Source organism: Nocardiopsis potens DSM 45234 (assembly GCF_000341105.1).
Lineage (GTDB): Bacteria > Actinomycetota > Actinomycetes > Streptosporangiales > Streptosporangiaceae > Nocardiopsis_A > Nocardiopsis_A potens.
The window spans coordinates 1-106,441 of record NZ_ANBB01000038.1 but is presented as its reverse complement, the minus strand read 5'-3'; the positions used below and the strand labels follow the sequence as shown (position 1 = coordinate 106,441).

The 106,441-nt window shown below is 74.9% G+C and carries 91 protein-coding genes, 1 tRNA gene and 2 pseudogenes; 50 read left to right on the top strand and 44 right to left on the bottom strand.

Annotation, left to right across the window (positions count from 1 at the left end; all coding sequences use genetic code 11):
* Positions 1 to 883 precede the first annotated feature (883 nt).
* Positions 884 to 1,891: a CobW family GTP-binding protein gene (locus D459_RS0115435; protein WP_017593915.1), complete on the top strand. Its 1,008-nt coding sequence runs from the start codon at positions 884 to 886 to the stop codon at positions 1,889 to 1,891.
* A 113-nt stretch (positions 1,892 to 2,004) separates the two neighbouring features.
* Positions 2,005 to 2,196, top strand: a complete 192-nt coding sequence (locus D459_RS0115430; protein ID WP_017593914.1) for a hypothetical protein — start codon at positions 2,005 to 2,007, stop codon at positions 2,194 to 2,196.
* 213 nt (positions 2,197 to 2,409) lie between these two features.
* Here D459_RS0115430 and rox read toward each other — a convergent pair whose 3' ends face one another.
* From rox to D459_RS0115405, 5 genes are all read right to left on the bottom strand, one after another.
* Positions 2,410 to 3,840, bottom strand: a complete 1,431-nt coding sequence (gene rox, locus D459_RS0115425; RefSeq protein ID WP_017593913.1) for a rifampin monooxygenase — start codon at positions 3,838 to 3,840, stop codon at positions 2,410 to 2,412.
* A gap of 433 nt (positions 3,841 to 4,273) precedes the next feature.
* On the bottom strand, positions 4,274 to 4,891 hold the full coding sequence (locus D459_RS31750) for a TetR/AcrR family transcriptional regulator (protein WP_017593912.1): 618 nt from the start codon (positions 4,889 to 4,891) through the stop codon (positions 4,274 to 4,276).
* Between the two features lie 289 nt (positions 4,892 to 5,180).
* Positions 5,181 to 5,816, bottom strand: a complete 636-nt coding sequence (locus D459_RS0115415) for a TetR/AcrR family transcriptional regulator (protein ID WP_017593911.1) — start codon at positions 5,814 to 5,816, stop codon at positions 5,181 to 5,183.
* A gap of 115 nt (positions 5,817 to 5,931) precedes the next feature.
* Positions 5,932 to 6,963: an alpha/beta fold hydrolase gene (locus tag D459_RS0115410; RefSeq protein WP_017593910.1), complete on the bottom strand. Its 1,032-nt coding sequence runs from the start codon at positions 6,961 to 6,963 to the stop codon at positions 5,932 to 5,934.
* 121 nt (positions 6,964 to 7,084) lie between these two features.
* Positions 7,085 to 7,510, bottom strand: coding sequence for a PaaI family thioesterase (locus D459_RS0115405; protein WP_017593909.1), 426 nt, complete (start codon positions 7,508 to 7,510; stop codon positions 7,085 to 7,087).
* 72 nt (positions 7,511 to 7,582) lie between these two features.
* Here D459_RS0115405 and D459_RS0115400 point away from each other — a divergent pair, with 72 nt between their 5' ends.
* From D459_RS0115400 to D459_RS0115385, 4 genes are all read left to right on the top strand, one after another.
* Positions 7,583 to 8,008, top strand: coding sequence for a MarR family winged helix-turn-helix transcriptional regulator (locus D459_RS0115400; protein WP_017593908.1), 426 nt, complete (start codon positions 7,583 to 7,585; stop codon positions 8,006 to 8,008).
* Between the two features lie 51 nt (positions 8,009 to 8,059).
* Positions 8,060 to 9,775 (top strand): tetratricopeptide repeat protein, encoded by a 1,716-nt coding sequence (locus tag D459_RS33680; protein ID WP_017593907.1) that lies wholly within the window; start codon positions 8,060 to 8,062, stop codon positions 9,773 to 9,775.
* Between the two features lie 110 nt (positions 9,776 to 9,885).
* Positions 9,886 to 10,977 carry a methyltransferase gene (locus tag D459_RS0115390; protein WP_017593906.1) on the top strand — a complete coding sequence of 364 codons (1,092 nt, stop codon included), beginning with the start codon at positions 9,886 to 9,888 and terminating at the stop codon, positions 10,975 to 10,977.
* 369 nt (positions 10,978 to 11,346) lie between these two features.
* Positions 11,347 to 12,072 (top strand): CPBP family intramembrane glutamic endopeptidase, encoded by a 726-nt coding sequence (locus tag D459_RS0115385; RefSeq protein WP_017593905.1) that lies wholly within the window; start codon positions 11,347 to 11,349, stop codon positions 12,070 to 12,072.
* Between the two features lie 95 nt (positions 12,073 to 12,167).
* Here the strand turns inward: D459_RS0115385 and D459_RS0115380 are convergent, their stop codons facing one another.
* The 3 genes from D459_RS0115380 to D459_RS0115370 all read right to left on the bottom strand — a co-directional run bounded on the left by D459_RS0115380 (position 12,168) and on the right by D459_RS0115370 (position 14,648).
* Complete coding sequence (locus tag D459_RS0115380; RefSeq protein ID WP_017593904.1) at positions 12,168 to 12,740, bottom strand: rhodanese-like domain-containing protein; 573 nt, start codon at positions 12,738 to 12,740, stop codon at positions 12,168 to 12,170.
* A gap of 103 nt (positions 12,741 to 12,843) precedes the next feature.
* Positions 12,844 to 14,220, bottom strand: a complete 1,377-nt coding sequence (locus tag D459_RS0115375) for an MBL fold metallo-hydrolase (protein ID WP_017593903.1) — start codon at positions 14,218 to 14,220, stop codon at positions 12,844 to 12,846.
* A gap of 158 nt (positions 14,221 to 14,378) precedes the next feature.
* Positions 14,379 to 14,648, bottom strand: coding sequence for a metal-sensitive transcriptional regulator (locus D459_RS0115370; protein ID WP_026120423.1), 270 nt, complete (start codon positions 14,646 to 14,648; stop codon positions 14,379 to 14,381).
* A gap of 188 nt (positions 14,649 to 14,836) precedes the next feature.
* Between D459_RS0115370 and D459_RS0115365 the strand changes: the two genes are divergently transcribed.
* Positions 14,837 to 15,079: a hypothetical protein gene (locus tag D459_RS0115365; RefSeq protein ID WP_017593901.1), complete on the top strand. Its 243-nt coding sequence runs from the start codon at positions 14,837 to 14,839 to the stop codon at positions 15,077 to 15,079.
* On the top strand, positions 15,079 to 16,023 hold the full coding sequence (locus D459_RS0115360; protein WP_017593900.1) for a Clp protease N-terminal domain-containing protein: 945 nt from the start codon (positions 15,079 to 15,081) through the stop codon (positions 16,021 to 16,023). The genes D459_RS0115365 and D459_RS0115360 overlap by 1 nt, the downstream gene beginning before the upstream one ends.
* A 238-nt stretch (positions 16,024 to 16,261) precedes the next feature.
* Here D459_RS0115360 and D459_RS0115355 read toward each other — a convergent pair whose 3' ends face one another.
* Positions 16,262 to 17,425, bottom strand: a complete 1,164-nt coding sequence (locus D459_RS0115355; protein WP_017593899.1) for a UDP-N-acetylglucosamine--N-acetylmuramyl-(pentapeptide) pyrophosphoryl-undecaprenol N-acetylglucosamine transferase — start codon at positions 17,423 to 17,425, stop codon at positions 16,262 to 16,264.
* A 266-nt stretch (positions 17,426 to 17,691) separates the two neighbouring features.
* Positions 17,692 to 17,940 (bottom strand): DUF2798 domain-containing protein, encoded by a 249-nt coding sequence (locus D459_RS31740; protein ID WP_017593898.1) that lies wholly within the window; start codon positions 17,938 to 17,940, stop codon positions 17,692 to 17,694.
* A 769-nt stretch (positions 17,941 to 18,709) separates the two neighbouring features.
* Here D459_RS31740 and D459_RS0115345 point away from each other — a divergent pair.
* Positions 18,710 to 19,585: a VOC family protein gene (locus D459_RS0115345; protein WP_017593897.1), complete on the top strand. Its 876-nt coding sequence runs from the start codon at positions 18,710 to 18,712 to the stop codon at positions 19,583 to 19,585.
* A 208-nt stretch (positions 19,586 to 19,793) separates the two neighbouring features.
* Here D459_RS0115345 and D459_RS0115340 read toward each other — a convergent pair.
* Both D459_RS0115340 and D459_RS0115335 read right to left on the bottom strand, forming a co-directional pair.
* A tRNA-Pro gene (locus D459_RS0115340) sits at positions 19,794 to 19,867 on the bottom strand.
* 88 nt (positions 19,868 to 19,955) lie between these two features.
* Positions 19,956 to 21,653 carry a hypothetical protein gene (locus tag D459_RS0115335; RefSeq protein ID WP_017593896.1) on the bottom strand — a complete coding sequence of 566 codons (1,698 nt, stop codon included), beginning with the start codon at positions 21,651 to 21,653 and terminating at the stop codon, positions 19,956 to 19,958.
* A 686-nt stretch (positions 21,654 to 22,339) separates the two neighbouring features.
* Here D459_RS0115335 and D459_RS0115330 point away from each other — a divergent pair.
* On the top strand, positions 22,340 to 23,305 hold the full coding sequence (locus tag D459_RS0115330; RefSeq protein WP_152522988.1) for a hypothetical protein: 966 nt from the start codon (positions 22,340 to 22,342) through the stop codon (positions 23,303 to 23,305).
* A gap of 11 nt (positions 23,306 to 23,316) precedes the next feature.
* Here the strand turns inward: D459_RS0115330 and D459_RS0115325 are convergent, their stop codons facing one another.
* Positions 23,317 to 24,873 carry an MFS transporter gene (locus tag D459_RS0115325; RefSeq protein ID WP_017593894.1) on the bottom strand — a complete coding sequence of 519 codons (1,557 nt, stop codon included), beginning with the start codon at positions 24,871 to 24,873 and terminating at the stop codon, positions 23,317 to 23,319.
* Positions 24,874 to 25,197: 324 nt separating this feature from the next.
* Here D459_RS0115325 and D459_RS0115320 point away from each other — a divergent pair, with 324 nt between their 5' ends.
* Complete coding sequence (locus D459_RS0115320; RefSeq protein ID WP_017593893.1) at positions 25,198 to 27,927, top strand: BTAD domain-containing putative transcriptional regulator; 2,730 nt, start codon at positions 25,198 to 25,200, stop codon at positions 27,925 to 27,927.
* 315 nt (positions 27,928 to 28,242) lie between these two features.
* Here the strand turns inward: D459_RS0115320 and D459_RS0115315 are convergent, their stop codons facing one another.
* Together D459_RS0115315 and D459_RS0115310 are read right to left on the bottom strand one after the other, a co-directional pair.
* Positions 28,243 to 28,623 carry a hypothetical protein gene (locus D459_RS0115315; RefSeq protein WP_017593892.1) on the bottom strand — a complete coding sequence of 127 codons (381 nt, stop codon included), beginning with the start codon at positions 28,621 to 28,623 and terminating at the stop codon, positions 28,243 to 28,245.
* Positions 28,624 to 29,065: 442 nt separating this feature from the next.
* On the bottom strand, positions 29,066 to 29,743 hold the full coding sequence (locus tag D459_RS0115310; protein WP_017593891.1) for an ArsR/SmtB family transcription factor: 678 nt from the start codon (positions 29,741 to 29,743) through the stop codon (positions 29,066 to 29,068).
* A 104-nt stretch (positions 29,744 to 29,847) separates the two neighbouring features.
* Here D459_RS0115310 and D459_RS0115305 point away from each other — a divergent pair, with 104 nt between their 5' ends.
* Positions 29,848 to 31,212: an MBL fold metallo-hydrolase gene (locus D459_RS0115305; protein ID WP_017593890.1), complete on the top strand. Its 1,365-nt coding sequence runs from the start codon at positions 29,848 to 29,850 to the stop codon at positions 31,210 to 31,212.
* The gene (locus D459_RS0115300; protein ID WP_017593889.1) at positions 31,209 to 32,525 is read left to right on the top strand and encodes an MFS transporter; all 1,317 of its coding nucleotides are present in this window, start codon (positions 31,209 to 31,211) and stop codon (positions 32,523 to 32,525) included. Before D459_RS0115305 ends, D459_RS0115300 begins: the two co-directional genes overlap by 4 nt.
* 359 nt (positions 32,526 to 32,884) lie before the next feature.
* On the opposite strand, the gene D459_RS0115295 is transcribed toward D459_RS0115300, so the two are convergent.
* Positions 32,885 to 33,475: a TetR/AcrR family transcriptional regulator gene (locus D459_RS0115295; RefSeq protein WP_081620585.1), complete on the bottom strand. Its 591-nt coding sequence runs from the start codon at positions 33,473 to 33,475 to the stop codon at positions 32,885 to 32,887.
* Positions 33,476 to 33,535: 60 nt separating this feature from the next.
* On the opposite strand from D459_RS0115295, the gene D459_RS0115290 reads away from it, so the two are divergent.
* From D459_RS0115290 to D459_RS34400, 3 genes and pseudogenes are all read left to right on the top strand, one after another.
* On the top strand, positions 33,536 to 34,360 hold the full coding sequence (locus tag D459_RS0115290; RefSeq protein WP_017593887.1) for a class I SAM-dependent methyltransferase: 825 nt from the start codon (positions 33,536 to 33,538) through the stop codon (positions 34,358 to 34,360).
* 126 nt (positions 34,361 to 34,486) lie between these two features.
* Positions 34,487 to 35,308, top strand: a complete 822-nt coding sequence (locus tag D459_RS0115285; protein WP_017593886.1) for a siderophore-interacting protein — start codon at positions 34,487 to 34,489, stop codon at positions 35,306 to 35,308.
* 100 nt (positions 35,309 to 35,408) lie between these two features.
* Positions 35,409 to 36,382: pseudogene (locus D459_RS34400) on the top strand (IS5 family transposase).
* 94 nt (positions 36,383 to 36,476) lie between these two features.
* Here the strand turns inward: D459_RS34400 and D459_RS0115270 are convergent.
* Complete coding sequence (locus D459_RS0115270) at positions 36,477 to 37,106, bottom strand: class I SAM-dependent methyltransferase (protein WP_017593883.1); 630 nt, start codon at positions 37,104 to 37,106, stop codon at positions 36,477 to 36,479.
* A gap of 37 nt (positions 37,107 to 37,143) precedes the next feature.
* Here D459_RS0115270 and D459_RS34395 point away from each other — a divergent pair.
* Together D459_RS34395 and D459_RS34390 are read left to right on the top strand one after the other, a co-directional pair.
* Positions 37,144 to 38,033, top strand: a protein-coding gene (locus D459_RS34395; RefSeq protein WP_394296696.1) for an IS5 family transposase whose coding sequence is annotated in 2 segments (ribosomal slippage) — positions 37,144 to 37,498 and positions 37,498 to 38,033 — 891 coding nt in all. Because the reading frame shifts where the segments join, the coding sequence is not laid out codon by codon here.
* 96 nt (positions 38,034 to 38,129) lie between these two features.
* A pseudogene (locus D459_RS34390) lies at positions 38,130 to 38,631 on the top strand (helix-turn-helix domain-containing protein).
* A 48-nt stretch (positions 38,632 to 38,679) separates the two neighbouring features.
* On the opposite strand, the gene D459_RS0115255 reads toward D459_RS34390, so the two are convergent.
* On the bottom strand, positions 38,680 to 39,513 hold the full coding sequence (locus tag D459_RS0115255) for an SDR family oxidoreductase (protein WP_017593880.1): 834 nt from the start codon (positions 39,511 to 39,513) through the stop codon (positions 38,680 to 38,682).
* Between the two features lie 398 nt (positions 39,514 to 39,911).
* A complete protein-coding gene (locus D459_RS0115250) occupies positions 39,912 to 40,364 on the bottom strand; it encodes a winged helix-turn-helix transcriptional regulator (protein ID WP_017593879.1) in 453 nt (150 codons plus the stop codon).
* Between the two features lie 63 nt (positions 40,365 to 40,427).
* Here D459_RS0115250 and D459_RS0115245 point away from each other — a divergent pair, with 63 nt between their 5' ends.
* Positions 40,428 to 41,681 (top strand): MFS transporter, encoded by a 1,254-nt coding sequence (locus tag D459_RS0115245; RefSeq protein WP_241485050.1) that lies wholly within the window; start codon positions 40,428 to 40,430, stop codon positions 41,679 to 41,681.
* 70 nt (positions 41,682 to 41,751) lie between these two features.
* Here the strand turns inward: D459_RS0115245 and D459_RS33675 are convergent, their stop codons facing one another.
* A complete protein-coding gene (locus D459_RS33675) occupies positions 41,752 to 42,144 on the bottom strand; it encodes a hypothetical protein (RefSeq protein WP_017593877.1) in 393 nt (130 codons plus the stop codon).
* Positions 42,145 to 42,240: 96 nt separating this feature from the next.
* Entirely contained in the window at positions 42,241 to 42,858 is a 618-nt protein-coding gene (locus D459_RS0115235; protein ID WP_017593876.1) for a CGNR zinc finger domain-containing protein, read from the bottom strand.
* Positions 42,859 to 42,999: 141 nt separating this feature from the next.
* On the opposite strand from D459_RS0115235, the gene D459_RS0115230 reads away from it, so the two are divergent.
* Together D459_RS0115230 and D459_RS0115225 are read left to right on the top strand one after the other, a co-directional pair.
* Positions 43,000 to 43,704, top strand: a complete 705-nt coding sequence (locus tag D459_RS0115230) for a haloacid dehalogenase type II (protein ID WP_017593875.1) — start codon at positions 43,000 to 43,002, stop codon at positions 43,702 to 43,704.
* Positions 43,705 to 43,882: 178 nt separating this feature from the next.
* On the top strand, positions 43,883 to 44,878 hold the full coding sequence (locus D459_RS0115225) for a pirin family protein (protein ID WP_017593874.1): 996 nt from the start codon (positions 43,883 to 43,885) through the stop codon (positions 44,876 to 44,878).
* A 272-nt stretch (positions 44,879 to 45,150) separates the two neighbouring features.
* Here the strand turns inward: D459_RS0115225 and D459_RS0115220 are convergent, their stop codons facing one another.
* The gene (locus D459_RS0115220) at positions 45,151 to 46,032 is read right to left on the bottom strand and encodes an SDR family NAD(P)-dependent oxidoreductase (RefSeq protein WP_017593873.1); all 882 of its coding nucleotides are present in this window, start codon (positions 46,030 to 46,032) and stop codon (positions 45,151 to 45,153) included.
* Between the two features lie 78 nt (positions 46,033 to 46,110).
* Between D459_RS0115220 and D459_RS0115215 the strand changes: the two genes are divergently transcribed.
* Entirely contained in the window at positions 46,111 to 46,521 is a 411-nt protein-coding gene (locus D459_RS0115215) for a winged helix-turn-helix transcriptional regulator (RefSeq protein WP_026120418.1), read from the top strand.
* A 141-nt stretch (positions 46,522 to 46,662) separates the two neighbouring features.
* Here D459_RS0115215 and D459_RS0115210 read toward each other — a convergent pair whose 3' ends face one another.
* The 5 genes from D459_RS0115210 to D459_RS0115190 form a co-directional block, all read right to left on the bottom strand.
* The gene (locus D459_RS0115210) at positions 46,663 to 47,049 is read right to left on the bottom strand and encodes a barstar family protein (protein WP_017593871.1); all 387 of its coding nucleotides are present in this window, start codon (positions 47,047 to 47,049) and stop codon (positions 46,663 to 46,665) included.
* A 24-nt stretch (positions 47,050 to 47,073) separates the two neighbouring features.
* Positions 47,074 to 47,454, bottom strand: coding sequence for a ribonuclease domain-containing protein (locus tag D459_RS0115205; RefSeq protein ID WP_241485048.1), 381 nt, complete (start codon positions 47,452 to 47,454; stop codon positions 47,074 to 47,076).
* A gap of 324 nt (positions 47,455 to 47,778) precedes the next feature.
* On the bottom strand, positions 47,779 to 48,804 hold the full coding sequence (locus D459_RS0115200; RefSeq protein WP_026120417.1) for a peptidoglycan DD-metalloendopeptidase family protein: 1,026 nt from the start codon (positions 48,802 to 48,804) through the stop codon (positions 47,779 to 47,781).
* 289 nt (positions 48,805 to 49,093) lie between these two features.
* Positions 49,094 to 50,965, bottom strand: coding sequence for a non-ribosomal peptide synthetase (locus D459_RS31725; protein ID WP_017593868.1), 1,872 nt, complete (start codon positions 50,963 to 50,965; stop codon positions 49,094 to 49,096).
* A gap of 26 nt (positions 50,966 to 50,991) precedes the next feature.
* Positions 50,992 to 51,186, bottom strand: coding sequence for an MbtH family protein (locus tag D459_RS0115190; RefSeq protein ID WP_017593867.1), 195 nt, complete (start codon positions 51,184 to 51,186; stop codon positions 50,992 to 50,994).
* 478 nt (positions 51,187 to 51,664) lie between these two features.
* On the opposite strand from D459_RS0115190, the gene D459_RS31720 reads away from it, so the two are divergent.
* The 6 genes from D459_RS31720 to D459_RS31700 all read left to right on the top strand — a co-directional run bounded on the left by D459_RS31720 (position 51,665) and on the right by D459_RS31700 (position 69,361).
* Positions 51,665 to 56,404, top strand: coding sequence for a non-ribosomal peptide synthetase (locus tag D459_RS31720; RefSeq protein WP_017593866.1), 4,740 nt, complete (start codon positions 51,665 to 51,667; stop codon positions 56,402 to 56,404).
* 59 nt (positions 56,405 to 56,463) lie between these two features.
* Entirely contained in the window at positions 56,464 to 57,729 is a 1,266-nt protein-coding gene (locus tag D459_RS31715; protein ID WP_161634168.1) for an MFS transporter, read from the top strand.
* 11 nt (positions 57,730 to 57,740) lie between these two features.
* Positions 57,741 to 61,736: a non-ribosomal peptide synthetase gene (locus D459_RS31710; protein ID WP_017593864.1), complete on the top strand. Its 3,996-nt coding sequence runs from the start codon at positions 57,741 to 57,743 to the stop codon at positions 61,734 to 61,736.
* Between the two features lie 73 nt (positions 61,737 to 61,809).
* On the top strand, positions 61,810 to 63,117 hold the full coding sequence (locus D459_RS0115170; RefSeq protein WP_017593863.1) for a Zn-dependent hydrolase: 1,308 nt from the start codon (positions 61,810 to 61,812) through the stop codon (positions 63,115 to 63,117).
* Positions 63,118 to 63,167: 50 nt separating this feature from the next.
* Positions 63,168 to 64,979 (top strand): carbamoyltransferase family protein, encoded by a 1,812-nt coding sequence (locus D459_RS31705; protein WP_081620584.1) that lies wholly within the window; start codon positions 63,168 to 63,170, stop codon positions 64,977 to 64,979.
* Positions 64,976 to 69,361, top strand: coding sequence for a non-ribosomal peptide synthetase (locus D459_RS31700; RefSeq protein WP_051065436.1), 4,386 nt, complete (start codon positions 64,976 to 64,978; stop codon positions 69,359 to 69,361). Before D459_RS31705 ends, D459_RS31700 begins: the two co-directional genes overlap by 4 nt.
* Here the strand turns inward: D459_RS31700 and D459_RS31695 are convergent.
* A complete protein-coding gene (locus D459_RS31695; protein ID WP_081620583.1) occupies positions 69,308 to 72,046 on the bottom strand; it encodes an AfsR/SARP family transcriptional regulator in 2,739 nt (912 codons plus the stop codon). The genes D459_RS31700 and D459_RS31695 overlap by 54 nt on opposite strands.
* 504 nt (positions 72,047 to 72,550) lie before the next feature.
* Between D459_RS31695 and D459_RS0115150 the strand changes: the two genes are divergently transcribed.
* Both D459_RS0115150 and D459_RS0115145 read left to right on the top strand, forming a co-directional pair.
* Positions 72,551 to 73,114, top strand: coding sequence for an RNA polymerase sigma factor (locus tag D459_RS0115150; RefSeq protein ID WP_017593860.1), 564 nt, complete (start codon positions 72,551 to 72,553; stop codon positions 73,112 to 73,114).
* On the top strand, positions 73,102 to 74,187 hold the full coding sequence (locus D459_RS0115145) for a CU044_5270 family protein (protein WP_017593859.1): 1,086 nt from the start codon (positions 73,102 to 73,104) through the stop codon (positions 74,185 to 74,187). The genes D459_RS0115150 and D459_RS0115145 overlap by 13 nt, the downstream gene beginning before the upstream one ends.
* 390 nt (positions 74,188 to 74,577) lie before the next feature.
* Here the strand turns inward: D459_RS0115145 and D459_RS0115140 are convergent, their stop codons facing one another.
* Positions 74,578 to 75,357, bottom strand: a complete 780-nt coding sequence (locus D459_RS0115140; RefSeq protein WP_152522986.1) for a TetR/AcrR family transcriptional regulator — start codon at positions 75,355 to 75,357, stop codon at positions 74,578 to 74,580.
* A 68-nt stretch (positions 75,358 to 75,425) separates the two neighbouring features.
* Between D459_RS0115140 and D459_RS0115135 the strand changes: the two genes are divergently transcribed.
* Positions 75,426 to 76,283, top strand: coding sequence for an NAD(P)H-binding protein (locus tag D459_RS0115135; RefSeq protein ID WP_017593857.1), 858 nt, complete (start codon positions 75,426 to 75,428; stop codon positions 76,281 to 76,283).
* Between the two features lie 439 nt (positions 76,284 to 76,722).
* Here D459_RS0115135 and D459_RS0115130 read toward each other — a convergent pair whose 3' ends face one another.
* Positions 76,723 to 77,139, bottom strand: a complete 417-nt coding sequence (locus D459_RS0115130) for a hypothetical protein (protein WP_017593856.1) — start codon at positions 77,137 to 77,139, stop codon at positions 76,723 to 76,725.
* Positions 77,140 to 77,298: 159 nt separating this feature from the next.
* Here D459_RS0115130 and D459_RS0115125 point away from each other — a divergent pair, with 159 nt between their 5' ends.
* On the top strand, positions 77,299 to 77,781 hold the full coding sequence (locus tag D459_RS0115125; RefSeq protein WP_017593855.1) for a PH domain-containing protein: 483 nt from the start codon (positions 77,299 to 77,301) through the stop codon (positions 77,779 to 77,781).
* Between the two features lie 126 nt (positions 77,782 to 77,907).
* On the opposite strand, the gene D459_RS0115120 is transcribed toward D459_RS0115125, so the two are convergent.
* The gene (locus D459_RS0115120; protein ID WP_017593854.1) at positions 77,908 to 78,591 is read right to left on the bottom strand and encodes an alpha/beta fold hydrolase; all 684 of its coding nucleotides are present in this window, start codon (positions 78,589 to 78,591) and stop codon (positions 77,908 to 77,910) included.
* 524 nt (positions 78,592 to 79,115) lie between these two features.
* On the opposite strand from D459_RS0115120, the gene D459_RS0115115 reads away from it, so the two are divergent.
* Positions 79,116 to 79,793, top strand: a complete 678-nt coding sequence (locus D459_RS0115115; protein WP_017593853.1) for a hypothetical protein — start codon at positions 79,116 to 79,118, stop codon at positions 79,791 to 79,793.
* 251 nt (positions 79,794 to 80,044) lie between these two features.
* Here the strand turns inward: D459_RS0115115 and D459_RS0115110 are convergent, their stop codons facing one another.
* From D459_RS0115110 to D459_RS0115100, 3 genes are all read right to left on the bottom strand, one after another.
* A complete protein-coding gene (locus D459_RS0115110; protein ID WP_017593852.1) occupies positions 80,045 to 81,073 on the bottom strand; it encodes an ADP-ribosylglycohydrolase family protein in 1,029 nt (342 codons plus the stop codon).
* A 177-nt stretch (positions 81,074 to 81,250) separates the two neighbouring features.
* A complete protein-coding gene (locus D459_RS0115105) occupies positions 81,251 to 81,874 on the bottom strand; it encodes a dihydrofolate reductase family protein (protein ID WP_017593851.1) in 624 nt (207 codons plus the stop codon).
* Positions 81,871 to 82,314 carry an SRPBCC domain-containing protein gene (locus D459_RS0115100; protein WP_017593850.1) on the bottom strand — a complete coding sequence of 148 codons (444 nt, stop codon included), beginning with the start codon at positions 82,312 to 82,314 and terminating at the stop codon, positions 81,871 to 81,873. The genes D459_RS0115105 and D459_RS0115100 overlap by 4 nt, the downstream gene beginning before the upstream one ends.
* A gap of 321 nt (positions 82,315 to 82,635) precedes the next feature.
* Between D459_RS0115100 and D459_RS36160 the strand changes: the two genes are divergently transcribed.
* From D459_RS36160 to D459_RS0115080, 4 genes are all read left to right on the top strand, one after another.
* Complete coding sequence (locus tag D459_RS36160) at positions 82,636 to 82,773, top strand: hypothetical protein (protein ID WP_169558460.1); 138 nt, start codon at positions 82,636 to 82,638, stop codon at positions 82,771 to 82,773.
* Positions 82,770 to 83,990, top strand: coding sequence for an RNA-guided endonuclease InsQ/TnpB family protein (locus D459_RS0115090; protein ID WP_026120414.1), 1,221 nt, complete (start codon positions 82,770 to 82,772; stop codon positions 83,988 to 83,990). Before D459_RS36160 ends, D459_RS0115090 begins: the two co-directional genes overlap by 4 nt.
* Before the next feature lie 411 nt (positions 83,991 to 84,401).
* On the top strand, positions 84,402 to 84,674 hold the full coding sequence (locus tag D459_RS0115085) for an antibiotic biosynthesis monooxygenase family protein (RefSeq protein ID WP_017593847.1): 273 nt from the start codon (positions 84,402 to 84,404) through the stop codon (positions 84,672 to 84,674).
* Positions 84,675 to 84,712: 38 nt separating this feature from the next.
* Positions 84,713 to 85,054, top strand: coding sequence for a cupin domain-containing protein (locus D459_RS0115080; RefSeq protein WP_017593846.1), 342 nt, complete (start codon positions 84,713 to 84,715; stop codon positions 85,052 to 85,054).
* Positions 85,055 to 85,132: 78 nt separating this feature from the next.
* On the opposite strand, the gene D459_RS0115075 is transcribed toward D459_RS0115080, so the two are convergent.
* Positions 85,133 to 86,128: an SDR family NAD(P)-dependent oxidoreductase gene (locus tag D459_RS0115075; RefSeq protein WP_017593845.1), complete on the bottom strand. Its 996-nt coding sequence runs from the start codon at positions 86,126 to 86,128 to the stop codon at positions 85,133 to 85,135.
* A 141-nt stretch (positions 86,129 to 86,269) separates the two neighbouring features.
* Between D459_RS0115075 and D459_RS0115070 the strand changes: the two genes are divergently transcribed.
* Entirely contained in the window at positions 86,270 to 86,818 is a 549-nt protein-coding gene (locus D459_RS0115070; RefSeq protein WP_017593844.1) for a TetR/AcrR family transcriptional regulator, read from the top strand.
* Positions 86,819 to 87,100: 282 nt separating this feature from the next.
* Positions 87,101 to 88,369 (top strand): FAD-dependent monooxygenase, encoded by a 1,269-nt coding sequence (locus tag D459_RS0115065; protein ID WP_206540776.1) that lies wholly within the window; start codon positions 87,101 to 87,103, stop codon positions 88,367 to 88,369.
* Positions 88,370 to 88,429: 60 nt separating this feature from the next.
* Here D459_RS0115065 and D459_RS0115060 read toward each other — a convergent pair whose 3' ends face one another.
* Both D459_RS0115060 and D459_RS0115055 read right to left on the bottom strand, forming a co-directional pair.
* Positions 88,430 to 88,912: an NUDIX hydrolase gene (locus D459_RS0115060; protein WP_394296697.1), complete on the bottom strand. Its 483-nt coding sequence runs from the start codon at positions 88,910 to 88,912 to the stop codon at positions 88,430 to 88,432.
* Positions 88,913 to 89,022: 110 nt separating this feature from the next.
* Entirely contained in the window at positions 89,023 to 89,412 is a 390-nt protein-coding gene (locus D459_RS0115055) for an ankyrin repeat domain-containing protein (protein WP_026120413.1), read from the bottom strand.
* Positions 89,413 to 89,473: 61 nt separating this feature from the next.
* Between D459_RS0115055 and D459_RS35020 the strand changes: the two genes are divergently transcribed.
* Positions 89,474 to 89,707: a hypothetical protein gene (locus D459_RS35020; RefSeq protein ID WP_152522984.1), complete on the top strand. Its 234-nt coding sequence runs from the start codon at positions 89,474 to 89,476 to the stop codon at positions 89,705 to 89,707.
* Positions 89,708 to 90,332: 625 nt separating this feature from the next.
* On the opposite strand, the gene D459_RS0115045 is transcribed toward D459_RS35020, so the two are convergent.
* From D459_RS0115045 to D459_RS33665, 4 genes are all read right to left on the bottom strand, one after another.
* Positions 90,333 to 90,515: a CRISPR-associated endonuclease Cas2 gene (locus D459_RS0115045; protein WP_017593839.1), complete on the bottom strand. Its 183-nt coding sequence runs from the start codon at positions 90,513 to 90,515 to the stop codon at positions 90,333 to 90,335.
* Positions 90,516 to 90,647: 132 nt separating this feature from the next.
* The gene (locus tag D459_RS37570; protein WP_152522983.1) at positions 90,648 to 90,779 is read right to left on the bottom strand and encodes a CRISPR-associated endonuclease Cas1; all 132 of its coding nucleotides are present in this window, start codon (positions 90,777 to 90,779) and stop codon (positions 90,648 to 90,650) included.
* Positions 90,780 to 90,864: 85 nt separating this feature from the next.
* Positions 90,865 to 91,851, bottom strand: coding sequence for a CRISPR-associated endonuclease Cas1 (locus tag D459_RS0115040; RefSeq protein ID WP_081620581.1), 987 nt, complete (start codon positions 91,849 to 91,851; stop codon positions 90,865 to 90,867).
* Positions 91,848 to 92,204, bottom strand: a complete 357-nt coding sequence (locus tag D459_RS33665; protein WP_017593837.1) for a reverse transcriptase family protein — start codon at positions 92,202 to 92,204, stop codon at positions 91,848 to 91,850. Before D459_RS33665 ends, D459_RS0115040 begins: the two co-directional genes overlap by 4 nt.
* A 617-nt stretch (positions 92,205 to 92,821) precedes the next feature.
* Between D459_RS33665 and cas6 the strand changes: the two genes are divergently transcribed.
* The 9 genes from cas6 to cmr1 all read left to right on the top strand — a co-directional run bounded on the left by cas6 (position 92,822) and on the right by cmr1 (position 103,140).
* Positions 92,822 to 93,631 (top strand): CRISPR system precrRNA processing endoribonuclease RAMP protein Cas6, encoded by an 810-nt coding sequence (gene cas6 / locus D459_RS0115030; RefSeq protein ID WP_081620580.1) that lies wholly within the window; start codon positions 92,822 to 92,824, stop codon positions 93,629 to 93,631.
* 63 nt (positions 93,632 to 93,694) lie between these two features.
* Positions 93,695 to 95,590, top strand: a complete 1,896-nt coding sequence (gene cas10 / locus D459_RS0115025; RefSeq protein ID WP_017593835.1) for a type III-B CRISPR-associated protein Cas10/Cmr2 — start codon at positions 93,695 to 93,697, stop codon at positions 95,588 to 95,590.
* Complete coding sequence (locus D459_RS0115020) at positions 95,587 to 96,705, top strand: type III-B CRISPR module-associated Cmr3 family protein (RefSeq protein WP_017593834.1); 1,119 nt, start codon at positions 95,587 to 95,589, stop codon at positions 96,703 to 96,705. The genes cas10 and D459_RS0115020 overlap by 4 nt, the downstream gene beginning before the upstream one ends.
* A complete protein-coding gene (gene cmr4 / locus D459_RS0115015; RefSeq protein ID WP_020380190.1) occupies positions 96,702 to 97,631 on the top strand; it encodes a type III-B CRISPR module RAMP protein Cmr4 in 930 nt (309 codons plus the stop codon). The genes D459_RS0115020 and cmr4 overlap by 4 nt, the downstream gene beginning before the upstream one ends.
* Entirely contained in the window at positions 97,624 to 98,058 is a 435-nt protein-coding gene (cmr5, locus tag D459_RS0115010) for a type III-B CRISPR module-associated protein Cmr5 (RefSeq protein ID WP_017593832.1), read from the top strand. Before cmr4 ends, cmr5 begins: the two co-directional genes overlap by 8 nt.
* Positions 98,045 to 99,187 carry a type III-B CRISPR module RAMP protein Cmr6 gene (cmr6, locus tag D459_RS0115005; RefSeq protein WP_017593831.1) on the top strand — a complete coding sequence of 381 codons (1,143 nt, stop codon included), beginning with the start codon at positions 98,045 to 98,047 and terminating at the stop codon, positions 99,185 to 99,187. The genes cmr5 and cmr6 overlap by 14 nt, the downstream gene beginning before the upstream one ends.
* The gene (locus D459_RS0115000) at positions 99,184 to 100,161 is read left to right on the top strand and encodes a hypothetical protein (protein WP_017593830.1); all 978 of its coding nucleotides are present in this window, start codon (positions 99,184 to 99,186) and stop codon (positions 100,159 to 100,161) included. Before cmr6 ends, D459_RS0115000 begins: the two co-directional genes overlap by 4 nt.
* A gap of 5 nt (positions 100,162 to 100,166) precedes the next feature.
* On the top strand, positions 100,167 to 101,948 hold the full coding sequence (locus tag D459_RS35015; protein ID WP_152522982.1) for a hypothetical protein: 1,782 nt from the start codon (positions 100,167 to 100,169) through the stop codon (positions 101,946 to 101,948).
* 10 nt (positions 101,949 to 101,958) lie between these two features.
* The gene (cmr1, locus tag D459_RS0114990) at positions 101,959 to 103,140 is read left to right on the top strand and encodes a type III-B CRISPR module RAMP protein Cmr1 (RefSeq protein ID WP_017593828.1); all 1,182 of its coding nucleotides are present in this window, start codon (positions 101,959 to 101,961) and stop codon (positions 103,138 to 103,140) included.
* A 378-nt stretch (positions 103,141 to 103,518) separates the two neighbouring features.
* Here cmr1 and D459_RS31685 read toward each other — a convergent pair whose 3' ends face one another.
* From D459_RS31685 to D459_RS35005, 3 genes are read right to left on the bottom strand one after another with little or no spacing between them, the layout of a single operon-like run.
* Complete coding sequence (locus tag D459_RS31685) at positions 103,519 to 104,733, bottom strand: amidohydrolase (RefSeq protein WP_017593827.1); 1,215 nt, start codon at positions 104,731 to 104,733, stop codon at positions 103,519 to 103,521.
* Positions 104,730 to 104,978 carry a hypothetical protein gene (locus tag D459_RS36365; protein ID WP_017593826.1) on the bottom strand — a complete coding sequence of 83 codons (249 nt, stop codon included), beginning with the start codon at positions 104,976 to 104,978 and terminating at the stop codon, positions 104,730 to 104,732. The genes D459_RS31685 and D459_RS36365 overlap by 4 nt, the downstream gene beginning before the upstream one ends.
* Complete coding sequence (locus tag D459_RS35005; RefSeq protein WP_026120412.1) at positions 104,921 to 105,355, bottom strand: M20/M25/M40 family metallo-hydrolase; 435 nt, start codon at positions 105,353 to 105,355, stop codon at positions 104,921 to 104,923. The genes D459_RS36365 and D459_RS35005 overlap by 58 nt, the downstream gene beginning before the upstream one ends.
* 151 nt (positions 105,356 to 105,506) lie before the next feature.
* On the opposite strand from D459_RS35005, the gene D459_RS0114970 reads away from it, so the two are divergent.
* Complete coding sequence (locus tag D459_RS0114970; RefSeq protein WP_017593825.1) at positions 105,507 to 106,370, top strand: LysR family transcriptional regulator; 864 nt, start codon at positions 105,507 to 105,509, stop codon at positions 106,368 to 106,370.
* Positions 106,371 to 106,441: the final 71 nt, after the last annotated feature.

The following is a 106,441-nucleotide window of genomic DNA, read 5'->3' as shown; positions in this document are numbered from 1 at the left end:
TGGGTGGGGCGCCCTGCGCACCGCGAGAGCACCCCGGTGATTCCCGGGCGCGCATCCCGGGCCGGATCGGGCCTCGAGAGGCTCGAATGGCCCCGGCCGGGCCGGTGTTCGGGGGTTCGAGCGGCCCGGAAGGCCGGGATGAGGGGGCCGGAACCCGGGCAGGGGCGGCGCGGGGGCGGGATGTCGCTTTTGCCCTGCAGAGAGGGCCCGCCTTGGCCACTCTGGGTAATCGAAGAGGGGGTGGTGGGGGCCTCAAGGCTTACTACTCGCTGGTAGATGTAATCGGGGTGCTGCGGAGATGCGCAGGGCGCCCCCGCCCCCGCCTGATCCTCGCCGCAAACCAGGCATACAGGGATAAGGCCACCCTGGTGGGGGCGGGTCGGGCCGGTGAACGCGGCGCCCGGCCCCCTCCCGCCGTCGCCGCCCGCTTGAACCCCGGCCCCGCGAGGCGCCCGACCCCGCCCCCACCGGCGCTGTCGTCGCCCGTCTTGACCTTCGCTCTGCGGGGCGCCGCGCCCGACTGACCGGTCGGCACGCCCTCCCCGCCCTCGCTGCCCGCTTGAACCTTCGCTCCGCGAGGCGCCGCGCCCGGGTGGGGCGCCCCCCGTTCCTACCGCTGCCGTCGCTGCTTGCTCGGACCTTCGCTCCGCGGGGCGCCGCGCTGGACCGACCAGCCGGCACGCCCTCCCCGCCGTCGCCGCCCGCTTGAACCCCGGCTCCGTGGGGCGCCGTGCTCGGCTGGAGTGCCCGGCCCTGCTCCCGGTTCCGCCGTGCCTGCGGTCGGCATGCGGTCCGGGGGCGTAGGAGAATCTGGCACGATGCCGTTCGAGCCGCCCGACCGGGCAACGAGCCACCCGACCGACCACGCAAGAGGCCAGACACCATGCCGCAGCTCCCCGTCATCGCACTGACCGGACACCTGGGCGCCGGAAAGACGACCCTGCTCAACCGGTTGCTGCGCGCCCCAGGGGCGCGGATCGGCGTGGTCGTCAACGACTTCGGCGCCATCAACGTCGACGCCGGCCTGGTGATGGGGCAGGTCGACGACGCCGAGGCGATCAGCGGCGGCTGCGTGTGCTGCCTGCCCGACGCCGGCGGGCTGGACGCCGCGCTGGAGAAGCTCGCCCAGCCGCGGCTGCGCCTGGACGCGGTGATCGTCGAGGCCAGCGGTATCGCCGACCCGCCCGCCCTGGCCCGGCTCATCCGGTTCAGCGAGGTCGGAGGGATCCGCCCCGGCGGCGTCATCGACGTGATCGACGCCTCGGAGCACTTCGAGACCGTCGACACCGGAACCCTCCCGCCGGAGCGGTACGCGGCGGCCACCCTGGTCGTCGTCAACAAGACCGACCGCGTCCCCGCCCCCGAACGGGACGCGGTGCGGGCGCGGATCGTCGACCGGGTGCGGGAGCTCAACCCCCAGGCGCACGTCATCGCCACCGAGCAGGGCCGCATCGACCCCGCCCTGGTGTTCGACGCCGCCGCGGAGCAGGCCGCCCAGCCCGAGCTCCCCTTCGCCGAGCTGGACCGGGACGAGGCGGCGCCGCACGTGCACGCGGACGCGGTGACCGTCGGCGCGGACGGGCCGGTCGACCCCGGCCGGGTCGTCGACCTGATCGAGGACCCGCCGGAGGGCGTGTACCGGCTGAAGGGCGCGGTCGCGGTGGCAACGGGCGGCCGGACCCGCCGCTACGCGGTCAACCTCGTCGGCCGGCAGATCCACGTCGCCCCGCACACCGGGCGCTCCGGCGCGGACGGGCTGGTCGCCATCGGCATGCACCTGGACACGCCCGCCGTGCGGCGCCGGCTGGAGGAGGCGCTCCGCCCCGCCCCGGAAGGCCCCGGCGCCGACGGCCTCCGGCGGCTGGACCGCTACCGCCGGATCAGCGCCTGACCCCCGGTCGCGGCGGCGGGGGAGGGGAGGCGCGGCCACGGCCTCCCCGCCCCGGGCCGGAACCCGGGGGAGAAGCGGGGCCGGCCCCGGACCGCCCCGGAAAGGAAGCGCCCATGGCCACCGGACGGGAGCACAAGGTGCTGACCTGCAAGCCGCGGATGAAGGGCTTCGACTACGAGCAGATCGAGCGCGACCTCAACGAGCTCGACGCCCAGGGGCGGGAGACGGCCGGCGCCGTCGCCCCGAGCCTCGGGGCGGGGCGGGCGATGGAGACCGGCGTCATCGTGAAGCGGCCGCGGACCTGACCCGATCCGCTGGGAAGGGCCGGGCCCGGTATCACCGGCACCGGGCCCGTCCACCGGCCCCCGGCCGGTTCGGAACCGCCGGTCCGCCCGCACCCCTTTCCCGGCGGGGCGCGGACGGGCCACCGGAACCCGGGCGGAGGGGGAGGGGCGGCCCCGGCGGCCCGGCGGTCTGCGGGACCGCCCCCGGCCGCACCGGCCCGCCGGGGCGGGAGGTCAGCCGGCGGGGGCGCCGAACCACTTCGAGAGGTGGGCGTGCAGGTCCTGCTGGTCGTCGCCGACCCAGGCCACGTGGCCGTCCGGCCGCAGCAGCACGGCGGGCGCGTCCAGCTCATCGCTTCCGTCGACGACGTGGTCGACCCGGTCCTCCCAGCCGGCCGCGGAGAGGCCGCCGGTCCGGTCGAGGAGCAGCCCCCGGCCGCGGTGCATCAGCCCGTAGAGGCGGCCCCGCTCCAGGCCGATGTCGCGCATCCGCCTGCCCACCAGCTCGTGGCCCCCGCCCAGGTCGTAGCGGATCCCGATGGCGACGATCTTCTCGGTCAGGCGCCGGTTCACCTCCTCGATGTCCATCAGCTCCGACAGCAGCCGGCGCACCGCCCGCGGGCCCGGCTCGGTGGACATCAGCTCCATCTGGGCGCGGGTGTTGTCCAGCACGTCGGCGGCGACCGGGCGCCGCTCGGCCTCGTAGCCGTCGAGCAGCCCCTCCGGCGCCCACCCGGCGACCTCCGCGGCCAGCCTCCAGCCGAGGTTGAACGCGTCCTGGACGCCGAGGTTGAGCCCCTGGCCGCCGACCGGCGGGTGGACGTGCGCGGCGTCCCCGGCCAGCAGCACCCGGCCGACCCGGTAGCGCTCGGCCAGCCGGGTGCCGTCGCCGAAGCGGGACATCCAGCGCGGCGAGTGCACGCCGAAGTCGGTGCCGGCCACCGCCCGCAGCCGCCGCTTGAACTCGTCCAGGGTCGGCGGGGCCGACCGGTCCGCGGCCACCCCCTCGGCGGGCACGACGATGCGGTGCGTCCCGTCGTCCCCGAAGGGCCCGATGCCGAACCGCAGCTGGGTCTTGCGGATCTCGGCCGTCGCGGCGGCCACCTCCTCCGGCGCCGCGGTCACCTGCATCTCGCCCAGCAGGGTCTCGGTCCTGCTGGGTTCGCCGGGGAAGCCGACGCCGAGCAGTCTGCGCACCGTGCTGCGGCCGCCGTCGCAGCCGACCAGGTAGCGCGAGCGCAACCGGGCGCCGTCGGCCAGCTCGGCGGTCACCCCCTCCTCGTCCTGCTCCAGCCCGACCAGTTCGCGGCCGCGCCGGACCTCGGCGCCGAGCTCGGCGGCGCGCTCGGCCAGCAGGCGGTCGATGACCGGCTGCGGGATGCCGAGGACGTAGGCGTGCGCGCTGTCCAGCCCCTCGGTCGGCGGCTTGGGGATGGCCGCGAAGAAGCCGCCGACCGGGTACTTGCGCCCGTGTGCGAGGAACCGCTCCAGCAGCCCGCGCTGGTCCATCACCTCGATGCTGCGCACGTGCAGGCCGAGCGCGCGGACGTATCCGACCGGCTCGGTCTCCTTCTCCAGCACGAGCACGTCCACCCCGTGCAGCCGCAGCTCGGCGGCGAGCATCATGCCGGTCGGCCCGCCGCCGGCGATGATCACGTCGTACATGGATCCCCCATTCGTCGATGCCGTGTTCGGCCGGCCGGTCCCACCGCCCGCCCGTCGCCCGCCACCGCCCTCAACGGAGGCCCTCCGGGCCGCTTTCCTCTTGCCCGTCGCCCGCCACCGCCCTCAACGGAGGCCCTTCGGGCCGCCCTCCTTCTGCCCGGCGCACCGGTGAAGGCACACGGATTCCAAGGGGGGGTTCGCGCCGGTGGGACCGGCTGCAGGCGATGATTCTCCGGCATGACCGGGGTCTTGCCGCAAGCCCCCGTGTGCGCTATAGATTGAAAGTGGCAAGGAGCGTTCTTCTCCTTGCCTTCGCTGTTTCCGGGGCCCGGAGCGGCCCCGGCGCGGTCCGCCCGCCCGCAGCGCCGCGCACCGGGGAGCCGCGCAGGGAAGCGGCGCCTTCCGCGCCCACCGCCGGGCCGCCGGCCCTGGGCTAGGCCTCTGCGGACCGGAAGGCCGGCGTCCGGTGCTCCGGCGGCAGGGGGTCCCCGGGGAGGGCGTCCAGGAGGGCCCGGGCGGCGGCGCGGGCCTGGAGGGCGGGCTCGGAGCCGCGCTGGACGGCGGCCAGGGAGAGGGTGCCGGCCAGCAGGATGTGCAGCTGCCGGCCGAGGGCCCGGGGGTCGGGCGCGGTGGTGGCGGCGGCCAGGTCGTACAGCTGCTCGCTGACGGCGTCCATGTGGTCGCGCACGGCCCGGTGGACTCCCTCGGCGCCCTCGCCCAGCTCTCCGTAGGCGTTGGCGAACGCGCACCCCCGGAACTCCGGCTGCCCGCACCAGGCGTGCAGCCAGTCGAACACCGCGAGGATGCGCTCCCGGGGGTCGGCGATCCCGTCGGTGTGCTCGCGCAGGGCGGCGCGGGAGTAGGAGTCGCGGTGGCGCAGGTAGGCCTCGACCAGGGCGGCCTTGGAGGGGAAGGCCCGGTAGAGGCGCTTGAGGGGCAGCCGGGCGGCGTCGCGGATGCGGTCCATGCCGACCGCCTGGATGCCGTGGGCGTAGAACAGGGCGTCGGCGGCCTCCAGCACCCGGGCGCGATCGGTCGTGGTGGTGTCCAAATCCGGCCTCGTTTCCGCGTCCCCCTTGAGAACATTCGTTCCTGATCGTACGCTCTCCGCCAGAGAACGGAGGTTCTCTCGTGGGGGCGGCCGCGCGCCGCCGCTGGGGAGGGGCGGGAGCGGGTCCGCGGCGCGGGCCCGCTCCTCCTTTCCCGGGGCGGGCCTGCGCGGCGGTGACCCGCCCGGGCCGTTCGGCGGGGAGCCATGGGGCGGAGGGATCCGGCGCGGGCGGCGGCGGGGGCGCCGCCCGCGGAGCCGGCCGGCGCCCCCGCGGCCGTCCCGGCCGGGGTCAGCGGACGGGGGTGCGCAGGGCGGTGCGGTGCAGCATGTCGAGGACGGCGGCCGTCCCGGCGGAGAGGTCGCACTCCGGTTCCTCCAGGGCGCGCGCCACGACCGCGTCGATCGCGCCGTTGAGGATGACCGCCATGGTCTCGGCGTCCAGGTCCGGCCGGTACTCGCCGGACTCCACCGCCGCTCCGATCAGGCCGGCGAGCGGCCGGCGGCGCGCGGCCGAGCCGGGGCCGTCCTCGATGCCGGTGCGGTTGCCGGGGTCGAGCGCCTCGACGAGCATGCGCACGTGGGCCGGGTTCTCCGCCATGTGGCCGATGACCGACCCGACGTAGGCGTCCACCGCCTCCGCCGGGCCGGCCGCCCGCTCCAGCGCGGCCTCGACCCGCTCGGTGAGGGCGCCGATGACCGACTCGTAGGCGGCGCGGATCACCGCGTCCTTCGACGCGAAGTGGTAGATGACCGCGCCCTTGGTGATGCCGGCGGCGTCGGCGATGCGCTGCAGGGAGCAGCCGGCGTGGCCGCGGGCGGCGACGATGTCGATGGTGGCGGAGATCAGCTGGGCGCGCCGGGCCTGCTCGGTGAGGGTCGGCCGCCGGTTCGGCGCGCCGTCGGCGCTGCGGGGGCTGGTGGGCACTGCTGTTCGACCTTCCTGCGACGGTGCGGCGGCGGCCGCCGCCGCGCCCCATCCTTCCGCATGCCGCGCGGGCGGCGCGGCCCGCCGGGGCCGGGCCGGAGCGCCCGCCCGCCCCTCACTCCGCCCCGGCGAGGAAGTCCGCGACGTCGGCGGCGATCTCCTCCGGGTACTCGCCGTTGATCGCGTGCGAGGCGTCCGGGTAGGTCAGCACGGTGCCCCGGGACAGGGAGGCCTCCGCCCGGCGCACGGCCTCCGCCGGGTCGTGCATGACGGACTCGCCGGCGATGATCGCCAGTACCGGCAGGTCGACCGCGGCGATCCGGTCGGCGGGGAACCGGGTCGGGGCGGGCAGCCGCAGCGCGTAGTTCCGCATGCCCGACTCGATCATGTCCGCCACCGGGACGTCCTCCACCGGTGCGCCGCCGGCGGTCCAGGAGTTGAAGCCGTCCCGCCAGCTCTTGGGGAACCAGGGGACCGAGGCGGGGACGGACCGCAGCACCGTCTCCGCCGGAATGCCGGCGAAGGTCATCGCGGGATCGATCAGGATCACGCCGGCCAGGGCGTCCGGTGTCCTGGTCGCGAGGTTCATCGCGGTCCAGCCGCCGATCGAGACGCCGAGCAGGTGCACCCGGGGCTCGGGCAGCTCGGAGAGCGCCTGGTGCAGCCAGCGGGCCTGGTCCCCGTCGTCGGTGATCGGGCGGGTCTGGACGCTGGCCCCGGGCTCGCCGAGCAGGTCGACCGTGTAGACGGTGCGCACCTTCCGCAGCGGCGCGAGGTTGCCGGCGAACATCGCGGCCCCCGAGGCCCGGCCCGGCAGCAGCACCAGCGGGGCCTTGTCCGGCTCGGCGCCGTCGAACCGGTACATCCGGACCACCCCGTAGTCGGTCCGCACGTCCAGCACCGCGTCGGGCCCGGGGAACTCCTCCATCGCCCGCTCGTAGGCGGCGGCGTAGTCGTCGTGCCCCTCGGCGGAGGTGAAGTGGCCCACCGGCGCGCCGCCGCGGGCGTGCGCCCAGCCGGCGAGCAGGGCGACCGCCAGGCCGGCCGCCGCCCACCGGAGCAGCCGCCGCCGGCGCCTCCTTCCCGCCGGGGGCGCCCCCGGCGGGCCCGCCCGGTCCTTCCCGGTGGCCGCGGTGTCTGTGCCCATGGCGGGATCGCCCCCTTCGCCCACACTTCACTGACCTTTCGGTCAATAGTTTGACCGAAAGGTCAGTGAAGGGCAAGGGGGCCCTTCCCGTGCGCCTCCGGGGCGGCCGGCGAGGCGGCGGTCAGGTCCGCGGTGCGGCGGAGACCGCGATCGCGCCCTGGGCGACGGCGCACAGCGCCTCGGCGCCCGCGGCGTCCTCGGTGGAGATGTCGCAGCGGCACACGACGCGGGTCCGCCCGGCGCGGACGACCCGGGCGCGGGCCCGCAGCAGGACCCCGTCGGCCGGGCGCAGGTAGTCGATGGAGAAGCCGGCCGTGATCAGGTCGGTGCCGGCCGCGGTGCCGGCGGCGAAGGTCAGGGCGTTGTCGGCCAGGTAGCCGAGCACGCCGCCGTGCACGAACCCGTTCTGCTGGCGCAGCTCGTCGCGGATGTCCAGCTCCAGCACGGCCTCGCCGTCGCCGAAGGCGGCCAGCCGGGTGCCGAGGAGCGCACTGAACGGCTGGGCCGCCAGGACCTTGCGGGCCAGGGCCGGATCGGGGGCGTTCATGGTTCGCGGTCACCTCACTTCACTAGTGAAGCGAGAATGGCGGGGCGCCCCCGCATCTGTCAAGATCGGCCCATGCCCGATCCCGACCAGCGCCTGTTCTTCCTGCTGCAGCGGGCCGCCCACCGGCTGCGCACCACCGCGGACCGCCGCTGCCTGGACGCCGCCGGGGTCACCACCGCCCAGCTCGCCGCGCTGTTCGCGATACGCGACGCGTCGGGCCTCACCCAGCGGCGCCTCGCCGCCGCCCTGGACCTGCGCGAGTCCGCGGTCACCGCGCTGGTCCGCCGGCTGGCCGAGGCCGGCCTGATCACCCGGCGGGCCCACCCCGACGAGCACCGCGCCGTCCTCCTGGAGCTGACCGAGGAGGGCGACGCCGCCCTGCGCGCCGCCCGCCCCGCGGTCGACCGGTTCAACGCCGAACTCCGCGCCCTGCTCGGCGACGACGGCTTCGCCCGGACCGCCGCCGCCCTGCACCGGCTCGCCCACTGGGAGCCCTGACCCCCGGCATACAAGGAGAGAACGACACACCCCGCTGCCACAATGAGGCGCATGCCCTCCCCGGAACCCCGCCGGCCCCACCCCGGCGAAGCCGAAGCGCTCCGACGGCTGGACGCCCGCATCGCCAAGGCCAGAGACGCCGACGACCACATCTCGGGCCCGGTCCCCGACCCCGCCGCCACGGCGTTCGCCGACGCCCGCGAGGCACTGGCCTGGTTCGACGCCGAATGCGACGACCTCATCGCCGCCACCGCCGCGTACGGGGACCACCGCCCCGCCGCCATCGACCTCCCCGCCTACCTGGGCGCCTACCTGCGGCGCCGGCGCAGGTGGGAGGAGGGCATCGAGATCCAGACCCGGGCGCGCGACGCGAGCCGGCGGATCGGCGACCGCGACGCCGAGGCCGTGTCCTGGAACAACCTGGGCACCGTACTGCACGAGGCGGGCCGGAACGACGAGGCGATCGAGGCCCTCACCGCCGCCCGCGACCTGCACCGGGAGCTGGGCAACGCCGGAGGGGAGGCGATGGCCTGGAACAACCTCGGCAACGTGCTCCGGGTGGTGCACCGGTTCTTCGACGCGGTCGAGGCCCACACCACCGCCCGCGACATCTACCTGCGCACCGGCGACCGGGCCGGCGCCGCCGGCGCCTGGAACAACCTGGGCAACGCGCTGCGGGAGGTGCGGCTGCTGGAGGACTCCGCGCACGCCCACACCACCGCCCGCGACCTGCACCGGGAGCTGGGCGACGCCGAGGGCGAGGCGATGGCCTGGAACAACCTCGGCAACACGCTGGGCCGCCTGGGCAGGACCGGGGAGGCGATCGACGCCCACACGGCCGCCCGCGACATCCACCTGCGGACCGGGAGCGACGACCTCGCGGCCGGCTCCTGGAACAACCTGGGCAACGCGCTGCACGCGGCGGGCCGCTACGACGAGGCGGTCGAGGCGCTCACCGCCGCCCGCGACCTGAGCCGGACGCTGGGCGACACCGAGGGCGAGGCGATGGCCTGCTACAACCTCGGCAACGCGCTCAGGGAACTGGAGCGGACCAACGACGCGGTCCGGGCCTACCGCGACTCCGCCGACATCTACCGGAGCATCGGCGACCACCACCGCGGGGCCGAGGCGTGGAACAACCTCGGCGTCACCCTGAACCGGGGGAACAGGGGGGACGAGGCGATCCGCGCCTACGAGCAGGCCCGCGACCTCGCCGGACGGGCAGGAGACCCCCGGGGCGAGGCCAAGGCGCGCTACAACCTCGGCAGCACCCTGAAGGAGGCCGGGCGGTACGACGAGGCCGCCCGGGAGCTGGAACAGGCCCGCGACCTCGCCCTGCGCAGCGGGGACCGCGCCGAGGCCGCCAAGGCCTGGAACAACCTCGGCAACCTGCTGGGCGACACCGGGCGCGGCGCCGAGGCCGTGCAGGCGCTCGTCCGCGCCCAGGACCTCTACCGGCACGCGGGCGACCGCGGCGGCGAGGGCATCGCCTCCTTCAACCTCGGCAACACGCTGGACCAGGAGGGGGACGGCGCCGCGGCGGTCCACGCCTACACCCGCTCCTGCGAGCTCTTCCGGGAGGCCGGGGAGCACGGCTACGAGGCGGCGGCCTGGAACAACCTCGGCCTGGTCCTGTGGGAGGAGGACCGGCTCCCCGAGGCCCGGCACGCCCTGGAGCAGGCCGCCCGGGCCTACCGGGAATCCTGGAACCCCGACGGCCTCGCCGCGGTCGAAGCGGACCTGGAGCGGCTGCGGGGACTCCTGTAGCCGCGGCCCCGCACCGGGGACGGGCGCTTCGGAGCGTGTTCCGCGAATCCTCGGCCGGAGGGAGGGGAAAGGCGGAGAATGCCTGATGCGGGCGCGCGAACGGCCCGCCGGTGCCGCTGATCGCCGGAAGCGAGGTGCAGATGGACCCGGACCCCCTTGAGCAGGACCGCCCCGGCGGCGCGGAGGCGGCCGCCGCAGACCCGCGCGACGGCCTGATGCGGCTCCTGGTAGGGCCGTGGCTCTTCGGCGCGGTGGGCGCCGCGGTCCGGCTGGGCGTGCCCGACCTGCTCGCCGGGGGGCCGCGCACCGCCCGGGAGCTGGCCGCGGAGATGCAGGCCGACGCGGACTCGCTCTACCGCCTGCTCCGGGCCCTGGTCGCGGCCGGCGTGCTCGCCGAGGACACCCGCGGCGCTCCGGGCGTCTTCGCCCTGACCGGGCAGGGCGCCCTGCTCCGCCGCGATGCCCCCGGGTCGCTGCGGCCGCTGGCACTGCTCTACTCCGAGCGCTACTTCGCCGACGCCTGGGAGCGGCTGGCCGAGGCGGTGCGCACCGGCGACCAGGCCTTCGAACTGGCCCACGGGACGGGCGTCTTCGACTTCCTGGCCGCCCGTCCGGAGGAGGCGGCCCGCTACACCGAGGGCATCGCGGCGGGCAGCGCCTTCCTGAGCGAGGTCCCCGGCGCCTTCGCCTTCCCGGACAAGGCCCGGGTGGTCGACGTCGGCGGCGGCGACGGCGGCCTGCTGGCCTCGGTGCTGCGCGCCCATCCGGCGGCCACCGGTGTCCTGCTGGAGCTCCCGGCGGCCGTCGCCGAGGCCCGCGAGGCCCTGGCCGGGCCGATCGGCGAGGGGCGCTGTGAGGTGGCGGCCGGCGACTTCACCGAGGCCGTCCCGGAGCGCGGCGACGCCTACCTGCTCTGCCGGGTACTGCACAACTGGGACGACGAGGCGTGCCGGGCGCTGCTGTCCCGGTGCGCGCGGGCGATGGCCGGCGGCGGGGCGGTGCTCATCCTGGAGCGGGTACTGCCCGACCACGGGCACCCGCCGCTGTCGCTCGCCTTCGACCTGCACATGATGGTGATGACCCGGGGGCGGGAGCGCACCCTGGCCGAGTACCGGCGGCTGCTGGCCGCCGCCGGACTGCGCCTGGAAGAGGCGCGCCCCCTGGCCTCCGAGATGTCGCTGCTGGTCGCCCGGTCCGAGTAGTAGGGCGGCCGGGCCCCGCCTGTGGCCTCCGCCCTGCGCTCGAGAAGTGTTCGTGCACCGCCCTCTCCCCCAGGGAGCGGGTTTCAGGGCGGGGCCGTGGAGCGGCCGGAGGAAGAACACGCGGTCCCCGGGCGTCCCGGACCGGTCCACCGCGAGCGGAGCGGGGCTCCGCTCCGGGGCTTCCGCCGTGCGACCGGTGACGCCGCGTCATGGGTCCCCCCCGCAGGAGCGTCACGGCGGGGCGGTGACGCGGCCGCACTGCCGGACGGGCGCGCCGGCGGCTGGAATGGGGGCATGTCCGAGACACCGGCCGCCGACCCGGCGAAGGCAGGGCAAGGCGCGGCACGACGAGGCGAGGAGCCCGCGACCATGTCCACCGCACACCCCGACCGCACGCGGCGGCCGGCCCCCGCCGGCTCGCCCCTGCGCCCCGGCTGGCCCGAGATCGCCGTCGGCCTGCTCGCCCTGGTGGCCGCCACTGCGGTGCTGCTGCTCTTCGGGCCGATGGGGATGGACCTCGACCCGGTGCCGTTCGGGCTGGTCGTGGCGGCCTGGTCCGGCGTGGCCGGCCTGGCCGGCTTCGCCGCGGCCGCGCTGCTGCGCATCCGCTCGCTCGCCGCCTTCAGCGTGCGCCGCACCACCTGGCGCTGGATGCTCCTCGGCGTCCTCGGCGGCGTGGCGGCCCTGGTCCTCAAGGGCCTGATCGTCTCCGGCATCACGGCCCTGACCGGCTTCGACTCCGACCCCCAGGGCATGTACTACGACGCGGCCGGCGGCGGCGTGCTGCCGCTGATCCTGACCATGCTGTTCCTGTCCGTGCTCACCCCCATCGGCGAGGAGTTCCTCTTCCGCGGGGTCGTCGCCAACGCCCTGCTGCGCTACGGGCCGGTCATCGGCGTCGCGTCCAGCTCGGTGGTCTTCGCGCTCTTCCACGGCGTCAACATCATCCTGCCCGCGGCGGTCGTGGTGGGTGCCGTCGCCGCCGAGCTGATGCGCCGCAGCGGGTCGATCTGGCCCGCGGTCGCCGTCCACATGGTCAACAACTCGGCCCTGCCGCTGCTGGTGCTGTTCACCGGCTACGCCGGGCCCGCCTGACCCGCCGGAGCGCACGCCGGAGGCGGCCCCGGGCACCGGCCCGGGGCCGCGGCGCGCCCGCCGGAGCGCCTGCGGCGGCCGCCCGGGCGCGCGGCTCAGGCGCGCGGCGCGACGCGCGCCAGGGAGCCCTCGATGTCGAGGACGCCGCGCGGCCGGTTGTAGGGCAGCTTCGCCAGCGCCATGCCCATCGCGCAGGTGTCGGTGATCGCGGCGAAGGTCAGCCCGGCGCCGATGAACCCGGCGACCCACACCGCGGGCGGCCACCACACCGAGGCCAGCACCGAGGCCAGCACGATGCCCCCGGCGACCAGGCGGACCTGCCGCTCCAGGGCCCAGGTGCGGCGGCCCTCGACCACCGGGCCGCCCGCGGCCCGCCAGGCGTTCATCCCGCCGGTGAGCACGGCGGTGTCCGCCGCGCCCGCCCCGGCCAGCCTCTCCTGGAACCGGAGGGCGCGGGCGCCGGACTGGCAGACGATGACCAGGCGGCCCCCGGTGCGGGAGGCGATGCGCTCCAGGTGCGCGTCGACCGCCTGCAGGGGGAGGTTGACGGCGCCGGGGATGCGCGCGCTCTCGTATTCGGCCGGGGTGCGCACGTCCACCAGCAGGGTGTCGGGGTCGGTCTCGGTCAGGGTGCGCACGGCGTGCACGTCGACGGAGGTGTGGGACACGGTCAGGGCTCCTGTGGAATCGGGTTGCGGGGAGGGATGGATACTGGGGGGAGTACCCGCGGGACGGGGGTCGATCCGTCCCGCGGGCACGGAGGGGGAGGGGTCAGGCGGCGGTCAGCCGGTAGGCGCCGTACCCGCCGACCAGGTCGGACACGTTCTCCCGGCCCAGGGAGCGCAGGTAGCTGGCGGCCACGCTGGACCGGTAGCCGCCGGCGCAGTGCACCACCACGGGGCGGTCGTCGGGGATCTCACCGGCCCGGGAGGGCAGGGCCGCCAGCGGGATGTGCACCGCCCCGGGGACGGTGCCCTCCCGGTCGCGCTCGGCGGCGCCGCGCACGTCCACCACCACCGGCCGCTCCGGGCCGGCCAGCGACGCGCGCAGCTCCTCGGCCCCGACCCTGGGCGCCCGCTCGACCAGGTCGGCCATCCCGGCCAGCGACGCCTCGGGGCGGGCCAGGTGGCCGGCGATGCGGTCCAGTCCCACCCGGGCCAGGCGCATCGCGGTCTCGCGCTCGCTCCCCTCGGCGGCCACGATCAGGATCTCCCGGTCGGGCTCCACCACCATGCCGGAGGTCTCGGCGAACCGGCCCTCGGTGCCGATGTTGACCGAGCCGCGCAGGTGGCCGGCGGAGAAGGCGAGCTGGTCGCGGGAGTCGACCACGACGGCGCCCGCGGCGCGCCGGGCCAGGAACTCCTCCGGCTCCAGCGGGCGGGCCAGCGCATCGATGTCGACGGGCTCGCGGGCCTCACGGTTGCGCCCGGCGTCGTGGACGAAGTAGGCGGGGATGGCCTCCTGGCCCTCGGTGACCAGCTCGGTGAAGGTCTCCACGTCCATCGGCTGCACCGCGTAGTTGCTCAGGCGCTGCTCGCCGATGGTGGACCACTTCTCGGTGGACAGGTTCTTGCCGCAGGCCGATCCGGCGCCGTGGCCGGGGAAGAGCCGGGTGGCGTCGGGCAGGCCCATGAGCCGGTTGTGCACCGAGTCGTAGAGCATGGGGGCGAGCCGCTCGGGGGAGTGGCCGAAGGAGGCGGCCAGGTCGGGCCGGCCCACGTCGCCGATGAACAGCGCGTCGCCGGTGAGCACGCCGTAGGGGGCGGCGTCGCCGGGGCGCTCGTGGACCACGATGCTGATCGACTCGGGGGTGTGCCCCGGGGTGTGCATGACCTCCAGGACCACCTCTCCCAGGGAGATGCGCTCGCCGTCGGCCAACGGGCGGAACGGGAAGCGGGCCTCGGCCCTGTCCCCGTAGCCGATCCAGGCGCCGGTGCGCCGGGCGATCTCGAAGTGGCCGGAGATGAAGTCGGCGTGCAGGTGGGTGTTGATGACGCCCTCGACGGTGAAGCCGCGCCGGGCCGCGTCGTCGAGGTACTCCTGCACGTCGATTCGGGGGTCGACGACCACGGCTCTGCCGGTGGTCTCGTCGGCGATCATGTAGGAGGCCTGGGACAGGCAGTCCAGGTAGTACTGGGCGAGGTACACGTCGTCCGCCTTTCTCGTCGCTGGGCCGGCGGAGGGTCCGCCGGCCCTCCGGATACTCCGGGGAGTATCGACCGAATACAGGGGGGAGTATCCGGAGGATACACCGGGGGGTACCCGGTAGGGAAAAACCTCCCCGCAGCCGCCTGCGGGGGAGGGGGTCAGGCCAGGGCCAGGAAGAGCTTCTCCAGCTCGGCCTCGGTCAGCGGCGGCTCCTCGCCGCGCTCGCGTGCGGAGTTGCAGTGCCGCATCCCACTGGCCACGATCTTGAAGCCGGCCCGGTCCAGCGCCCGGGAGACCGCGGCGAGCTGCTGCAGGACCTGGGCGCAGTCCTCGCCCTCCTCGATCATCGAGATCACTCCGGAGAGCTGTCCCTGCGCCCGCTTCAGCCGGTTGAGGGCGTCCCCGACCAGCTCGGGGGTCATCTGCATGTTCATCACCTCGCTCGGTCCCAACATACCCCCTCCAGTATCCATTCCCGACCAGGTGATGAGAGCCGCCCCACAGAGGGCGGCGCGCCCCTCCCGCCCCTCCCCTCTCCATGTTCCCCGATCCGCCCCGGAGCGAGAGGGGGCAACCCGGGTTGACACTCCGGGCGTGCGCAACCTAGGTTGACACCATGGACGCGGTACAGCTGGCGGCCACCGCCTCGGACACCTCCGCTCCCGTCGAAGGGCTGCGCGCGGTCTCCTCGCTGCGCACGCTGGTCGACACCCTGGAACTGCTCCAGGTCGAACAGGCCCTGCGGGCGGGGGAATCGTGGTCCTCCATCGCCGCCGCGCTGGGAGTGACCCGCCAGGCCGTGCACAAGAAGTACGGGAAACGACTCCGACACATCGGCACGACCGAGAAAGGCCAATGATGCCCGGACCCTCCGCGAAACCCGCCTTCGGCAACGGATTCGACCGCACCCTCATCCAGGGGGCGGCGAGCCGCGAGGCGATGCGCACCGGCCGGACCGAGGTCGGGTTCGAGCACATGCTGCTCGGCGTGCTCATGAACGGCGGCCCGGCGGCGCGCCTGATGATGGACGCCGGGGTGGGGCTGGCCGAGGCGCGCTCGGCGATCGACGCGCTCCTCAAGGAGGACCTCGCCCTGCTGGGGATCGAGGCGCCGCTGCCCGCCCCCTCCGACCCGCCCGGAGGCGAGGGGCCCCAGCTGCTCCCGCTCACCCCGCGCCTGCGCGAACTCGAAGAGGACCGCCCCTCGGCCGGAGGCGACCGCGCCCTGCTCGCCGCGCTGATCGACGACGAGGGCGGCAGGGTGCGGCGGCTGCTGGACCGGGTGGGGGCCGACCCCGACCGGATCCGCGCCGCCCTCGACGCGGCGGTCCCGGCGCCGCCCGGGAAGGAGGGCGGCGCGCCCGGCGGGGAGGCCCGCGGCCCCGAAGGGGGCGAGCGCATCGCCTGCGAACTGGAGGTGCCCGTGCCCGCCGAGCACCTGTGGGCCCTGGTCGCCGACCCGGACCGGCGCGGCGAGTGGGAGCTGCCGGCGGCCGCGTCGTCGCGCCGGCTCGACGGCGGCGCCGTGGAGCTGACCGACGACGAAGGGGCGACGGTCCGGGAGCGGATCGTGCACAGCGTCCCCGGCCGCGAGGTCACCTGGGCCCGGGAGGACGAGGGCGTCCCCACCCCCCGCACGCTCCGCGTCACCGTCGAGCCCCTCGGCGGCCGCGCCCGGCTGCGGCTGGAGATGCGCTGGGAGACCGCCGTGCGCAACCGGCTCGCCAACCGCTTCGTGCGCTGGATCAACCGGAAGGGCCTGCACGTCCGCGCCCAGGCCATCGCCCAGGCCGCCGCCGCATAGCGCACCGCCCCGGCGCGCACCGGCGGCGCGGCGCAGCGGCCGCCCCAGGCCGTTTCCACCGGCGGGCGGCAGGCCCCGGCCTCCGACCGGGCGGCCTACCGCACCCGCGGTGCCGCGGAGCACTCCAGCGACCTGCTCGGGAACGACCGTGCGGCCGCGGCCCGCTGCGATGGCGGGCGGGCCGCGATCTCCGGCGGGACCGCGCAGGCGGCCCCGATCCGCATCCGGCTCCGCGGGTTCACCCGCTCAAAGAACCGTGCCGGACGCCGCCGTCGAGGAGCATGTCGACCAGGTTCCGGGCGGCGTCGGGCCGGCCGTGCTCGCGGGCCCGGGCGGCCATGCCCTCCCGGTGGCGGGGGTCCTCCAGCAGCGGGCCCAGCGCCTCCTGCAGGCGCTGGGCGGTGACCTCGCCCTCCAGCGCCACCGCCGCGCCGGCCTGCTGCAGGTGGCGGGCGTTGTGCGCCTGCTCGTCGCCGGCCGAGGAGGCCAGCGGGATCAGCACGGCGGCCTTGCCCAGCGCCGTCAGCTCCGCGATCGTGCCCGCCCCGCTGCGCGAGACCACCGCGTCGGCCAGCGCCAGCACGTCGGCCAGCTCCTCGCGGACGAAGCCGGTCAGGTGGTAGCGGCGGGCCAGTTCCCCGGGCAGGTTCCCGGCGGCCGACCTCAACGCCTCCAGGTTGGCCGGTCCGCACTGGTGGACGACGTTGGCCCGCTCCAGCAGCCACGGCAGCGCGGCGGCCACCACCGTGTTGATCTGCACCGACCCCTGGGCGCCCCCGGTGACATAGACCGTGGGCAGGGCGGGGTCGTGGCCTTCGAAGCCCAGCGCCCCGGCGGCCCGGTCGGCCCGGCCGGCCAGCACCTGCGGGCGCACCGGGTTGCCGGTCACCACCGCCGTGCCGCGCGCCTGGGCCGGAAGCAGGTCCAGGGTGGAGGCCGAGGAGAGCGCCATCTGCGCGCCCGCCCGCGCCAGCAGGCGGTTGGCCAGCCCCAGGCGCACCGTCTGCTCGTGCACCACCAGCCGGCGGCGGCACATCTTGGCGGCCAGGCCGACCGGGACCGCCACATAGCCGCCGGTGGCCAGCACCACGTGCGGGCTGAACGCCGAGACGAGGCGATGGGCCTGGGCCACCCCGCGGGGGACGTTGCCCATGTCGCGCACGTTGGCCGGGGAGACGAGCTTGACCGGGTTGGCCGAGCGGCGGATCTTGCCGGTGGCCACCGCCTCGAAGGCGATCCCGTTGTCCCGGGCGACGCGGGACTCGAGGCTGTCGGCGGAGCCGATCCACAGGACCTCCAGCCCCCAGCCGTCCTCCTGCAGCCGGGAGCGCAGCGCGTCGACGGCGGTGAGCGCCGGGTAGGTGTGGCCTCCGGTGCCGCCGCCGGTGACGATCAGGCGCATCGGAGGAGTGGGGGCGTTGCCGTTCACAGGTGTCCTTTCACATCGCCCGCGTGAACGCGGCGCGTGTCGCCGGGCGGGCCTTGCCGGTCTCCGATCCTCCCAGCGGCACCGGATCACTTCGACCGCGCGGGGCCGCACCGGAGGCGGGGCCGGTCCGGTGCTCGCCGCGGCGCGGACGAAGGAGGCACGGGGGCGGCCCGGCTCCGCCTGAGCGGACCGCGCCGCCCCCGCGGTCCGGCTCTCGTCGAGTCCGGACCGCGCCCACGTCAGGCCGCTTCGGAAACCCGCTGGTCGCCGCGGTCGCGAAGGACCGCCTTGGCGAGCGCCGTCGAGGCGGGCCAGGCGCCCATGGTCAGGACGAACGCGATCGGCCACGCGATGACGAACTGCTCGGGCCACCCGGTCAACCACTCCATGCTCGGCCCGGTGAAGAGGAGACCCATGACGCCCGACATCGTCGCGGCCATGATGAAGGTCAGGAAGACCTGAGAGAGAAGAGCGCTCTTCTTGTTCATCGTCGATTCCTTGTCCGGGACGATGACGCCTCGATGCCCGCACCGCAGCGCCGCCGTCCGCTCCGTAGAAGGATGGGGCGCCTCGGGATCGCGCCGACGGGCGCGACTGCATCTCAGGAAGACCGAGGGCTGGAATAACCACACCAGCCTGAATCTTTTAGGCCCGGGGACTCCACCTCACCCGGAACCCGCATCTCAAAGCGGTGGACCAGGGGCCTGGCCTCTGCCCTCGGCCAGGAGCACGACCCGCCCCGAGCCTGCGCACCGCGGCCGGTCGGCGCGGAGCACGGATCACCGGCCCGCTGGACGAACCCGAGGCCGCGTTGGGTTTCCTGTCGTGCCTGCGGCTGGTCGGCCTCGTGCACGACCTGGCCGAGTCCGGCCCCCAAGATCATCTGCGCCACCCGCAGCCCGGTCCTGTCCGCACTGCCCGGCCGCCCACAGCCCGGTCCGACTCACCCGTTCCGCCTCCTCGTTCGGGGCCGCCCCTGCATCGACGTCGCCTTCCCCTGCGACGTCGACAGAAGCAGAGCATGTTCGACGCCTATGCCGTGAATTTCGAGGCCCTATGCTCCGCCACCGAAATGCTCCGCCCCCGAACCGCGCGGAAAGTGAGCCCATGGCCCATACCGAGTACCGCCACGACCCTCATTCCCCGGCTCCCAACAGCGTGGTCGTCGCCACGAGTGGCGGAAGGCCGGCGCCGAGGCCGTGAACGGGCCGGAGCCGGGCCCGGAATGAAAACAGGGCGCCCTCGATTGGAAGAACCATGACTTCCACACAGGGCCCGGACCGCCTCCCCACGGACACCGCGATGGGCGGTGTGACGCTGCTCGTCGCCGACCTGGACGCGATGACCGCCTACTACCGCGACGCCGTCACCCTTCAGGTCCTCTCCGCGGACGGCGGGCGGGTCGTGCTGGGGCGCGGCGCGACCCCGATCGTCACCCTGCAGCACGACCCCGGGCTCAAGCACGCCTCCCCCAGCGCGGCGGGGCTGTTCCACACCGCGGTCCTGTACGACTCGCGCGAGGCCCTCGCGGCCGCGGTGTACCAGGTCGCGCAGCGCCATCCCGGTACGTTCACCGGCAGCTCGGACCATCTGGTGAGCCAGGCGTTCTACTTCGACGACCCCGAGGGCAACGGGGTGGAGCTGTACTGGGACCGCGACCGCACCGAGTGGAGCTGGGTGCACGGCCGGGTCGAGGTGGACACGCTCTTCCTCGACCCCAACCGGTTCCTGCGCGAGCACCTCACCGAGGCCGCCGCGGAGCGGCCGGTGAGGGGGGAGGCGGTCCTGGGCCATGTGCACCTCTGCGTCGGAGACGTCGCCTCGGCCCGCGAGTTCTACGTCGACCGGCTGGGCTTCGACACGACCGCGGAGCTCGGCGAGCGGGCCCTGTTCGTCAGCGCCGGCGGATACCACCACCACATCGCCGTGAACACCTGGCGCAGCGCGGGGGCCGGCCCCCGCACGCCCGCGCTCGGGCTCGGCCGCATCGACATCGTGGTCCCCACCGGCGACGACCTGGGAGAGGTCGCCGAGCGGATGAGGCACTACGAGGTGCCCACGCGCGATGACGGGCGGACCCTGGCGTTCGAAGACCCGTGGGCGAACGCGATCCGCCTCACCGCGGCCGCCTGAGCACAAGGGGACGCGGCAGGCCCCGGGGGCGCCGGCCCGGTGCCCCCGGCGGGCAGGACCAGGGGGAACACGCGCGAGGCGTCCCGCGGTGCCGCGTGGGAGGTCCTCGAGCGAGAGCGGGAATGCGAAAGGCCGACGAAGGGGCCTCGCCGGGCGCGGGAAACGGGAAAGGGGACCCGGATGATCCGGATCCCCTTTCCGAGCCGCGTCGGGACGGCGGGATTTGAACCCACGACCCCTTGACCCCCAGTCAAGTGCGCTGCCAAACTGCGCTACGTCCCGTGCGTCCGCCGCGGCGCCGTGCGCCGCCTGCCGACGGAGAGAGACTCTACCGCATTTCACCGGGGAACCGCGCATCGTGCGGGGACGGTCAGGGGACGGCCCGGGGGCGGAGGGTGTGCTGGTGGCCGGTGGCGGCCAGGTGGAGGGCGAACTCGTCGGGGGTGAGGGCGTCCCGGCCGAGGGCGTCGGCCAGGGCGCGGACCAGGCCGCCGGCTCCGGCCAGGCGCAGGACTCGGCGCTCGGGGGAGTCCTCGCGCATGAAGCGGGTCAGCACCGTGCCCGCGGCGGGGTCCTCGCGGTCGGGGAAGGCGGCCCCGTCCGGGCGGGGGCGGCCGAAGCGGGGGCCGGGGGCCAGGACGCGCAGCGAGAACGCGTCGCCGCGGCCCAGTCCGAACCAGGAGCCGCGGCCGGAGCCGCCGACCTCGACCACCTCGGGCAGCGCGTCGAAGAGGACCAGCAGCACGTCCGGGGCGAGGCGGGCGCGGCGCAGCTCCCGCACGGGGCCGCGGCCTTCGCCGGCGGTGGCGGTGACGGGGAGCTCCGGGCCGCCTTCCACCAGGGAGGAGCGGACGAGCAGGCCCGCCTCGGGGCGGTGGGCCCGCCCGGCCCGGACCGCGGCGGTGCGCAGGGCCGCGTCGATCCGGTCCTCCGGGGCGCCGGGGCCGCCGGGGATGTCGGGGCAGGCGGCGCCGGCCAGCAGCGCGTCGATCCAGGCGGGGTCGGTGCGGAACGGGCACAGGCTCTCCGGGGGGAGCATGTCCGGGTGCGGCGCCAGGTAGCGCAGCGGGACGCCGTGCAGCAGGGCGATCGGCTCCAGGTGCGGGGCGAGCGCCGCGGCGGCGTGCTCGGCGGCGCCGGCCAGGGCGGCCCCGTTCTCCGGGCCGTTCAGGGCCGCGGCGGCCTCGGCCCGGGCCAGCAGCCGGTCGAAGGGCTCGGCGGGCGGCGCCCCCTCGGCCAGGATGCGGCCGAACTCCTCGGCGGCGAGGCCGGCCGGGAGCCGGGCGCCGGGGCGGGGTCCCCGCTCGGTGATGCCGGCGGCCCGGGCGGCCAGTCTCCGGCGTGCGCGGGCGAGGGCCCGGGTGTGCTCGGGGCGGGACCGGGCGGTCTCCCGCCCCAGCCGCCAGGCGGCGGCCAGGGAGACGTCGAACGCGCCGTCCCCGCCGCGGAGCAGCGCCTCCTCGGCGGTGTGCGGGACGGCGGCCTCCCCCGGTGCGGGGAGCGGGGCCTCGGCGGGGACGGCGGGGCCCCGGTACCAGGCGTGGGTCCGCTCCCCGGAGGGCAGGCGGTGCGGCACCGGCACGTAGCCCCGGCGGAGCCGGTCGGCGGTGCCGGCCGGGGCCTCCTCGGGCGGTGGGAGCCGCAGCGAGGCGCCCCGCAGGGCGGGCCCGCCCCGGCGGGCCGGCTCCGGGCCGGTGGCGCGGCCGGGCCCGCCGTGCCGGAAGGACCACGACACCAGGCTGTGCAGCCGGACGGCCCGCACGGCGCCCGGCCCCTCCGGGGGCAGCGGGTGGCCGTCGAGGGAGACCAGGTGGGCGGTGTAGCGGCCGGGCCCGGAGGGGAAGCGGTTGGCGGTGACCACGGTCTGCCCTTCCCCGGCCGGGCCTCCGGGCGGCCCCGGTGCGGGCCGGGTGTGCGTGAGGTAGGGCGCCTCGCCGCTCTTCGGGGCGACCGCGGCGAACAGCGCGGCCGGCACGTCCACGGTCCGGCAGGGGGAGTCCGGGGCGCCGGGGGCCTCCGGGGCGGGGCCGGCCACCCCCTCCTCGGCCGGGTGGAGCAGGTCGTGCACGGTGCGTTCGGCGGTCAGCCCGGTCGCGCCGGGGTCCTCGGGGAGCTCGCCTTCGGCGAAGACCAGCAGCGCGAGGCGCGAGGCGCGGGGCGCGCCCCGCGCCGCCGTCCGGGGCGTCCGGGGGGAGCGCGACGTGGGCGAGCGTGCGGTGGAAGTCGCCCTCGGCGCCGTCCTGCGGGTGGCAGGCGGGCGGCGCGCCGGGGGAGGGCGGGCGCAGGGCGGCCTCCCGTCCCGGGGAGGTCCGGCCGGCGGTGCCGGAGAGGGGGAGCTCCGCGGCGCGGGCACGGCGGCGGGAGGCGTCCGGTTCTCTTCGGATGGAGGGGCGTACGGGCACGGGAGGGGTCCCAATCTCGGAGCGATGGCGGTGACCGGACCGGGGAGGGCCGAACGGAGCGGGATCCGGCCGCGGGTTTTCCGCTTTTCCGGTCGCGAAAAGGGATACCACGTGCTTAACCGTACTGCGACCGGTTCGAAACCCTGTGTGGCGGTTGCGGGCGTCAGTTCCGTGTTCCGGAATATATTTGCGGTAAATGTCGGTATTGGGGGACGTGGAGGGGTGAGAATCCGTTGAAGCGGTGAGCAGGAAAACCGCTTTTCGGTGATCCGCTATGAGGTTCGGGGCTCCGTCTGCGTGCGACGGCGGGGTTCGGACCGGTTTTCCGGGAAATGGTGTAGTTTGCCGTGGCATGGCTGACAGCGTTGTGCGTTCCCTGCTCATCAGGGCGAGCCGCTCGCTCTGCGACTGCGAGTTCTGGGTGCGGCATCTCGGCTGGGAGGACGGCGCCCTCGCCCCGCTGGCGGAGACGCGGCGCCTCTGCGACGAGGCCGAGCAGAAGAGCGCCCCCGGCGACGCGGAGACCGCCGCGACCCTCGCCGTCCTCCGCTCCACGGCGGCCGGATTCGCCCTGCGGCACTCGGTGATCTCCAGGGTGGACGCCGATTTCGACGACGAGGACGGCCCGGACCTCGGCGGAATGGGCGAATACGACCCGGAGGGCCTCACCCGGCCGCTCGCCGAGCAGGCCGTCCGGGCGGCGAGGGCGGCCCTGGACGCCGACCCCGAGGACGCCCTGGTGCCGCTGCAGCTGGGACACGCGCTCACCTGGTCCGGCGACCGGGACGGCGCCGTCGAGGCCTATCGGGAGGCGCTCCTCCGCGACCCGGGGGAGGTCTGCGCCGACGCCTGCCTGAGGCACCTCGGCGCGCTCCCCGCCGGCCGGGCGGCCCCCGGGCGGCGGTCGTGGGACGGGGCGGTGATGTGGGGCGAACGGCCTCACGTCTCCCCGACCGGCCACGGGAGCCACGCGTTCGCCCTGCTCCGGGTCCTCTTCCCGATCGACAACAACAACGAGGACCACCGGTTCCTGCTGTTCGCCTCCGCCGCCGAGGCGTGCGACCACGCCGACGCGCTGCTGGGCTCCGACGGAACCGATCCGGCCGAAGACCTCGCGGACGAGGACGGCGCGATCGTCCTGCACCTCCACCGGCCCGGCCGCCCGATCGTCGAGTACGACCTGACGGGCCGGGTGAGACCCGCCCCGGACGGCGGCCCGCCCCGCGTCGACCGGTCGGACGTCCCGCTGGAGGCCCCGGCCGGGCCGCCGCTCCCGGCCGGGCGCCCGTTGCGCATCGACACCAGAACCTGCTTCTGAGCGCGGCCGGTTCAGCCCCTGTGCTGCGCCGCGGCCTCCAGGCCGCCGGGAGCCCCGCCCTCCGGGGAACCCCCGGAGCCGCGCAGCGCCACCGCCGCCGCACCGGCCAGCACCAGGGCGGCCGCCGCCCCGACCCAGCCGGCGGTGTTCAGCCCCGCCATGAACGCCTCCTCGGCCCGCGCCGACACCCCCTCGGGGACCCGGTCGGCCACGGAGGCGGCCCCGGCCAGGCCGCTCTCCACCGCGCGGGCGGTGCCGGCGGGCAGGCCGGCCAGGACCTCCGGCCCCATCCGGGCGGAGTAGACGGCCGCGGCCAGGCTGCCCACCAGGGCGACGCCCGCGGCCAGGCCGAGCTCCTGCACCATCTCCGAGACGGCCGAGGCCGACCCGGCCTTCTCCGGCGGCGCGGCGCCGACCACCAGGTCGGTGCCGAGCGCCGCGATCGCCCCCAGACCCAGGTAGACCAGGGAGAACGCGGCCACCACCGGGACCGGTCCGGCGCCGGGCCCGACCGCCCCCAGCAGGGCGTAGCCCACCGCGGAGAGCACCAGCACCCCCGCCAGCACCGACCCCGGCCGGACCCACCGGGTCAGCACCGGCGCCGCGATCGCCGAGACCATCATCATCAGCGCGGGCGGCCCGAACCAGAGGCCGGCCGCCATCGGGGACAGCCCCTCCACCAGCTGCAGGTACTGCGTGGTGAGCAGCATGGTCCCGCCCACGCCCACCAGTCCGACCAGCATCACGGCCAGGGCGGTGGTGAAGGCGCGGCCGCCGAAGAGGGAGACGTCCAGCAGCGGGTCGTCCAGGGACCGCTGCCGGCGCACGAACAGCACGGCGAAGACCGCGCCGGCCGCCGCCGCGGCGAGCACCGCCGGGGACGGCCCCTCCTCGGCGAACCCCTTGACCGCATAGACCACCGGCAGGACCGCGGCCAGGGACAGGGCGACGCCGGGAAGGTCGAGCCGGCCGCGCCGGACGGCGCGGTGCTCCGGCAGCAGGAACGGGGCCAGGGCCAGCATCGCCCCGATCACCGGGACCGCGATCAGGAAGGCCGACCCCCACCAGAAGCGCTCCAGCAGCGCGCCGCCGACCAGCGGCCCGGCGGCCATCCCGCCGGCGAAGAACGTGGTCCACAGCCCGATGGCCAGCGCCCGCTGCCGCGGGTCGCGGAACATGTCGCCGATCAGCGCCAGGGTGGACGGCATCAGGGTGGCGCCGGCCGCGCCCAGCACGGCGCGGGCGGCGATGAGCAGCTCCGGGGTGGGCGCGTAGGCGGCCGCCACCGAGGCCGCCGTGAAGCCGGCGCCGCCGATCATCAGCAGGCGCCGCCGCCCGATCCGGTCGCCCAGCGTCCCCATGGTGATGAGCAGGCCCGCGATCAGGAACCCGTAGGCGTCCACGATCCACAGCTGCTGGGCGGCGCTGGGGCGCAGGTCCGCCGCGAGCGAGGGCAGCGCCAGGTGCAGCACGGTGAGGTCCAGGCCCAGCAGCACGGTCGGCAGGGCGAGGACGGCCAGTCCCGCCCACTCCGCGGGCCCGGCCCGGTGCCGGTTCCGGTCGGTCATCGAAGGTCCCTTCGTCGTCGAGAGGTGCCTTCACCCTGGAAGGGACCGCGCACGGGCCGCGCACGAAAGCCTGGGGACGGCGGACCGGCGGCGCGGAGAACCGGGCCCATTCGCCCCTCGGACCCGCGATCACCCGTCCCCGTGCACGCCGACGCCCCGGCCCTCCGCCGCGGCGCTTCCGCGGGCCCGCCGGGCGCACACCGGAGAGGAGGTCCGGGCCTGCATCCGGGAGGCCGCGCCGCCCGCTCTGTGAAGGCCCTCTCTCCGCGGGCCGGACGGGCCGGGAAGAGCCGCCCCCGCGGCCGGGACGTCTAGGCTGGGCGCATGCGTTACGGGGTGCTCGGTCCGCTGGAGGCGCGGGGTTCCGGCGGGGAGCGGGTGGCGGTCCCCGAGGCGAAGGTCCGGGCCGTCCTGGCCGCCCTGCTGGTGCACGGGGGCGCCCCGGTCTCCGCCGACCGGCTGATCGAGGACCTGTGGGAGGGTCGCCCGCCCGGGAACCCGCTCAACACCCTGCAGACCAAGATCTCCCAGCTGCGTCGGGCCCTCGGTGCCGACCAGGTGGTGCGCACCCCGGCCGGCTACCGGATCCGCCTGGAGGAGGGCGGGCTCGACGCGGAGCGGTTCCGCGGCGCCGCCGAGGAGGCGCACCGCGCCGACCCGAGCGAGCGGGTCCGGCTGCTCACCGGGGCGCTCGGGCTGTGGCGGGGCCCGGCCTACGCCGACCTCGCCGACGCGGCGTTCACCCGGGCCGAGGCCGCCCGCCTGGAGGAGCTGCGCCTGGACGCGGCCGAATGCCTGGCCGAGGCGCGCATCGAACTCGGCGACGCCGACGGCGCCCTCCCCGACCTGCGGGAGCTGGTCGGCGAGCACCCGCTGCGGGAGCGCCTGCAGGCCCTGCACATGCGGGCCCTGCACGCCGCCGGCCGCCGCCGGGAGGCCCTGGACGCCTTCCACCGGCTGCGGACCCGGCTCCGCGACGAGCTCGGCGTCGACCCCGGCCCGCAGGTCCGCGAGGCGCACACCGCGGTCCTGCGCGGCGAGGGCGCGCGGCCGGCCCCGCCGCCCCGCCCGGAGGAGCGCCCGCGCACCAACCTGCCCGCACCGGCCACCCCGCTGATCGGCCGGGAGGAGGAGACCGGGCGCCTGCGCCGGACGCTCCGCGCCGCCGACGGCGCCCGCCTGCTGACCGTGACCGGGCCCGGCGGCGTCGGCAAGACCCGGCTGGCGCTGGCCGCGGTGCGCTCGCTGCGCCCGGACTTCCCCGGCGGCGCGTGGCTGGTCGAACTCGCCGGACTGCACCGCCGCTGCACGCCCGACGACGTCGCCGAGCGGATCGTCACCGCGCTGGGGCTGTGCGAGGGCGCGGCCGGCGCGGAACCGGCCGGCCTGGTGGAGTGGCTCTGCGGCGCGCTCGCCGGACAGCGGCTCGTCCTGCTGCTGGACAATTGCGAGCACGTGGTGGCCCAGGTCGCCGAGGTGGCCGGCGCGCTGCAGGCCGCCGCCCCCGAGGTGCGCACCCTGGTGACCTCCCAGGAGGCGCTGGACGTCCCCGGCGAGACGGTGCTCCCGCTGCCGCCGCTGACCCTGCCCGAGGCCGCCCCCGGCGGGGGCGCGGAGCGGATCGCCGCCGCCGGCGCGGTGCGGCTCTTCACCGAGCGGGCCCGGGCCGCTTCCCCGGGGTTCGAACTGACCGAGGAGAACGCCCCCGCCGTCGCCGCGATCTGCCGCCGGCTGGACGGCATCCCGCTCGCCATCGAGCTGGTGGCGGCCCGCATCCGGGCGCTGGCCCCCGAGCGGATCGCCGCCGGGCTGGACGACCGCTTCGCCCTGCCCACCGGCCCGGGCCGCGGCCGCCCCACCCGGCAGCAGACGCTGCGCGCGATGATCGACTGGAGCTGGGGGCTGCTGGCCGACGGCGAGCGCACGGTCCTGCGCCGCCTCGCGGTGAGCCCGGACGGCGCCACCCCGGAGGCCGCCCGGGCCCTGTGCGCCGAAGGGACGCCGGGCGGCGCCGGCGTGCTCGACGCGCTCTCCCGCCTGGTCGACCGGTCGCTGGTGGTCCGCGACGGCGACCGGTTCCGGCTGCTGGAGTCGGTGGCCGCCTACAGCGCCGAAAGGCTGGCGGAGGCGGGGGAGGCCGAGGAGGTGCGCCGCCGGTTCACCGACTTCCACACCGAGCGGGCGGAGTCGGCGGACGAGCGGCTGCGCGGCGCGGGGCAGCGCCGCGCCCTGGCGGAGCTGGACGCCGAGACGGTCAACCTGCGCCGCGCCCTGGAGCTGGCTCTGCGCCGGGACGGTGCCGGGCCGGCGCTGCGCCTGGTCAACGCGCTGGCCTGGTACTGGTCACTGCGCAGCCGGCGGAGCGAGGCGCGGCGCTCGCTGGCCGCCGCGCTCGCCCTGCCGGGCGGCCCGCCGGCCGCGCGCGCCGTCGCCGAGGCCTGGCTGGCCTCCTTCGAGGGCCGCCCGGGCCGGGCCGACGCGGCCGGGCCGGCGCTGCGCGCCCGGCTGCTCTGCGCGGTGGGCACCTCCCTCTACCGGGAGGGCGACCGCGCCGCGGCGCGCCGCCTCGTCGAGGAGGCGCTGGCCGCCGCCCGCGCGGCCGGCGACCGGTGGGGCGAGGCCGCCGCGCTGGCGGAGCGCGCCGACCACCGCGCCGACGCGGGCGAGGCGGCCGCCGCCCGGGCGGACGCCCGGCGCAGCGCCGAGCTCTTCGGCGCGGCGGGGGACCGCTGGGGGCGGCTGCGCGCGGGCGGCGCCCTGGCCCGAGCGGCCGGGGCCGACCGGGACCGCGCCGACGCCGCGGCCCTGCTCGAAGAGGGCCTGCGCGGCGCCGAGGAGCTGGGCCTGTGGGGCGAGGCGGTCGAGGTGCTGCTCTGCCTGGGGCACGCGGCGGCGGACCGGGGCGAGGACGAGGGGGCGCGGCGCCTCTACGGGCGGGCGCTCCGCCTCGCCGCGGAGCGCTCCTATGAGCGGGGCGCGGCGGAGGCCGCCGCCCGCCTGGCGGCCACGGCCGGCCCCCGCCCGGCGGCGGCCGCGCCCGCGGCCCCGGGCTGACCCGGCCGCCCGCGCCCCGGGCGGAGGCCGCCGGGCACCGTCCGCACCCGGGCTCGCGTCCCGACCGGGTCGAGACGGCACAGCGGCCGCATGCACGACGGAGAGCCTCACTTCGCCGGGACCGCCCGGTCCGCGGAACCGACGGCCTGGATCGAATGCGCCTGGATCGCCGACACCGTACTCGGCCCGCCCGATGAGTCCTGAGCTCGCCCGGGGCCGCCGCCGCGTGCTCCCGGACCCCGGGAGGCCGCCCGCGTCACCGGGAAACGGCCGGGTGGGGAGGCCGGGAGCACACCGGCCGTTCAGCCGTCGGAATCATTCGATGTACTTCCACTTCTCCAGGCACGTGATGTAGGAGCCGTGGTTCCGGCAGGGCCTGATCCGGTCGATGTACTTTCCGGACGGGGCGGTGTATTTCCCGCACCCCGATTTAGATCCGTTCCCGTCCTTCACGATCCCCGAGACGCCGTCCGAGCGCACGTATTTGGTCCACAGGCCGACCCCGTCGGCATAGGTGTCGCAGGCGTAAACCGTTTTGTGGGTCTTGCTGACGCTGGAGTAGCCGCACTGCGACATTCCGATGGGGCCGCACCCGGGGTCCCAAGAGTACCGGACGTAGTGGGCGTGGGCCGCAGGAGCGCTGATCAGCAGGGTCGCTGCGGCGATGGTCAGTACGGCGATGATCTTCTTGTACACGACCCGTCCTATCGAAAAAGGGGTGCATTCATTCAAGAGTGTCATCTTGGGGGTGGCAGGGCCAACCTTCCGAAGGAACTGACCGGAAAAGGACAGAGGAGGTTTCTCGTTTCGTGTGCTCCTCCGTTGAAGGTTTTCCCGAGTGCGGGGCGGGCGTCCAGCGGGGTTCGGGGCGGAATGTGTCGGGAGTGCCGCGTGGGGCCGGAATCCTTCGGTTCCGGTCCCCGCTTTTCCGGGCCGCTCAGCCCGGCAGTGCGCCGCGCAGGGCGAGCAGGTCGGCCTCGGCCGCCGGAGGCGGTGAAGACGATATTGCCGGGGCGGCACCGATGAGGTCGGCGACCTGTTCCCGGGCCCCGCAGGCGTCGCCGCCGGAGAGGCGCCGGGCAGGCCGGTCAGGTGCGGCGGCGCCGCCCCGGTGAGCGGGGGCGTCCGGGGCGGCGGGTCACGACGGCTCCCCGGAGTGCACCGGCATGTCGGCCAGGCGCCACTCCAGCATCCCGTCGTGCAGGCGGACGGCCCTGCGCCCGCGCTCGGCCAGCATCCGCACCGCCTCATAGGCCAGTACGCAGTACTCGCCGCGGCAGTAGACCACCACCTCGGTCTCCTCGGGCAGCTCCCCGATCCGCTCGGCCAGCTCCGCGACCGGGATGGAGACGGCGCCGGGGATGTGCCCGGCCCGGTACTCCTCGGCCGGCCGGACGTCCAGCACCAGCACCTCTCCGGCCTCGGCGCGGGCGAGCAGCTCCTCGCGGGTGATCTCCGCGGTGTCGTCGGGGCCCAGGTAGGCCGAGCGGGCGGCGGGAACGGCGTGCTGGTGCGCCTCGGCGACCTTGCGCAGCAGGGCGAGCAGCCGGGCCACGTCGTCGCCGGCGAGCCGGTAGTGGATGCGCACGCCCTCGCGGCGGGCGGCCACGAGCCCGGCCTGCTTGAGCGTCTGCAGGTGGGCCGAGGCCGTGGTCAGGTTCAGCCCGGCGGCCTTGGACAGGGCGTCGACGGTGCGCTCGCCCTGCGCCAGCAGGTCGAGCAGCTCCAGTCTCTTTCCGCTGGCCAGCGCCTTTCCGCTGGCGGCGAACGCCTCGTAGAGCCCGGTCTTGGACCGGGGGTCGGCGGTTTCCCTCATCGATTCCTCCATAGATCTATGGAATATTGTAGATGAGTGTCGCCGCTATGACCAGGCAGCGGCCGCGCCGTCCCGGGCGCGCCCGGGCTCCTTGGAGGACCACCGTGAGCTTCACCGACGACCACCTGATCCCGCTGGTCGACGAAGGGCTGGGCAACAGCGCCTACCTTCTCGACCTGGGCGACGGCCGCGCACTGGCCGTGGACGCCGCCCGCGACCTGCGGGCGCTCCGCGCCGCGGCCGGCCGGCGCGGCCTGCGGGTCGCCTACGCCGCCGACACCCACCTGCACGCCGACTTCCTCTCCGGCGCCGTCCAGCTCGGCCGCGACCAGGGCGCGGCCGTGCTGGCCTCCGCGGCCGGGCGCCGCGCCTTCGACCACGTTCCGCTGGCCGACGGGGACGAGGTCGACCTGGGCGGGCTGACCCTGCGCGCCCTGGCCACCCCCGGCCACACCGACGAGCACCTGTCCTTCCTGATCCTGGACGGGTCCCGGGAGCTGGGGGTGTTCACCGGCGGGTCGCTGATCGTGGACTCCGCCGCCCGCACCGACCTGCTCGGCCCCGAGCGGACCGAGGAACTCGCGCGCGCCCAGTACCGCTCGCTGAGCCGGCTGGCCGCCCTGCCGGATTCCACCGCGGTCTGGCCCACCCACGGCGCGGGCTCGTTCTGCTCGGCCCCGCCCGGCGCCGAGCGGACCACCACCATCGGCGCCCAGAAGCGCTCCAACCCCCTGCTCGGCGCCCCCGGCGAGGACGCCTTCGTGGAGCGCCTGCTGGCAGGCCTGGGCTCCTACCCCGCCTACTTCGACCGCCTCGCCGAGGCCAACCGCCTCGGCCCGGCCGTGCTGGACGCCGCGCCGGTGCTGCCCGCCCTCACCCCGGAGCAGGTCGCGAAGGTGATGCGGGAGGGCGGCCAGGTGATCGACGCCCGACCCGCCGCCGCCTACGCCTCCGGCCACATCCCCGGGGCCCTGTCCATCCCGCTGCGCGAGCAGTTCGCGACCTGGCTGGGCTGGCTGCTGCCCGACCACGCGCCCCTCGCCTTCGTCACCGCCGAGGACCGGGACGCGGAGGAGATCGTCTGGCAGTCCTACAAGATCGGCTACGAGCGGCTGGCCGGGGTGCTGCACGGCGGCATGGCGGCCTGGGCGGCGGCGGGCGCCCCGCAGGCCGCGGTCCCCTTCGTCACCGCCTCCCGCGCCGAGCCCGCCTCCTACGTCGACGTGCGCCAGAGGGCCGAGTACGCCGCCGGGCACGTTTCCGGCGCCGTGCACATCGAACTCGGCGACCTGGCCGACCGCGCCGCCGACGTCCCGCCGGGCGCGATCCTGGCCTGCGGGCACGGGGAGCGCGCCATGACCGCGGCCGGCATCCTCCTGCGCGCCGGCCGCACCGACCTGCAGGTCCTGGCCGGCGGCCCCGCCGACTGGGCCCGGGCCACCGGCCGCGGGCTGCGGGAGGGCGAATGAACCGCCGCCCCGCGACCCGCACGCCCGCCCTGGGCCTGCGCCGGAACGCCGCGCAGTTCACCCTGCTGGTGGCGGTCAACGCCCTGGTCGGCGGCATGGTCGGCCAGCAGCAGACCGTGCTGCCGCTGATGGCCGAATCGGAGTTCGGCCTCACCGGCTACACCTTCATCTTCACCTACGTCGCGGCCTTCGGGATCACCAAGGCGATCGCCAACTACTTCGCCGGAACGCTCTCCGACCGCTACGGCCGCAGACCCGTCCTCCTGGTGGGCTGGCTGTTCGCCGTCCCGGTTCCACTGATGCTGATCCTGGCCCCCGGCTGGGAGTGGGTGGTGGCGGCCAACGTGCTCCTCGGCGTCAACCAGGGGCTGACCTGGTCCACCACCGTGGTGATGAAGATCGACCTGGTTGGCCCGGCCCAGCGCGGCCTGGCCATGGGGCTGAACGAAGCCGCCGGGTACGGCGCGGTCGCCCTCACCTCGCTGCTGGCCGGCCACCTCGCCGAGGCCTACGGGCTGCGCCCGGCCCCCTTCCTGCTCGGCCTGGCCTACACCGCCCTGGCCCTGCTGCTGTCCGGGGCCTTCGTGCACGAGACCCGCGACCACGCCCTGCTGGAGGCCGGGCGGCACGCGCCCGGCGGCCGCCGCGGCCGCCTGCACGCCGAGCTGACCGACCGGCAGATCCTGGCCCAGACCAGCCTCAGGGAGCCGGCGCTGTCCTCGGCGAGCCAGGCCGGGCTGGTGAACAACCTCAACTTCGGCCTCTCCTGGGGGCTGTTCCCGCTGCTGTTCGCCACCGCCGACCTGACCACCGGACAGATCGGGCTGCTGTTCGCCCTCTATCCGGGGGTGTGGGGGGCGGGGCAGCTGTTCACCGGTGCCCTCTCCGACCGGTTCGGCCGCAAGCACCTGATCACCGCGGGCATGGCCGCCCAGGCCGCCGCGCTGGCGCTCATCGCCGCCTCCTCCGGGTTCACCGGCTGGGCGGCGGGCACCGTGCTGCTGGGACTGGGCACCGCGATGGTCTACCCCACCCTGCTCGCGGTGATCGGCGATGTCGCCCACCCGCTCTGGCGCGGCCGGGCGGTGGGCGTCTACCGGGTCTGGCGCGACCTGGGCTATGCCGTCGGCGCGCTGCTCGGCGGAATCGTCGCCGACCTGCTGGGGCTGCACGCCGCGGTGTGGGCGGCCGCGGCGGTGTCCGCGCTGTCCGCGGCGGCCGTGGCGGTGCGCATGTACGAGACCCACCGGCCGAGCTCGGGCGCGCTTCCGGAACAGGGCCTGCGCCCCGGCGCCGGAGGCGGGGAGCGGTAGGCCGCGCCGGGCAGCGGGGACCGGCTCCGGTGCCCGCTCTGCCCCGCGCGGCTATCCGCCGGCCTGGGCCGCGGGCGCCGCGGCTGCGGTGAGAGCGGGCCGGACCGGCCGCCGTTCCCCGAGGCCGCCGAACGCCCCGCCCCGCCGCTGCCGCAGGACGCGGAGGCGCCGGCGGCCGCTGAAGGGGGCGCCGGCACCCGGGGCCGCGGCGCGCCGCGGCCCGAGCCGGCCGGAGAGCCGGCAGGGAGCGGACGGGCGGCGCGCCCCCGGGCCGCGTGCCGGATCGCCCGCCGCCTTCCGGCCGCCGGGGCCGTCCGGCCCGGCCCGGTCGTTCGGCCCGCCGGGCCGGACGGGGCCGCTCAGCCTGGCAGCGCCCCGGCGAGGACCGCGGCGACGGTCCTGCGGACCTCCTCGGCGTCGGGCGGGGCACCGCCCCGGGCGGCGAACAGCAGGTGGCCGGCGCCGACCAGGGCCGGGGCGAGGGCGTCGACGTCGGCGCCGGGCGCGACGCGGCCCCGCTCCCGCTCGGCGGCGAGGTAGCCGGCGATCATCGCGGTGGCCTCGGTGAGCAGCGGGACGCCGGGCGAACCGGCGTCGCGCAGCCGGGCGCGCAGGCCGTCGCGGAAGGTGATGAGCGCGACGACGGCCACGGCGACCGGCCCGAACAGCTCGGTCAGCGCGCCGGCGAGGTTGCCGGTGACGGTGCCGGTCCCGGCGGAGCGGTGCAGGGCGTCGGCCTGGGCGCCGAGCCGGCCGGTGCGGTCGAGCACGAGCTCGGCGAGGAAGGCGTCGAAGTCGGCGAAGTGCCGGTGCAGCACGCCCTTGGCGCAGCCGGCCTCCGTGGTGACCGCCCTGCTGGTCAGCGCGTTCGCCCCGTCCCGGAGCAGGACGCGCTCGGCGGCGCCGAACAGCTGCTCGCGTACGTCGCGGATGTGCACCCCCGTCGGCACGGTGCGTCCTCCTTGAGTCCTGTTCTTGTCGAGTGGGCGCGTGCCCACTAAGGTGGGCGCATGCCCACTCTACCTTCGGGGCGGCCGGACGGCTCCGCGGACCGGACCCACCGGGACCGGCGGACCGCCGAGTCCTTCGGCACCGACCCCCACCGCTACGACCGCTCCCGGCCCCGCTACCCCGGCGCCCTGGTGGAGCGGATCACCGCCGCCGCGCCCGGCCCCGACCTCCTCGACGTCGGCTGCGGCACCGGCATCGCGGCCCGCCAGTTCCGGGCGGCCGGCCACCGCGTCCTCGGCGTCGAGCCCGACGAGCGGATGGCCGCCTTCGCCCGCCGCACCGGCGTCGGCGTCGAGACGGCGGCCTTCGAGGACTGGGACCCCGCCGGCCGGCGGTTCGACGCGGTCGCCGCCGGCACCGCCTGGCACTGGGTGGACCCGGAGGCCGGCGCCGCCAAGGCCGCGCGGGTGCTGCGGCCCGGCGGCCCGCTGGCGCTCTTCTGGCACGTCTTCGCCCTCCCGCCCGGCATCGCGGAGGCCTTCGCCGGCGTCTACCGGCGGATCGCCCCCGACGCGCCCTTCGACGTCGGCGCGGCCGCCGGCGGAGAGGCCGCCGGCCGCCCGACGCCGCTGGACGCGGCCGCCGAGGGGATCCGGGCCGCCGGCGGGTTCGGCCCGGTGGAGCGGCTCCGGTTCGACTGGGAGCGCTCCGGCACCCGGGAGGAGTGGCTCGACCGGCTGGCCGCCTCCGGCGCGCTGACCCGGCTGCCCCCGGAGCGGGCGGCCCGGGTGCTGGAGGAGGTCGGCGCCGCCCTGGAGGGGGCCGGGGGAGACCTCCGCGCGGACTGCGCCACCGTGGCGCTCATCGCGGTCCGGGACGGCTGACCGGTGCGGGCGCCGCGTCCGCGCGTCCGCGCAGGCTCCTGGGGGCCGCGCCCGGGAGCCGGCGGGCGGAGGCCCCGGTGATAAGGTCAGCCTCGCCTAACGGACGTGACGACGGGGAGTGAACCGATGGCCCAGCCGGTGCGCGAGACGCGCCTCGAGATCTACCCGCTCCGGCCCCGGGTCCTGGAGGCCGCCGAGGTCGCCCGGATCACGCCCCGCATGGTGCGGGTGGTCTTCACCGGGTCCGACCTGGAGGGCTTCCGCACCGACAACCACACCGACCACGTGAAGCTGTGGTTCCCGAACGAGGAGACCGGCGAGCACGTCCTGCCGCGGGTGGAGAACGACCGGCCGGTCAACTTCCGGGACCCGGGCGCGGTCGTCCGGGACTACACCGTGCGCGCCTACGACGCGGAGGCGGGGCGGCTGGTCATCGACTTCGTCGCGCACGACCACGGCCCGGCGGGCCGCTGGGCGATGCGCGCCCGCCCCGGCGACCGCCTCGGCGTCCTGGGGCCGCGCGGGACCGAGCACCTCCCCTCCGGCTTCGGCCACTACCTGATCGCCGCGGACGAGACCGCGCTGCCCGCCGCCGCCCGGTGGCTGGAGGAGCTGCCCAGGGACGCCCGGGTGCACGCCTTCCTCGAGGTCGCCGGCCCGGAGGAGGAGCAGGAGATCGACCTGCCGGAGCACGCCTCGCTCACCTGGCTGCACCGGGGGGACCGCGAGCCCGGCACGACCGACCTGCTGCTCCGCGCCGTGGAGGCACTGGAGCTCCCCGAAGGCGACGTGTTCGCCTGGGCCGCGGGCGAGGCCGGCGTGCTCAAGCCGATCCGCCGCCTGTTCAAGGAGCGCGGCCTGGTCAAGAACCAGTCCTTCGAAGTGGACGGCTACTGGCGCCGGGGAACGGTCAACCTCGACCACCACCAGGAGGACGGGGACGACTAGAGCCTGTCTGACAATTCGCGTTAGGTCCTGTCTGGAGTTCGGATCACCAGTTCGGCAGATCGCCTGCGCACCTGGAGACGGCCTTGATAGAGCATCTGCCATGGCACGAGGCGATCTCACCGACGAACAATGGGCCCTGATCGAGCCCCATCTCCCGATCGCCGCGGTCGGTACCGTCCCCGACCTGCGCAAACACTTCAACGCGGTGATGTGGCGGTTCCGCGCCGGCGCCCCCTGGCGCGACCTGCCCACTGAGTTCGGGCCCTGGCAGAGCGCCTATGACCGCTTCCGCATCCGGGCGCGGCAGGGCGTCTTCCAGCAGCTGATGGAGGCGGTGATCGCCCAGGCCGCCGCCCGGGGCCAGGCCGATCTGGGCCTGGTCAGCGTGGATTCGGCGACCGCCCGGGCCCACCACCACGCCGCGGGGATGGCCCTGGCCCCCGAGCAGCCGGCGGCCCTGGAGGCGGCCGCCGAGGCCGAAAAGGGGGTGAGGCGAAGGGACAACAGCCCCAAGACGGACAGGCCGGTGCCGAGCGCCGGCGCCTGCGCCGGCGGCGCAGGGCCCGTTTGAAAGCCGCAGGGCTGGGGCGTTCCCGGGGCGGGTTGACCAGCAAGATCCATCTGTCCGCCGACCGGCGCTGCCGCCCGCTCTCCTTCGTCCTCACCCCCGGCCAGGCTGGCGACAGCCCGCAGTTCGTCCCGGTCCCGGGGCGGGTGAAGGTTCGCGGGCCCCTCGGGCGCCCCCGGACCCGGCCGGGCGCGGTGGCCGCGGACAAGGCCTACTCCTCCCGGCGCAACCGCGGCTACCTGCGGCGGCGCGGCATCCGGGCGGTGATCCCGGACAAGGACGACCAGGCCGCCGGCCGCAAGAGGCGCGGCAGCGCCGGCGGGCGGCCGGTCTCCTGCGACGCCGCGCTTTATGCCGAGCGCAGCACGGTCGAGCGGTGCATCAACCGGCTCCGGAACCGGCGCGGCATCGCGTTCCGCTTCGACGAGACCCCGCAGAGCCATGAGGCCGGGCTGCACCTGTGCGGTGCGATGCTGTGGATCCGCAGCATCACACCGTGTTCATGATCCGAACTCCAGACAGGACCTAGATCAGCGAACCTCTGCCGAGTTGGCAGTCCCGAGGTGCGCTGGCAGTCCGGCAGGTATTTCCGGGCAGGAACTACGCGCGGCGGGCCAACAGATGAGCGTCGAGGAAGCCCCGCTCGGAGGCCGGATCGTGGAGCAACCGGGCGAAGGGAACGAGCCCGGCATCGGCCAGCAGTTCAGCGAGGCGATCCGTCGGCCAGCTGTAGGCAGGCGCCACCTTGTGGTCGAACCGGACCGGTTCCTGTCCGTCGGTCCCGAAGAAGGAGACCAGGAGCAGACCATCCGGCGCCAGGACGCGTGCCTGCTCGGCGAGCAGCTCCGGCAGTTCTCCCGGAGGGGTGTGGATCATCGAGTAATGGGCCAGCACGCCGCCGAGCGAGGCGTCCTCGATCGGCAGGGATTCCATCCGTGCCTCCTGGAAGCGCAGCGCCGGATGGGCCTGCCGGGCGTGGTCGATCATGCCGGGGGCGAGGTCGAGTCCGAAGGCGTCCAGGCCCAGTTCGTGCAGCATGGCTGTCAGATGTCCGGGCCCACACCCGACGTCGGCTGCCCGCGGGTTGCCCGTCGCACGCACCAGTTCGGCGAAGGTGCCGATCATGGCCCGGGAGAAGGGCTGTTCCTCCAGCCGGTTTGCGAACAGCGATGCGTACAGCTCGACGACTCCGTCGTAGGCCGCCCTGGTCTCGTCCTGATGATTCGCCACGGGCAGGACTCTATATGACGGTCTGATAATTGATCTTGTGGCAGGTCGAGATGAATTGACAGATGCGGCTTGGGAGAAGATTGAGCCCCTGTTGCCGCAGTTGGACGGGCGCGGCCGTCCGTGGCGTGATCACCGGCAGGTGGTCAACGGAGTCCTGTGGCGACTGCGGACCGGGGCTCCTCGGCGCGACCTGCCGGAGCGATACGGGCCGTGGCAGACCGTCTGCGAGCGGTTCGCCCGCTGGGAGGCCGACGGCACGTGGGCGAAGTTGCTGGAGTACGTCCAGGTCCGTGACGACGCGGTGGGCCGGGTGGAGTGGACCGTCGCCGTCGATTCCACGGTCAACCGGGCCCACCAACACGCCGCGGGCGCCCGTAAAAGGGAGACGCGGCCGGGGACGAACTGGATGATCCGGGCCACTCACAGGCGCGCCAGGCCCTCGGCCGGTCCCGCGGCGGGCTATCCACCAAGATCCACCTCGCCGTCGACGGCCGGGGTCTGCCGCTGTCGATCGTGCTCACACCCGGAAACGCCCACGATGCCACCGCGTTCGCCGATGTCCTTGACGGGATCCGCACCCCGCGGGTGAGCACAGGCCGGCCGCGCACGACACCGGACCGTGTGTTGGGTGACAAAGCCCATTCCAGCAGGGCCATCCGTCACCTGCTGCGGCATCGGGGCATCGCCGCCACGATCCCCGAGCGCCGTGACCAGGTGGCCAACCGCCGACGCCGAGGACGCCGCGGTGGCCGGCCACCCGCCTTCGACACAGAGATCTACCGCGACCGCAACGTGGTCGAACGATGCTTCGCCCGCCTCAAGCAGTTCCGTGCAATCGCCACCAGGTTTGACAAGCTCGCGGACCGCTACCGCGCAGGAGTCATCCTGGCCTCCCTGATCCTCTGGCTCCGCGAAGCGGCCAGGTGATCATTTGTCAGACAGGCTCTAGTGCTGTGACCGCAAAGGTTCGCCGGGCCGGCGGTTGGATGGGGTGTGACGTCCGTTCCGACTGCGGGAGGTGTGGTGGCCGAGCCTGTGCGGATGCGCAGACTGACCGATCAGGAAGGGCAGAAGCTGCAGCGAATCGTGCGTCGGGGCAGCACCGGCTCGGTGCGTTAGCGCAGGGCGATGATGCTGCCGGCCTCAGCCGGCGGGAGCCGTGTCCCGTTGATCGCCCGGCTGGTCCACGCCGACGAGGGCGCGGTGCGAGAGGTGATCCACCAGTTCAACGAGAGCGGCCTGGCCTGCCTGGGCCCTCAGTGGGCGGGAGGCCGTCCCCGCCTGCTCGCCCCTGACGACGAGGACTTCGTCCGAGGCCCACTTCGGCCCACTGCGGCAGTTCACCCTGGCCGACTCCCACCACCGCAGCCATCCCGCGCAGACCCAGGTGCTGCACCGCTACCTGCGTTGGCGCAACGCCAACGCCCGCCGCCCCGACGTGCTCGCCGCCCAGCGCAGGGAACGTGCCCGAATCCGCGGGGAGAAGGGCATCCGCTGGGGCGGACGCCCCCTTGTCGGCGTATAGCCGTAGGTGCCCAGCTCGGTGCCGGTGAACATGCTCAGGGCCAGGAGCTCAGCGGAAGGAATCGGCGTTCTCCAAGGCCCATTGCCTGAACCTCCTGGCCGGGGCATGGGTGATCTGAGTGACGGTGTCGCGCACGGTGAGCAATTCCTCGTTGACGTCGCCACCCGTGATGTCGAGGACCGCCTCTGCGGCCTCAACGCCCAAGAACGCGGCCATGTCACGGCGGGCTTCCTCTCGGCTGATCTCGGTGCACGGCACTTCACGTCCCACCGCTTGCGCAATGGCTTCGAGCTGCTGACGGGGAGTGATCCGCTCTGGACCGGTCAGCGCGTAGGTCACCCCCCGGTGGCCGGCCTGGGTCAGCGCGGCGCGAGCCACCGATGCGATGTCCGCGGGGTGGATGGTGGGCAGACCGACGTCTGCGTAAGGCACACGGACCGAATGACGCTTGCGTATTGCGTCTGCCCACCACAGGGCATTGGAGGCGAACTGCGTCGGCCGCAGAATCGTCCAGGTCATGCCGCTGTCCTTGAGCAGACGCTCGACAGCCAGGTTCTCGCCGGCAGGACCCAGGTGCGGGTGGCTCTGGACGGTGACGGACGAAATCAGCACCACATGCTCGACACCAGCCCGCCGGGCGGCCTCCAGGATCTCGGCGTCCGGGCCCATGCCTGACACCAGGAAGGGCGAACGTGCCCCTTCAAGTGCGGGCTTGAGCGAGGCTGGTCGCCCCAGGTCGCCCTCAACGGCTTCGACACCCGCAGGAAACACAGCCCGCGCGGTGTCACGGGTGAGGCCCCTGAGCGGTCCGGCATCCAACGCCCGGAGCTCCTTTACCAGGGCGCTTCCTATGTTTCCGGTGGCGCCGGTTACGACGATCATGAGGTCTTCTCCTGCCTCCAGTCGGTGATCAACGCGACACGACGCTAAGACCTCAACCAAGCTTGAAGTCAACAAGCCCCGGAAGGGGGCCGCGAACCGGGCACATTCACCCGCGAGTGCATAGGGGCGTACGCCGACCCCCCTCGTACCCGCAGCCTGACCAACCCCGCGAACCTTCGCGGTCACAGCACTAGCCCGCCGGCGGGGAGGAGAACCCCGCCCCGGCGCGGGTGCGCCCGGGCGGATCGCCCGAGCCGCAGCCCGGACGCCCCTCCCGCGCTTTCGCCGTGGCGCCCGCCGGTCGGCCGCGGACCGGCGCCCCGCGCGTTCGCGGTGGGAAGGGCCGCGGCACCGGGCGGCGCGGGGGAGCGGCCGGCGGGGCCGCCTCCCGTCCCCTGTCAGCGGTCCCGGCCGCTCTTCTGCACGCGGGTGGTGTCGGCGGTCAGAGGGGTGCCGTCCTGGCCGTGCGGCCGGAGTTCGACGACCGGCCGGCCTTCTGCGTCGAGGAGGTGCGAGCGGGGCTCGCCGTCGGCGAACGCGTGCCGCTCGCCCCACTGCCTCAGCGCCACGATGGCGGTGAACAGGTCCTTTCCGGCCGCGGTCAGCTCGTACACGTGTCGCTTGCCGCTGGGGCTGGTGCTCAGCACGCCGTGCTCGACGAGCCTGCGGAGCCGGTCGCTGAGGATGTTGCGGGCGATCCCGAGCCCCTGGCGGAGTTCGGTGAAGGACGCCGGGCCGTCCATGGCGTCGCGCACGATGAGCAGGCTCCACCGGTCGCCGACGAGGTCGACCGTCCGGGCGACCGGGCACGCGGGGTCGGTCCAGTCGCGGCCGGGTCCGGTGTCCGGCATCGGCCCCTCCTTTCATCGGTTGCTCTTTGAAACCATTGTGCCCTACCCTTCAATGGTTTCATTTTGAAACCGAATGGAGGGGTGGTGGTGGGCGTGGCGGGCGTGCGGCGCACCGTCCTGGCCGCGGTCTGCGCCGCGGCGGTGTCCACGGTGTACGCGATCCAGCCGGTGCTGGAGCCCGCGGGCGCCGAACTGGGTCTGGCGCCGGAATCGCTGGGCCGGCTCGCGGCCGCCGGGCAGGTCGGCTACTTCGCCGGCCTGGTCCTGCTGGTGCCCCTCGGCGACGTGCTGGACCGGCGGCGGCTCATCACCGCGCACCTGGTGCTCGTCGCCGCGGGGGCCGCCACCGCCGCCCTCGCCCCGAACGGGCCGGTCGCGGTGGCGGGGCTGGCGGCCGCGGGCCTCTTCGCGGTCGTGGTGCAGATCGCGGTGGCCTACACCGCCGCCGTCTCCGCGCCGGGCGAGCGGGGGCGCGACATCGGCGCGGTCACCTCGGGGGTGGTGATCGGCATCCTCGGCGCCCGCGTCCTGGCGGGCGCCCTGGGGGACGCGGCCGGCTGGCGCGCCGTCTACCTCGTGCTCGCGCTGCTCTGCCTGGCGCTCGCCGCCACCGCCCGCGCGGCCCTCCGCCCGGACCCCGGGACCGCCCGGGTGCGGTACACGCGGGCGGTCGGCTCGATGGCGCGGCTGGCGGTCACGGACCGCCTGCTCCTCGGCCGGGGCCTCATCGCCCTCTTCCTCTTCGCCTCCTTCGGGACGCTCTGGGGCGGACTGGCCCTCCCGCTCGGTGCCGAGCCGTGGTCGCTCGGCACCGCCGAGATCGGCCTCTTCGGGCTGGCGGGCCTGGCCGGGGCGCTCGGGGCGGCCCGTGCGGGGCGGTGGGCCGACCGCGGCCGCGCCGGCGCGGTCAGCGGCCGGTCCCTCGCGCTGCTGGCGGCCTCCTGGGCGCTCATCGCCCGGACGGAGCCGACGCTGTGGCCCCTCATCGCCGGCGTCGTGCTGCTGGACTTCGCGGTCCAGGCCGTCCACGTCAGCAGCCAGCACCTGCTGACCACCGCGCACCCGGACCGCGCGAGCGGCGTCATCGGCGCCTACATGGCGTTCTACTCCCTGGGGTCCGCCCTCGGCGCGGTCACCTCGGCCTGGGCCTACGCCTCCTGGGGGTGGTGGGCCTCCTGCCTGGCCGGCGCCTCGTACGCCCTGCTCGGGCTCGCCGTGTGGGCCGGCACGGCCGGCCGCCCCGGCGGTCGGGCCCCGCGAGGGGGCGGCCGGCCCCGAACGGGAGGAGCGGAAGCTTCCGGGCATCGCCCCGCATAGCCGGACAAAACCAGATCTACGTTGTACGGGCCGGGATGTCGGTCACAGACCACGGCACCCGGCACCGGGGTCAGCCCGGCGGGGGGAACAGGAAGAAGAACAGCGCCGCCGCGACGACCACTCCGAACAGCGTCCAGCGCGGAACCGTCCGGCGGCGCAGCACCCATAGCGCGACGAAGGCGGCGAACTCCACCGCGGCCGCCACCCCGAGGAGGATCGCGGGGGTCAGGTCGTGTCCGTCGCTGAGCGCCGCGTCGCACTGCGCCTGAGCGACGTCGGTGAAGGTCATGAAGCATTCCGGCGGTTCGGTGCTGAGGAGCGCCACCATCGCCATGAAGGGCAGCGTCAGCAGGGTGATCAGGGTCGCCGCGATCGGGACCAGGACGGCGCCGATCGGCCGGCGCCCGGACGCGGGGGGAGTGCCGGGCGCCTGCGCGGGCCCGGGGTCGTCGGGTTCGGCCATGGGGGAGAGCGTAGCGGTGGGCCTCCGCGGGGCCGGGCGGGCCTCTTTCAGGGCGGGCCGCCGCCGCTGCGCCCGGGGAGAGGGCCGCCGACGGGCCTACTCCGGGCCGGCGGGCCGGCCGCGCGCCGCGGCCCGGCGGGCGCGGTGGTTGGCCACGTTGACCCGGTTGCCGCACAGGTCGGGCATGCAGTAGCGGCGGCGGCCGGGCCGGGTGGTGTCGATGAACGCCCCCCGGCAGGTGGGCGCGGAGCACTGGCGGAACCGCCGCTCGCCGAGGTTGTGCACCACCCCGAGGATGCCGACGCCGCAGATCAGCGAGAGGGCGTCGGCGGCGGTCGCGTCCTCGGGGAGCGGGGCGGCCCAGCGGGTGCGCCCCTCGTGCGCGGGGTCGGGGATGAGCGTGGCGCCCCGGGCGGGGGCGGTGAGCGCGGTGGCCCCGGAGACGAGGCGCTCGCGGTCGGGGCGGTCGATCAGCTCCCGCACGGCGGCGCGGAGCCGGTGCACGGCGCGCAGCTCGTCCGGTCCGGCGCGGCGGGCCGGTTCGGAGAGGGAGCCGGAGGCGCCGCCCGGCGGGCCGCCGTGCAGGTCGGCGAAGGCAGCGAGGGCGGCGGCGTCGGGCAGGCGGTCGTCGCCGCGCCAGACCTCGGCGGTGGTGTTGACCAGGTCGGTCGCGACCCCCGCGGCCCAGACGTAATCGTTGAAACCGACTTGCATCCCTTACCCGCCCCCACTACGTTCGACCAAAAGCGATTTTAACCCCTTACGTCTTCGGGGGTGGCCCGATCCGCCCCCGGCCGCGCGAGCAGGCGGCCGCGACCGCCGCCGCGCCCCGTCTCCCGCCAGGAGGGCCCGCCCATGCCGCAGCTCGACATCGACGCGCTCGTCTTCGACGTGCTCGGCACGCTCGTCGACGAACCCGCCGGCATCCGCGCCGGAATCCGCGCTCTCGACCCGCCGCCGGACGGCCCCGGGACCGAGCGGCTGCTGTCGCTGTGGCAGCGCCACGTCGACCGCGAGCAGCGCCGCATCCTCGACGGAGAGCGGCCCTACCGGGCCGGTGGCGCCATCGACCTGGAAGCCGCCCGGCTCGTCGCCGACGCCGCCGGAGCCCGCGGCCCGGCCGCCGCCGAGGAACTGGCCCGGTCCGCCCGCACGCCCCCGCCGTGGCCCGACGCCGCGGCCGGCCTCGCCCGGCTCGCCGAGCACTTCCCGCTGATCGGGCTCTCCAACGCGAGCCGGACGGCGCTGCTGGAGATCAACGCCCGCGCCGGACTCCGCTGGCACCTGGCCCTCTCCGCCGAGGACGCCCGGACCTACAAGCCGGACCCCGCGGTCTACCGGCTGGCCGTCGAGGCCTCCGGGCGGCCGCCGGAGCGGCTGCTGATGGTCGCCGCGCACGCCTGGGACCTCCGCGCCGCGCAGCGCCTGGGCCTGCGCACCGCCTACGTCGCCCGCCCGGTCGGCGACCCGCCCGCCCCCTCGGACCGGTTCGACCTGCACACCGACGGCCTGACCGACCTGGCCGCCCGCCTCGGCACCGGACGGGCGGCCTCCGGCTGACCGGGCGCCCGCGGCCCGCACCGGACCGGCCTCCCGACCTCGGTGGGGGCGCCGTCTCCGCGGGCCGCCCGGCCCGCCCCGCATGGGGTTCCGCCCGCGCCTTCCGGCCCGGGGTGTCCTATGATCCGGTCACGGCGGCGGGATCGCCGCCGCCGGGGCCACGGGGGAGGCGGCGAAGGTGAGCAACGTCGAGACGGACCCGGCCGAGGTGCGGTGCGCGGCCTCGGCGCACGCAGGTCCGGGCGGGGAGCCGCGGGTCGAGGTGCTGTCCGCGCGGGAGGTGCCGCTGGGAGGCCAGCGGGCGATGACGGTGCGGCGCACCCTGCCGCAGCGGGCCCGGACCCTGATCGGCGCCTGGTGCTTCGCCGACCACTACGGCCCCGACGACGTCGCCGAGACCGGCGGCATGCGCGTCCCGCCGCACCCGCACACCGGCCTGCAGACGGTGTCCTGGCTGTTCAGCGGGGAGATCGAGCACCGCGACAGCCTGGGCAGCCACGCCTTCGTCCGGCCCGGCGAGCTCAACCTGATGACCGGCGGGCACGGCATCAGCCACTCGGAGGTCTCCACCCCGGGGACCACCGTCCTGCACGGGGCCCAGCTGTGGGTGGCGCTGCCGGAGGAGGCCCGGGACGCCGGCCGCGACTTCCGGCACTACGTTCCCGAGCCGGTCCGGGTGGGCGGCGCCGAGGCCCGGGTCTTCCTGGGCGAGCTGGCCGGACAGGCCTCCCCGGTGCCGACCTTCACCCCGCTGCTCGGCGCCGAACTCCTGCTCGGCCCCGGCGCGGCCGCGGAGCTGCCGGTGGACCCCGCCTTCGAGCACGGGGTCCTGGTCGACCAGGGCGACGTCCGCCTGGGCGGAACCGGCGGGACCCTCGTGCGCCGGGCGGAGCTGGGCTACCTCGGCCCCGGGCCGGACACGTTGGCGCTGGCCAACGAGTCCGACGGCCTGGCGCGGCTGCTGCTGCTCGGCGGCACGCCGTTCGAGGAGGAGATCGTCATGTGGTGGAACTTCGTCGGCCGCAGCCACGAGGACATCGTCCGGGCCCGCGAGGAGTGGCAGCGCGCCTCCGACCGGTTCGGCGCCGTCGACGGCTACGACGGGGACCGGCTTCCCGCCCCCGGTCTGCCGAACGCCGTCCTGCGCCCGCGCCGGAACCCGCCGCGCGGCTGAGCCCGCGGCCGGCGGGGGACAGAGGAGGGGCGTCCGGAAGGCGGGCCGCGGCGCCGGCCGTGCAGCGGATCGGCGCCGGGCACCGGTAGGCCCTCCTGGCCGACCGCACCGGGATCGGCGCCGCCCCTGCCGCCCGCGGGCCGGCCCCCGCCCCTCGTGCGCGAGGCACCGGCCGGCGGCGGAGCGCGCCGGCCCGCCCGTGTGCGGCGCGGCACCCCGCCGACCGCGGTGGGCCCGCCGGCCCCGCCGCCCTGAGCCCCTGCGCCGGGCGGTCAACCGGGGCGGACCTGGTGCAGGAGCGCCTCGGTCGCCGCGGCGAGCCGCTCGGCGGCGGCGGGGTCCAGGGTCGGGAAGCCGGGCGGGAGGACCTTGCCGCGGTCGATCGCGGTGAGGGGCGACTCGGGCGGGCGGTCGATGAAGCCGTGGACGGGGGCGACGGCCGCCTCGACGGGGCGGGCCGCCAGCCGGGCGGCGCCCCGGAGCAGGACCCGGACCGGCGCGGGCAGAGGGGAGAGGTCGCCGCTCCTGGTGAACCCGGGATGGTAGAGGACGTAGCGGATGGGGGCGCTGTCCGGGCGGGCGGCGAACGCGACGCCGAGCAGGTCGTTGGCGCGCCCGGCCTGGAGCTGGGCGGTGATCGTGCTGTAGCCGCGCTCCAGCTGCAGGTCGTCCCAGTGGATCCGGCCCTTGGCGACGCCGGTGCCGGAGACGTTGACGATCACCGGTGCGGGGCTGCGGTGCAGCAGCGGCGCGAGGCCGCGGCCGAGCAGGTGGCGGCTGAGGTAGTAGAGGGCGAAGGTCCTCTCCAGGCCCTCGGCGGTGACGGTGCGCCTGGGCGCCTGCCGGTTCGCGAAGAGGGCGAGCGCGTCGACGGCCCGGTGGCGCTCGGCGATCCGGTCGATCGCGGCCCGCGTCGCGGCGACGCCGGACAGGTCGGCCCGGATGAAGTCGACCCGGTCGGCGGCGCCGATCCGCTCGGCGTCGGCGAGGAGGCGCCGGCCCTTGCCCGGGTCGCTGCCGAGGGCGACGACGCGGTCGCCGCGCTCGGCGCGTGCCAGGGCCAGGGCGCGGCCCATGCCGTCGGTGCCGCCGCTGACGACCACGGTGCGCCGGCGCCGCGGATTCGGGTGGTCGGGTTCGGTCGGGTCGGCCACGTCTCCCCCTCGTCGGTTACCTTCGGTGCGTATCGGCATCATCGGTGGCCGCCCGGCTCAGCGGAAGGACGCGGTTTCATGTGCGGTGCGCACACGGATGTTCCCTCGGTGGTCAGAGCGCCGCTGCCGAGCCCGGTTCCGGCCGGCGAGCATGAGCGGTGCCCGGTCACCGACCTGCTGCGCCGGGTGGGGGACAAGTGGTCGGTGCTGGTGATCGTGCTGCTCGGCAGGGGGCCGCGCCGGTTCAACGGGCTCCACCGGGGGATCGAGGGGATCAGCCACCGGATGCTGACCCGCACGCTGCGCTCCCTGGAGGGCGACGGGCTGGTCCGCCGGGAGGTCTTTCCCACCGTTCCGCCGGGCGTCGAGTACGGCCTGACCTCGCTCGGGCGCTCGCTGCTGGAGCCGCTCTCGGCGCTGGCCGACTGGGCGGTGGAGCACGAGGGGGAGATCGCCGAGGCGCGGCGGGCCTTCGGCGCGGACGCCTGACGCTGCGGGGGCGCGCCGGGTCCCGCCGGGTGCCCGGTCCGGGCCCGCTGCGGGCGGGGCCGTCGCCGGGCGGGGCCGGCGGGAACGGGTGCGGCCGGGGAGGCGGGGCCGATCGCTCCGCCTCCCCGGCCGTCCGCCGGGTCAGAGCAGCCGGAGCCGGCCCGGGGCCTCCGCCTCGATGACCTCGACCAGCCAGTCGAACACGGTCGGGCCCAGGCCGGCCGCGGCGCGGTCGAGTTCGGCCTGGATCGCGGCCCGGTTGGCGGGGTGGGCGCGGTCCCGGCGGGCTTGGAGCCGGCGCGCGGTCTCGGCGTGGCCGAGGGCCTCGCGGGAGGCCTCGTGGTCGTGCCACTCGATGACGAAGTCGCCGTCGTCGGGGGTGCCGTGCCCTCCTCTCAGGCAGTCGGCGAACGCGTCCAGGTTGGAGCCGAAGTAGCCGCCGGGGCCGTTCACGGCCTCGCCGATGACCCGCCAGAAGCGTTCCAGGCTGGTCACCTCGCGGCCCTCGATCACGTAGGTCGCCGTCATGGTCGGGAGCGTACCCGGGCGGGCTCAGCAGCCGTAGTCGACCAGGTCGAACGAGGCGTAGTGGTCGGCGGTGTAGTAGTCCTCCTGGTAGGAGTCGCCGGTGACGATGCGGCGCGCTCCGCGGTCGGGGGAGCCCGGGGTCTCGACGGTGTACTCCTTGTAGTACCCGGTGTTCTGGGGCGGGAGGAGGCCTTCCCGGTTGTAGAAGGTCGAGCCGTCCTGCGGGTAGGGGAAGGGGCCGCCGGCCTCGATCAGGTCGAGCGTGTCGTGGGCCTGGGAGGGCAGGCCGGTGTAGCAGATGCTTCCGACGTCGGCGTGGGCCGGGGCGGTCGCGCCGCCGACGAGGAATGCGGCGACGAGTGCGGCGGAACCGCCGATACGCGAGATGAGCGGGGAAATTCGCATGTACACCATTGAGCATTCCGCTGCGGCGTGCGTCAATCCCCGCCGCGGGGAGTTCCTCTCGGATTGGGGCGGCGGTAACCCGTGCGGAGTCTCCGCCGTTCGCCGCGCTCCCCGGTATTCGAACCGCGGCCACCAGCGGAAAGGCCCCGCCGCCGCCGGTCCGTGCGGGCCGGGGAAGTGAACGGGGCCTTTCCTGTGGAAAAGCGGGTGAATATGTGAACCCTGTGGACGGGGTCCGTGAAGGAAAACGGGGCAACGGTGTATTCCGGGCGCGGGGGGCCGCCCGGGCGGCCCCCCGCCGGTGCGGGAAAGGCGGCGCGCGGGTCAGGGGCCGTAGTTGTACATGCTCCCGCCGGGATAGACCGTGCCGACCCCGTTGCGGTAGGCGTAGCCGCCGTAGGCCGCCCCTTCGACGAAGGTCCAGCCGCCCAGGGTGCGGCCGTTGAGCGGCACGTACCAGCCCGCGGCGTTGGGGTCGGTGTAGGCGCGCAGCGAGAAGTGGATGTGGGCGCCCGTGGTCGAGCCTCCGGCGCACAGGCTGTTGCCCTGGGTGCCGAGGTAGTGGCCGGTGCCGACGTCGTTACCGGGCAGCCACTGGTAGTCCTCCAGGTGGTAGTAGTCGGTGGAGTAGCCGTTGCCGTGGATGACGCGGGTCCAGCCGGTGCACAGCGAGTAGGCGTAGCCGCCCGCCGCGGCGCGGGCCTGGCCGGCGCCGCCGGCGAAGTCCACCGAGCTGTAGGGCGGGCCGGGGCTGAAGCCGTGCGGGCCGCCGGTCATCACCATCGAGGTGCCGGCCGCGAACGGGAGGCCGACGCCGGTCGCCTGCGCGGCCGAGGCGCGCCCGGGGTCGGTGGAGGCGGCCAGGGCGGTGCGCTCCTCGCCGTCCAGCAGCGCGGAGTCGGCGAGCAGGTCGGAGAAGGCCTCGTCGCCCTCCAGGCCGACCGCCCAGGCGCCGCCGCTGAGCTCGGCGGCGAACAGCCAGGCGTAGGGCTCCTGGCCCTCCTTCTCCGGGGCGGTGACGATGGCGACGCCGAACGCGGCGTCGCCCGCGGACTCGCGGATGTCGACGCGCACGCCGCGGCCGGCGTCGTCGAGCGCGGAGAGGTCGGTGGAGCGCTCCTCGAGCACGCCGTCGACGACCGCGTCGGCCAGTGCGTCCTCCGCGGAGGACGCGCCGGCGGGGGCGGGCAGGCCGGCGGCCTGCCCGCCGGCGAGGACCTCGACGTTGTCCGCGCGGCTGTGCGCGGCGGGCGCGGGATCGGCCGCGGCGGGCGCGGCGCCGACCGCGAGGGCCAGGACGGCACCCACCGTGCAAACCGGCGCAAATCGGGTGTAGCGGGGCAGGGAGATGGGGGGACGCCTCACGGCTTCTCCTGGGGGGTCGAACGAGCGGGGGACGACACGCACCGCCCCCTCTGGGCGGTGGTCAGGGCAACCTAGCCACGCCACCGCCGCCCGGCAAGGGCCCCTCGGCCCGGGCCCGGGCCGAGGGAACGGGCCGCCGGAAGACGCGCGCCCGCCTTCGGCCGGCAGGACGCGGCCCCGCCGGCGGGGGGGAGCGGGGCCGCTCTGCCGAGGCCCCGCTCCGCGGGCGAGGGCGGAAGAGGCCGCGGGTGCAAGGAGAGGCGCGGCCGCCGGATCAGTCGGGCGGAGCGGCCGCCCGGGTCAGGGCGGGGCGGGAGGCCCCTTCGTCCACATGGAGCCGGACCCGCTCGGCGAAGTGCGCAAGGCTCTCCGAATCCATCAGAGCGGACAGGGGGACGTGCACGCCCGTCTCCCGGCGGACCAGGGAGACCGCGCGCAGGGCGCTGAGCGAATGGCCGCCCAGGGCGAAGAAGTCGTCGTCGAGACGCACGTCCTCCACTCCGAGGAGGCCGCCCCAGATCTCGGCGAGCCGCCGGGACAGGGGGGTCCAGCCCGCTCCTTCTCCCTCCTCCTGCGCGCCCGCTCGCGGCGGCGGGGGCGCCGCGGCGGAGTCGGCGGCCAGGCTCCGGAGGGCTTCGCGGTCCACCTTGCCGTTGTCCGACAGGGGCAGGGCGCCGATCGGGGCGACCACGCTGGGGACCATGTGGTCGGGGACGGCGGAGAGGAGGCGCCGCCGGAGGTCGGGGCCGTCGAGATCGGCTCCGGGGCGGGGCACCACGTAGGCGATCAGCCGCTTGCCCCCCACCGGGTCGTCCACCGCGGTGACGGCGGCCTGCGCCGCGTCGGGCTCACGGCAGATCGCGGCCTCCACCTCCCTCGGTTCGACGCGGAACCCCCGGATCTTCACCTGGTCGTCGTAGCGGCCGACGAATTCCAGCAACCCGTCCTCGCGCACGCGGATGCGGTCGCCGCTCCGGAAGAGCCGGCCCCCCGGCGTGCCGAAGGGGTCCGGAACGAACCTCTCCGCGGTCAGGGACGGCTCGCCGATGTAGCCGTAGGCGAGCCCGTCCCCGCCGATGTAGAGCTCCCCCTCCTCCCCGGGCCTGACCTCGCGCAGTCGGGGGTCCAGCACGTGCGTGCGCGTGGCGGCGACGGCGCCGCCGAGCGGCACGCTGCCGATGCCGCCCCCGGTATCGTCCTCGCCCACGGTGTGCGCGGTGGCGAAGATCATCGTCTCGACGGGGCCGTACACGTGGACCAGGCGCGTCAGCGCCCCTCCCTGCCGGACCCGCCGCATGTGGCAGGGGGAGGAGGCCTCCCCGCCGGTCAGCACCTGGCCGACGCCGAGGGCGCGGGGGTATTCGTCCGCCATGAGCGCGAAGAGCCCGGCGGAGAGGTACAGCGATGTCGCGCCGTGCCGCCGCACCAGGCCGGCGATCGCGGCGGGGTCGGGCCTGCCTCCCGGTTGCAGGACGCACACCGAGCCGAACAGCAGCGCCGCGAAGAGTTCGAACACGCCGGCGTCCCAGGCCATGGGGGCGGATTGGATCCAGACCTCCCCCGGGCCGAAGGCCGCGTAGTCCTGGCCGAGGAGCCTCGAAGAGATGGTCCGGTGAGACGACAGCACCCCTTTGGGGCGGCCGGTGGAGCCGGAGGTGAAGATGAGGCAGGCGGGGTCGTCGGGGTGCACCGCGGTGCTCAGAGGGCGCGCGGGGCGCCCTGCGATCGCCGACGCGTCCCGGTCGAGCAGGACGAGGGCGGCTCCGGGAACCAGGTGCGCCAGGTGTTCCCGGGTCACCAGGATGCGCGCCTTCGCCTGCTCGGCGACCGCGCGGAGGCGGCTTTCGGGCAGCTCGGGGTCGAGGGCGGTGTAGGCGGCTCCGGCTTTGAGGACGGCGAGCACGGAGACCACGAACTCGGTTCCGCGGGGCAGCAGGACGCCGACCACGTCCCCTCGGCCGACCCCCTCCTCGACCAGGTGCGAGGCCAACCGGTCGGCGCGCGCGCCCAGGTCGGCGTAGGTCGTCTCGGAGTCCTCGAAGACGAGGGCCACCGCGTCCGGGTACCGTGCGGCGGCGTCCTCGAACAGCCGCCCCAGAGGGGCGGTCCGCGCGCCGGGCTCGGCGGCGCCGGGTCGGGTACTCATCGGGTTCCTCCTCCCTGGAGACGTGGTCAGGCGCCGGTCCGCTCACGCAGGCTGCGCGGCCTGATGTCGGCCCAGACGGATTCGATGTGCTCCAGGCACCGCTCGCGGTCCCCGGTCACGCCGGCCTCCTTCCAGCCCGCGGGCACCTTCAGCGCCGTCGGCCAGATCGAGTACTGCTCCTCGTCGTTGACCACGACCCTGAATTCGTCGTAGGCGTCCACGGCCGAGCCTCCCTCTGCTACCCGCTGCTTCCGTCATCGGTCGCTCCAAGCCAGACAGCGGGCGGTATCCGCGCCTTATCGCCGGGGCAAACACCGGGCGCCTCCGCGCCGGAACCCCCGATTCCGCCGATTTAGCGATCGGATAACCGGCCCTCTTAGCTTCGGCGCCGATGGAGCACGAAACGCAGACCGGCCATGCGGGTACGGAAGCGCCGGAGGGTTCCGGAGCCGCGGGCCCTCCCCGGCGGCCGCGCCGGCCCGGATCCCCGGGGAAGCGCTCCGGCGCCTACCGGAGCCCGGCCGGCACCCTTCCCCTTCCGCGGTCCCTGCCGAGGCCGGCGCACGTCCTCGCACTTCCCGCTGCGGACGGCCGAAGGCGCCGCGGGCGGCGGCCGCAGGGCCCGCCCGGCCGGGCGGGCCCGCTGGACGCGCCGTCCGGTACCACCGAACCCCCCACCGCTGAGAAGGGCCCCAGGACATGCACGACGGCACTGCGCCCGCCGGCAGCACCGGTATCGACGACGAGCTCCTCGACGTCCTCGAGGAGACGGCGGCAGGGGAGCGGGAGCCCGCGGGCCGGGGGCCCGATGGGCCGGTCCGCGAGGAGCTCTCGTTCCCCCAGCGGCAGATCTGGTTCTTCGAGAAGTGGACCCCCGGGACGCCGACGTACAACATCGGTACCGCCCACCGAGGGGGCGGGGACATCGATCCCGAGATCCTCCTCGCGGCCTTCGCGCAGACCGCTCGGCGCCATCCGGCCCTGCGCACCGCCTTCGGCGAGGACGACGGGACGCCTTTCCAGGAGATCCGCGACCAGGGGGAGGTGCCGTTCACCCGGCGGGACCTGAGGCGGGAGCGGCCCTCCGCGGAGGACCTGGCGGCCATGGCCGAAGAAGAGGTGCGGCGCCCGTTCGACCTCACGCGGGAGCCCCCGTTCCGCGTTCTGCTGCTCGACGGCGGCCGGGGCGGGTGGACGCTCGTGCTGACCGTGCACCACATCGTCGCCGACGGCCGATCCATGCGGCTGATCATGGAGGACGTGTCCGCGGCCTACACGGTCCTGGCCGCCGGGGGCGGGCCGGCGGAGCCCGGCCCCGCGCCCCACCACTTCGACGCCGTCCGCTCCCGCCTGGACCGCTGGGAGCAGGGCGCCCTCGCCCCATCGGTGGACCACTGGCGCGACCGCCTCGGGGACCGCCCCGAGCACACCGGCTTCCCGGCGGACCACCGCCGGCCCGCCGTGCAGACCTTCACCGGGCGCACCCACCGCCTGGCCCTTCCGCGGCGGCTGGTGGAGCGGGTGCAGCGCACCGCCCGGGCCGAGGGCGCCACCCCCTACGCCGTATGGTTCGCGGCCTTCTCGGTCCTTCTCGGCCGCTACGCCAACCAGGAGGACATCGTGGTCGGCGCCCCGGTCTCCTCGTGCGCGTCCCGCACCGACGAGGCCACGGTCGGCCTGATGGTGAACACGGTCCCCCTGCGGGTGCGCCTCGCACCGCGGAAGAGCTTCCGCGACGCCATCGCCGATGCGCACGGCACCGTCATCGACGCGCTGGAGCACTCCGAGGTCCCCTTCGAACGCCTCGTCGCGGCTCTGGGCGTGCAGCGGGACCCGGCTCAGAGCCCGATCGTGCAGGTCGTGTTCGGCATGGACGAGTCCGCCGGGGCGGCGCCGTCCTTGGCGGGGTCCCCGCTCACCCCGGTGGCCGTGGACCGCCGCACCGCCAAGTTCGACATGACCTGGCTCATCGACGACACCGCTGCCCCCCGCATCGACATCGAGTACAACGACTCCCTGTACACCCCTGAGACGGTGGCCAGGATCGGCAGGGAGTACCTGCGGCTGCTGGAGCGCCTGCTCGGCGCTCCCGACGCCGACGCCGTGACCGCCGACTTCCTCGGAGAGCGCCCTGCGGGCCGCCTCAACGCGGACGCCCCGCCCATCGGACTGGCGGACGGGGACTGCGTGCACGCCCGGATAGCCGAATGGGCGCGGCGCACCCCCGAGGCCACCGCGGTCCAGTACGGCGATCAGCGCATCGGCTACCGGGAACTGGACGAGCGGGCCGGCCGGCTCGCCCGGGTGCTCCGGGGGGAGGGGGTCCGGCGCGGCGGCGTCGTGGGGGTCCGCCTGGAGCGGGGGATCGACATGATCGTCTCCCTGCTGGCGGTGTTCAAGGCAGGGGGCGCCTATCTTCCGCTCGCCCCGTCCCTGCCCGCCGAGCGGACCCGGTTCATGCTGGACGACGCGGGGGCGGCGGCGGTCGTCACCGCCGGCGGACCGGGACGCCGGCCTCCGGAGGGCCCGTGGGCGGTGGTCGACCTCGACCGGCGGGAACAGGAGATCTCAGCGGCGCCGCCGGTCCCCGCCCACCAGCGGAGCGGGCTCGACGACCTCGCCTATGTGATCTACACGTCCGGCTCCACCGGGCTTCCCAAGGGCGTCCAGGCCACCCACCGCAACATCGCGCGCCTGTTCCCCGCCACCGGGGCGTGGACGGCCTTCGGCCCCTCCGACGTGTGGACCATGTTCCACGAGTTCACCTTCGACGTCTCGGTGTGGGAGATCTGGGGGGCCCTGTCCACGGGCGGACGGCTGGTCACCATGCCCAAGGAGGTGACCCGCTCCCCGGAGGAGTTCCTCTCCCTGGTCCGTGAGACCGGCACCACCGTCCTGAGCCAGACCCCCTCGGCGTTCCGCAACCTCGTCGAGGCCGACGCGGCGGCCGCGGAGCAGGAGGAGCCTGCGCTGCGCCATGTCCTGCTGGCGGGCGAAGCGGTCGACATGGCCGCCGTCGGGCAGTGGTTCGAGCGCCACGGCGATTCCCGGCCGGAGGTCGCCAACCTCTACGGGATCACCGAGACCACGGTGCACTCCACTTACAGGAGGCTGCGCGCCGCGGACGTCGGCGCTTCCTCCAGCCCCATCGGGGTCCCCCTCGCCGATCTGCGCATCGAGGTGCTGGACCGGTGGGGGAACCCCACCCCGCCGATGACCGCGGGGGAGATCCACGTCGGCGGCGGCGGGGTGACGCGCGGCTACCTCGGGCGCCCCGGCCTGACCGCCGAGCGGTTCGTCCCCGACCCCCGGGCGGGCGGGGACGGCTCCCGCCTCTACCGCAGCGGCGACCTCGCGCGGGTCACGGGCTCCGGAGAGCTCGAGTACATCGGCCGCGACGACCACCAGGTCAAGATCCGCGGATTCCGCATCGAGACGGGCGAGGTGGAAGCGGCACTGACCGCTCACCCGGCGGTGGAGGGCGCGGTCGTCGTCCCGCATGCCGCCGGCGACGGGCGGCCGGCGCGGCTGATCGGGTATGTGAAGACGGCGGGTGGGGAGAGCACCGCGGGACTGCGGGACTTCCTCGCGGGGAGGCTGCCCGATTACATGGTGCCGGCGCTCCTGGTCCCCGTGCAGCGGTGGCCGCTGACCTCCAACGGAAAGGTCGACCGGCGCGCGCTCCCCGCCCCCGGCGCCGACCGGCCGGACCTGCACGGCGACTACACCGCCCCGCGCGGCGGCATGGAGCGCGCGCTGGTCGAGGTCTTCCAGGAGGTGCTCGGCATCGACCGGATCGGCGTGCACGACAGCTTCTTCGACCTGGGCGGGGACTCCATCCGCAGCCTGCAGATCACCGGGCGGGCGAAGCGCCGCGGGATCGATGTGCCGCTGCGCGAGCTGTTCCTCCGGCCCACCGTCGCAGAACTGGGCGCGGTGGCCTCCTGGAGCGGAACCGGCCGGCCCGGGCGCAGCGCACCGTTCTCTCTTCTCTCCGGTGCCGACCGGGCGCTCCTGCCCGCGGGGGTGGTCGACGCCTACCCCATGTCGGTGCTGCAGACCGGGATGCAGTACCACATGGAACTCGACCCCGAGAACCTCCCCTACCACAACGTGAACAGCGTCCACGTGCGGATGCCCTTCGACGGCGAGCTCTTCCGCCGCGCGGCCGAGGACGTGGTCGCCCGGCACCCCGTGCTGCGGACCTCCTTCGACCTGGCCGGATACGAGCAGCCGACACAGCTGGTCTGGGAGGCGGCCGAGATGCCGCTGATCATCGAGGACCTTCGGCACCTGGACGCCGACGCGCAGGCGGCCCGCCTGCGGGCCTTCGTCGACGAGGAGCGCTCCCGGCCCTTCGACCACGAGCGGCCCCCGATGGCCCGCATGGCTCTGCACCGGCGCGGCGACACGACGGTGCAGTGGACCGTCACCGAGCACCACGCCATCCTGGACGGCTGGAGCCTGAAGTCCTTCGAGGCCGAGGTCCTCCAGCGCTACCTCGCGCTGCGCAAGGATCCGGGCGCGCCGGCGGCCGCCCCTCCCGAGCCGCTGTTCCGCGAGTTCGTCCGGTTGGAGCTGGAGGCCCTGGACTCCTCCGACTCCTCCCGCTTCTGGAAGGAGAGGACCGCCGGTCGGGCACCGGTACCACTGCCCGTCCCGGACCGCGAGGAGGCCGCCGGGGCGGGCGCCGACAGCGGAATCGGCGGCGAGGAGGTCGGCGGAGTGCGCCAGTGGCGCTCGACGACGACCCGCAGCGGTTCGCAGCGGTCGCTGGAGGCCCTGCTGCCCGCGGAACTGAGCAGGTCCCTGCTCGGACTCGCGGCGGAGACGGGCGTTCCGCTGAAGAGCGTGCTGCTGACCGCACACCTGAAAGTGCTCGGCCTCGTCACGGGCTCGCCCGACGCGGTGGCCGGGATGAGTTCGCACGGCCGCCCGGAAGAGGACGGCGCCGCCGAGGTGTACGGGATGTTCCTCAACATCGTGCCGGTCCGGCTGCCCAGGGGCTGCAGGACCTGGGCCGACCTGATCCGCTCGGTGTTCGGGCAGGAGCAGGACCTCATCCCGCACCGCCGCTACCCGCTGGCCCTGATGCAGCGGGACGCCGGCGGGCGGGAGCTGTTCGACAACACCTTCCTCTACAACCACTTCCACGTGATGCAGGACGTGCTCGGCGATGAGATCGAGTTCCTGGACTCCCGGTCGGTCGGTACGACGGACTACCGCGCCGAGCCGACCGACCACACGCTGTCCACCGGCTTCCTGCGCGACCCCCGCTCCGAGCGGCTCCTGCTCCGCTTCGACTACTACACCGGCCGGCTCGGCGATGCCGCGGCAGAGGAGATGCGCTCGCTCTACCTGGACGTCCTCGCCGCGATGACCGACTCCGGGGCCGAGCACGAGGCGTTCGCCCCCCGCTTGGGCCGCGGAGGCGCCTGATGATCCGAGGCGGCGCCGCGTCCGCGCGGAAGCGCACGGCGCCCGGGAGCGGCGGACCCATGGGGCGCGCCTTCAACCGCTTCTGGGGCGCCTACTGCCTGAGCAATTTCGCCGACGGGCTGCTCATGACCGGGCTTCCGCTCATCGCGGCCACGATGACCTCGGATCCGCTGCAGGTCTCGGCCCTGCTGACGGCGCGCTTCCTGCCGTGGCTGCTCTTCGGCGTCGCCGCCGGGGCGCTGGCGGACCGCATCGACCGGAGCCGCGCCATCGCCGTCGCCAACGCGGTCCGAGGGGGCGCGCTGATCGCGGCGGCGCTGGTGCTGGCGGCCGGGCACGGCGGGATCTGGCTGCTGTACGCGGCCATGTTCGTCGTCATCGGCTGCGAGACCGTGTACGAGAGCGCGGCCAAGGCGATGGTGCCCACGCTGGTGCCTCCGGGCCGGCTGGACCGGGCGAACGGCCGCCTGGAGGGCGGGCGGGTCGTCACCGAGGACTTCGCCGGCTCCCCCGCGGCCGGCGTCCTCATGGCGGTGGGCGCGGCCGCACCGCTGTTCGCCAACGCCGGCGGCTATCTCCTGGCGGCGGCGGTCCTGCTGCTCCTCCCGACATCCCCGGCAGCGGCCGCACCGATGCGGGAGGGCGCGGAGCCGCGTCCCTCCTTCCGCCGGGACGTCGCCGCCGGGCTGCGCTTTCTGTGGAGCGACCGCGTCCAGCGGGCGAACGTCGCCTACAACATCGCCACGATGACCGCGCTGCCGATGGCGACGTCCGTCCTGGTCCTCGTGGTCCAGCAGGTCTTCGGGGTCCCGGCGGCCCTGTACGGGGTCTTCATGGCGGGTTCGGCGGTCGGCGCCCTCGCGAGCGCGGCCCTCACCGCGCGCCTCGCGGACCGCTGGGGCAGGACCCGGGTGTTCGCGGTGGCGATGGCCGCCCTGGCGGCCTCCCTCCTGGGGTTGGGGACCACCGGGAACCCCGTGGCCGCGGCTGCCCTCTGGGCGGTCTTCGGCGCGGCGCTGACCGCCTCCAACATCGTCCGGGAGGCCCTGTTCCAGTCCATCACCCCGAACCGGCTGCTCGGTCGCGCCACCAGCACCCGGCGGATGTTCGCCTGGGGTGCCGCCGCCCTCGGTGCGCCGGCGGGCGGCCTGCTGGGCCGCATCGACCTCCAACTGCCACTGCTCGCCGCCGGCGCCCTGCTGGCGGCCGCGCTCCTGTGCTACCTCCCCGCGTTCCGCAGGGCGGCGGCCCGCGCCGCATCGGCGGAGCAGGAGCGCAAGGCGCCCGAAGACACCGACCCCCGCCGTCCCACCGACCACGAATAGGCATTGAACGGATGCACTCCGGCAGCACACCCCTGTCCTACGCCCAGCGCGGCCTGTGGTTCTCGGAGCGCCTCTCGGGCGCCGGCGGGGCCTACAACGTCCCCGTCCGCATCCGGCTCACCGGCCGGCCGAACCCCCAGGCCCTCGAACAGGCGCTCCGCGACGTCGTGAAACGGCACGAGCCGCTGCGCACGGTGTTCCCCGAAACCGGCACCGGGCCAGTGCAGCGGGTCCTTTCCGTCGTCGACGTCCCGGCGCTCCTGCACCTCGCCGACGGTGCGGAGCCGGCGGAGGCGCAGTTGGCCCGCTTCGCCCGGCACCGCTTCGACCTCGCCGCGGAACCGCCGATCAGGGCCCTGCTCGCGGACTCCGGAGAGGAGGGCGGCACACTGCTCGTCGTCGTCCACCACATCGCCATCGACGGATGGTCGTGCGGCGTCCTCCTGCGCGAGCTGAACGCCGCCTACTCCGCACGCCTCGGCGGAGCGGCCCCCTCCTGGACCGAGCTCCCCGTCCGCTACTCCGACTACGTGCTGTGGCAGCGGAAGCTGCTCGGGGACCCCTCCGATCCCGGCAGTCCGCTCGCGGCGCAGACGGCCTACTGGGAGCGGCGGCTCGCGGAGCTGCCGGAAGAGATCGCGCTCCCCTATGACCGGCCCCGGCCGGCCGAGGCCACCCAGCGGGGCGGCGCCGTTCCCGTCGTGCTCGGCAGAGACCTCCACACCCGCCTGTCCGGACTCGCCCGGCGGGAGCGCTGCACCCTATTCACGGTGCTGCTGGCCGCACTCTCCGCGACCCTCACCCGTTTCGGAGCGGGACCGGACGTTCCGATCGGTGCGCCGACGGCGGGCCGCAGCGAACCGGAACTCCACGACAACATCGGCCTTTTCGTGAACACCCTGGTGCTGCGCGTGGACACCTCCGGAGATCCGGCCTTCACCGACCTGCTCGCCAGGGCGCGCCGCACCGCCGCCGACGCCTTCGCCAACGGCGAGGCCCCGTTCGAACTGCTGGTGGAACGCCTCCAGCCGGTACGGACCCTGTCCAGGCACCCGCTCTTCCAGACCATGCTGACGCTCAACCGGGCCCCGGTCCCCGAGGGCGCCGAAGGCGGCTCCGCCGCCCTCGGCGCCGATACGGCGGGCGTGGACAACGGAACGGTCAAGTTCGACCTGGACCTGGGTCTGACCGAGCGGTACGACGGCGCGGGGCCCGCCGGGCTGTCCGGCGCGCTCGGCTACGCCTGCGACCTGTTCGACGCCGACACCGCCGAACGCATCGCCGACGCGCTGGTGAGGGTCCTGCGGCAGGCGGCCGAGGATCCGGCGCGGCGCATCGGCGCCTTCGAAGTCCTCTCACCGGAGGAGCGCACCGGGCTCGAGGCCGCCTTCCGCGGCCCCGACCGCCCGGTTCGGGCCTGCACGGTCACCGACCTCTTCGAACGGGCCGCCGACGCGGCCCCTGGAACCGTCGCCCTGCGCTGCGGGGACCGGGAGTGGACCTATGCCCGGCTGGACGCCGAGACCGGGAGGCTGGCGCACGCGCTGCAGGCCCGCGGGGCCGGGCCCGGCAGCCTGGTCGGCGTCTGCGCGGACCGGTCCGCCGAGATGGTGATCGCCCTGCTGGCGGTGCTCAGATCCGGCGCGGGCTACATCCCCGTCGACCCGGCCTACCCGGCGGAGCGCAAGCGGTCCATGATGGCGCAGGCATCGGCCGGGACACTGGTGGCGGCGCCCGGAACGGACGCCTCCTGGCACGGCGGGGAGACGGTCGGCACGGACGCGCCGGCCCCACCCGGCGCCCGCGGGCGCCCGAACGCGGGAACGGCGCCCGGCGACCTCGCCTACGTCATCTACACCTCCGGATCCAGCGGCCGCCCCAAACCGGTCATGGTGGAGCACCGCACACTGGTGAACTACCTGGAGTGGTGCCGCGAGGAGTACGCGGCCGGCGGCACAGGGGGAGCTCCGGTCTTCTCCTCCTACTCCTTCGACATGCTCGTCCCCGACATCTACGTTCCGCTGATCACGGGGCAGGCGGTGACCGTCGTCCCGGAGGGGACCGATCCCTCCCGGCTGGGGGCCGCCCTGATGCGGCACGCCCCCTATGCCTTCATCAAGCTGACCCCGGGCCATCTGGACCTGCTGGCCGAGCAGCTGACGGAGGAGGAGGCGGGGCGCCTGTGCTCCCTGCTCGCCGTCGGCGCCGACACCTTCCAGCCCCGCGTCCTGGACGCCTGGCGTTCACTGGACCCCCGGACCCCCGTCGTCAACGAGTACGGGCCCACGGAGGCGTCGGTGGGCAACTGCGTCCACCGGGTCGAGGGCCCGGTGCCGCCGAGCGGGGTGCCCATCGGCTCCCCGATCGCGAACACCGCCATGTACATCCTCGACGGCAACCTGAACCCGGTGCCGCGGGGCAGCACGGGGGAGCTCTACATCGGAGGCGACTGCGTCGTCGCGGGCTACGGGGGCCTCCCCGCGCTGACCGCGTCGAAGTTTCTTCCCGACCCTTTCGCCGGCGGCGGGTCGCGCATGTACCGCACCGGCGACCTCGGCCGGATGCTGCCCGGGGGCGCCATGGAGTTCCTGGGGCGCCGCGACGAGCAGCTCAAGGTCAACGGGTTCCGCATCGAGCCGGGCGAAGTGGAGGCCGCCCTGGAGGAGGATCCGTCGGTGGCGAAGGCGGTGGTGACCGCCCGGTCCGCCGGAGGGGGAGCGCCCACCGGGCTCGTCGCCCACCTGCTGCCCGAGGAGGGAGCGGCCCTCGACACCGGGCTCGTCCGCGACCGCCTGGCCCGGCGGGTCCCCGCTTACATGCTCCCTGCGGCCTTCGCGGTCGTCGACGACATCCCGCTGACCTCCAACGGCAAGCTCGACCGCGCCGCGCTGGCGCGGAGCGCGGCCGAGCCCGGCCCGCGCCCCGCCCGGGCACCGGGCACGGACACCGAGCGCGAACTGCACCGGCACTTCTGCGACGTACTGGGCCTCCCGGAGGCCGACACGGCGGCGTCCTTCTTCGACCTGGGCGGGAACTCGCTCCGAGCGGCCGTGCTCGTCACGCGGCTGCGGTCGGCGCTCGGGGCCGACCTGGCCCTGCCCGACCTGTTCCGGACCCCTTCGGTGGAGGCGCTGGCCCGCGCTCTCGCCGGCCGCGGCGGCGGCAGGCCCCCCGGCGCCGCCGCGGCCGGCTTCGCCCCCCTCCTCACGCTGCGCGGGCCCGGCGGGGAGGGCGGAGAGAGCACGCCTCTCTTCTGCGTCGCCCCTGCGACCGGCCTCGCCTGGGCCTATGCGGGCCTGCTCCGCCACCTGCCCGGAGACCTCGTCGTCCACGGGCTGCAGTCGCCCGGGCTGACCGACCCCGACCACGCCCCGGCGGACATAGGCGCCTTCGCCGCCGACCTCGTCGCACGGGTCCGCCGCGTACGGCCCACCGGGCCCTACCGCCTGCTCGGATGGTCGCTGGGCGGCACCGTCGCCCATGAGATGGCCGTCCGGCTCCAGGAGGAGGGGGAGGAGGTGGACAGGGTCGTGGTCCTCGACAGCAACCCCGGTGTCGCGGTGCGCAAGGCGTCCGGTTTCTCCCCCCGGTCCCCCGCCGTGATCCGGGGCGCCCTGGAGAACTTCGGGGTCCCGGCGGCGGAGCAGGACGCCGCGGCCCTCACCGCCGAAGGAGTGGCACGGGCGCTGCGCGCCCACAGCCCGACGTGGGGCGCGATCACGGCGGCCCAGGCCGAGCGGATCCTGCAGAGCTACGCCCGCTCGATGGGCCTGGGGGGACCGCGGGTGTCCCGGGTCTACCGCGGAGACCTCCTGCTGGTCTTCACCGAACACAGCCGGAACGCGGCCGCCTGGGCCGGTGAGGTGCGCGGGGAGATCATCGCCCGGCACATGCCCGTCTCCCACCACGACCTGCTCGGCCCCGTGGCCCTGGAGCGGGTCGGCCCCCTTGCGACCCGGTACCTGCTCGGCGGACCGGACGCCCCCGGACCCCGCCGGGCCGACTGATCCCTGGAGCCGGCCCCGCCGACTCCTCCCGCAACAGGCCGTGTCAGCGGCGTACGCGAACGGAAAGAGCACGATGTCCCTGGAACCACCGACCTTCGCCCCTGAAGCGGACCGGTCCACCGGTGCCCCGCGCGTCGATGCGCGCAGGCTGCTCGACAGACTGGAGCGGCTCCGCCGGATCGGGGCCGGGCACGGCATCTCGCGCATCGGATTCAGCGCGGAGGAACAGGAAGGCCGGGCCCTGATCGCCGATTTCATGGCCGAAGCCGGACTGCGGCCGGAGGTCGACCCGGCCGGCAACCTGATCGGCCTGCCCCCGGCCCTCCGGTCCGGCACGCCCGTGCTGATGCTCGGGTCGCACATCGACACGGTGCCCGAAGGCGGCGCCTACGACGGCGCACTCGGGGTCCTCGGCGCGATCGAGGTCGTCCAGACGCTGAGCGAACTCGGACTGCGCACGCACCGGCCGCTCGCCGCGGTCTGCTTCGCCAATGAAGAGGGGGGCAACGGCACCCCGGGGATGTGGGGATCGCACGCCGTCGCCGGGTCCCTGACCCGCGAGCACATCACCGCCGTCGACGTCCTCGGCAACCCGATGGAGCGGCTGGTCGGCGGAGCCGGTGGAGACCTCGGCCGGATCGGGGAGGCGGCATGGCCTCCCGGGTCCATCGACGCCTTCCTCGAACTCCACATCGAGCAGGGCCCCGTCCTCGAAGAACGGGGGATCGACATCGGCGTCGTCACCGCGATCACCGGGCGGGTCACGGCGGACGTCGAGATCACGGGCCGGACGAACCACGCCGGGACCACGCCGATGGAGATGCGCCGCGATGCATTGGCCGCCGCCGCGCGCCTGGTCCTGGCGGTCCGCGGGCTCGCGGCCGAGGACCGGATCGTGCGGGTCGCGACCGTGGGCCGCTGCGATGTGGAACCCGGCGCGTGGAACGTCGTCCCCGGGCGGGTGCGGCTGCGCGCCGACATGCGCGACGTCGACCCGGAGGCACTGGACCGGGGCGTCGCGGCCCTCGAAGCGCGCGCCGTGGCGGTCGCGGCGGAGACGGGGACCGGCGTCGCGGTCGAGGTCGCCGACCGTGTCGAGCCGGCCCCGTGCGCGCCCCGCCTGCGCCGCCGGGTGCGGGCCGCGGCGGAGGAACTGGGGCTGAGCACGATCGAGATGCCCAGCGGCGCCGGCCACGACGCACAGATCATCGCGGAGGCGGCCCCCGTCGGAATGATCTTCGTCCCCAGCGCCGGAGGCGTCAGCCACGCGCCGGACGAGCACTCCAGCGACGCCGACGTCGTCAACGGCGCAGACGTTCTCCTGCGCACCGTGCTCGGCCTGGGGCGCGCCGGCGCCGAACCGCGCCGCAGGGCCCACTGACCCCGCTCCGGCGGCCGAAGGCGGCGCCGGCACCCACAACGGAGGAACACATGCACGTCATAGGCATCAGCGGAATGGACGGCTCCATCGCCTTCAAGCGCGAGCGGATGCCGGGCCTGGACGAGCGCAGCTACCGGATCGTCCAGGGACTGGACTCCGCGGCCGCCCTCGTCAGCGGCGGCGAAGTGGTGGCGGCCGCCGCGGAGGAGCGGTTCACCGGCGAGAAGACCACCGGCGACTTCCCGCTCAACGCCATCCGGTACTGCCTCGACGCCGCCGGCATGAAGATGTCCGACATCGACGTCGTCGCGCACTCTTTCGACTACGGCCGGGCCGAAGGGCGGAGCCTCGATGCCCACGCGCGCGCCGTCCACGACACCGTCCACGCCCCGGAGGCCACCCGGCGCCTGGTCGAGCGGCACTGGCCCGGACCCGCCGGTCCCGGCCGCTTCGCCCCCGTCGCCCACCACTTCGCCCACGCGGCGAGCGCCTACCACCTCAGCGGTTTCGACGAGGCCCTGGTCGTGGTCGCCGACGGCATGGGGGAGTCCGAGAGCACCAGCGTCTACTCCGCGCGCGGCGGCCGTATGGAACCGCTGCACCGCGTCCCCGCGCTGCACTCGCTGGGCACGCTCTACGGCGTCTTCACCCTCTACCTCGGCTTCGTCTTCGCGATGGACGAGTACAAGGTCATGGGCCTGGCCCCCTACGGCGACCCCGCCCGCTACTTCGACCGGATGAGGGAGCTGGTCCGCCCCGCGGCCGACGGCGGCCATGTGGTCCCGGTCCTGGCCGAGAACCGCACCCCCGACCAGCGCGAGACGCACCAGGGCGCCCTCGCCGCGATCGCGCGGAGGTTCGGTCCTCCCCGCCTTCCCGGCGAACCGGTCGAACAGCGCCACATGGACGTGGCGGCGGCCCTCCAGGCCGCTCTGGAGAACTGCATGCTGCACACGCTCCGCCACTTCCGGCAGGCCACCGGTCACCGCAGGCTGTGCATGGCGGGAGGGGTCGCACTCAACTGCAGCATGAACGGGACGGTCTCCCGGAGCGGCGTGTTCGACGGGGTCTTCGTCCAGCCCGCCTCCGGCGACGACGGGTCGGCCCTGGGAGCCGCCCTGGCCGTCCACGTCGGCGAGACCGGAGAAGGGGCGCGGCCCCGAATGGGCATGCCCTACTGGGGCCCCGGCTACTCCGACCGGGACTACCGCCGCGTGCTGCGGGAGACGCCCGAAGCCGAGTCGGTGGAACTGGGCGGCGACGAAGAGCTCGCCCGGCGGGTGGCCGCCCTGCTCGCCGACGGACGCGTGGTCTCCTGGTTCCAGGGGCGCATGGAGTTCGGCCCCAGGGCACTGGGCAACCGCAGCATCCTGGCCGACCCCCGCGACCCCGGCATGCGCGACCGCATGAACGCCCTCATCAAGCAGCGCGAGGGCTTCCGGCCCTTCGCCCCCGTCGTCAGGGAAGAGGACGCCCGGGACTACTTCGAGTTCAGCGGCGACCTCGGCCGCCACGCCCACATGCTCTTCGTGGTGCGCACCCGCCCCGAGTGGCGCGAACGCCTGCCGGCCATCACCCACGTGGACGGGACCGCCCGCGTCCAGGTGCTGCGCCGCAAGGACAACGAGCGGCTGTGGCGGCTGATCGGCGCCTTCGGGGAGGCCACCGGGACGGCCGTCCTGCTCAACACCTCCTTCAACCTGCGCGGCCAGCCCGTGGTGGCCGATCCGCGCACCGCGCTGGACACCTATCTCCGTTCGCGCATCGACCACCTGGTCCTGGGGCGCCACCTCGTCGGCAGCGCCGACAGGCCGGTGGAGGGCGCCGCGCCGACCGCACGCGGTACGGAGGTGCGGAGGTGACACCGTTCCGGTCGCACACCGCCGAAGCATCCGGGAACCGGGTGGCCCTGCCCACGGACGCGCCGGCGCCGCCGCTCCGCCGCTATCTGCGCGATTCGCACACGGTCGAGCTCGACGGGCCGACGTCCGCCCGGATCCTGGCCCCGGCTCCGCCGCGCCCGCCGCTGCCCCGGTTGGGCACGGCCGCGCTCCTCGTCCTCGTGGCGCGCCGCTGCGCCACCGCCCGGCCGCGGCTGGCGCTGCTCGCCCCCGAGGCGCCGGCGCCCGTCGAACTCTCCGTCGACCTGGCGGACGCGGCCGACCTGGGCGCCGTCGCCGAGCACCCGGACCTGGACCGGGGGCGGGCCTGTACGGGGACGGTCCCCGAGCGCCTGGCGATCGCGCTCGTGGTGGAGGCGTCCGGCGGCGGGGAGGCGGCCCCCGCGGACTTCCCCGAACAGGACACCGTCTTCCGGCTCCGCGAACAGGGCGGCAGGCTCTCCCTCACCCTGGACTGGGAATCGGGCCTGTTCACCGAGGACGGCGCGGCAGAGCTCCTGGACCATTGGCGGGGACTGCTGCTCGACGTCGCCGAGCGCCCGCGCACCCCGACCGGAGCCGAAGAGGCTGCGGGCGCGCCCGTATCGGCGGAGCCTCACGCCGGCGCTCCCGGAGCCCCTCCCCGGGGCCGCGTCGAGAAGGCCGTCGCCGAGATCTGGTGCTCGGTCCTGGGGACGGAGAGCCTGGGCAGGGACGCCAACTTCTTCGCCGAAGGCGGCGGCTCCCTGCATGCGCTCAAGGCCGCCCGGCGCATGGAGTCCCGGTTCCGCGTCGCCGTCCCGGCGGCCCTGCTGTTCGAGGCGCCGACGGTGGAGGAGGCCGCCAGGAGCGTCACCGACCTGTGGGACGAGGCCCGCCCGGCCCCGGAGGAGGCCGCCGCATCCGCTCCGGGCGGCGGAGCGCCGCCCTCCCCCCGGGAGGCCGCCGAGGGCGGCGCTTCCGCGGCCCAGGAGCGCATCTGGTTCTTCGAACACCTGCGGCCGGGCACACCGGGATACAACATGCCCTGGGCCGTCGACGTCGACGGAGCCCTGGACACGGAGGCGCTCTCCCGCGCCGTGCGGACCGTCGTACAGCGGCATGAGGCCCTCCGGACGGTCTTCCGGGACGATGAGGGGCGCCCGGTTCCCGAGGTCCGGCGGGAGGCGCGCGTCGAGGTCAGGACGCACACGGTCGGCGCCGATGGCCCGGACGCGCCGAGGGCGGCCGCGGAACGGCTGCTGCGGGACCTGGCCGCAGAGCCCTTCTCCCTGGTGGGGGAGGTGCTCATGCGGGTGGACGCGGTGACGCTGTCCCCGCGGGAGCACACCGTCCTGGTGACGCTGCACCACATGGTCGCCGACGGCGCCTCCATCACCGTGATCCTGGACGAACTGGCCGCCTTCTATGCGGAGGAGACGGGCGGGGCCGCCGCCGGCCTTCCCCGGGCGCCCGGCTACGCGGAGACCATCGAACGCCGCCGCGACCGCCTGCGCGACGGAGGGCGCGACCGCGCCCTCGCCCACTGGCGGAGGCGGCTGGCCGGCGCGCCGGACCGCATCGCCATCCCCTTCGACGTGCCGCCCTCGCCGCATCAGGGCGCCGCGGGCGCCGCACTGCCCTTCACACTGGAGCCGGCCGTGGCGGAGGCGGCCCGCACGCTCGCCGCGAAGAGCGGGACGACGGTGTTCGCCGTGCTGATGGCGGCCTTCCAGGCGCTTCTGCAGCGCTGGACCGGAGAGGAGGACATCGTCATCGGCACGACGGTCGGCGGCCGTGCCGCGGAGGGGGGCCAGGGCGTCGTGGGGCCGCTGTTCAACACGGTGCCGATCCGCACCGGGCATGGGCGCTCCGCCTCCTTCGGCGCCGCGGTGGAGGCCGCGCACCGCGAGGTCGCGAGCGCCCTGGAGCACCAAGAGCTCCCCTTCGATGAACTGGTCGCTGAACTGGGAGCGCGGCGGGACCCGTCCCGGCCGCCGCTGGTACAAGTGCTGTTCGAACTGGACGAGGTGACCGGCAGGCGCGAGCCGGTTCCGGGAACGGTCTGGTCCCAGCGCCTCGTCGACACGGGGACGGCCAAGTACGAGCTGACCCTCACGGTCACCGACGACGGCGAGCGCCTCCGCGGCAGGGTCGACCACTCGCGTTCACTGGCCCCGGAGACCGCGCGCTGGCTGGCGGAGGCCTACACCGCCCTCCTGGAGGAGGCGTGCGCGGCACCGGACCGGCCGATCCAGCGGCATCCGCTCGGCGAGCCGCCGCGCACCGGTGCCGCCGCGAAGACCCATGCCCGAGCCGCCGGGCGGCCGAGCGAGGCCTGCGTGCACGCGCTCTTCGAAGCGCAGGCCGACCGCACCCCCGGGGCCGTGGCGGTGCGCTCGGCCTCGACCGAGTGGACCTACGAAGAGTTGGACGCGCGCGCCAACCGGCTCGCGCACCTTCTCATCGCCGCAGGGGCGGGCCCGGAGACGGCGGTCGGCGTGTGCCTGGGGCGCTCCGAGCACATGCCGGTCGCGCTGCTGGCCGTCATGAAGGCCGGCGCCGCCTACGTGCCGATCGACCCCGGCTACCCGGAGGCCCGCAAGCGCTTCATGCTGGAGCAGGTGTCCGCGCCGATCCTGGTGAACGAGGACGGGGGGCGGGCCGACTGGTTCGACGGGGCCGTTCTGGGCGCCTCGCGGGCACCGGCCGGAACCGCCCCCGACCATCGGCCGGAGGTCCGGGTCGCCCCGCGCAACCCCGTGTACGTGATCTACACCTCCGGCTCCACGGGACGGCCCAAGGCGGTCGTGGTCGAGCACCGCACCGTCGCCAACTACCTGGCGTGGGCGGTCAGCGACTACGTAGGGCCGCGCACCGGAGGAGCGCCGCTCTTCTCCTCGTTCGCCTTCGACATGATCGTCCCCAACATCTACGCGCCGCTGCTCACCGGGCAGCCCGTGCACGTCGTCCCGGAGGACACACCGCCGGAGAAGCTGGCCGAGGCGCTGATGGAGCATGCGCCCTACGCCTTCATCAAGCTGACCCCCGGCCATCTCGACCTGCTCGCCGAGTTCCTGGAACCGGATCAGGCGCGACGCCTGTGCGGACTGCTCGCCGTGGGGGCGGACACGTTCCCGCGGCAGGTGCTCGACCGGTGGCGCGCGCTCGATCCCGCCACACCGGTCCTCAACGAGTACGGCCCGACGGAGGCGTCGGTGGGGAACTGCGTCCACTTCGTCACCGCGGAGGAGGAGGGGGAGACGCTCCCGATCGGCCTCCCCATCCCGGACACGACGATGTACGTCCTGGACGAGGCCATGCTTCCGGTGCCCGTGGGCGGGGAGGGGGAGCTCTACATCGGGGGCGCGTGCGTCGTGCGCGGATACGGCGGGCAGCAGCGGCTCACCGCCGACAGGTTCGTCCCCGACATGTTCGGCGCCCCGGGCGGGCGGCTCTACCGGACCGGGGACCTGGGGCGCCGGCGCCCCGACGGAAACCTGGAGTTCCACGGCCGCCTCGACGACCAGGTCAAGATCAACGGCTACCGGGTGGAGCCCGGGGAGGTTGAGAGCGCCATCGCCGACCACCCCGACGTCGCCAAGGCGGTCGTGGCGGTGGCCGGGGCCCCGGGCGGCCGGCGCCTGCTCGGCTACTACGTCTGCGAGCGGCCGCTGGAGGCCTCGGAGGTACTGGAGCATCTGCGCGAGCGGCTCCCTTCCCACCTGCTTCCGGCCGCGCTGATGCAGATCGACGCGGTCCCGCTCAACCGGAACGGCAAGGTCGACCGCTCGGCCCTGCCGTCCCCGGCTTCCGCGGCGCACGCTTTGGACGGCGGGCGCCCCGGGGCCGGAGAGGACCCGGTGGCCGCGGCCGTGGCCGTGCTGATGGCCGGGACGCTGGGGGTGCCGTCCTCCGCGGTCGGGTCCGGTGACGACTTCTTCGCCGCGGGCGGAAGGTCCCTGGACGCCGTGCGGCTGGCCGGGCGGATCCGCCGCGCGCTGCGGTGCCGGCTGCCGATCTCCGACTTCATGCTCGATCCCACTCCCCGGGGGATCGCGAGAGCGATCGGCGCCGGAGAGGAGGTGTCCGAGCGGGCCCGAAGGCTCGTCGACCTGAGCGCGCTGCCCGCGCAGGACCGGGCGTCGCTGAAGCGCCGCGCCTCGGCCGCCCCGGACGGGGAGCCGGCCCCGCGGACCCCCGGAGAAGGAGGGGGGCCGACCTATGCGGTGGTCGTCAACGCGGAAGGGCAGTACTCCGTCTGGCCGGTGCAGCGGCCGGTGCCGGAGGGGTGGCGCGCCGAGGGGCCGCAGGGCACCCGGGAGCAGTGCCTAGACCACATCGAGGCCGTCTGGGCCGACATGAGGCCTCTCAGCGCGCGCTGATCCGCCGACGGCGGTGCCGGCGCCGCGCGGCGCCGGCACCGCCGGGCCCCGGGAGAGGGGGGACGGGAACGGCCTCCCGACCGTCCGGCCCCGGGCGTCACCGCACGGCCGCACCCGGGAGAAGACGACCTGGGCCGCGTCCGGCCGCTCGGCGGCCTTCTTCTTCCGGCCCCGGTCCTCGCGCTCCAGCCAGGCCCGGCACGCCGACGCCCATGGTGAGTCGCCCAGTTCGACGAACACGGCCAGGGCCCGGCCGACGGTGCGCACGGCCTTCCTGCGCCGCCCCCGGGCGCACAAGAGCATCCCGCGGGAGAAGAGCAGGGCGGCCTGTCCCCGCCGGTCCCCGCTGCGCAGAGCGGCCACCAGCGCGATGTCGTTGATGCTCTCCCACTCGGAGAGACGGCGGTGCTCACGCAGGAACGGGGCCAGGGCGACGGCGAGGTTCCAGCAGGCCCCGGCGGCTCCGCCGTCGGCGGCCAGGGCGATCGCCGAGCGCAGCGCTGGTCGTTCCCGCTCCAGGTAGAGCGCCGGGTCGCCGAGCGCGTCCTCCAGGTAGGAGGCGGGCAGGGGGTACCGGGCCGCTCCTTCCCGCGGGATGGGCGAGGCGCCGCCGAGGAGGCGCCGGCCCGCCTCGTCCACCGCGGTGAGCCAGCCGCCGGCCAGGCGTTCGACGGCGTGCTTCCGCTCTTCGCCGGGCTCCTGCTCGCGGAGGAGCTCACGGCCGTACAGGCGGGCGACCTTGGAGAGGCGGTAGCGGGCGTGGCCCGCGCCGTCGGTGCCGGCGACGCCGAGCAGGCCGACGTCCACCAGGCGCTCGGACATGTCTCCGGGCGGGGTGTCGGTGATCCCGGTGAGAGCCCCGTCGGCCCAGACGGGGATGTTCTCCCCGTCGGTGATGCTCAGCAGGCGGAACGCCCGCTGCTCCCGGTCGGAAAGGGCGTCGTAGCCGGAGCGGAGGCGCGACCGCAGGTCCAGTTCCCCGTGGGAGAGTTCGTCCAGGCACCGGCGGGGATCGGCCAGGCGGCCGTGCAGCGCCCCGATGCTCCAGTGCGGGCGCGCGTTGAGCCGGTCGGAGATGATCCGCAGGGCGAGGGGGTGCCCGTCCACCGCGTCGACCAGCGCCGCGGCGGCGCCCCGGCCGCCGGCGACGCGCTCGGCCCCCAGTGCGGACTCCAGGAACCCCATCGCCTGCGCCGGGGCGAAGGCGCCCAGTTCGAAGATGCGGCTGCAGGGAAGACCGGACAGCCGGGCGCGGCTGGTGATGAGAACGGCGCAGGTCCCCGACCCCGGCAGCAGCGGCCGCACCTGGGCGATGGAGGCGGCGTCGTCCAAGACGACGAGGACACGCCGTCCGGCCAGCAGGCCGCGGAAGATCGCGGCGCGCCGTGCCGGGCTGTCGGGGATCTCCTGCGCGGGTACGCCGAATGCGCGCAGGAAACCGAGCAGGACATCGGCGGGGTCGACCGGTTCGCCGCTCATGCCCCGCATGTCGCAGTAGACCTGGCCGTCGACGAAGTGCTCCCGCGCGAGTCGGTGGGCCAGGTGGATCGCCGTCGCGCTTTTGCCGCAGCCGGCCCCGCCCGCGATGACGACCACCCGGACGGCGCTGTGGCTGTCGCCGCCGACGGCCGCCTCGTGGACCGCGGCGAGCAGCTCAGGGGGCGCGAGGACGTCGCCGAGGTCGGACGGGAGCTGGCAGGGGGCCACTCGGGGGAACGGGGAAGGGGGAGCCCGCTCCGGCTCGACCCGGGGCGGGGGCGGCGGGGCGGAGACGGCAGGGGCGCGCTCCGCTCCCTCCGGAGCGGTGAATCCGCCGTGCGGGCCTCGCGGAGCATCGAGCTCGGGACCGCCGCGCAGGACGGCCTGCTCCATGCCCTGCAGCTCTGCGCCCGGCTCGATTCCCAGATCCTTCACCAGCTGCTCCCGGCCGGTGCGGAACGCCTCCAGGGCCTCGGCCCGGCGGCCCGACCGGTACAGGGCGAGCATGAACTGGGCGCGCAAGCGCTCCCGGTAGGGGTGCTCGTCGACCAGGGAACGCAATTCGGTGACCATCCGCAAATGGTTCCCCAGGGCGAGTTCGGTGCCTACGTACAGCTCGACCGTGTTCATCCGCTCCTCGCCCAGCCGAACCGCTTTGTTCCGGAGCGCAGGGCTGGGGAGCCCCTCCAGGGCCTCTCCCTTCCACAGGCCGAGTGCCGCCCGCAGTGCGTCCGCGGCATCGGATTCCCGTCCTTCCTGTGAAAAGGCCTCCGCTTCGGCGACCCTTCTTCGGTAATGTTCCAGGTCGAATTCGTCTCCGTTGAGGCGGAGGCGGTATCCGGAATGCTCCGTTGTGATGGTGGAGTGCGATCCGGCCGCCGAAAGGAATCTGCGCAGCTTGGAGATGCAGATCTGTACCTGTGTCCTGGCGGTGCTCGGCGGGGATTCGCTCCAGACGGTGTCGATCAACTGCTCCAGGGGGACGATGTTCCCCTCTTTGAGGAGGAGGATTCCGAGGAGGATCTGCTGGCGGCCGGGGAGGAGCGGCTGCTCCCCGGCCGCCGCATGGACCTGGAAAGGGCCGAGAACGTCGAATCTCACTTTCGAGGGGGCGGTGCCGGGCCGGGCTGGAAAGCGGTGATCGGGCAAGATTTGTGACGCCCTTTCTCGGAAGAACGGGGGGACGGGGGAGGGCGGGCGGATCATGATCTGCCCGCCCGGTGTCCGATGGGGTGATCCGCGGAAGGGGGCGGGATGGTCTTGGGGGTGATGTTCCAGGTGTGCTCAAAGAAGAGATCGGGGTGCGTGGGGGCGTTCGGAATTTCTTCTCTATAGTTGAAAAAGGATATTAAAATTCATTGGTGCGAGTGGTCAAGGACTTTAGATCAGGGCTTGAATGCGCAGGGCAGGGGGAGCCGGGGATCCCCGAGCGGGCCGGCGGCGGGACCGCCGGTCCCGGAACCGGCGGTGAACGGGACTCGCATCCGGGCCGGGCGGAGGTACTCCGCCGCATGCCCGCCGGCCCCGGAGGAGCTCAGGGCGCCGGCGGCGGAGAGGAGGGGGCGAGGGCCCCGGGCCGTCCGGGTCCGCGCCCCGCCCCCGCGCCGCCGGCGGCCGCCGCGGAGGGGCGTCCGGAAAAATGTCGGGCGCCGACCGAACACGCGCCTTCCGTACCGACATAAGTGGGTGAAAGGAACGGGAGGAACGCCTATGAGACGCAGCAGGGTCGGGGACCACTCCGACCAGCGCGCGTTCAACGTGCTGTTCGAGGAGCACTACGACGCCGTGTACCGGTACGCGCGGCGCCGGGTCGGCGCCGACCACGCCGACGACGTCGCCTCGGAGGCCTTCGTCGCCGCCTGGCGGAACCGGGGGCGCCTGGAAGCGGGGAGCGAACTGCCCTGGCTGTACGCCTGCGCGCGCCGCATCACCCTGGCCCACCTGCGCCGGAACCAGCGGCAGGAGCGGATCGCCGGATCCCTCGTCCGCGATCCCGGCCGGGTGCGGGTGCACACCGACGACGCCGAGCAGGTCGTCGAGCGCGCGGGGGCCCTGGCCGCCCTGGCCCGGCTGACCGAGCTCGAGCGTGAACTCGTGATGCTCGTGACCTGGGAGGGGCTCGACACCCGCGCGGCGGCCGAAGTCGTGGGCTGCGCCCACGTGACCGCCCGCGGGCGGCTGCACCGCGCCCGCAAGAGGCTCGCCGCCCTCATGGCCGAAACGCCCGGACCCGAGCGGGCCCGCACTTCGAAGGAGACGGCATGGACGACCTGACCGCACTGCGCACCGCCCTCGACGGCACCGACCCCGCCGCGGGCACCGCCCCCGAACCGGACGCCCGGCACCGGGCCCGCGCCCAGGCCGTCGCCCGGCTGCAGGAGGACTCCGCGGCGCCCGCCGGCGCCGGCCTGCTGCGGCGCCGCATCCCCGTCCTGGCCGCCGGAGCCGCGGCCGCCGCCGTGGCGGTGGGCGCCGTCGTCCTGCTGCAGCCCTCCGGGCATCCGGCCGGGATCCCCGCCGCCTACGCGGCCCCGCCCGACCCGATCGAGGTCCAGGGGGGCGAACCCGTGGACGGCACCGACCGGCTCCTGGCCCTGGCCGAGACCGCCGAGGACCGGGGGGGCGCCCCGGGCGAGGGCGGCGTCGCCTACGTCTCCTCCACCGGCACCGAACTGGAGCGGCTCACCGCGAACGCCGGCGACGAGGACCCCGAGGAGACCCGCGGGTACGGCTTCATCCCCTACGAGTGGGACACCTGGGCCGGCCCGGGCGGCGAGACGCGCCGGGACGCCCACCCCCGGCCGCCGCTGGAGACCGGCGGGGAGGAGGCCGACCACGAGTGGTTCCTGGACCGGCGGAGCGAGAGCACGGAGGAGACCGCGCCCCCCTCCATGCGCTGGCCCGAGGAGCTGCCCACCGACACCGGCGGCATGGTCGAGGCCCTCGGCGGCCTCGGCGACGACCCCTTCGACGACTCCCCGGCCAACCTGGTCGGCTCCGCCGAGGTGCTGTACGGGTCGCGCCCGCTCTCCGGCCCCGAGGAGGCGGCCGTGCAGCGGGTCCTCGCCGAGCACGCCGACGTGCGCTACCTGGGCACCGCCACCGACCCGCTGCACCGCGAGGGCGAGCTCTTCTCGCTGCGGGTCGAGGACGACATGAGCGTGTCCGAGCGCCGCTACCTCTACGACCCCGAGGACGGGTCGCTGCTCTACCGCGACGCGACCCTGCTGGAGGAGGACCCGGAGCTGGGCCGGGCCGAGGACTTCGGCCTGGAGTACCCGCTGCTGAGCGAGCAGGTCAGCTACGTCTGGTCGGGCTGGGTGAAGGGGGTCGGCGAGCGCCCCTAGCGGCGGCCGGCCCCGGAGGCCGGGCCTTTCCCGGCCCGGCCTCCGCCCGGGCGGCCGGCGCACCCCCGCGGAGGGAAGGACGGCCGCCGCGGTACGAGGGGCGGGACCGTGCGGCGGCCCCGCCCCTCCGGCGTGCGCCCGGCGGCAGACCGGCCGAAGGGCCCGGCCCCGGGCCGCCGGCGGAGAGCCGGGCCGGAGGCCGCCGCAGGGCTCCCGGAACCGGGGCGCCGGCGGGGGCGGCCTCGGCGGTGCCGTCGGCCTCGGCGGCGGCTGCGGGGCCCGCCGGACCACTGCGTCCGCCGGCGGCGGGCGCCCGGGGCCGCGGGGCCCGGGCGCGGCGGGCGCCGTCCCCGCTCTTCGCGGAGGGCCCGGCGGATCGGCCCTTCGCACTCACTCCGGGACGGCGGCGGCGAGGCCGTCGAGGACGCGCCGGAGCTGCCAGGCGAAGGCCTCCCCGGTGTCGGGGTAGGGCTCGGCCTCGTTCACCAGCCGGGTGAAGTGGGGGAACCGGCCGCTGTCGAGGACCTGCTGCAGGTAGGGCAGGGTCCGCTCGCGCCAGTCACCGCCGCCCCCGTCCCCTTCTTCTTCCGGGGGGCGGCGCCAGGCCGCCTCCTCCACCTCGGTCTGCACGAAGCCGGTGACGAAGGCGTTCAGGGTGTTGATGACCCGCGCGGCCTCCTCCATCGCCAGCCCGCGCCCGGCCAGGGCGGCCAGGGCGTACTCGGTGGAGGCGAGCGCGTTGGGCCCCAGGGCGGGGCGCCCCGCGGCGGCGCGGGCGAGCCAGGGGTGGCGCAGCATGACCGCCCGCTTGGCCTCCGCCAGCCGGTGCAGGTCCGCCCGCCAGTCGCCGGAGGGCCCGGCGGGGCGGTCCTCCTCGCCCAGGGCGGCGTCGACGATGAGGTCGATCACCTCGTCCTTGGTGCGCACGTGGCGGTAGAGCGACATGGTGCCGCTGCCCAGCTCCCGGGCGATCCGCCGCATGGTCACCGCGTCCACGCCCTCGGCGTCGGCGACGGCGAGCGCGGCCGCGGCGATCTGCTCGCGGGACAGCGCCGCCCGGGGCGCGGGCCGGGAGCGGTCCGGGCGCATCCAGATGATCTCCTCGGCCGGGGGGCGGGCGGCCACGGGCTCCTCCTCGATCGGTCCTGGGCGGAAAGCGGTTGCGTACATCGTAGCGGTGAGTACCCTGTACGCTCGAGTACAACGTACGCAGAAGTGTGGAGCGGAGGGAGCCCGCGATGGCGGAGCGGAGCGTGCACCTGGTGGTCGGGGCGACGGGCAACGTCGGCCGGAAGGTGGCCGAAGGGCTGCTGGCGGAGGGGCGCGCCGTGCGCGCCCTGGTGCGGGACCCGCGCAGCGCGGCCCTGCCCGAGGGCGCCGAGGCGGTCCGGGGCGACCTCACCGACCCGGCGGGCCTGGCGGCCGCGGCCGCCGGCGCGGACTCGGCCTTCCTGGTCTGGCCGTCCCCGCCGGTGGAGGCCGCCCCGGCGGCCGTCGGCGCGATCGCCGCCGGGACCGGCAGGATCGTCTACCTCTCCTCCGCGGGGATCGACGACCGGAAGGCGGAGCAGGCGGACCCGGTCAACCGGTTCCACGCCCGCCTGGAGCGGCTGGTCGAGGACTCCGGCGCCGAGTGGGCCCACCTGCGCTGCGCCAGCTTCGCCGCCTCCCTGCTGCACTGGGCCGACCAGGTGCGCGCGGGCGTGGTCCGCGAGGCCTTCGGCGGGGCCCGCCGCGCCCTGATCCACGAGCGCGACATCGCCGACGTCGCGGTGCGCGCCCTGGCCGGTGGCGGCCGCACCGGCCGCAGGCTGATGCTGAGCGGGCCCGCCGCGCTGAGCCAGGTCGAGCAGGTGCGCATCATCGGCGAGGTGCTCGGCAGGCCGGTCCGCTTCGAAGAGCTCTCCGAAGACGAGGTCCGCGCCGCCATGCGCGCCGAGGGGTGGGCGGAGCCCGACATCGACGGCATGCTCGCGGCCTACGCGGTGATGGCCGAGACGCCCCAGCCGGTGTGGAACACGGTGCAGGAGGTCACCGGCAGACCGGCGCGGACCTTCCGCGAATGGGCCGCCGACCACGCGCACGACTTCGCCTGACCCGCTCTCCGCAGCAGGGGCCGCCTCCCCGGCCCTGCCGTCCGGAGGCCGCGCCCCGGGGACGGAGGCCGCCGGCCCCGAGGGGGTGCCGCCGGTGACCACCGCCGGTCGCGGCCCGAGAGGGCGGACCGCCCTGCGCCTTCCCGTCTCCGAGGCGCCGCCGCCCGCGCACCCGGGCGCCGGGCCGGGGACCGCCTGGCCGTCTTCGGGGACCGCGCCCCGGGTCGGAGGCCGCCGGCCCGGAGCGGGGAGTGCCGCCGGGGCGGCCCGCACCGGGAGCCCTCCCGGCGGATCCGCCGCCGGCCGCGGCCGGAGAGGGCGGACCGCTCTGCGCTCCTCCCGCCTCCGGGGCGGGTGCGGCGGAGCCGGACTCCGGAACAGGGGCCGGAGCCCGGGCCGCCGCTCCGCCCCCGCCCCGCAGAACGGGCGGGAGCCCCGCTCAGAAGTGCGGGCCGATGAGCGGAAGCAGCGGGAAGAACAGCTCCACCAGGAAGAGGCCGAAGACCGCGGCGCCGGTGCCGAAGGCCAGGGTCCTGAGCACCACGGTGTCCTGCCAGGTGGGGTCGTGGCCGTCCTCGTCGAAGGCGTGGGAGATCCACAGGCAGACCGCGAAGGCGGCCCCGGCGGCGGCGCCCAGGGACGCCCAGAAGCGCCACCCCAGGCCGGCCGCCTCGCCCGGATCCAGGAGCAGCAGGCAGACGGCGGCCACGGCCGCCCCGCCCACCAGGGCCGCCCCCAGGCTCAGCAGCACCCCGAGCACGAGGAAGAGGGTGGGAAACCTCAGCACGGCCCGGCGCGACCGGCTCGGCGGCACCGCCCGCACCGGCTCGCCGCCCTCGCCGCCTTCCTGCCCCACCGGGCCCTCCCGCCTGATCGCCGACCACTCCCTCTACCCCGGGAAGGGGCCGGGCGGCGACCCGGCCGCCGGCCCGCCTCCGCCCGGCGGCGCCTCGCGGCCACGGCCGGTTCCCCCGCCGTTTCCCTCCGCCTTCTAGTCTCTGCCCTGGAGGTGGGAATGGGCGCGAGGGAGTCGCTGCCGCGGGAGTACCGGATGATGCCGCGCCAGAGGCGGATCGCGACCGCCGCGCTGGCGCTCTGGTTCTGCCTGCCGGTGCTGGGCCCGTGGGCGGCCCCCGAGGACGCCGCGCCCGCGTGGGTCCCGCCGCTGGCGAGCTGCGTCGGCCTGGGCGTCTTCGGCTGGCTGGTGTGGGCGCTGCGGCGCTCGGGGACCTCGGTCGGCCTGGACGGGATCCGGGTCCGCGGCGTGCTCCGCGTCCGGCGGCTGCGCTGGGAGGAGATCAGCGACATCCGCACCGAGCGGAACGTCGACGCCACGCCGCCGCTGGGCCCGCCGGGCCTGCTCACCTTCGCCCACCGCCGCGGCGGCGGGCGGGTGCGGCTGCTCTACTTCGACGAGTACCAGCTGCTCTTCCGCCGCGAACTGGAGCTGGTCCGCGGCGCATGGGCGGAGCTGCGCGCCCCGGACCGGGCCCCCTGACCCGGCGGCCTGCGGGGCCGGGCCGCAGCGGTCCGGTGCGGCCCCGGTGCCATGCCGGCGGCGGGGCGTCGCCGAAACGCCCCGGCGGCCTGCGCGGGAAGGCGGCCTCCGGGCGGCGGTTCCCGCTCAGCCCTCCGCCCCGTGCAGGATCAGGCGGGCGCAGCGGCCGGGCCGGGCGGCGTAGAAGTTGTGCCCGCCCTCGACCTCGACCGGCTCCACGCCCAGCCGCTCCCGGGCGGCGCGCCGCATCCAGGAGACCTGCAGGGCCCGGTCGCCGAGGGGCAGGAGGTAGGTGGAGGGGCGGCGGGCCGGGTCGTGCTCGGACGGGGCCGCCAGCACGCTCGACAGGTCGCACAGGGCGACCGTGCCCAGGGCCCTGCGGAGTGCGTCCGGGCCGGCGTCGTGGAAGAGGAAGCGGGCGGCCAGCGCCGGATCGCTCGCCGGGTCGACGCCGATCCAGTCCGGGTTGAAGACGGAGGGCGGGTCCGCGCGGACCTCCTCCATCAGGCTCCGCCGGCCCGCGTGGTCGGGGACCACCGCCGCGATCCACACCTGGCGGCGGGAGTCCAGCTCCTCGGCGAGCGCGGGCAGGAGCAGCCCGGAGGCCGAGTGGGCGGCGACGACCGGCCGGTCGAATGTCTCCGGGACCTGGGCGGCGAGGATGCGGGCGTACTCCCCGGCGGTGCGGGCCCCCGCACCGGGGACGGACACGGCGCGGGCCCGGTGCCCGCTCCGGCGCAGCGCCTCGACCACCCCGTCGAAGCCCGCGGCGGTCTGGGTGGTGCCGTGCACCAGGACGACGTCCGGCATCGCTCTTCCTCTCGAGGCGGAAACGGGAGGCCCCGCCGCCGAGCGCGGCCGGGCCCCTGCGGCGCCCTCACCGGGATCCTGCCCCGCCCTCCGGCATCCGGCCACCGGTTCTGCCGCGGGCGAAAGGCCTCCCGCCGGAGCGGAACGGGGCTTTCGCGGCCTCCGGCCGAGCGCTCCCGGTCCGGTGCCCCCGGAGAAGAAGGAAGGGCAGACCGCTGCGGGATCCGCCGCCCGCACCCTGCAGAGCATCCCTCCAGCATGGCACGGCGAAATGAATTCGGCCATGCACTTATCTCCACCTTTCTTTTCGCGCGGCACCGGCCGAGGAATGGGGCAGACTGGAGATTTCGCCGCATTTTTCCCTCTCTCACCCTCCCTGATCTGCGGTCGGTTCACCGCGCCCGCCTTCGGAGGGCAGGGGTGGGCACTCGGGGTTCGCGTGTGGCCGAATTCGGACGATGGCAGGGTATTCGCCGGCGGTTACCATCGACGTGGCGGTAATTAGTGAATTCGGAGGTGAAATCATGGGCGAGCGAAAGGCGGCGCTCTGGGCGGGTGGTCTCGCGGTTCTGCTGATCACGGCGGCCTCTGCGGCCCCGGCCTCAGGCGAGGCCCTGGACGCCGGAGAACTCGACTCCGCCCTGCAAGCCATCAAGGACGGGTCCTGGACCGAAGACGACCTCGACTACATCAAGGAACACCACCCCGATGTGGCCGAGCACACGCCCGACCCGCGACTGAGCGAACTGGAGGTGTTCGAATCGCCTCCGCCGCAGCAGGCCGCCGGAGGCTCCTCCGACCGGATCACCGCCCACGCGGGAGTGCGGTATGAAGAGGTCACCCTGCTGCGCAATACCGCCTGGGTCTGGTTCCACCAGGTGAAGTGGACCTTTTCCCCGGACACCGGTGACGTCGTCGGAAAACCGACCCAGAAGAGCTGGTTCGATGAGGTCGACCCCGTCCACCAGGTCCAGTCCGGACATGTGAAGAACGAGAGGGAACGCATTTCCGGCCGCCCGGGAGGGGCGGAGGTGTGGAGGCTCGACCGCGGCGACCATATCGTCAACACGGTCCTGGGGGTGACGTGGAAGAACCAGTACCCCGAGAACATCATGCGTGTGGACGGCGACGGCGACTACTACTACACGTTCAAGCTCAACGGGGACGTCATCAAGAGCGGCCGCGGTTCCAACGGCCGTTGACGAGAACGGATCCCAGCGCTCCGAGGTGCTCTTCCGAGTTCTCCGGCGGCGCCGCGGGCCCGGAGCGCGGATCTGCACGGCGGTACGGTCCGGAAGCGGCCGGCCGCGCCGCTCATCGGCGCGGGGCCGACCGCTTCCGGCCCCGGCGCCATCGGCCGCAAGGGAGTGCCCGGCGGGCCGCCCCCGAACGGCGCGGCCGGGGAGGCCGGGAGGACACCGGTTCCGGCGGGCCGCCTCCCGGCCGGCCGGGATCAGGCGTCCGCGTCCCGAGGGGGGCCGCCCGCCTGCCCGCCGGACCCGAAGGCGATGCGGACGCCCATGGACATCAGGTCCTCGGCCCGGTGGCCGGGCCAGCCGTGCACGGCCTGGTGCCAGTGGGCCGGGACGGCCGAGGCGCCCCAGGCCGCGCCGAGCAGGGCCCCGGCGATCGCGGCGACGGTGTCGGTGTCGTCCCCGGCGCGCACGGCGGCCTCCAGCGCGAGGCGCAGGTGGCCGGAGGGGGACTCCCCCTCGGGGACCGGGGTGCGGCGGACGGCCGACCAGGCGGCCTGCAGCGCGGGGACGACGAAGCCGTTGGGGGAGAAGCGGGCCGGCGGTTCGGCCTCGGCCTCGTCCAGCCAGGCCCGCCACCGGTCGCGGCCCTCCGCGCCGACCAGGTCCAGGCCCGCCCGCACCCCGTCGAAGGTACCGTGCACCACGGCGTGGCGGACGCCCTCGCACCACAGCACGCAGGCCTCGCACGCCAGCGGGTCGGCGTGGGTCATCGCGCTGTAGTCCCAGGCGGCCTCCGCCAGGGTCCCGGGGTCGTCGAGGTAGGCCAGGGCGAGGGGCGCCGTGCGCATGAGGGAGCCGTTGCCCGCGCTGGGGACGCCGGACCGGTGCCGCTCCCGGGCGGTCTCGGCCATCTTCTCGGCCACCGCGCCGGTGCCGGAGAGGGGAGCGGCCGCGGAGAGGACGCTCGCGGTCTGGTTGCCGATGTCGGTGGCGCCCTCGCGGTACCAGCGCAGCCAGGCCTCGGCGGCGTACCGGCGGGCCTCGCCGCCGCGCATGTCGGGGAAGTGCAGCGCGGTCTCGGCCAGGCACACCGCCATCTGGGTGTCGTCGCTGTACTCGCCGGGGGCGTAGGGGCCCAGCCCTCCGCCCTTCATCCGCGGCTCCTCGTTGTCGCCGAGGCGCGGCGCGAACTCGTAGGGCACGCCGAGGGCGTCGCCGGCCGCGGCGCCGAGCAGCACCCCGGCGGCCCGGTCCCGCCGGAGGGGGAGGTCGGTCTTCTGGTTCATGGGCTTCCTGCTTCAGCGGTGGGGCGGGCACGGGTCCTCGGCCGCGGTCCGAGCGCGTCGATGGGCAAGGATGGTATTCCATCGCCCGGAACGGGGCCCGGGGGCGGCCGCCGCGCTCGCCGCCGGACGAAGCGGCGTGCCCGCCCGGCCGGCGGAGGGCGCGCGGCGCCCAGGGCCTCAGGGGAGGCCGGTGGCGCCGGCGTAGTCGGCGCGGGGCGCCGGCCCCGCCACCGCGTATTCGAGCACGAGGAGCCCGGTCGGGGTCGCATGGTGCTCGACGAGCCGGAGGCCGATGTCGGTGTCCGGCCGCGGGAGCAGCCGGCGCCCCTGGCCGATGACCGCGGGCGCGACGGCGAGCCGCACGGTGTCGACCAGGCCCGCCGCGAGCAGCGAGGAGGCGAGCCGGGCGCTCCCGTGCACCTGGAGTTCCCGGCCCGGCCGCTCCTTGAGCGCCCCGACTGCGGCGACCGCGTCGCCGCCGAGGACCGTCGCCGGGGCCCAGGACCCCGTGGTGAGGGTGTTGCTCACGACGAATTTCGGCAGGGCGTTCATCCGGGCCGCGAACGGGTCCGGGTCGGTGATCCGCGGCCAGTCGCGGGCGAACGCCTCATAGGTGCGGCGCCCCAGGAGGAGGCCGTCCGCGCGGTCGAGCCAGTCGGAGGCCTGCCGGACGAAGGCGCCGTCGAGGTGGGGCACGAACCGGCCGCCGCGCTCGAAGCCGCCGCCGGGGTCCTCCTCCGCCGACCCGGGCCCCTGGCTGACGCCGTCGAGCGTGACGAACTGGGTGATCGCGATCCTCATGCCCCGGCCCCGCTCTCGGCGAGCGCGGCGAGGGCCTTCGTGACGGACCCCCAGCCGTCGAAGAAGCCGAGCCGCTCGTGCCGGGCGCGGGCCTCCGGGTCGCCGTGGCGCACGGTCACCCGGTAATCGGTCCCGTCGGAGTGCTCGCCGAGGACGATCTCGGCGGTCATCGCGACCGGTTCGGGGGCGGCGGGCCGCCACGCGCTCGTGACCGCGTTGGTGAACACCAGCCGGTGCCCTTCTTCGACGACGAGGAAGACGCCGTCGGTGTGCGGGGCGAAGTCGCGGCCGCCGTCGCTCATGCGGGTGACGAAGCCGCCGCCGGGGCGCACGTCGAGCAGGTCGACCCGCGCGGTCGCCGGCGCGGGCACCCACCACTGCCGCAGGAGCGCCGGATCGGTCCAGGCGCGCCAGATCCGGTGCCGCGGGGCGCGGATCACGCGCTGGAGGGACAGGTCGAGCTCGGGGGCGGTCGCGGGGGCTGAATTCTGCCGGCCGATTCATCAGCGTTGATCAGCGCCCCTCTGCCATGATCTTCAGCGTGTGACTCAGAGGTCGGGCGCGCATCCACAGCGTTCACCATCAGAGCGCCTGAAAACGGACGCAAGAAGGCGAGACGGCCGTGCCGGCGGTCGAAGACGTCGGCAGGCCTTTCCCTTCCCTCCCCTGGAGACAGGCCGCCCGCGGTTGAGGCCGCCTTCGAAGTCGGCCCGGAGTGCATCGAGGCTTTACTGTCAGTGCCGGACCGTAGTCTGCGGGTCATGGGCGAAGGCGGGGCGGAAGAGGACACGGTGTATGACATGACCGATGCAGCGGCATCGATTCGCACCCGTCTGTACGGCAGGCGGGCCCGTGGCCGGGCCGTGAAGGCCCTCGCGGCGGCGGAGAACGTCGAGTGAGCCATAAGCAGGGGTTGCGTTTCGAGCCGGCGCCCACCGGGGAGCAGGCGGTCGCCATGGGGCGGCACTGCGGGTTGTCGCGGGTGGTGGAGAACTTCTGCCTGGAGACCGTGCGGAAGAAGTACGCCCAGCGCAAGGCCGAGGAGACCTACGGCATCACCGGCGAGGACCTGACCAAGGTGCCGTGGTCGGCCCCGGCGCTGGAGAGGGAGTGGCACGCCGCCCACCCGAAGCGCTACCCCTGGTTCTCCCAGGACAGGCTGTCCTCCCGCATCCCCAAGGAGGCATGCCGGGTCCGGGCGGCCGGGATCAGGAACTACTTCGAGTCGAAGAACGGCAAACGCAAAGGGGCCCGGGTGGGCTGGCCGAGGTGGCGCAGGCGCAAGCACGGCTCCCGGTTCCGCTACGACGCCGACCGCGCCAGGCCCCTGGACGCCCGCACCGTGCGCCTGCCCGCCATCGGGGAGGTGGCGGTGCGTGAGGACATGTCCTGGCTGGTGGAGCGGATGGCCACCGGCTCCGCCCGGATCCTCGGCGCCACGATCCGCGAGCAGGCCGGGCGGTGGTGGGTCTCCTTCCAGATCGAAGTGGACCGCGATGATGTCGACAAGCGCCGCCGCGTGGAGGCGGGTGCCCCGGCGTGCGGGGTCGACCTCGGTTTGAAGACCTTCGCCGTGATCAAGAGCAGCGACGGCACCACCGAGGAGGTCCGCGCCCCCAGACCGCTCAAGGCCGCCCAGCGGGCACTGAAGCGCGCCGGCCGCAGACTGGCCCGGAGCGCGGAGGGCTCCAAGAACAGGGAAAAAGCGCGCGAGCGCGTCGGGCGGCTGCACTTGCGGGTGGCCGATCGGCGGCGGGACTTCCTGCACCAGACCACCACCTGGCCGGCGAGAACCAAGTCGGCCGTCGCGGTGGAGACCCTGCACGTCAAGGGCATGGCCAGGAACCGCAGGCTCGCCCGCGCCATCTCCGACGCCGGGTTCGCCGAGTTCGTCCGCCAGCTGGAGTACAAGTCCGGCTGGTACGGCTCAAGGGTGTGGAAGGCCGACCGCTGGTTCCCCTCCTCCAAGACCTGCGGGAACTGCGGGCGGATCAACCGCGCCCTGGCCCTGGCCGACCGCCGATGGGCCTGCCCCGGCTGCGGCACCGTGCACGACCGGGACCGCAATGCGGCGGGCAACCTGCTCGCCAGAATGCTCGAAGAGAGCACCGCCTGACATCGGAGCCCTCGCCGGGAAGTTGCCCGGAGAGGAGAAACGCCTCGTGGAGACCGTGTGAGACCTCGCTCTTCGGAGTCGGCGGCGGTCGGTGAAGCAGGAAGAGGACCAGCGAGAGGAACGCTGAGATTCACTCAACGGTCGGCGAGCGCGACGAAGACCCCGTCGAGCTCCTCCGAATGGTTAGCCATGAGGCTAAATATTGCGGGGCGGTCCGCCCGGCGCAAGGGCGAAGCGCTCCCCGCGGGCGTCCTGCGGGCGCGCCCGGAGCGCGCCGGGAGGGCGGGCGGAGCACGTCCGCGGACGTGCCTTCTCCAGGGGCCGCCGCCGGCGGTTGACCTCCAGTTAAGTCGAAGTCCTACGATGCCGACCGACCGATGAGAGGGCGTCCACGGTGCTGAGGAGCGGGCAATGATCGTCACCATCGCCAGGGTCTCCGACCCCGACCGGTTCCTGGAGGTCTTCACGACCATCGGCGTGAAAAAGCGGCGCGAGCACGGCTGCCGGAGCGCCCGGGCCTACTTTGACCCCGAGGACGCGCACCGGGTGTGGTCGGTCTTCGACTGGGACGCGGAGGACTACGAGGCCTTCCTCGCCGACCCCGAGGTCCCGGCCATCGCCCGGCGGCTCGGGCTCCGGGAGCCGCCCGTGCACGCCGCGGCCGCGGCCGAGCTCGACGCCTGACCACCGCAGAGAACGCAGAGAAACAAGAGAGGTCCGCCATGGCCGCCACACCCCCGCAGGCCCGCAGGTTCAGTTCGCAGATCGGCGAGGACGCCGTCCGCCTCGGCGACCGGATCCTCATCGCGCCCGGCCTGGACGCAGAGGCCGGCGGGCCGATGAGCGCCTACACGTCGTTCCTCGGCGCGGGCGCGCGCGCCGACCTGCCGGCCCCCTACGCCGAGGTGTGGGTGGTGCTCGGCGGAGCGCTGCGGGTGGGCGCCGGGAGCGGGGCCGTGACGGCGCGCACCGGCGACTACGTGCACGTCCCCGAACAGGCCCCCGGAACCGTCGAGGCGCTCGAGGACACCACCCTGGTCTGCGTGTCGGTGCCCGCCCACTGACCGGCGCGGAACGGGTCCCGCCCCCTCCGGGCCGGACCGGGCCTCCCGCCCCCGCCCGGAGGCGGGAGGCCCGGCGGATCAGTCCGGGCGCGCGGCCGCGGGGACGGGGACCGCGACCCCGGCCAGTTCCTCGAACCGGCGCCACAGGCCGTCGACCAGGTCCGGCGGGCTGGTCCAGCGCGGCTCGAACCGCACCGGCAGGCCGCGGACACCGTTCTCGGGAGCGTAGAACTCGCCGCCCTGCGCGCGCGGGTCGGTGAGTGCCCGGACCGCGGGCCAGGCGGCGGCGTCCTTGCCCTGCGCCCAGGGGGTGTAGGGGTTGCGCCGCAGCGGAACGGTGCGGTCGCGGATCCCCGGGCGGTGGGGCGTGCGGGCGTCCGTGCCGATGCCGGGGCGCACCACCAGGGACAGCACGGGGGCCTCCGCCGCGCGCAGCCGCCGGTGGAGTTCGGCCCCGAACACCTCGGTGAGGGCCTTGGCCCTGGTGTAGGCGACCACGCCGATCCGGGAGGTGCGGAGCGGGTCGGTGACGGGCCTGCGGAGCAGGTCGACGTAGCCCGTCGAGGTGTGCGCGATCCGCGCGGGGACGCCGCTCCGCTCCCCGGTGCGCGCCAGAGCGGGCAGCGCCCCGGCGGTGAGCGCCACGTTGGCGACGAGGTGGGTGCCGAGCTGCATCGGGAGGCCGTCCCGGGTGGTCTCGGCGGCCTTCATCGCCATGGACCCGCCGTTGAGGAGCAGCCCGTCGATCCGGTCGAGTCCCGCGAGCGCGCTGGATGCGGCCGCCACCGAGGACGCCTCGGCGAGGTCGACGACGAGCCGGTCCAGCGAGGCTCCGGGGACCTGGGAGCGGATCGCGGCCTCGGCGGTCCGCAGCCGCTCGGGCGAGCGCCCGGCGAGCACCACGCGGGCCCCGGCGCCGGCGAGCTGCTCGGCGGCGAAGTAGCCGATGCCCGAGGTCGCGCCGGTGACCACCATGGTGCGCCCGCTCTGGTCGGGGAGGCCGGCCGGGTCCCACGGGACCGGTTCCCCCGGTGCCTCCGGTGTCCTGTGCGTGTTCCGCGGTGTGCGCGCCATGGCCTTCTCCTCGCTCGCAGAAAAAGCGGATACTTCATCCGCTTGTGTCGGTCCCAACACTAAACGGATGACCTATCCGTTTTGAAGGGGGTGTCCGCGCCGCGGCGAGGCCCGCCTCCCGGGCGCGGATAGGATCCGGGCATGACCCCGCCCCCGCTCCGCGCCGACGCGGCCCGCAGCCGCGAGCGCATCCTGGCCGCCGCCCGCCGGGCCGACCCCAAGGACCTGCGCCTCAACGAGGTGGCCCGCGAAGCGGGCGTGGGCGTGGGCACCGTCTACCGGCACTTCGCCACGGCGCACGCCCTCGTGGAGGAGCTCACCCGGGAGGCCCTGGAGCGGCTGAACGCGATCGCGCGCGAGGCCGCCGCCGACCCCGACCCCGGGCGCGCCTTCGAAGCGGGACTGCGCGCCGTGGTCGACCTGCACCTGGAGTCGGGCGGCCTCCAGGCCGTCCTGCTCGCCGCGCACGACGCCAGCCCGGAGGTGGCCGCGCTCAAGGCCGAGACCCTCGACGGCCTGCGCGAAGTGCTCGAACGCGCCCAGCGGGCGGGGGCCGTCCGGGACGACCTCACGGGCGACCAGGTGGAGCGGCTCGTCTGCGGGATCGAGTACGCCGTCCGCCTCGCCGGCGGGGACGAGCGCGGCCTGTTCGTCGACGTCCTCCTCGCCGGACTGCGCCGAAACCCCTGACCGGCCCCGGCCGGGACCGGAAGGGGCCGGAGGGGGCCCGGACGGCGCGAAGGCGCGCTGCCGGGGCGCCGGCGGCGAGGAACCGCCCGCCCCGAGGACCCCGAAGCCCGGAAAAAGACCGCGCGGCCGGTTCGCCTTTACCGCCCCTTCGCGGAAGACCGGCCGGCCGGAACGCCCCGCCCCGCCGGACGGCCGGCGGCCGCCCCTCCTCCGCCCCGAGAACCCGAGACGACGACCCGGAAGACCCCCGACCCCGGCCCCGGCCCTGAAAGGTGACCCCCCGTGTCCCGACCCGATGTGATCGTCGCCGGCGGCGGCATCGGCGGCCTCGGCGCGGCGCTCGCGCTGGCCCGCCAAGGCCAGAGCGTCCGCCTGCTGGAGAGCGCCCCCGCCTTCGGCGAGGTCGGCGCCGGCATCCAGCTCGCCCCCAACTGCACCCGCATCCTCGACGACCACGGCCTCCTGCAGGAGGCGGAGCGCCTGGGCGTCGTCCCGGAGGCGATGGTCATGCGCGACGCCGTCGACGGCCGCGAGCTGACCCGGCTCGACCTGGGAGACCTGGAGAACCGCTACGGCCACCCCTACCTGGTCATCCACCGCAGCGACCTGCACGGCCTGCTGCTGCGCGCCTGCGAGCGCGCCGGCGCCGACCTGGTCAACGGCGCGCGGGTGGCCTCCTACGAGAACACCGCGGGCGGCGCCCGCGTGACCCTGGCCTCCGGCGAGGCGCTGGAGGCCGGGCTCGTGATCGCCGCCGACGGCCTGCACTCCACCGCCCGCGAGCTGCTCATCGGCGACCGGCCCGTCTCCTCGGCCTACGTCGCCTACCGCGGCACCGTCCCCGCCGGGCACCCGCGGGTGCGCTCCACCGACCTGGGCGAGGTCGCGGTCTACGTCGGCCCCGGCTGCCACTTCGTCCACTACGGGCTGCGCGGCGGCGAACTGCTCAACCAGGTCGCCGTCTTCGAATCGCCCAAGGCCCTGGCCGGCCGCCGGGACTGGGGCACCCCCGACGAACTCGACGCCGCCTTCGCCGGGACCTGCGACTTCGTCCGGGAGGGCCTGCCGTTCATGCGGCGGGACCGGTGGTGGCGGATGTTCGACCGCGACCCGGTCATGAACTGGGTGCACGGCCGGATCGCTCTGCTCGGCGACGCCGCGCACCCGCCGCTGCAGTACATCGCGCAGGGCGCGATCATGGCCATCGAGGACGGCTGGGTGCTGGGCGAGCACGCCGCCCGCAACCGCACCGCCGGCGGCGCGGTCGACTGGGACGCCGCGCTCGCCGCCTACGGGGCCGTCCGCCCCGAGCACTGCCGCCGGGTGCTGACCACCTCCCGCGCCTGGGGCGAGCTGTGGCACCTCGACGGCCTTGCCCGCGAGCGGCGCAACACCCTGCTGCGCGCCCGCGACACCTACGACTACTCCTTCACCGACTGGCTGTACGGCCCCACTGCACTGACCCCGGACGAGGAGCCCGAGATGTTCACCCCGATCCCGCTCTCCTCGGCGCCCGCCGAGGAACCGGCGACGGCGCACGGCGCGCCCTGAGCACCGCCCGCCTCTCCGGGGCTGCGGCACCCACCCCGCAGAGGCGGGCCCCGGCGCCCGTCAGTGCCGGATCAGCCCGCCCACCGGGACGGGATCGACGTGGCCGGTCGCCGGAAGGGTCCGCGCCAAGGCGAGGCCGACGTCGACCAGCGACGACCGGCACAGGCCGGCGACCTCGGGGACCGGAGTCCACACCGACTCCGCGGTTTCACCGTTCGGCTCGGGCCGGAGCCGGCCGCCGGTGATGCGGGCCAGGTAGAAGACGCCCACGTTCTGGTGCTCCGGCCCTCCGGGGACGGTGCGTTCGGCCGCGGGGATCACCCGCGAATCCACGCCCAGCAGGCGCTCGACCACCGCATCGCAGCCGGTCTCCTCGGCGACCTCCCGGACCACCGCGTCGAAGGGGTCCTCCCCGTGCTCGACCCTGCCGCCCGGAAGGGTCCAGACCGATCCGCCCTCGACCGACACGGAACGGGCGAGCAGCACCCGCCCGCCTTCGATGCACACGGCGTACGCCGCCAGCCGGAAACTCAATCCCCGCACCTCCCCGCCGGACACTACCGGGCGCTCCCCGCGCCCGTTCACACCGGCGATCGGCGCGAACACGGCCGGTCCCGGATGCGCCCGGCGGGGGCCGGAGCGCGGCCCGCGGGTCAGTCGCCCTTCGGGGGGAGGAGCCCGGTCTGCCCGAACATCTCGGCGGCGGCCCGGGCGCTGGGCGTGCCCGCGTCCAGGTCCGCGCCGGCCTCGACCAGCGCGGCCACCACGGCGCCCTCGCCCTTGAACAGCGCCCCGGCCACCGGCGACTGGTCCCGGTCGTTGCGCAGGTCCACATCGGCCCCCCGCTCGATGAGGGCCGCCACCGTCTCCGCATGGCCGTGGTAGGCCGCCAGCATCAGCAGGCTGTTGCCCTCGGAGTCGCGGGTGTCGACCGGCAGCCCGTGGTCGAGGAACTCCACCAGCTCACCGCTGCGCCCCTGCCGGGCGAAATCCATGGCCAGCGCGACGACGCGCTCCACCTGCTCTTCGGAAAGACCACTCATACCCCCCAGATTAGGGGAGGAACAGGCCCGGACCGGCCGCCGCCGTGCCACACTGGGCGCCATGCCCTGGGAAGAGGACATGGCGCTGCTCAGGCGCCTGGCCGTGGACCGGATGGAATACGAGGACTTGGCGGCCGAGGCCCGCTTCGCCGTCGACACCAAGATCGTCGAGATGGCGCGCGCCGCCCCGGATGTGCCCTACGAGGTCCTCGCCGAAGCCGCACGGGTCTCCCCGCAGCGGGTCGCAGAACTGGTGCGAGAGCACGGGACGGCCGCCTCGCCGGAAGGGGACTGACCGGCCCCGGCGGCACAGGGCCGAGGCGGCCGGACCGGTGGGCGCGGGGCCGGGCCGTCGGGTGGAGAGAGTGACCGTGAATCCAGCGGCCTGTAGCGGTTACCGACCGCGCCGAGAATGAACCAAGCGCGGATGCGGCGCTGTCCTCCAGGTTGTTTTCGCGGCTTCATCCCAGCCAGAGAAGAGGAATTTTCTGCTACCTGGTTAGCGGAATATATGCCACAGCTGAGGGTCTCTGGGAGGAGGCAGAGAATCTTCATATGCCCTTCGAGGCTCGACGTTCTTCGGAGTCATCATCACACTCGTACTCCTGGCTACATTGCTCGATTTCCATGCCCTTTGGGCTTTGAAATCCTTCGGGGCAACAGTGCAAGAATGGAGATTTCAGTTCCCCTTTTCAGCTTTCCGTGCCCTTCGGACTTTGGCTTCCTTTGGAACCCTTCCCGGTTTTCATGGGCTCTGAGGTGCGGTGATGCACAGCCTCTGCACGCCCTTGCCTTCCGAGTGTCCCTGGGGTCGTGACTCACGCCATATTCTTTCTCCTTAGAAGGGGGGCCAGCAGGGACATTCTGCACGCAAACCCGGATTCTCGCCCTTGGGGCAGATCGACTGTACACGCCGCCCTTCACACGATCCAGAAATCCTCCCGCTCCTCCAGTCTGCGGTTGCCCAGCACCAGCACCTTGTCCAGGTCGGGAACGCGCAGCGGGTAAACCCGGACCTGGTCCTCCTCCGGCTCGATCGCTTCGGTCAGCGCCCGGTGCAGCTCCTGGAAAGCGTGCGGGGAGGCCACCACGACCTCGAACACGCTTTACTGCCCCCTGGGGTCGTACCCCGAGAGCAGTTCCGAGATGGCCTGGCGCCGTTCGTCGTCGGACCAGCGGCCGGTAGGTGTCCTCGCGTCCGGCGAGCACGTCCGCGAGCAGCCGGGCCTGGGCGGTCAGCGCCGCCCGGTAGGACAGGCGAGGTGGCAGGCCACCACCGTGTCGTTGAGCAGCGGGATATATCCGAACGACAGCATCGCGTTGACTGGGTCCGGGGCGGGTTCCGGCGGAGGTGGGCGACCCCCCACTCCGGAGCGAGCATCCGCCCCCAGCAGGCGAAATAGTTGCGGGCCGCCTCCTCATGCCCCATCAGCTCGGCCAGGCCGCGGGCCTCTATAGCCTCAGACCGGGCCCGGGCCAAGCGCTCGGCCACCGCGCCGCGTCTTCAGCGGTGGCTTCGGGAGCGTTGACCGATCGGGAGGCGCGCAGCAGTGCGGTGCGCAGGTTGGCCGGCTTGCTCGCGACAAACAACCGGGCGAAGCCCACCGCCCGCGCCCCGTCCAGTGCCGCTTCGTACTGTGCCGCGCGCACGTGCACGCCCCCGCCCAGCGCTCGGGACGGTCGCCCCTGGAAACGACCCAGATCGTCCAGCAGCACCAGCTCCACACCCTGCCGCAGGGCCCGGTGCAGGAAAGGGGTGCTGAACCCGATCCGCCCCACCCCCACGACCTGGCGGATCCGTTTGAGCCCGCTGCTCAGCAGTACTTTCTCGCCGTGCTCGATCCGCACCCGCTCGCCCCTGCTGCGCATCAGGGCGCCGGGGGTGGTGACGTAGACGGTGGCCTTCGACGGACTGGCCCGGTCCTTGCCGGCCGCCCCGTCCTGTGAACCGACCGTGCGCCCCAGGAAGTCGACCCCCTCATCGAAGGAGACGATCCGGGACTTGGCGCCGTTGAGTTCCGGCCCCCACTCGGCCGGCACATCTTCGGCCGTGGTCAGGGCGCTCTCGGCCTCGGTGCGAGAGCCGGCGGGGATCGCGAAGTCGTCGGCGTAGCGCAGCACCTGGCGGCCTGCCCAGAGCATGGCCTTGCCGAAGGCGCCCAGGTAGAGGTCGGCCAAGGCAGGGGAGAGCGCACTGCCCTGGTAGAGGCCCCGGCTCCGTCGGCGTCCCGACCACACCCGGCGGGCAGCCGGGCCGGTGGCGTCCCGGGCGATGAGGTGCTGGATGAGCAGGCACGGCTCGGCGTCGGGAACCAGCTCTTTGACGCGGGTGACGACCGGCCAGCGGGGAATCTGCTCGAAACAGTCGGCGATATCGGCGCGCACCACCCACCGTGCCCCCGCCTCCCCGGGCCTGGACCAGCGTGCGTATCGCGTCATTGACGCCCAGCCCGGACCGGTAGGCGAAGCCCCCACGGGGACAGCACGGGGTCCAGGTAGGTCTCGACGACCTCCAGTACCGCGCGCTCCACGACCCTGTCCCGGACGGCAGGCACTGCGAGAAGCCGGGTGCCGCCCGAGGGTTTGGGGAATTCGATGGCCGTCACCGGGCTGGGGGCGTACTCGCCCGAGAGTAATTGCTCGCTCAGCTCCGTGAGGCTGCGCAGGGCACCTCGTTCGAAGTCGCGGACCTGGTCGGATTTGACGCCGTCTTCCGGGTCGTTGTCTCGTACTTCATTCCAGGCGGAGAAAAGGCGTTCGCTGTCGGATACCTGGCGGAGCAGATCTCCCAACCGAGTCACCTCCTGGGAAGGGTGCTGGGGAGGCTGGTCGTTTAAAGCCCTTGGGGCTTTGACGTCCTTCGGAACGACAAGCCGCCAATGGGACCCAAGCGCGACAAGTTTCCATGCCCTTCGGGCTTTGGCGTCCTTCGGAACGTGGCTGTTGGTGGGGATCGCCGATAAGCTTGAGGGTTTCCATGCCCTTCGGGCTTTGACGTCCTTTGGAACCCTTCCAGGTTTTCATGGGTCCTGGCCTGCGGTGATGTACCCGCTCTGCGCGCGCCCCGCAGCAGTCCCCTTGAAAGTCGTGCGACCCATGCCGCATTCCTCCTTCGCGGGACTCTGGCCAGCGCGAACGCTCTGCACGCAGACCCGGGTTTCCAGTGCCCGCCGGGTCCGGCTGTACAGGCCCGCCGTCCCGGGACTCCAAGGCCCGCGTGTGGCCGATAAGTCTCTCACCCGGGAGGCCCCGCCGCTGCCCCTATGCCGAAACCGGCCAGAGTCCCCTGTTCACCCTGACGCCGGGTCGCCGCGTTGCTACGGTGACCCTTCCGGAGAGTGGTGACCACGCCACCGGCGTGTGCGCCGCCCCGGCCCCCCGAGGCAAGAAGAAGTCCAGAGGAGAACGTGTGCCCACCCAGTGGACACTCACCCCTACCCCCCAGCCCCCGCCCGATGTCGCCCCCGTCCACCTGCACGCTCTGGCCTGTGCCCTGGTCGAATCCCCCGGTAGCGACCACACCGCCCAGACCAAGCCCTTCGCGGCGGCCCTGTCCCCTTCCCCCGCCTCGTCTCCTTTAGCCCCCGCCTCCTCCGCGGCAGCCCGGGCCCCGGACCGGGTGCTGGTGGTGGGCTGGTTGGACGACGCGGGCGAGCCCGACCTGGCCGCCCGGCTGGGCTCCCCGGTGCGGCTGGTCTCCCGTCCGCTGCGGCTGGCCCCGGCCGCGCGCCGGGCGGTGCCGTATGCGGAGCTGGCCGCCGCGCCGCCGGCGGTGAAGGCGCGGGTGGAGTTCGCGACCCCGGCCTACGTCAACCGGGGCGGGCGGCAGTTCCCGCTGCCCGACCCCGAGCTGCTGCTGGGCGGGCTGGCCCGCCGGTGGGCGGCGTTCAGCCCCTGCCCGCTGCCGGTGCGGGCGGTGGACGAGGCCATGGGATCGGTCCACCTGGCCCGGCACGACATCGCCACCCGGACCGCGGGGACGGGCCGGCACCGGCGCACCGGGTTCACCGGGGCCGCCGTGTTCGGCCTGCCCTCCTCTGCTTCCCCCGAGGCCCGGCGGGCCTTCGCCGCGCTGTGGTCCTTCGGCGAGTTCGCCGGGGTCGGCGCGCAGACCACGCACGGGCTGGGCCACATCCGGGTCCGCCTCGGCCGCGGCCTCGCCCGCCCCGGCGCAGGCCCTTCCCCCGGCGAAAGCCCCTCCGAAGAGAAGACCGACTGAGAAGAGACCGATGCACCCCAGCACCGCCGGGCCGATCGGCCCGCGCCCCTGGATCAGGGTCCCATGACCGGACGGGACCTGGTCGTCATCGCCCTGTCCGGCGTACAGAACTACATCGAGGAGTCCCGCACCACCGCCGACCTGCGCTCGGCCAGCCAGATCATCGCCCACCTGGCGACCGAGGCGGTGCACCGCCTGGCAGAGGACCACGAGGCCCGGATCGTCTTCCCCTCGCCCGCCCGGGGGCGCATGCGGGGCGTCGACGACGGGATGCCCAACCGGGTCGTCGCGCTGCTGCCCGCCGGCACCGGCCCAGGGGCGGCGGAGCGGATCCGCAAGCACCTGGACACCGCCTGGAAGGGGTGGGTGGAGGAGGTGTTCGGCCGCCCGATGCCGGACACCCCCGGGTGGCCGGTGGTGCACTGGGTGAGCGTCCCGGCGGAAGCCGGGGACTACCCGGAGCAGTGGGCGCGGGCCCAGCGGCTGCTCGCCCGGCGCAAGAACATCCGCGACTTCGCCCAGCCCGCGGACGGCGGGGGAGAGCTGTGCCTGCTGTCGCCGCGGTGGCGCTCGGTCGCGCCCCCGGACAAGACCCCCGCGCACCTGGCCGGCGAGGACCTGGCGGCCGCGAGCTGGGTCAAGCGCCTGTGGCAGAGGACCCGGGCGGGCCGCGAGGCCGGCTTCCCCTCCACCAACGCCATCGCCTCGGCCCCCTACCGGGCCCGGGTGCTGGAGAACTGGGCGGAGGGGGAGGCGGTCGCCGACGCGGTCGGGCTGCTCCGGATGTGCGTCGGAGAGCTGGGCGCCGACGAGGTGCGGGAGGCGCCGCTGAAGTGGCTGCCCAAGGTGCCGGGGGACTCCGACGCCGCCTGGCTGCGCGAGCGGGGCGGCCGGTGGGTCTTCCCTCAGGCGTGGAACCTGGACGCGCTGGCCTACGAGTTCTCCGGGGAGGAGAGCGACGCGTCCCGGCGAGGACGCAAGGCCGCACGCAAGCGCGACGACCCCGCGTTCGCGAGCGCGGTGCACGAGGGGTGGCAGGCCGCCCGCGCGCTGGCCGGGGCCATGGCCTCCCTCGGCGTCCCGCCGCCCTCCCCGCACCTGGCGGTGCTGGCGCAGGACCTGGACCACATGGGCCGCTACCTGTCCGGGAAGCATCCCGCGCAGGACGGCGGCCTCCTGGAGGTCTCCGAGGAGGCGCACGCGGACGTGTCGCGCCGCCTCTCCGAGGTGGCCTCGGACCAGCGTGCCGCCGTGCAGCGCGCCGGCGGGACGGTGGTCTACGCCGGCGGCGACGACCTGCTGGCCCTGCTCCCGGCGGCCAGGGCCGTGGACGCCGCGCGCGCCTGCCGCGACGCGGTGCCGCTCGGCCTGCCCGCCGCCAGCACCGGGCTGCTCTTCTTCCATCACGACTCCTCGCTCCAGCAGGCCCTGCACCGGGCCCGGGAGCTGCTGGAGAAGGCCAAGCAGCGGCCGGGCAAGAACCACCTGGGCGCCGGGTTCGTCCGGCACAGCGGCGCCGAGGCCGACTGCGTCCTGGACTGGGCGGGCGGCGGAATGCCCCCGGAGGAGGCGCTGCGGGTGTTCGTCCCCCGGGACGGCGACGCCCGGGTGCGGCTCTCCCCCCGGCTGCTGGGCGACCTGGTCGCCGAACGGGACCACTTGGACGGCGGCGCCGACGGGCGCCGGGCCCCGCTGCCGCCCCGCATCGCGCAGGCGGAGATGCGCCGCCTGGTGCTGCGCCACACCCGCCTGGCCCCGGCGGCGGAAGGACGGCCGGAGGGCGCCGGCGGGGAACAGGGGCGGCGGTCGGCCGAGGCCCGGGCCCGGATCGACCGGGAAGCGCGGGAGGCCTTCGCCGACCGGGCGGTGTCCGCGCTGCGGCGGATGGCGCCGCCGCGGCGCCTGGTGGACCCCGACGCCGTGCGCCTGGCCCTGTTCCTGCGAGGGGAGGACGAATGACCGGCGGACACGACCGCTCCCGCGACCGGTGGGTGGTGCTGCGCCCGCACGACACCGTGCAGGTGCGCGACGGCCGCTCCTTCGACGCCGGCGCCGGAGGCGTCGCGCACAGCGTGCGGCCCTGGCCGTCCACCGTCGCCGGCGCGCTCGCCGCCGGGATGGGCGAACCGGAGAGCGTGCGCGGCCCCGTGCTGGCCCACTGCGACGGCGAGCAATGGGAGCCCTACCTGCCGGTCCCCGCCGACCTGGTCGTCGACCGGGAGCACGACGTGTGGCGGATGTGCCTGCCCGAGGGGCCGGAGGACGCCAGCGCCGTCTGCGACCTGGACCGGGCCGGGGCGCCGGACCTGCGCCCGCCCGCCGTCCCCGAGGACGCGGAGGAGCCCGAGCCCCTCACCGGGCTGGTGCCCGGCGCGGTCCTCCAGGACTACCTGCACGGCGACCTCATCGCCCCCGGCAGGGCCGCCTCCCTTTCCGCCCTGGACCGGACCGCCGACCCGGTGGCGGCCGAACCCCGCATCGGGGTCGGGCTGGACCTGGAGGCCCGCACCGTCAAGGGCGGGCTGCTCTACCGCACCACCCACCTGCGCCTGGACGAGGACTGGGCGTTCGCCGCCGAGCTGACCCCCGTCGGCGACCAGGAGCGGCGCCTGGAGGAGGGCCTCGGCCCGCTCCGCTTCGGCGGGCTCAGCCGGATGGCCGACGTCGCCCCCGCCCCCGGGCTGGCCTGGCCCGAGGCGCCGACCTCCTACCCCGGCGGGCGGGTGCTGGTGTACACCGCGACCCCGGCGGTGTGGGAGCGGGGATGGCTGCCGCCGCTGCCGGAGGACGCGGTCCTGGAGACCGCCGTGGTCGGCGACCCGCTGCCGATGGCCACCGCCTCGCCGGGGCGCGACCACGCCACCTTCAAACGCCGGCGCGCCCTGTACTGGGCCGTCCCGCCCGGGTCGGTCTACCTGCTGAAATTCCCCAACACCGACGACGCCGCCGCCTGGGCCGCCGCGCAGCACGGCCGCGCCCTGTCCCCGGCCGCCTACGCACGCCGGGAAACGGGCGAGCGCTCGCGCCTGGACACGGCGGGGTTCGGCGTCGTCCTCACCGGAGTGTGGTCGTGACCAGTTTCCTTCTCTACCTGTACACCGAGTCTCCGCTGCACGCCGGGGGCGCCGACACCGACGGGTCGGTGGACCTGCCCATCCAGCGCGAGACCGCCACCGGCTACCCGCTGGTGTGGGGCCAGAGCCTCAAGGGCGCACTGCGGCAGGCCGCCTACGACGCCGGCTGGCACGAGGAGCACCGCAACGGCAAGGGCCCCACCCTTCTCGACGAGGTGTTCGGCAGGGCGGTCGGCGGCGAGAACGGCCCCGGCGTCAACCCCAGCGCCGGGATGCTGTCGGTCGGCGACGCCCAGCTCGTCGCGCTCCCCGTCCCGACCCTGCACCGCACCTTCGCCTGGGCCACCTCACCGCTGGCGCTGAGCAGGCTGGCCCGCAAGTACGCCCACGCCCGCATCCACCGCACCCCGCCCCCGGTCCCGAAGGTCAGGCCGGCCGAGGGGGTGTGCGCCACCGACACCTGGAAGGACGAGGAGCAGGTGCTCGGCCCGTGCCTGGTCCGGGTGGACCGGGCCAAGAACGGCCAGGCCAACCCGGCCTCCGCCTGGGCCGAGGTGATCGCCGCCGAGGGCATCGGCGACGAGCCGCACCTGGAGGTCTTCGCCGACAAGCTCCGCGAGGACCTGCTGGTGCTGGGCGAGGACGTGATGGGCCAGCTCCTGCGCGAGTGCACCGAGCAGTCGGTGCGCGTCCAGCTCAACCCGGACACCAAGACCGTCGAGAACGGCCCCTTCACCAGCGAGTACCTGCCCGCCGAGACGCTGCTGGCCGCCGTGCTGACCCTGCGCGACCGCGACGCGACCGAAGAGCACCGCAGCAGGCTCACCGGGCTGCTCGACAAGACCGTGCTGCAGATCGGCGGCGACGAGACCCTCGGCAAGGGCCTGGTCTGGTCGCGCCTGGTGAAGGCGGTGCCCGGTGAGTGAAGCCCGGCGAGTCGACCAGAACCTGGCGCGGATCGCCCACGAGGTCCTGCCCGAGCAGGTGGGCCAGGAGCTGCGGACCCGCATGCGCCAGCTGCCCTCCCGGCTGCGCGGCGGCGGCCTGGCCGCCACCTACGCCTTCCTGCTCTCCAAGGCCAAGAAGGAGCCCGCCGACGAGCTGAGCCGCGCCTACCGCCTGCTCGCGGACAAGATCGCCGCGCACGTGGCGCAGCGGAGGCTGCTCAAGTCCGCGCCTCCGGAGATGGACTCCACCGCCTTCCTCGCGGAGCTGGCGAAGGCGAAACCGGCCGAGTACGCCCGGGCCTCGGCGGAGGTCGACGCCCTGGCCGTGTGGCTGGCCCGGCTCGCCGACGCGCTCCGCGAGAAACCGGAGAAGAGGAGGCAGGGAGAGGACGATGGCGCACGCTAGGAGCACCGGTCCCGGTGCGGAAGAGGACGAGGCCGCCGTCCTCCCCGCGGACGGGCCGCTGGGGGCCCGGCTGCGCCTGCGCGCCGGGAAGCCCAAGGGCGGAAGGCCCGGAGTCCTGCTCTACGAGCGCGACCGGGAGCCGGCCGGGGACGCCAACGCCCTGGTCGTGCTGCGCCGGCTGTCCTTCTCATCGGCCCTGGACGCCCAAGGGAGGCAGCGGGCGGTGCAGGTCCACGCCCCGCTGCACCGGTGGGCCGCCGGGTCGGGGGCCGGGCAGAAGAACACCGCCCTGCTGCAGGGCGTGCTGGAGCGCCGGCAGGCCCTGGTGGAGCGGTGGACCGGGGCCTCCCGCGCCCACCGGCGGCTCCGGCTGTCCCCCGAATGGCGCCTGGTCACCGGGCTGGGCCTGCAGTACGGGGTGCTGGACAGCGGCATGGCCCTGCACGGCACCTACGGCTGGCCGGTGATCCCGGCGTCCTCCCTCAAGGGCCTGGCCGCGGCGGGGGCCCGCCTCTCGGGCGCCGACGCGGCGCTGGTGCGGCGCCTGCTGGGGGACCCCCGGCTTCCGGAGGAGCGCCCCGCGGGCCCGGCGGGTGAGGAGCGGCCGCCTGAGCGGGAGCGTTCCGAAGCCCCGCCGGACAGGGCCCCGTCCGCCGAGTCCTCTGAAGGCTCCCGGCCGGGGGACGGGCGCAAAGGCAGGGGCGGCGTGGTCTTCCTGGACGCGCTGCCCGACGGAAGGCCGGTGGAGGTGCACGGCGACGTCATCACCCCGCACCAGCAGCCCTACTACACCGACACCATGCCCCGCCCCGGCGGCGGCGCACCCGAGGACCCGCGCCCGCCGGCCGAGCACCACAACCCGGTGCCGGTGCCGTTCCTGTCGGTCAGTGGCGACCTGCGGGTCGACCTGCTCGGCTCCGACCCCGACGACCTGGACACGGTCGCCGACTGGCTGAAAGCGGCCGGGGACGAGATCGGCACCGGAGGGCGCACCACCGCCGGCTACGGCTACTTCACCTGCACCGAGGCCGACACCGCCCCGACCTGGAAGAGCACCGGCGGCAAGAAGGGCAAGGCCGGCGGTGGCGGGAAAGGCAAGACGGACGAGAAGAAGAGGAGGCGGCGGTGACCACCCAGCACCGCACCGTGCACCTGGTCAGCGTCGGTGTGAGCCTGTTCGACAACCTCCAGCGCGGCCGGCAGGAGCTCATCGACGGGCTCGGGATCGACCGCGCCCTGGCCAAGCGGATCCGCGCGGCAGAGAAGGAGCTCCGCGACCCGGAGAGCGAAGGGTTCCCCGCCGAGGAGAGCGCGAAGCAGGCCGCCTGGCTGCGCGAGGTCACCGCCCCCGGCTCCGGGACCGAACGGCAGCGCCTGGAGAAGCTGCTCAAGGAGATCGAACCCGAGAACTGGCCCGCCCGGGCCAGCGCAGAGCTGACCGCCCTGGCCGTCCACCGGTCCGGCTCGGGCATCCCGCCGGCGGACACCGTCGTCCTGCTCGCCAGCGACACCGGCAGGGGCCTGCGCGCGGCGCTGTTCAACGCCGCCGCGCTGGCCGGAGGCGACCTGAAACGGGTCCGCTACCTGCACGACCCCTCCGACGAGATCGCGGCGATGCGCGGCGACATCGTCATCGCCCGGCTGCCCGGCCTGGACGTCGGGAACGACGAGGGGTTCACCGAGGCCATGCGCGGCCTGGGCGACATCGGCCGCGGAGTGGACCGGCTGCTGCGCCCCGGCGACACCGAGGCCGCCCTCCACCTGTCCGGCGGGTTCAAGGCCGCCCTGCCGTTCCTGCTGGGGCTGGGCGAGGCCCTGCGCAGCCTGCGCGGTCCGACGAAGGTCAAGGCCTACGCCGTGCACGAACTCGACCCCGACCAGCGCGCGGTCGAACTGCCGCTGCGCCACCTGCCCGCCACCCTGCTGGAGAAGCAGCTGGCCGACGCCGGAGACAACGGGTACTTCAGGAAGGCCCCACCCGACGATCAGCCCCTGGACGGCTTCGCCTACGAGCAGGACGACGACGGGGTGAACTGGAGGCTCACCCCCTTCGGGCACGCTCTGCGCCGGCTCTTCCCCAGGAAGACCCGGCCGGAAGCGTGAGCACCGTGCCCGAGAAGACCCACCAGAACATCGGCCCCCTCAGCGATGGCCTCGCAGACCGCCTCGCCCAAGGCTTCGGCGCGACCGCCGACGCCGGACGCGACCAGGCCGCCCGGAGCAATGACGACCTGGCATGGGAAAAAGGGCTCTTGGGGGAGGTGTTCCGGGCCGTCAACCGGACCCAGAACGCTCGGATCGCCCTGACCAGGGTCCTCGGCACACTGACCGAGTGCTTCGACCAGGATCCGGGCAGCGTCCGGGCGCTGCTGCACCGGCCCGGCGAGGCCCTTCGGCGGCTCCAGGCGCTGCTGACCGGCGATCTCGAAAATCGGCCGGAGCTGGAGGACGAGGAGCGCTGGCGGATCTTCACCGGGACCGTCGAACTGCTCTGGGAGTACCTGCACAGCGACACCCCGCAGGCCCGGCCGCACCGCCACCTGGAGCCGCTGGCGGCCCGTACCCGCTTCCTAGCCCTGTCCGAGCCCTTCCGCCACCTCGGCCACTCCGCCTGGCACGTCGACGACTGGACCAGAAACGGCGACCTGGCCAAGGTGTTCGGCCACGAGGCCGGGGTGGAGCTGATCCGCCGGACGCGCGAAGCGCGGGAGATCTGGCGGGCCCGCCTCAACGGGTACCAGTCGGTGCCGCTGCTCGACTACGCCCCGCCGCTCGCGGTCGAGGAGGAGGTCCGCGCGCTGGCGTTCACCGGCGGGTTCTCCGGGAACGTCCTGGTGCTGGCCGATCCCTGCCCGCCCGAGCCGAAGTCCGCCGACCGGTCGGACCGGACGGAGAAGAAGGAGACCGAGGCAGAAGAGAAGGAAAAGGAAGAAAACGCCCCATCCGAACGGCCGGGATCCGGACGCCCCTCCAAGGGCCGGCCCTCCTCGGTCGCCATCCCCCCGGCGCCGGCGGACCGGGCCGTGCTGGAGGAGGTCGTCGAGCAGTACCTGCTGCCCCGGTTCGCCATCGGGAGGGCCTGGGCCGCCGTGCTGGGGCCGCGCCGGTCGGGGGAAGAGAAGCGGGCGTGGTTCCGGCGCCCACCGAACCTCCTGTTCTTCGCGGTCGGGGGTGTTGCGCTGCTGGCGCTGGCCGCCACCGTGGCCGCGCTGGCCGCGGAGTGGATGCCCTACTGGCCCGCCCTGGTCCTGGCGGGCTCGGTCTACGTGCTGATCGGGGCGGGCGCCCTGCTGTGCGGGCGGCTGTGGGCGATGCCCCTGATGCTGCGCCTGCCTGCGGCGGCGGCCCTCGGGCTGATCGTGCTCGTCGCCCTGCACCCGGACTGGTGGACCGCCATCACCCCGGGGTGGGGACTGATCTGGGTCGTGGTCCTGCTGGTGGGCGCCTCCTGCGGCTATCTGCTCATCGAGGCGCGCAACCACAACCCCGGGCAGCTGCCTGACGAGGGCGGCCCGCGGTCCAAGGCCGCCGGCCGGATCCTCGGCCGCGCCCTCGTGGTCGCCCTGACCGGTGCCGCGCACGCCTTCCTCATCGCCCTGCTCGGTATGGCCGTCATCGCCCCGGCCTTCTCCGAGGACGGGGACCGGCTCCGCATCGCCTGGACCACGGGGGAGGAGGCGGCCTCCGCGCCTGGGCAGGAGACCGCCCCCTCCGAGAACCCCTCTGGCGGCCAGAACGGGGAACCTCCGCGCACCCCGGGCGAGCCCTGGGCGATCCTGGCCGCCGCGACCGCCTGGTGCCTGGCCGCGGGGGTCTTCTCCCAGATCCTCTGGGACGACCAGCCGATCACCGCACCTCTGGCCCACCGGCGCTGGCGCTCCGAAAGGTAGAAAGCACACGATGCCCTGGACCACCTTCCGCCTGACCGTCACCACGCCCCTGTTCACCCACGAGGACCGCACCACCGGGCTGAGGCTCGCCTCGATCCGCGGCGCGATGCGCTACTGGTTCCGCGCCCTGGCCGGGACCCGGATCGGCAATGACGTCCACGCGCTGGCCAGGGAGGAGCAGCGGATCTTCGGCAGCACCGACCGCGCCTGCCCGGTCCGGATGCGGCTGGCGAACCAGCCGGCTGACTCCTTCATGCGCAAGGCCTTGGACGACTCGATCGTCGGGAAGGAGGCACAGGGGGTCGCTTACCTCCTCGGGCAAGGCCTCGCCAAGTACGACTCCACAGAGAAAACCTGCACCTTCACCCGCCGGCACACTCGACCGGGGGGCGGCCTCATCCTCAAGATCCGGTTCTCCGAAGAGCCGGACATCGACGCGCCGACCATGGCGAGTCTCTGGCTGGCCTGCACCTATGGCGGGTTCGGTGCCCGTACCAGGAAGGGCTTCGGCGGGGCGCGGCTGACCCACCTGGAGGGCTACCTGCCCGACATCTGGAAGGGCTGCGCGGACACCCCGGGCCCGGAACACTACCGGGACCTGGACCATCTCCCGGTGACCGGCCCGCTCGCAGACTGCGCCGACCTGCTGCGCGTCCCGGAGCCCGTCGGCGCCGGCGGCGAGCCGGAGACCCCGCTCTACCCCACCCTGGGGCCGGGGGCGACCACCGCCGCGCTCAGCGCCTTCACCGGCCGGGACTGGCGCGAGCTCGCCGCCGAGGCCGGGGAGCGGTACCGCCGCTTCCGAGCCCCCTGCCCGCACGGCTCGGACGACCCCGGGTACGACCCGCCCATCAAGACCGCCGAGTACGGAAATGTCGTCCACGGCAATGAAGACCGCTTCCCGCTGGGGGCGCTGGGCCTCCCGGTGAACTTCAAGAAGATCGCGGGGGTCAACGCCTACAAGGACAAGGAGCCGCTCCGGCGCGCCTCACCGCTGTGGTTCAGGTTCATCGAGGACCCGGACGAGCGCGAATGGCGCCTGTTCTCCTTTGCCTTCCACAGCGTCTTCCTCCCTCCGCAGGAGAACCTGAAAACCCGCCTGATCGGAGGCCGCGGGCCCAGGGACCTCCGCGTGGACGAAACCGACGTCCGCGACCGGACCCGGGAGTGGCTGAAATCCCTCTCTTCATGACTCTCCCGTCGAGCAGCGCATCCCACCTGTGCGGCCAAGCGTTTTTGCCGGCCAGCGGAGTCCGATCAGGTCAAGTGGACGCTTGAAGCATTCGTAGGGCACCCGGCGGATCACCTCGGGGCCGCGTCCCGGCCCAGGGGGCGCAAGAGGAAGCACGGCCGGGCTGTGCAGCACGGCTGAGCGCCTTTCCGGAAGCTCCGCCGGACACACTTGAGTACGGACTGCTCGCCGGGAACCGCCCCGGGCCTTATGCGGGCCTGCATCGGCGTGCGCGGGCGCACGGCCTCCACCGTCTCGGGGCATGTCCGTCGGCGGCGCCGCGGTTCTTGGGGGCGGTGAACACGTGCGCCCTCGCCGCCGCGGGGGAGGAGGCGTGGTTCAGGCCTGTCGGAGCATCTGGTGGACGATGTTCCGATAGTAGCGGATTCCGGTGGGCAGGACGGCGTCGTTGAAGTCGTAGTCGCGGCTGTGCAGGGGGACGCCTCCGGGCTCTCCGGTGGCTCCGTTGCCGATCAGCGTGAAGTTCGCGGGTACCCGGTCGGCGTAGGCGCCGAAGTCCTCGCTGGCCGTGATCGGCGGCGTGTCCGGGTCGTGCCGGTGCTCGCCGACGGTTCGCCGCGCGGCGCGGACGGCCGCGGCGGTGGCGTCCGGGTGGTTGACCGTAGTACCGAACTCCCTCGTATAGGTGACCTCCGCGGCCGCTCCGTGGGCGCGGGCGGTGTGTTCTGCGATGTCGCGGATCCGGCGTTCGAGCACTTCACTGACCTCGGGGTTGAAGTTCCGGGTGTCACCGGTGATGCGGACGGTGGTCGGGACGGCGTTGCGGGCGCCGTCGGTGGCGAGGTCCGTGCACGAGACGACCGCGGGCTCGAGGGGGTCGACGGTGCGGGCCACGATGCTCTGCAGGGCGATGATGATGTGCGCGCTCACGACGAGCGGGTCGACCACGAGATGGGGCGCGGACGCGTGGCCTCCCCTGCCGGTCACGGTGATGGCGAAGTCGTCCTCCCCGGCCATGATCGCCCCGGGGCGGGTGGCCAGGTGGCCTGCGGGGATGCCGGGGATGTTGTGCAGGCCGAAGATCGCGTCCATCGGGAACCGGTCGAACAGGCCGTCGGCGATCATCGCCGCAGCGCCCTTGCCGGGCTCCTCGGCGGGCTGGAACACGAATCGCACGGTCCCGTCGAAGCCCTCGTCGCGGGCCAGGGCCGCGGCCGCTCCGAGGACCATGGCCATGTGGCCGTCGTGCCCGCAGGCGTGCATGCGCCCCTCGTGGCGCGAGGCGTAGGGCAGCCCGGTGCGCTCCCGGATCGGCAGTGCGTCCATGTCGGCCCGCAGGCCGATCGCGCGACCGGAGGTACCGCGGGTGAGAGTGCCGACCACCCCGGTCCCGCCGATGCCGGTGGCCACCGCGATACCGAGGGAGCCCAGCACCTCGGCGACCAACTCGGCAGTGCGGTGTTCTTCGAAGGCGGTCTCGGCGATCCCGTGCAGGCGGCGGCGCCACGAGACCACCGGAGAGGGCGTCGGCGGCGCGCCGCCGGGGCCGGGCGGTCCCGGCGGGCTGGCGCTCGGCTCCTGCGGGGCCGTCATCGGGCCCCCTTGGGGTTCGCCGCGCTGCCCTCGGTGCTCAGCAGCACGACCACGGAATCCGGACCGAGACCCAGCAGCGTGCGTTGGCCGTCGTCGTCGGCGGCGGCCGTGCGGAGCGCGGCCAGCGCCGCCGCGCCGCAGGGACCGGAGTCCACGCCGAGGCCGGTGAGGTCGGCGGTGGCGTCGGTCAGGCCGTAGGCGTAGTCGAGGGTGAGCCGGCCTGCGGCGACCGCCGAGCCGAGCATGTCCGTGCCGAACCGGACCCCCCCTCCTCCTCGGTGAACGCGGCGATCACCAGCGGGCGCCGGGTGGTGATGCCTTGGTCGTTGAGCGAGCGGACGACCTCCAGCGCGCCGAGCACGCCCAGGCAGCCGTCGAACGCGCTGGCCGTGCCCATCTCATCGATGGCGACCTCCAGACCCGCCTCGCTCATCCACCGCACCAGCAGGCGCCGGCCCTCGGCGTCCTCGTCGGTCAACGACCGCCGGTCCACCCCCGTCAGGCCCGTCTCGGCGTCGTCGTAGGTGCCGATCCGCGCCAGCTCCATCAATGACGCCCACAAGCGGTCCCCGTCGATCGCGAGCTCCGCCGGGGCGGCGGTGACCGCATCGGAGAAGGCCATGGTGTCCTCCCTGCCGAGATGTGCCCGAAGGCCGGGCCGAGGAGCCCGTCCGGACCAACGCTAGGCACGCACGACTCCATGAGCGATGGCATGATTCGAACCGGTACCGGTGAAGAAAATCGATGAATCGGTCAGAGGCCCGGGAGGGTGCGTGTACGACCTGCACCGGCTGCGCCTGCTGCGAGAGCTGTCCCACCGCGGCACCCTCGCCGCCGTCGCCGACGCCCTCGGCTACAGCCCTTCGGCCGTCTCCCACCAGCTCGGCATCCTCGAACGCGAAGTCAAGGCGCCCCTGCTGGAACCGGCCGGGCGCGGGGTGCGACTCACTCCCGCCGCCGCGATGCTGGTCGCCCGCACCGAGACCATCATGCGCGAACTCGAACGGGCCGAAGCCGACATCGCGGCCGGCCGCACCGACATCATCGGCACCATCCGCGTCGCCACCTTCCAGACCGCCGCCCACACCCTCGTCCTGGACGCCATCGACCGGCTCACCGACCGACACCCGCGCCTGACCGTCACCTTCGCCCATCTCAACGCCGAGGCCGCCATCCCCGCACTGCTGGCCCGCGACTTCGACCTCGTCCTCTCCGAGGACTATCCCGGAAACCCGCCCGCACCCCACCCCGGCGTCACCACCAGGGCCATTGCCGACGACCCCCTCTTCCTCGCGATCCCGGCCGACTGGTCCGCCCGCGGCCTCGCCGACCTCGCCGACGCCCCCTGGGGCATGGAGCCCCCCGGCACCGCCGCCCGCGCCTGGACCATCGCGACCTGCCGTGCCGCAGGCTTCGAACCTCACGTCCGGTACGAGACCGCCGACCTCGGCCTCCACGCGGCGATCGCCGCGAGGGGGCACGCCGCCGCGTTCCTGCCGCGACTGGCCCACGCCCCTTCGCCGGCGATCCGCCTCGTCCCTACGGGGCAAGCGCGCACTATCACCCTGTCCACACGCACCGGCAGCGACGACAACACCGCCGTCCAAGCCTTCACGGACGCCGTCACGGTGCCCTGAGGCGCGTTAGAGATCATCTCATTTGGATTCTCGGTAGCCTGGCCGTGTGTCGATGGTTGAACGCCTTGTGC

Coding starts and splice junctions, on each gene's coding strand:
- D459_RS0115230 (WP_017593875.1), top strand. CDS start 43,000: ATGCCGCAGCTCGACATCGACGCGCTCGTCTTCGACGTGCTCGGCACG.
- D459_RS0115170 (WP_017593863.1), top strand. CDS start 61,810: ATGTCCCTGGAACCACCGACCTTCGCCCCTGAAGCGGACCGGTCCACC.
- D459_RS35020 (WP_152522984.1), top strand. CDS start 89,474: ATGCCCTGGGAAGAGGACATGGCGCTGCTCAGGCGCCTGGCCGTGGAC.
- D459_RS31685 (WP_017593827.1), bottom strand. CDS start 104,733: ATGACGGCCCCGCAGGAGCCGAGCGCCAGCCCGCCGGGACCGCCCGGC.
- cas10 (WP_017593835.1), top strand. CDS start 93,695: ATGACCGGACGGGACCTGGTCGTCATCGCCCTGTCCGGCGTACAGAAC.
- D459_RS35005 (WP_026120412.1), bottom strand. CDS start 105,355: ATGGCCTTCTCCGATGCGGTCACCGCCGCCCCGGCGGAGCTCGCGATC.
- rox (WP_017593913.1), bottom strand. CDS start 3,840: ATGTACGACGTGATCATCGCCGGCGGCGGGCCGACCGGCATGATGCTC.
- D459_RS31720 (WP_017593866.1), top strand. CDS start 51,665: ATGCACGACGGCACTGCGCCCGCCGGCAGCACCGGTATCGACGACGAG.
- D459_RS0115405 (WP_017593909.1), bottom strand. CDS start 7,510: ATGAACGCCCCCGATCCGGCCCTGGCCCGCAAGGTCCTGGCGGCCCAG.
- D459_RS0115105 (WP_017593851.1), bottom strand. CDS start 81,874: ATGAGGATCGCGATCACCCAGTTCGTCACGCTCGACGGCGTCAGCCAG.
- D459_RS0115290 (WP_017593887.1), top strand. CDS start 33,536: ATGCCCACTCTACCTTCGGGGCGGCCGGACGGCTCCGCGGACCGGACC.
- D459_RS31695 (WP_081620583.1), bottom strand. CDS start 72,046: ATGATCCGCCCGCCCTCCCCCGTCCCCCCGTTCTTCCGAGAAAGGGCG.
- D459_RS0115205 (WP_241485048.1), bottom strand. CDS start 47,454: ATGCGAATTTCCCCGCTCATCTCGCGTATCGGCGGTTCCGCCGCACTC.
- D459_RS0115300 (WP_017593889.1), top strand. CDS start 31,209: ATGAACCGCCGCCCCGCGACCCGCACGCCCGCCCTGGGCCTGCGCCGG.
- D459_RS0115310 (WP_017593891.1), bottom strand. CDS start 29,743: ATGAGGGAAACCGCCGACCCCCGGTCCAAGACCGGGCTCTACGAGGCG.
- D459_RS31710 (WP_017593864.1), top strand. CDS start 57,741: ATGCACTCCGGCAGCACACCCCTGTCCTACGCCCAGCGCGGCCTGTGG.
- D459_RS0115345 (WP_017593897.1), top strand. CDS start 18,710: ATGACTTCCACACAGGGCCCGGACCGCCTCCCCACGGACACCGCGATG.
- D459_RS0115210 (WP_017593871.1), bottom strand. CDS start 47,049: ATGACGGCGACCTACGTGATCGAGGGCCGCGAGGTGACCAGCCTGGAA.
- D459_RS0115320 (WP_017593893.1), top strand. CDS start 25,198: ATGCGTTACGGGGTGCTCGGTCCGCTGGAGGCGCGGGGTTCCGGCGGG.
- D459_RS33680 (WP_017593907.1), top strand. CDS start 8,060: ATGCCCTCCCCGGAACCCCGCCGGCCCCACCCCGGCGAAGCCGAAGCG.
- D459_RS31740 (WP_017593898.1), bottom strand. CDS start 17,940: ATGAACAAGAAGAGCGCTCTTCTCTCTCAGGTCTTCCTGACCTTCATC.
- D459_RS31705 (WP_081620584.1), top strand. CDS start 63,168: ATGCACGTCATAGGCATCAGCGGAATGGACGGCTCCATCGCCTTCAAG.
- D459_RS31725 (WP_017593868.1), bottom strand. CDS start 50,965: ATGAGTACCCGACCCGGCGCCGCCGAGCCCGGCGCGCGGACCGCCCCT.
- D459_RS0115325 (WP_017593894.1), bottom strand. CDS start 24,873: ATGACCGACCGGAACCGGCACCGGGCCGGGCCCGCGGAGTGGGCGGGA.
- D459_RS0115020 (WP_017593834.1), top strand. CDS start 95,587: ATGACCGGCGGACACGACCGCTCCCGCGACCGGTGGGTGGTGCTGCGC.
- D459_RS36365 (WP_017593826.1), bottom strand. CDS start 104,978: ATGCTCGGCTCGGCGGTCGCCGCAGGCCGGCTCACCCTCGACTACGCC.
- D459_RS0115150 (WP_017593860.1), top strand. CDS start 72,551: ATGAGACGCAGCAGGGTCGGGGACCACTCCGACCAGCGCGCGTTCAAC.
- D459_RS0115080 (WP_017593846.1), top strand. CDS start 84,713: ATGGCCGCCACACCCCCGCAGGCCCGCAGGTTCAGTTCGCAGATCGGC.
- D459_RS0115140 (WP_152522986.1), bottom strand. CDS start 75,357: ATGTACGCAACCGCTTTCCGCCCAGGACCGATCGAGGAGGAGCCCGTG.
- D459_RS0115135 (WP_017593857.1), top strand. CDS start 75,426: ATGGCGGAGCGGAGCGTGCACCTGGTGGTCGGGGCGACGGGCAACGTC.
- D459_RS0115430 (WP_017593914.1), top strand. CDS start 2,005: ATGGCCACCGGACGGGAGCACAAGGTGCTGACCTGCAAGCCGCGGATG.
- D459_RS0115110 (WP_017593852.1), bottom strand. CDS start 81,073: ATGAACCAGAAGACCGACCTCCCCCTCCGGCGGGACCGGGCCGCCGGG.
- D459_RS0115370 (WP_026120423.1), bottom strand. CDS start 14,648: ATGCAGATGACCCCCGAGCTGGTCGGGGACGCCCTCAACCGGCTGAAG.
- D459_RS0115085 (WP_017593847.1), top strand. CDS start 84,402: ATGATCGTCACCATCGCCAGGGTCTCCGACCCCGACCGGTTCCTGGAG.
- D459_RS0115400 (WP_017593908.1), top strand. CDS start 7,583: ATGCCCGATCCCGACCAGCGCCTGTTCTTCCTGCTGCAGCGGGCCGCC.
- D459_RS0115070 (WP_017593844.1), top strand. CDS start 86,270: ATGACCCCGCCCCCGCTCCGCGCCGACGCGGCCCGCAGCCGCGAGCGC.
- D459_RS0115115 (WP_017593853.1), top strand. CDS start 79,116: ATGGGCGAGCGAAAGGCGGCGCTCTGGGCGGGTGGTCTCGCGGTTCTG.
- D459_RS0115255 (WP_017593880.1), bottom strand. CDS start 39,513: ATGATCGTCGTAACCGGCGCCACCGGAAACATAGGAAGCGCCCTGGTA.
- D459_RS0115055 (WP_026120413.1), bottom strand. CDS start 89,412: ATGAGTGGTCTTTCCGAAGAGCAGGTGGAGCGCGTCGTCGCGCTGGCC.
- cmr1 (WP_017593828.1), top strand. CDS start 101,959: ATGCCCTGGACCACCTTCCGCCTGACCGTCACCACGCCCCTGTTCACC.
- D459_RS0115330 (WP_152522988.1), top strand. CDS start 22,340: ATGGCTGACAGCGTTGTGCGTTCCCTGCTCATCAGGGCGAGCCGCTCG.
- D459_RS0115365 (WP_017593901.1), top strand. CDS start 14,837: ATGGACGCGGTACAGCTGGCGGCCACCGCCTCGGACACCTCCGCTCCC.
- D459_RS0115435 (WP_017593915.1), top strand. CDS start 884: ATGCCGCAGCTCCCCGTCATCGCACTGACCGGACACCTGGGCGCCGGA.
- D459_RS36160 (WP_169558460.1), top strand. CDS start 82,636: ATGGGCGAAGGCGGGGCGGAAGAGGACACGGTGTATGACATGACCGAT.
- D459_RS0115215 (WP_026120418.1), top strand. CDS start 46,111: ATGTGCGGTGCGCACACGGATGTTCCCTCGGTGGTCAGAGCGCCGCTG.
- D459_RS0115145 (WP_017593859.1), top strand. CDS start 73,102: ATGGACGACCTGACCGCACTGCGCACCGCCCTCGACGGCACCGACCCC.
- D459_RS0115250 (WP_017593879.1), bottom strand. CDS start 40,364: ATGCCGGACACCGGACCCGGCCGCGACTGGACCGACCCCGCGTGCCCG.
- D459_RS0115235 (WP_017593876.1), bottom strand. CDS start 42,858: ATGCAAGTCGGTTTCAACGATTACGTCTGGGCCGCGGGGGTCGCGACC.
- D459_RS31715 (WP_161634168.1), top strand. CDS start 56,464: ATGGGGCGCGCCTTCAACCGCTTCTGGGGCGCCTACTGCCTGAGCAAT.
- D459_RS0115410 (WP_017593910.1), bottom strand. CDS start 6,963: ATGGGCACAGACACCGCGGCCACCGGGAAGGACCGGGCGGGCCCGCCG.
- D459_RS0115120 (WP_017593854.1), bottom strand. CDS start 78,591: ATGCCGGACGTCGTCCTGGTGCACGGCACCACCCAGACCGCCGCGGGC.
- D459_RS0115285 (WP_017593886.1), top strand. CDS start 34,487: ATGGCCCAGCCGGTGCGCGAGACGCGCCTCGAGATCTACCCGCTCCGG.
- D459_RS0115075 (WP_017593845.1), bottom strand. CDS start 86,128: ATGGCGCGCACACCGCGGAACACGCACAGGACACCGGAGGCACCGGGG.
- D459_RS33675 (WP_017593877.1), bottom strand. CDS start 42,144: ATGGCCGAACCCGACGACCCCGGGCCCGCGCAGGCGCCCGGCACTCCC.
- D459_RS0115125 (WP_017593855.1), top strand. CDS start 77,299: ATGGGCGCGAGGGAGTCGCTGCCGCGGGAGTACCGGATGATGCCGCGC.
- D459_RS0115355 (WP_017593899.1), bottom strand. CDS start 17,425: ATGCGCCTGATCGTCACCGGCGGCGGCACCGGAGGCCACACCTACCCG.
- D459_RS0115385 (WP_017593905.1), top strand. CDS start 11,347: ATGTCCACCGCACACCCCGACCGCACGCGGCGGCCGGCCCCCGCCGGC.
- cmr6 (WP_017593831.1), top strand. CDS start 98,045: ATGGCGCACGCTAGGAGCACCGGTCCCGGTGCGGAAGAGGACGAGGCC.
- D459_RS0115040 (WP_081620581.1), bottom strand. CDS start 91,851: ATGACGCGATACGCACGCTGGTCCAGGCCCGGGGAGGCGGGGGCACGG.
- D459_RS0115360 (WP_017593900.1), top strand. CDS start 15,079: ATGCCCGGACCCTCCGCGAAACCCGCCTTCGGCAACGGATTCGACCGC.